Below are 112,807 nucleotides of genomic sequence, written 5' to 3'. Positions count from 1 at the left end.
GCGCGCGGAACCGGCCGCGCGCGACACTGCGTGCATCAATCACACACCGCCGCCCCGCGCCTTGCCGGCGCGAACGCCACCGCGCTCGCGATCGCGAGCACGGCCACGCCAGCCGCGCCGTACACCATCACCCAGCCGAACCCGTGCAGGAGCGCCGCGTGCAGCGCCGCCCCGGTCGGGTCGGCCCTTGCGAGCGCCGGCGCGATCGCCTGCAGCCCATCGGTGCGGCCCGACGCGATCTGCTGCGCCAGCATGCGCAGCGTCCCCACATCGACCGCCCCCGCGACGCCCGCCTTCAGGCTCGCGACGATCCCCGCAACCAGCACGAAGCCCATCGTCGCGATGTTCAGCGCGAGCGAGATCATCCGCGCGCTCATGTCGATGCCGGACGCCATCCCGGCGCGCGAGCTTGGCACCGCGCCCGTCGTCGTGTTCGTGACCGGCGTGTTGGTGAGCCCGAGCCCGATGCCGGCGATCACGCAGCCTGGCAGCATCGTGAGCCAGCTGGCATGCTCGACGCCGCTGCCGATCCGCATGAGCGCGAAGCCGGCCGAGATCGTAAACAGGCCACCCGGAATCACGACACCAGGCCCGTAGCGCAGCGCGAGCCGCTCGCCGAACGGCGGCGCGACCAGCGTCGGCAGCGTGTATGCGAGCAGCGCGAGGCCGGCCGTCACGCTGTCGTAGCCGAGCGCGACCTGGAACCAGATCGGCAGGTAGATCATGAACGGCCAGAAGCTGAAGTTCATCCCCATCGAGCCGAAGATCGCGCCGGTGAACGCGCGAATCCGGAACACGGAGAAGTCGAACATCGGCCGCGCGCTCGTGCGCTCCGCGATGAAGAAGCCGGCCAGCGCGAGCACGGTCGCACCGAGCACGCCGAGCCCGGCCGCACTCGTGAGCCCCAGCTCCGCGCTCTGCGTGATGTAGAACGCGAGACCGAGCACGGCAAGCGACAGCGTGACGATGCCCGCGACGTCGAGCGTGCCCGCGTGCGGATCGCGCGACTCCCGCACCGCGCCGCCGATCAGCACGAGCGCGACGGCCGCGAGCGGCGCATGCACGAGAAACACCCACGGCCAGTTCGCCAGCGCGACGATCGCGCCGCCGACGAGCGGCCCGAAGCCGAGACCGATCCCGAACACGATCCCCCAGATCCCGAACGCGCGGCCGCGCTCGCGCCCTTCGCGGAACTGGTGCGACAGCACCGCGATCTGGCAGATCAGCATCGCGCCGCCGCTCGCGCCCTGCAGCAGCCGGCCCGCGACCAGCACCGGCACGGTCGGCGCGAGCCCGCACAGCAACGACGTCGCACCGAACAGCACGGTGCCGATCACGTACACGCGCTTACGGCCGAACCGGTCCGCAAGCGTGCCGGCCGCCATCAACACCGTCGTACACGCGATCGTGTACGCGTTCATGATCCACTGCATGCCGTTGAAGTCGCCGTGCAGCACGTGTTCGAGCGTCGGCAGGATCACCGGCACGCTCGAGATCTCGAGGCCGAACATCAGCGACGTGAGACAGACGGCCGCGAGCGCGACCGCATTCCTGCGGGAGTCGGATAGCGTCATGCGTATTGCGCGTCGGCCCGGCAACGGGCCGCGCGCCTCCAGTGAGAAGGGTTCGCCGCGCGCGGCCGGCGACGCACGCTGAACGGGAATCGGTACTATAGTGAGAATTTCGCTCCCCATTGACGCGCCTATTTCCACGAACCAGGGAATCACAGGACGCAATCAATCCAACCCGCCATGACCGACAGACTCGACGGCGTAACGACCTTCGTCCAGGTCGTGGAATCCGGCAGCTTCGCGCTCGCCGCGGAACGGCTCGACATGACGCGCTCGGCGGTCGGCAAGGCGATCGCGCGGCTCGAGAAGCGGCTCGGCGCGCGGCTGCTGCAGCGCACGACCCGCAGCCAGAGCCTGACCGACGACGGCCAGGCGTACTACGACCGCTGCGTGCGCGCGCTCGCGGAGCTGGAAGCGGCCGAAGCCGATCTCGATTGCGGCCGCAACGAAGCGCGCGGCAAGCTGCGGCTGAGCGTGCCGCTCGCATTCGGGCATCACTGCGTGACGCCGATCGTGCTCGATCTCGCGCGCACCTATCCGCACCTGCGGATCGACGTGTCGATCACCGACCGTTTCGTCGATCTGGTCGAGGAAGGGATCGACCTCGCGGTACGAATCGGCCCGCTCGCGGACAGCACAAGCCTCGCGGTGCGGCGGCTCGGCACGCAATACGGAAGCCTCGGCGCGGCGCCGTCGTATCTCGCGCGCTACGGAATGCCGCAATCGCTCGACGACCTCAGGAACCACCGGACGATCGCGTATTCACGCTCGGGCGTCGCGCAGCCGTGGGACCTGCGCGCGCCGGACGGCTCGACGGTGCGCATCGACATGCCGCATCAGCTCAGTTTCGACGACGTGCAGGCAATCGCGGCGGCAGGCGCCTCGGGGTTCGGAATCGCATGGCTGCCGAGCTGGCTGCTCGATCATTACGTGAAGCGCGGCGAAATGGTCGTCGTGCTCGACCGCTGCTTCGTCTGCGAAGGCGACATCCACGCGATCTGGCCGAAAACGCGCTACCTGCCGCGCAAGACGCGCTGTGTGATCGACGCGCTCGTGCAGGCGGTGCCGCCGATGATCGAGCGCTGAGCGCAGAAGCGCAGAAAGGAAATGGGTTGAAACCGACGCGCCGCACAGGCGCGTCGGTGCATCGCGTCACCTCACGCCGCGCCAAGATCGGCGAGCGGATGCGCGAACAGTTTCCACGGCGACGTCAGGAAATGCCGCACGCGTTCGGCGCGCAGTTCGACGAGCGACGCCGGCGCCCAGCGCGGCTTGCGATCCTTGTCGACGAGGTGCGCGCGCACGCCTTCGCAGAAGTCGCCCTCCTCGATCGCGCGCGCCACGATGCCGAGCTCCATCCGGAACGATTCGGCGAGCGTCATCTGACGGCCGCGCAGCAGCGCTTCGCGCGTCACGCACAGCATCGTCGGCGAATGGCCGGTGAGTGCGTCGAGCGTCGCCTGCAGCCATTGGCGATGCTCGCGCGCCAGCTCGTCGCGTTCAAGCTCCTGCTTCAGCGTCGCGACGATCCGCTCGACGGTCGAGCGCTTGTCGAAGTGACGAACGATCCACGCCATCTGGCTGTCGAGCGCCGAATGCGGCACGACGTTGCACGGCGGCTCGAACACCTTGCGCAGCGCCGGCAGCACGTCGCCGTCCCATTTGACGCTTTCGATGCGCGTCTCGAACGTATCGAGCCACGACGACGGCACGCACAGATCGGCGAGCTTCGCGGTCAGCGCATCGGCACCCGACAGCATCGCGCCCGTCAACCCCACGTACAGCTCGAGTTCGACCGGCATGCGCGACAGGAAATGCGTCGCGCCGACGTCCGGCACGAGGCCGATGCGCGTCTCCGGCATCGCGATCTTGCTGCGCTCGGTCGCGACGCGCAGCGCCGCCCCTTGCGCAAGCCCCATTCCGCCGCCCATCGTCACGCCGTCCATCAGCGCGACGACCGGCTTCGGGAACGCATGGATCGCGTAGTCGAGCCGGTATTCGTCGACGAAGAACGGCAGCCACGTCTCGCGCTGCGCGACCATCCGGTGCAGCGCGCGCACGTCGCCGCCCGCGCAGAAGCCCTTCTCGCCCGCGCCGCGCAGCACGACCGCGACGATCTGGTCATCGGTGCGGCAGCGTTCGAGGTGCGCGGCCAGCTCGCCGATCATCGAATAGGACAACGCATTGAGCGCGGCCGGCCGGTTCAGCGTAATGAGCGCCACGCGGTTCACCACGCGGAACAGCACCTCCGGCGCGGGTTGCGCGAAGCTGTCATGAGTCTTGACCGGCGTGCTCATCGTTGCGGCTCTCCATCGGGTTGCCATTGCGGCGCGCGCTTGCCGAGAAACGCGGCCACGCCTTCGCGCGGATCGTTCGTGTCGAACAGGTCGACGAAGCGTTCGCGCTCGACCGCGAGCGCCGCGCTGCGCGGCACGCCGCGGCGCGCGAGGCCGATCAGTTCCTTGCTGTATGCAATCGCGTGCGGGCTCTGCCGTGCGACGTTGCGCGCGAGCGCCAGCGCCGCATCGCGTGCCGCGCCGCTTTCGACCACGTCCTCGACGAGGCCGATCCTGAGCGCCGTTGCCGCGTCGACGCGCGTGCCGGCCAGGATGATCTTCTTCGCCCAGCCCTCGCCGACGAGCCAGGGCAGTGTCTGCGTGCCGAGCCCGCACGGCAGCAGGCCGACCGACGGTTCGGGCAGCGCCATCTGCGCGTGCGTCTCCGCGATCCGCAGGTCGCACGCGAGTGCGCATTCGAGGCCGCCGCCCATCGCATAGCCGTTGATCGCCGCGATCGTCACGACACGCGCGTCATGCAGCGCCTCGAACGCCGCGCCAAAGCGCGCGGCCATCGCGCGCGCGACCGCGCGGTCGCCGTCGGCGAACGTGTTCAGGTCGGCGCCCGCGCTGAAGAACTTCGGGCCGTCGCCGGTGATCACCAGCGCGCGCACGCGCGGGTTCGCGTTCAGTTCGGCGACGGTTTCCTGCAGTTGCCGCAGCCCGTCGGCGGTAAATGCGTTCGCGGGCGGACGCTTGAGCGTCGCGCACGCGATCGCGCCGTCGTCGACGTAGTCCAGTTCGATCATGAGGCGTCCTTCTTCGTGGCCGGTTGGTACAGGCGGATCACCGCCGAGAAATCGAGGTGCCCGTCGCCGCGGCTGCTCATCGTCTGGTACAGCTGCTGCGCGAGCGCGCCGAGATAGACGGGCTGGCGCGCCTGCTTCGCGGCGTCGTTCGCGAGGCCGAGATCCTTCAGCATCAGGTCGGTGCCGAAGCCGCCGCTGTAGCCGCGCGACGACGGCGCGGTGTCGATCACGCCCGGATACGGGTTGTAGGTGTCCGAGCTCCAGCAACGGCCCGTCGACGTATTGACGATCCCGGCCAGCACCTTCGGGTCGATGCCGAGCGCGACGCCGAGCGACATCGCCTCCGACACGGCCGCCATCGAGATGCCGAGCACGAGGTTGTTGCATACCTTCGCGACCTGCCCCATCCCCGTCGCGCCGCAATGGACGATGTTCTTGCCCATGCCGGCGAGCACGGGCTTCACGCGCTCGAAATCGGCGTCGCTGCCGCCGACCATGAAGGTCAAGGTGCCTGCCGCCGCGCCGCCGGTGCCGCCCGACACGGGTGCATCGACGAACGCGCCGCCGCGCTCGCGCACGAGCGCGCCGAACGCCTGCGCGCTCGCCGGATCGATCGTGCTCGAATCGATCACGGTCGCGCCGGCGCCGAGGCCGGCCAGCACGCCGTTCTCGCCGGCGAGCACCGAGCGCACGTGCGGCGCGGCCGGCAGCATCGTGATGACGAAGGTCGCGCCCGATGCGGCTTCGCGCGGCGACCCGGCCACCTGCGCGCCGGCGTCCTGCAGCGCGCGCAATGCGTCGGCGCTCAGGTCGAACGCGTGCACTTCATGGCCAGCCTTCAGGAGGTTCAGCGCCATCGGCCCACCCATGTGGCCCAATCCGATAAATCCGATCTTCATGTTCGTGTCCTCCCCGGCTCAATGCAGCCGGATCGTCGTGTTTACCGGGCCGGCCGTCGTGTCGTCGTCGAACCAGCGCGCGGTGACCGTCTTCGTCTGCGTATAGAACTGCACGACCTGCTTGCCGTACGGGCCGAGATCGCCGAGCTTCGAGCCGCGCGAGCCCGTGAAGCTGAAGAACGGCACGGGCACCGGAATCGGGATGTTGATGCCGACCTGGCCGACGTCGATCTCGCTCTGGAACTTGCGCGCGGCCGCGCCGCTCTGCGTGAAGATGCCCACGCCGTTACCCATCGGGTTCGCATTGACGAGCGCGATCGCTTCGTCGAGCGTGTCGACTTCCATCACGACCAGCACCGGCCCGAAGATTTCATGCGTGTAGATCGTCATGTCGGTCTTCACGCCGGAGAAGATCGTCGGCCCGATGAAGTTGCCTTCCTCGAAGCCGGCGACCTTCACGTCGCGGCCGTCGAGTTCGAGCTTCGCGCCTTCCTTGATGCCCGTGTCGATCAGCGACAGGATGCGCGCCTTCGCGCCGCGCGACACCACCGGCCCGACGTCGGTGCCCGCTTCCGAGCCCGCGTTGACCTTCAGTTGCTTCGCCTTCGCGACGATGTCCGGCAGCCACTCGCGCGCGCTGCCGACCAGCACCGCGACGGAGGTCGCCATGCAGCGCTGGCCAGCCGCGCCGAAGCCGGCGCCGACCAGCGCGTTGATCGCCTGCTCGCGGTTCGCGTCGGGCAGCAGGATCGCGTGGTTCTTCGCGCCCATCATCGACTGCACGCGCTTGCCGTGCTGGCTGCCGAGGTTGTACACGTGCGTGCCGACGGCGGTCGAGCCGACGAACGAGATCGCCTTCACGAGCGGATGCGTGCAGATCGCGTCGACCACTTCCTTGCCGCCGTGCACGACGTTCAGCACGCCCTTCGGCACGCCGGCCTCGATCGCCAGTTCGACGAGCGCCATCGTCGACATCGGATCCTGCTCCGACGGCTTCAGCACGAACGTGTTGCCGCATACGATCGCCATCGGGAACATCCACAGCGGAATCATCGCGGGGAAGTTGAACGGCGTGATGCCCGCGCACACGCCGAGCGGCTGGCGCAGCGTGTAGGTGTCGACACCGCCCGCGACGTTCTCCGCGAATTCGCCGAGCTGCAGCGTGCCGACCGAGCACGCGTGCTCGACCACTTCGAGGCCGCGGAAGATGTCGCCTTCGGCGTCGGGCAGCGTCTTGCCCTGCTCGGCCGTCAGCGTTTTCGCGATGCGCTGCAGGTTCGCGCGCACCAGATCCTGGAACTTCAGCATGATGCGCATGCGCGCGGAAATCGGCGTGTTCTTCCAGGTCGCATACGCGGCGTGCGCGGCCTGCACCGCCGCGTCGACTTCCGCGACGGTCGCGAACGGCACGCGCGCGAGGACCTGCTGCGTCGCCGGGTTGACGATGTCGCGCCACTCGCTCGTGGTGGACTCGACGAAGGCGCCGTCGATCAGCAGCTTGACCGTCGGCACGTCTTGCCCCGTGCGGGGCGTCGGATTCGCGTTCATCGATGCACTCTCCTTGCAGTGGGCCGTGTCGCGTCATGCAACGCGCGGCCGGTTCAATCGGTGCCGCGGGCGACGGCCGCGACATGCGGCACGCGGCCCACGGCAGGTCATTTCAGTTCGGCGGCGAAATCTTCTTCCCAGTATTCGCCGGGCATCCGCGTGGTTGCATCGTCGCCGCGCTCGATCTCGCGGCGGCGCAGCTCGACGCGGCGGATCTTCCCCGAGATGGTCTTCGGCAGCTCCGCGAACTGCAGGCGCCGGATGCGCTTGTACGGCGCGAGCTTCTCGCGCGAGAAGCGGAAGATCTCCAGCGCGAGCGCGGGACTTTCCTCGTATCCCTGGCGCAGCGTGATGAAGGTCTTCGGCACCGACAGCCGCACCGGGTCCGGGCTCGGCACGACGGCCGCTTCCGCGATCGCCGGATGCTCGATCAGCACGCTTTCGAGTTCGAACGGGCTCAGCCGGTAGTCGGACGACTTGAACACGTCGTCCGCCCGGCCGATGTACACGTAGTAGCCGTCGTCGCCGCGCATCGCAATGTCCGACGTGCGGTAATGGCCGTCACGCATCGCGTAGGCCGTCGCGTCCGGATTGTTCGCATAGCCGTTCATCAGGCCGACCGGGCGCGTCACGCCCGCGCCGATCGGCAGCGCGACCTCGCCTTCGCTGACGGGCGCGCCGTCCGGGTCGAGCAGCGCGATCCGGTAGCCGGGCAGCGGGCGCCCCATCGAACCGGCGACGACGGGCTGGCCCGGTGTGTTGCCGATCAGGCAGGTCGTCTCGGTCTGGCCGTAGCCGTCGCGAATCGTGATGCCCCATGCCTTCTTCACGCGCTCGATGATCTCGGGATTCAGCGGCTCGCCGGCGCCGACGATCTCGCGCAGCTTCACGTCGAACGACGCGAGCGGCTGCTGCACGAGCATGCGCCACACCGTCGGCGGCGCGCACAGCGTGGTCACCTGGTATTTGACGAGCGCGTCGAGCACGACCTTCGGCTCGAAGCGCGCATAGTTGAACGCGAACACGCACGCCTGCGCATTCCATGGCGCGAAGAAGCAGCTCCACGCGTGCTTCGCCCAGCCCGGCGAGCTGATGTTCCAGTGAATGTCGCCCGGCTGCAGGCCAACCCAGTACATCGTCGACAGGTGCCCGACCGGATAGGTGCGGTGCGTATGCTCGACGAGCTTCGGCTTCGAGGTCGTGCCCGACGTGAAGTACAGCAGCATCGGATCGTTCGCGTGCGTGATGGCGTCGGGCTCGAACGCGGCACTCGCCGCGTAGCCGTCGTTCATCGCGAGCCAGCCCGCGCGCGGCGCGCCGGCGACGATCTTCTGCTTGAGGCCGAGATCGGCCTGTTCGAATTTCGCGGTTTCGTTCTCGTCGACGATCGCGTATTTCGCGCCGCCGATCTGCACGCGATCGCGCACGTCGTCGGCCGACAGCTGCGTGGTCGCGGGCAACACGATCGCGCCGAGCTTCATCGCGGCGAGCATCGCGTCCCACAACTCGACACGGTTCGGCAGCATCAGCAGGATCCGGTCGCCGCGCACGACGCCGATGCCGCGCAGCCAGTTCGCGACCCGCGACGAGCGCTCGGACATCTGCGCGAACGAATACGGGTCGCCCGTGCCGGTTGCCGCGTCGACGATCCACAGCGCGGGCTTGTCGTTGCCGCGCGCCATCGGGTCGAAGTAGTCGAGCGCCCAGTTGAACGCATCGAGCACCGGCCATTCGAAATCGCGGTACGCGGTTTCGTAGTCGGTGCGATGGCGCAGCAGAAAGTCGCGTGCGTCCAGGAATGCCTGTACCGTCATCGTGTCGTCTCCTGTCTCCTGTCGACGAGAGTCGGCGCATCAACGCTTGCTCTCATCCCATGCCTCGTGCGGTCGGTCCAGTGCATGTGCTGCAGCGCATGCCCGGTTCCGTGTCGCGCGGCGCACGGTCACGTCGTTGCGTGCCGCGTTTGCCGCGCTGCCTTCGTGCCCTGCCTGTTTGCCTGCCTGTCTGGTTCTTCGCGTGGTTGTCGGTGGAGCGCGCGTCGCGATTCAGGACTCAAAGCTCTCGCGCGATCACCATACGCTGCACTTCGCTGGTGCCCTCGTAGATCTGCGTGATGCGCGCGTCGCGATAGTGACGCTCGACTTCGTAATCGACGAGGTAGCCGTAACCGCCGTGGATCTGGATCGCGTCCGAACACACGCGCTCGGCCATCTCGGACGCGAACAGCTTCGCCTGCGATGCTTCGGACAGGCACGGCAGCCCCGCCGTGCGCAGCTTTGCCGCGTGATGCACGAGCAGGCGCGCCGCGTTGATCTGCGTGGCCATGTCGGCCAGCTTCTGCTGGATCGCCTGATGCTCGGCGATCGGCTTGCCGAACTGCACGCGCTCGCGCGCATAGCGGCGCGCCTTGTCGAACGCGGCGCGCGCGATGCCGAGCGCCTGCGCGGCAATGCCGATGCGCCCGCCTTCCAGGTTCGACAGGGCGATCTTCAGCCCTTCGCCGCGATTGCCGAGCAGGTTTTCTTCCGGAATCGCGCAGTTCTCGAACGTGATCGGGCATGTGTCGGATGCGCGGATGCCCATCTTCTTTTCCGGCTTGCCGACGATGAAGCCCGGCGTGTCGGTCGGCACCAGGAATGCGGAAATGCCGCGCTTGCCGGCTTCCGGGTCGGTCTTGGCAAAAACGATCGCGACCCCGGCGCGCTGGCCGTTGGTCACGAACTGCTTCGCGCCGTTCAGCACCCACTTGCCGTCGCGCAGTTCGGCCCGCGTACGCAGGTTGTTCGCCTCGGAGCCGGCCTGCGGCTCGGTCAGGCAGAACGCACCGATGATGCGGCCCGCCGCCATCTCGGCCAGCCAGCGATCCTTCTGCGCGGGCGTACCGAAACCGAGGATCGGCCCGCAGCCGACCGAGTTGTGCACGCTCATCAGCGTCGCGCACGCGGCATCGCCGGCGGCGATTTCCTCAATCGCCAGCGCGTAGGCGACGTAATCCGTATACGCGCCGCCCAGCTCCTGCGGCACGATCATCCCGAGCAGGCCGAGTTCGCCGAGCTGCGCGACGACGGCGTCGGGCAGGTGCGCGTCGTGGTCCCACTGCGCGGCGTTCGGTGCCAGCGCCTCGGTGGCAAAAGCACGCGCGGCGTCGCGGATCATCCGCTGGTCTTCGGTGTAAAGCTCGTCCATGGCGCTGCTGTCTCCTGCGGCCGCGTGCCGCGACCGACCTTTCGTTTCGATGCAACAAGTGTAGGCAAGCGCGCGCGACTGTTCGATGCTCGCGCCGCTCATTTACACTGAGCGTTTTTGCCATACCGGCGGCTTCGATGAAGCAGGAAGACAAGGGAACCGTCGCGATCAGCCTCGTCGCCTACAGCGTCGCGCTCGCCACCCGGCGCGGCGTCGCGGCCGAGCCGCTGCTCGCGCAAGCCGGCATCGCGCCCGCGCTGCTCGCGCAGCCGCGTGCGCGGGTGTCCGCGCAGCAATACGGGGCGCTGTGGAACGCCATCGCGCGCGCGCTCGACGACGAGTTTTTCGGGCAGGATCGCCACCCGATGCGCAGCGGCAGCTTCATCGCGATGAGCCAGGCGGCGCTGTCCGCGAAGGACGGGCTGCACGCGATGGCGCGCGCGGTGAATTTCATGCACTGCGTGCTCGACGACCTGCACGCGGAGCTCGACGCCAACCCGCAGCGCGTGCGGCTGCGCTTTGTGCACCGCAACAGCACCGCGACGCCCGCGATGTTCACGTACGCGACCTATTTCATCATCGTGTACGGGCTCACCTGCTGGTTGATCGGGCGACGCATCCCGCTGCTCCACGCGAGCTTCCGTTGCGACACGCCGCCGGCCGACCACGAATACCCGTCGATGCTGTGCGACGACATGCGGTTCAACCAGCCCGATTCGTATGTCGATTTCGATCCCGAATTCGCAACGCTGCCGGTGGTGCAGAACGCCAGGACGCTGAAAACGTTCCTGCGCAACGCGCCGGCCAGCTTCATCGTCAAGTACCGCAACCCGAACGCGCTCGCGCAACGCGTGCGCACGGTGCTGCGCGGCATGCCGCCCGCCGCGTGGCCCGGCGCCGACGGGATGGCCGCGCGGCTGCACGTGGCCGAGGCGACGCTGCGCCGCAAGCTGCACCAGGAAGGCCACGCGTACCAGTCGATCAAGGACACGCTGCGGCGCGACCTCGCGTTCGAGGCGCTGGCCGATCCGTCGCGGACCATCGCCGACGTCGCGGCAGCCACCGGTTTCGCGGAACCGAGCGCGTTCTACCGCGCGTTTCGCAAATGGAGCGGGCGCAGCCCGGCCGAATACCGGCAAGAAGCGCTCGCGCGCGGCGGCGGCGCCGGCTGAATCAGCGGCGCGCCGCCCCACCTTCGCGCTTTCCGCCGAAACCGCCTAATCTTCAATCATCGGGCCAACGCCCTTTACGCGAGCCGGACGGCGTGCGGCTGCGCGCCACCCGGACGCCCCGATGCGCATTCACCGTCATGGGCCGCCGCCGGCACCTGTATCGCCCGGCGGCCGTCCCCGTCACCCGCTGTCCGCGCGGGTCGCGCGCGCCGCGCTGTTCGCGGCGCTGCTCGTCGTGTGCGCGGCGGTTGCCGCCCCGCCCCCCGCCGCCGCACCCGCGGCCGCGCCGCCGGTGTTCGTGATTCCGGTCAACGGCGCGATCGGGCCGGCCAGCGCCGACTTCATCGTCCGCTCGCTCGAGCGCGCGGCGCGCGAGCACGCGCCGCTCGCGATCCTGCAACTCGATACGCCCGGCGGGCTCGACACGTCGATGCGGCAGATCATCAAGGCGATCCTCGGCTCGCCGGTGCCGGTCGCCGCGTTCGTCGCGCCGGGTGGCGCACGGGCCGCGAGCGCCGGTACCTATATCGTCTACGCGAGCCACATCGCAGCGATGGCGCCCGGCACCAATCTCGGCGCGGCGTCGCCGGTGCAGTTCGGGATCGGCGGTGGCGCGCCGGGGACGCCAGGCGCGCCCCGAGCGCCGCCAGCCGGGGCATCGGGTGCCGCCGGTGCATCCGCGACGCCGGCCGAGCCGCCGAACGATACGCAGTCGACCGAGATCCGCAAGGCGACCCAGGACGCCGCCGCGTACATCCGCGGCCTCGCGCAGTTGCGCGGACGCAATGCCGCATGGGCCGAGCGCGCGGTGCGCGAGGCATTGAGCCTGTCCGCGACCGAGGCGCGCGCGCAGCATGTCGTCGACCTGATCGCGCAGGACCCGGCCGACCTCGCGCGCCAAGTCGACGGTCGCACCGTGACGACGACGGCCGGCACGCTGCACGTCGCGACCGCGCATGCGCCGCTCGTCGTGCTCGCGCCCGACTGGCGCAGCCGCTTCCTGTCGATCATTGCCGATCCGAACGTCGCGCTGATCCTGCTGACGATCGGCATCTACGGTCTCTTCTTCGAATTCGCGAATCCCGGGTTCGTGCTGCCGGGCGTCGCCGGCACCATCTGCCTGCTGATCGGGCTGTTCGCGATGCAATTGCTGCCGATCAGCTATGCGGGCCTCGGGCTCGTGCTGCTCGGGCTCGGCTGCCTCGTCGCCGAGGCGTTCCTGCCGACCTTCGGTGTGCTCGGTTTCGGCGGAATCGTGTCGTTTACGATCGGCGCATTGATGCTGATCGATACCGACGTGCCCGGCTACGGTATTCCGTGGCCCGTGATCGGGAGCCTCGCGCTCGGCGGCGGGCTGCTCGTCGCGGGCGTGTCGAGCGTCGCGCTGCGCGCGCGGCGGCGGCCGGTCGTGACGGGCGCCGAGGCAATGGTCGGCAGCATCGGCGAAGTGCTCGACGACGGTTTGCAGGCCGACCAGCCGCACGGCGCGGCCGGCCCCGCACCATCGGCCGCGGGCTGGGCGCGCGTGCATGGCGAGCGCTGGCGCGTCGCGAGCAGCGTGCCGCTCGCCGCGGGCTGCCGCGTGCGCGTCACCGGCCGCCAGGGGCTGACGCTCACGGTCGCACCGCTCTACGACGTGCCGGCACACGAACAACAACACGAGGGAGCACCGTCATGATGGGCTACACGTTTGGCTTCAGCAGCGTCCTGATCGTCTTCGTCGTGGTGCTCGTCGCATCGTCGATCCGCATCTTTCGCGAGTACGAGCGCGGCGTGGTGTTCATGCTCGGCCGCTTCTGGAAAGTAAAGGGGCCGGGGCTCGTGCTGATCATCCCGATCGTCCAGCAGGTCGTGCGAATCGACCTGCGCACCGTCGTGTTCGACGTGCCGCCGCAGGACGTGATCACGCGCGACAACGTGTCGGTGAAGGTGAATGCGGTCGTGTATTTCCGCGTCGTCGATCCGGAGAAGGCCGTGATCCAGGTCGCGCGCTTCTTCGACGCGACGAGCCAGCTCTCGCAGACGACACTGCGCTCGGTGCTGGGCAAGCACGAGCTCGATGCGCTGCTGGCCGAGCGCGAGCAGCTGAATGCCGACATCCAGAAGACGCTCGACGCGCAAACGGATGCGTGGGGGATCAAGGTGTCGACGGTCGAGATCAAGCACGTCGACCTGAACGAGACGATGGTGCGCGCGATCGCGCGGCAGGCCGAGGCCGAGCGCGAACGGCGCGCGAAGGTGATTCATGCGGAGGGCGAGCTGCAGGCGTCGGAGAAACTGCTGCAGGCCGCGCAGCGGCTCGCGCAGGAGCCGCAGGCGATGCAGCTGCGCTATCTGCAGACGCTGACGACGATCGCGGCCGACAAGAACTCGACGATCGTGTTTCCGCTGCCGATCGATCTGCTGGGGGCGCTGCTGGACCGGTTGGGCCCGCCGCGCGAGCATTGAGTCGCGCGGGCGCCGGCCCGCACGACGCCGCAGCCTCAGCCTCAGCCTCAGCCTCAGCCTCAGCCTCAGCCTCAGCCTCAGCCGCAGCCGATGCCGACGGCCGCCAGGCCGCGGCGGCCCGGCGCCCGGCCCGCGTCAGGCCAGCAGCTTGCGGTCGGTCTTGCCGTACTTGATCGACTTCTCGTCCGGAATCATCAGGCCCGTGTGCTCGTCGCGGCCCTGCAGCAGGAAGCGGGCGTCCGGGTTGCCGATCTGTTCGGCCGCGAGCTTGCTGTCCGCGCCGATCTCGCCCTTCTTCATCCGGTTGACGATCACGCCGGCCGCGGTGTCCTTGAAGTCGCGCAGCATCCATGCGTCGCCGTCGCTGTCGCCGAACACCAGCAGCGGGCCGTAGCCTTTCTTCGATGCGAGGACGTTGCGGATGCCCACCGTCTTGCCGGGCCCCCAGTTGAAATGCCAGCCGGCCGGATAGGTGCTCGTGTATTTGCCGTCCTGCATGTCGAGCCGCAGGCCGATCACGTTCTCGGGCGCCACGCCGTAGCCATAGTTCGGATTGCCGGCGAATACGCGCACGACATCGTCGAGCGACGCGGTGCTCACGTACACGTCGATGCCATTCGCACGCAGCGTATGCATCACCGCGCGGATTTCCTCGTGAATGCGGATGCCATGGAAATGCGTGTCGGCCACCACGCCGGCCTTGCCAGGCAGCGCCTTCGGGCTTTCGTAACGGACCTTGCGCAGCGCGTCGCCGATACCGTAGTTGTTCGACGCTTCCGCCATCGCCTGCAGCTCGGCGGTCGTCATGTTCTTGTAGAAGTAGATGATCCACTTGTAGCCGACTTCGAGCGGATGCGTGTCGCAAATCGCGTCGTACATGAAGTACAGCTTCGCGCGAAAATCCTTGAACTGGTCGGTTTCGCGAATCTCGTCGAGGCTCTTGTCGCCGCCGAGGCCCTTGTAGTTCGCATGGAGCCAGCGGTAGTCGGATTCGACGTCGGCGGCGAGATCCTCCATCGTCACCGGCTTGCCGTCGACGGTCGTGTAGTCCTTCATGAACGCGCCCTTCGGCACGTCCTTCCACATCACATCGACGAACTCGTCCGGTGTCAGTTTGTATTGCAGATGGTTGATCTGGTACATCAGCAACGCCTCTTCGCAGTCGTTCATGATGCACGTGTTGTCCCAGTCGAATACCGCATACGGGCGGCGCTTTCCGTCGTAGCGCGCGCTCGCGACGCCATGCTGGTCGAGCACCGCCTGCAGGCGCGCGGCGTTGAACGGCGACCAGCGGCCCGGGTCGAGCGCGTCCGGCGCGGTTGCGCTCTTCGCGCCGGCCATGCCGGCCTTGAGCATCAGCGGCGTCGCAGCGGCCGCCGCGGCAAGGGTGTTCATGAACTTGCGGCGTTGCATGGTCTCTCTCCGTGGAATTGTCGAATCGGCTTGGGTCATAGCCCCGCGAAGCCGGAAAGGCTTCGAATCGGGGGCGAATGATGTGACGAAATTATTTCGGCAATTTGACAGCGTCTCGCCACGACACGACGGGGAGTTGATCCGGTGCGACATGCCGGGCCTGCGTCGGCACCGCGCGGGGCGCACGCCGGCCGGCTCCCCCGCACGGGACACGCGCGCGGCGACAGCCATCCGGCCCCGACCGCCGGAAACCTAGAGCTTCCCCTCCATTTCGGCCTTCATTAGGAGAAGCCCTCACCTCCGCGCCACGTCGAACCGGCTATGATCTTTACATCGATCAATGACACATTAAATGCTGGCTGAATAATTCGCCCTGGATCACCGGCGAATGGATTCCGGATCAGCGCCCCAGCCTTGAACAGGCCCCGCGTCGCCGAAGCGCGAACGCGGGCCGACACATGGAGACGCCTCATGCCCGACCATCCGCTGCCGGAAGTCCATCTCGACGAGCTGCCGCAATTCCGCGCGGTCCAGCAGCTTGCCTATCGCTGCGTCGAGACCGTCGGCGCGATGCTCTATCCCGGCATCACCGAGAAGGAAGCCGCGCGCCTGCTGACCGAATGGCTGCGCGACAACGGCGTGCACGACTGGCTGCACAAGCCGTTCGCGTGGTTCGGCGACCGCACCGCGTTCGAAGGTTTCTCCGGCCTGAAGCACATGGGCGGCTTCAACCTCGCGTTCTTCCCGAGCAACCGCCAGCTCGAGACCGACATGCCCGTGATCCTCGACGTCGCGCCGGTGCTCGACGGCATCGTGGCCGACGTCGGCTACGCGCACTGCCTCGGCCACAACCCCATCCTTGAACAGTTGCAGGACGACCTGATGGACCATCGCGACATGATCGTGCGGCTCGTGAAGGAGCGCCGCCCGATGGCCGAGGTCGCGCAGGCAGTGGACGCGCTGTGCCGCCGCCAGGGCGTCGAGCCGCGCCACAAGGCGTATCCGTTCAAGGTGCTCGCGCATCGCGTCGCGAAGATCCACAAGCTGTCGACACCGCGCTTCGTCGCGCGCTTCGGGCTGAACGCGACGCGCAACCTGCTGCTCGACCAGGGCCGCGCGGCGAAGCAGCAAGGCTGGTCGCCGCTGTGGTCGATCGACCGCCGCTCCGAACACGCGCCGGTGCCGGGCCTGTGGGCCGTGGAGCCGCATCTCGGCTTCGCCGGCGTCGGCGCGAAATTCGAGGAACTGCTGGTGATCACCGACGACGACGCGTACTGGCTCGACGACGACCTGCCGCACGTGCGCCGTCGGCAGCGCCGCCAGGCCGAACGCATGCAGGCCGTCGCCTGACACGCACGCGTCTCGCCCACTTCCCGAATCCCTGAACGACGGACTCACGATGCAGCCTCTTTCCGATGAAGCGCCGCTGGCCCTGTTCGAATCGGTTCACAGCGAGACGGCCGTCGCCTCCGGCGACCTGACGCTCGCGGTCAGGACTTGGGGCGACCCGGCCCGCTCGCCGGTCGTGCTCGTGCACGGCTACCCCGACGACAGCAGCGTCTGGCAGCAGGTCGCGCCGCTGCTCGCGCGCAAGCACTACGTGATCGCCTACGACGTGCGCGGCGCGGGCCTGTCCGGCGCGCCCAAGCGCACGGCCGACTACCACCTCGCGAAGCTGACCGACGACTTCATCGCGGTGATCGACGCGCTCTGCCCCGGCCGCGCGGTGCACCTGATCGCGCACGACTGGGGCTCGATCCAGGGCTGGGAGTTCGTCACGGATCCGCGGCTCGCCGGCCGCATCGCGTCGTACACGTCGTGCTCGGGGCCGTGCCTCGACCACGTCGGCTTCTGGCTGCGCGAACGCGTGCTGCATCCGACGCCCGCGTCGTTAGCCAGGCTCGGCGGGCAGCTCGTGCGCTCGTGGTACGTGTATCTGTTCCATCTGCCGTTCATCCCCGAGCTCGGCTGGCAGCTGTGGCTCGGCCGCGCATGGCCGGGCCTGCTGCGCCGGGTCGAAAAGACCCCCGCCACACCGCGCGCGACGCAGGCCGACGACGGCGCGCGCGGCGTACGCCTCTATCGCGCGAACTTCATCCGCTGCCTGTTCGCGCCGCGCGAGCGCTACGCGCACGCGCCGGTGCAGACGATCGTGCCGCTCGGCGACAAGTACGTGAGCCCGGCGCTGTCCGAGAACCTGTCGCGCTGGGTGCCGCAGTACTACCGCCGCGAAGTCGCGGCCGGCCACTGGCTGCCGCTCGCCGATCCCGCGCGCTTCGCGGACCTCGCCGAACAGTTGATCGACGCGGTCGAATCGGGCGACGAGCCGCCCGCGCTCGCGAACGCACGCCGCCGCGCGACCAGCGGCCGCTTCAGCGGCAAGGTCGCGGTCGTCACCGGCGCGGGCAGCGGCATCGGCCGCTGCGCGGCACTCGCATTTGCCCGTGAAGGCGCGACCGTCGTCGCGTGCGACATCGATCTCGCGAGCGCCGAGCGCACCGCCCTGCTGCTCGGACTCACCGGCGCGCAGGCGCATGCAAAACGCGTGGACGTCGGCTCCGCCGACGAGATGGAAGCGCTCGCAGCATGGGTCGGCAGCGAACTCGGCGGCGCCGACGTCGTGATCAACAACGCGGGCATCGGCATGGCCGGCGGCATTCTCGACACCAGCGAGCGGCACTGGGAGCGCATCCTGCACGTGAACCTGTGGGGCGTGATCCACGGCTCGCGGCTGTTCGCGCAGCAGATGGCCGCGCGCGGCACGGGCGGCCACATCGTCAACACCGCGTCGGCCGCCGCGTTCGGGCCGTCGCGCGACCTGCCCGCGTACGCGACGACGAAGGCCGCCGTGCTGATGCTCAGCGAATGCATGCGCGCGGAACTCGCGGAAAAAGGCATCGGCGTGACGGCCGTCTGCCCCGGCTTCGCGGAAACCGGAATCATGGCGTCGACGCAATACGCGGGCGCCAGCGCACAGGACGAGGCGCGGCTGCGCAAACGCGCGACGAAGCTGTACCAGATGCGCGGCCTGAAGCCGGAAACCGTCGCGCAGGCGATGGTCGACGGCGTGCTGCGCAACCGGCCGGTCGTGGCCGTCGGCACCGAGGCGCACGCGCTGCGCTTCGTCGGCCGCTTCATGCCGTGGCTCGGGCGGGTGCTTGCCCGCGTCAGCATGGCATCGCATTGACGGCGCGGCGCGCCGCACGGAAACGGAGACACAGATGACCTCTACCGCCGACTATCACAAGATCAAGGCCCGGCACGTGAAGTTCGACTTCAGCGACACGCCGATCACCTGGGTGCCAAACGACCCGGGCAGCACGCACATCATCAACACGCTGAACCTGCTGTTCCCGGAGGGCGAACTGTGGTTCTGCCGCGTGTACAACAAGGCACTGCCGAACATCACCGATGCGCGCCTGCGCGACGAAGCCGAAGGCTTCCTGCGCCAGGAAGCCGTGCATTCGCGCTCGCACGGCGGCGTGCTCAAGCATTACTACGACCGGCACGGGATCGACACGAAGCCGTTCACGCAGAAGCTGAACTGGCTGTTTACGCGCGTGCTGGGCGAAGCGCCGTTCGGGCTGAAGATCGGCCATACGCGTTTCTGGCTGCGTCAGCAGCTCGCGGTGATCGCATCGCTCGAACATTTCTTCGGCTATCTCGGCAACTGGGTGCTCAATGCGCACGGGCTCGACGAAGGCCGTGCCGACCCGACGATGGTCGACCTGCTGCGCTGGCACGGCGCGGAGGAAGTCGAACACCGGACCGTCGCGTTCGACATCTACAACCACATGGGCGGCAACTATCCGGAGCGCTGCGTGCACATGGCGTTCGTGATCGTGCTGTTGCTCTACTTCATCACGAGCGGCGCGAAATTCATGTACCGGCGAGATCCCGCCGCCGGCCGCTACCCGGGTTTCGTGCTGTCGTGGTGGAAGGGTTCTCGACGCGGGCACCTGCCGTCGTTCTGGAAAGTGATCGGCGCGGCGTTGCGCTATTTCAAGCCGGGCTATACGCCGCACCACGAAGGCTCGACCGAGCAGGCGCTTGCGTATCTGGCGCGCTCGCCGGCCGCGCAAGCGGCCGCGCATGGCGGCAACTGGGGCACGACGAAGGGCGCGTGACCGCGTCCGCAAGCGGGTCCGCGACAGTTTTGGCGGGGCGCCGGCCGAAATGCGTACAATCGCGGCTTCATTTCCCGGAGGTGCCGCGATGGCCATGAAGAAAACCGATCTAGAAAAGAACAAGGCGCTCAAGCTGACGCACGCGATGAAGCAGTCCAGCTCCGCCCGCTTCGGCAAGGCTGCCGAGGACGCAGCGAAGCTCGACCGCCGCGCGCAGCGCAAGCTCGACCAGGAACAGGGTCTCGTGCCGTTCGCGTGCAAGCTCAACGCCGAACTCGTCGAACAGCTGAAGGCACGCGCCGCCACCCATCCGAACGGGATGACCGGCCTGCTGTCCGAACTGCTCGTCAACGGCCTCGCCCAGCGCGACGCGTGATCGTCGCAAATCTCGAAAATAGTCGTTGACAACGCCGTACGACATCGACAAACTCGTTCGCATGCCTACGTTCAAGCTCATCGCCATCGCGAATCATTGCCCGGTGAACATTCGAAAGAATGGATCACGGGAGGCGCTTGTGCGTTAGCATCCGAGCAGTACCGCATGTCACACAAGGCCTCACCGGAAACGGATGAGGCCTTTTTGTTCTGGTGCGCGTCATCCGTCCGGCTCAACGAATGGAGCAGACGATGGACCAGGCAAGCCCGTTGTTCGACCGTCCCGATTCGCGCCGCGTCGGTGCGATCGCGTTACCGACCGTCGTGATCCGCTTCGCGGTCGCGCCGCGCACGACACTGACCTGGCGCGCGCCAAGCGATGCGGAAATTCGCGCGCACGGCGCACCGCTGTGGATCACGCGGCCGCCGAGCGTCGACGACTACTGGGTACAACCCGGCGACGTGCTGCGCATCGCGCGCGGCGATCGCATCTGGCTCGGCACCGATGACGACCGGCCGGCCGAAGCGTCGATCACGACGGCGTACGTGAGGCGCGGCGAACGGCTGAGACGCACGCTCGCGCGAATGCAACGTTTGCTCGCCGGACGATGGCGAAGACGGGATTGACGATGCGCGCTCACGCGCGCGGCGGGGATGCCGGAACGCGCGGAATCACCGTATGCGGAAACGGACGCACCCGCGACGCAACGCGTCGCGGGTGCGCATCGAATGACGCGGCACGCACGTGCGTGCCGCGTGCGATCGCGCGCCGTGCGCAACCCTCACATGCATCACGTGCATCAGGTGCTGGCGGCGAGACGCGGGCCCGTGCTGCGAGGCGTGGAATCGAGGTCGGGGCGTTGCGCCGCCTGCGAGGTCACCCACGGGTCGATGCCTTGCTTTTGCACCTCCTCGAGAAATGACACCCGCGTACGCCAGTAATCCGCCTGTAATTTCGCATCGATGACGCGCTGTTCGGCTGCGAACAGTTCCATGCGCGCCGTCACGAGCATCGATGCAGCGGTTTTTTCCGGCGTGGGGGCGTGCCGCATCGCCCAACGGCTGATCCAGTTCAACATGCTGACCTCCGTGATGACGGGCGAACCCGCATCGGGCAATCGCAACCGGTCGCGCCTGCCCGAATGCGCAACGACCGTCACCGCGCTTCACCGCCCGGCCTGCACGGACTGCGACTCCCCCGCGTCGGCAACATCTGGCCGGCGTGTGCGCGCGGTGTATCTATCCTAGAAACACTTGCCGGTTAACGCGATGACGTCTTGCAATCTTTTACACAGAAACCACAGTCGGGCGCGCACCGCGAAATGACAGTTGCGGACGCGACGGCTTCGGCGCAGGATAGCCCGATATCTGCAACCGCCAGGACTGGCGAATGGCTGCTGCATGCCGCCGCGCACCCGCGCCGGTCATGCGCGCGCTCGCGCACGTATTGCGTCCGTCCTGCGTTCGCCCCTCGTGCGGGCGTGCCATTGCAGTCGCATGCCGTCGCGTTGCGGCAGCCCCCCGCATGTCGATCATGCCGTTGCGCCCGCATCGGCCGACACGGCCCGCCCGTCGTCGAATCGTTTCCATCGTTTCTACCTGCCCGCCTCGTCCGAACCGGTAAAATGCGCGCCTTCCTCGCGCGGCCGGCCTGTCCAGCCGTTCGCGCGAACGCTGCCGATCGTGCCCCGCAACTATATCGTCCGAGCTATCCGCGCTATTACAATCCGCCGATAGCGTCGCAATAGTGGCTGGTTACAGTACGCCGGCCTCGCGCTGCCTTACAACAATTCGGCACGAACAACAAGCAACACGACAACCCGACCGGAGAAACGCCTTCATGGAATCCATCAAGCGGTATTTCGGCTTCGACGAAGCCGGCACCGACTTCCGCACCGAAATACTCGCGGGCGTCACCACGTTCCTGACGATGGCCTACATCATCTTCGTCAACCCCGCGATCCTCGGCGATGCCGGCATGCCCAAGGAATCCGTGTTCGTCGCGACCTGCCTCGTCGCGGCGCTGGCGTCGATGATCATGGGGCTGTACGCGAACTACCCGATCGCCTGCGCGCCCGGCATGGGCCTGAACGCGTATTTCGCGTACACGGTCGTCAAGGGGATGGGCTTCACGTGGCAGGCCGCGCTCGGCGCGGTGTTCATCTCCGGCTGCCTGTTCCTGCTCGTCACGCTGTTCCGCGTGCGCGAGGCGATCGTCAACGGCATTCCGAAATCGCTGCGCATCTCGATCACCGCCGGCATCGGCCTGTTCCTCGGCATCATCTCGCTGAAGACCTCGGGTGTGATCGTCGGCAACCCCGCCACGCTCGTCACGCTCGGCGACCTGCACAAGCACGATACGATCCTCGCGATCATCGGCTTCTTCACGATCGTCACGCTCGACCACCTGCGCGTGCGCGGCGCGATCCTGATCGGCATCATCGGCGTCACGATCCTGTCGTTCTTCTTCGGCGACAACCAGTTCCACGGCGTGTTCTCCGCGCCGCCGTCGATCGACGCGACGCTGTTCAAGCTCGACATCGGCGCCGCGCTGTCGACCGGCATCATCAACGTGATCCTCGTGTTCTTCCTCGTCGAACTGTTCGACGCGACCGGCACGCTGATGGGCGTCGCGAACCGCGCGGGCCTGCTCGTCGAGGGCAAGATGAACCGCCTGAACAAGGCGTTGCTTGCCGACAGCACGGCGATCGTCGCGGGCTCGCTGCTCGGCACGTCGTCGACCACCGCGTACATCGAAAGCGCGTCGGGCGTGCAGGCCGGCGGCCGCACGGGCGTGACGGCGATCACCGTCGCCGTGCTGTTCCTCGCATGCCTGTTCATCGCGCCGCTCGCTGGCGTCGTGCCGGCCTACGCCACGGCACCGGCACTGCTGTACGTGTCGTGCCTGATGCTGCGCGAGATGGTCGAGGTGCCGTGGGACGATGCGACCGAAGCCGTGCCGGCCGCGCTGACCGCGCTGCTGATGCCGTTCACTTACTCGATCGCGAACGGCGTCGCGTTCGGCTTCATCGCATACGGCGGCCTGAAGCTGCTGACGGGCCAGGCCCGCACGGTCAAGCCGATCGTGTGGATCATCGCGGCCGTGTTCCTGTTCCGCTTCTTCTATCTCGGCAGCGAGTGACGCACGCGCGCCCCTGTGCGCTGCAAGATGAAACGAAAACGCCACCTTCGGGTGGCGTTTTCGTTTTGTTCTCGTTTTGGCTACGCGGGGTGGTGCAAGCGAGCGCCGGTCAAACCTCCGCCTGCCGGAGCACCCAGCGCGCGAAGGTCTGCAACGGCCCCTCGCCCAGTTCCAGCGCCTCGGGCAACACGAGACAGAAGCGCTTCACCACGCCCCGCCCGTCGGGCCAGGGCGCCGCGAGCAACCCTTGCGCGATCTCGGCGTCGACATAGAGGCGCGGCACCAGCGCGACGCCGAGCCCGGCGAGCGCCGCCGCGATCAGCATCGAGTAAAGATCGTAGCGTGCGCCGGCGGCCGGATTGTTCACCGGCAGCCCCGTCTCCTGCACGTACGCCGACCACGCATCAGGCGTCTGGCGCTTGTGCAGGCGCGGCAGCGTGCCCAGCAATACGTCTGGCTGCCCGGCCGCGAGCAGCGACGGATGGCAGACCGGCACCAGCACCTCCTCGCACAACCGGTACGTATGCATGCCGGCCCAGGCCGGATGCTCGAAGTGAATCGCCGCATCGAAACCGCTGCCGGCCAGCACGAACGGCTCCGCGCGATCGGCGAAATGCACCGTGATGTTCGGATGCTGCGTCTGGAGTCCCTTGAGCCGCGGAATCAGCCAGCGCGTCGCGAATGTCGGCGTCACGGCGATATCGACGCTGCCGCCGTCGCCGGGCTGCCCCATCATGTACTGGCTGTCGCGCTCGAGCCGGTCCAGCACTTCGCGAACCTGCGCCGCGTAGCGCACGCCGTTCGGCGCCAACCGCACGCGGTTGCCGACCCGCTCGAACAGCGCGACACCCAGGAACGTCTCCAGCCGGCCGATCTGCCGGCTGATCGCGCCTTCCGTCAACGCCAGTTCGTCGGCGGCGCGCGCGAAGCTTCCATGCCGCGCCGCGGCCTCGAATGCCATCAATGCCGAATTGCTCGGAATCCTGCGTCGCGTCACGATTGCTCCCGGTCCGACCGTCGTCGGTCATGGCTTGATCAAATGTCATTGAACGGTGACGAATCATCGTTTTTCTGCCGTCCATCGGCTCATTATCATGACAAAAACTCAACCCGTCGAGCAGCCATCGGCCCCGAAGGCCGCTCGCCCCCGTGGAGAAACCATGATCTATGCCGTTGAATGCAGCATCGCCGAGCCCGCCGTCGAAGCCGAGTGGAACGACTTCTACAGCCGCGACAAACTGCCGGCGCTCATCTCCGTATCCGGCTTCCGCACGTCGCAACGCTTTCGCGCACTCGGCGGCGACGGCCCCGTCTACCTCGCGCTGCATACGATCGACGGCCCGGACGTGCTGACGTCGGCCGAGTATCGCGACAAGGGCGGCGGCAATTTCGCGCGCTGGCAGCCGCACATCGTCGAGTGGCGCCGCAACGTCTACGACTGCGCGGCCCCCGCGCCGGCCGTCTCCGGCCATCAATGGCTGGCCGTTTGCGACGACCCCGCCCCGTTCGCGCGAGCAGCGATCGCAGCCACGGCCATGCATGCGGTCGCGCTGGATCGGCGGCCGGCCGCGCGCTGGCTGGCCGTCCTCACGCACGATCGGGCTCGGCTCGGGTCCGATGCCGCGATCCGGCTCTATGCACCGATGGGTGACCCACTCGTCAGCACACCGACGTCGGCAACCGCACGCTGACCGGAGCCCGACCATGCCCAGCGTCACGATCTTGATTCCCGAGGCGAGCATGCCGGCCAGCACGGCGCTCGACGCGTTGTCGTCGGCCTGCGAGAGGCTCTGCACCGACGTGCTGAGCGCCGCACCCGGCACGGTCCACGTCGCGTACGTCCCGGTCCGGCACGGCTGCGGACATCCGGTCAGCGCGGAGATCCGCTTTCGCACCTCGTCATTTCGCATCCCTGAACTGATGGACCGGTTCATGACCGAACTGGATCGCGAGATTCTTCGCCACACCGGATTCGTCGCACGCATCCGCTGCTTCGGCTACGACACCACTCACCTTCACGCCCGACATTGACCCGTGAGCACGCCTGTTCAACTCCCTTCCTTCCCGCGTCGCCAGATCGGCGATTTCACAGTGATCGCGATCAGCGACGGCACGCTGACGGCCGGCCTCGACCTGCTGTCGAACATCGACGTCGACGACGCGACCGGCATCATGCACCGGGCCGGCATACACGCGCCGTCCGACGTCAACATCAACTGCTACGTGATACGCGGGAACGGGCGCACCGTGCTCGTCGACACCGGCGCCGGCGGCATCCGGAACTGGGGCGGCCTGCTGCGTCCGTCGCTGTCGCAAGCCGGCATCGATGCACGCGACATCGACACGGTCCTGCTGACGCATGCGCATCCGGATCACATCGGCGGCCTCCTGGACACGGACGCACATCCGGCCTTTCCGCAAGCGGAGGTGCTCATTCACGAACGGGAACGTGCGTTCTGGCTGGACGACGCCATGTACGAGCGGGCAAACGAGCGCGCACGCGTCAATGTCCGGATCGCGCGGCGCACGTTCGACGTGTATCGCGCGCATCTACGCACCATCGAGGCAGGCGACGTGCTGCCCGGTATCGTCGCGGTCCCGCTGCCGGGGCACACGCCCGGCCACACCGGCTATCGCGTCGAATCGCGCGGCGAGCGCCTGCTGATCTGGGGCGATCTCGTGCATTTCGCGCCGATTCAGGTTGCGCGCCCCGACGTGTCGATCGCGTTCGATCACGATCCGTCTCAGGCATCATCGACGCGCGCGGCCACGCTCGCCGAAGTCGCTTCGGATAACTTGCTGATTGCGGGCATGCACCTCGCCGACACGGGCTTCGCACGCATCGCGCGCACGAACGGCCCAACCGGCGGCGCGTATGTGCTTGGCGGGGCGGATTGAGCGAAACGGAACGCGGGCACGCCAGTGCGCCGCACGATGCTCGAATCGCGCCGCGCACCGCTCCGGGCGAGCGCGCTACGGGACGAGCATGCGCCGATATGACACGGGCGCCGGTATCCGGCGCCCGCTCCGTCGCTGCCCGGTCGTCCGGCTCAGCGCCAGTTCGCTTCGTAGAAGCGCACGTAGCCGCTGCGCAGCGTCACGCATTGCGCGCGCGTCTCGGACAGCAACCGCCGTGCGGCCGCCTCGATACGCTCGCGGTGCTGATCGTACGCACCGACCATGTCCTCGAAGCGCGGCGATGCCGCACCGAAATGATCCTCCAGCGCCTCGGCGGTGATCTGACATTGAACGCGCTCGCCATTGACCAGCGCCGTGAAACCAAGCATCAGGTCGCGCCCCGAATATTCGGGCTTCTCATTCGTGAAATGAATCTGCATGGGAGCCGCCTTGTCCGGTAGAAAGCAAATGACCGCGTCCATCGTCCGCTACCGGCCGGACGAAAATTTACGCGGGCTCGCCGGCAGAGGCAGGATCCACGGGGTATGGCGCGGACACCGCATGCCGGTTGCATTCCACTTTAGACGGTTTCGCGCAGGAGGCAAATTTTGCGATGTGCGGCGTTCCGACGCGTATTTTCATCAGACCAGCGCGACATCCGGCACCGTTTGCCGGGTGGCGTCAGTGGGGATCGGTGGGCCAGATGTTCAGTGCGATCGCGGCGGTCGTGGCGCCTACCGCGATCGCGGCCGCCCCGTATTGCACCGCGTCGCTCAGGTCGAACAACAGACCGTGGATCGCGACGGCGATGCCGCCCAGCATGATGAAGGTGGCGATGGCCGCCAGCACGACTCTCAGTTCCGTCCGAACCATGATGCGTCTCCCGAACGGATGCATGTCACGTCGCATGCATGTTGCGATGCGGAACACGGCGCGTGCGCGTTCCACTTTCATCATTGCATGCGGGCGCTTAAAAGCAAGGGGTTTTTGTACGCAGTCGCACAACGCGTGCGGCGCTTGTATGATGAGGCGATATCGATAGCGGCGGCCCGGGTGGCGGATGGTGCGGCGCACAGCGTCAAGGCGGGGCGACCGCGAAGCATGGAGCCCCAGTAAGCGCTGAAGCGCCAACTGGGGCCGACAGGAGACAAGACATGCCTCAATCTTTCGTGCTGCCCGCCACCGCGGGCCGCAACGACCTGCTCGCGCAGGCGCATGCCCGTTCGACCGCGATCGGCCTGCGCGCCAACGAGCAACCCGATTTCTCGCCGCTGTCGCGGCTCGCGCTGCGCGAACTGCTCGACACGAACCACGCATTGTTCGCACACGCGCGCCCGGTGATGGAGAACCTCCACGCGCAGATCGCCGACACGCAAAGCCTCGTGCTGCTCACCGACGCCGACGGCGTGATCCTGCACAGCATCGGCGACGCGGACTTCATCGAAAAGGCGAACCGCGTCGCGCTGTGCACCGGCGTGTCGTGGGCCGAAGGCGCACGCGGCACCAATGCGATCGGCACCGCGCTCGCATCGGGCCAGGCGGTCGCCGTGCACGGGTCGGAGCACTTCCTGCGCGCGAACCATATCCTCACCTGCTCGTGTGCGCCGATCATCGACTCGTTCGGCCGCACGCTCGGCACGCTCGACGTGAGCGGCGATCCGCGCGGCTTCAGCTCCCATACGCTCGCGCTCGTGCGGATGTCCGCGCAGCTGATCGAGAACCATCTGTTCGCGAACCAGTGCGCGGAAGCACTGCGGCTACGCTTCCACGCCCACGAGGACTGCGTCGACTCGCTGTTCGCCGGCCTCGTCGCATTCGGCCCCGACGGCGGGCTGATCGCCGCGAACCGCAGCGCGCAATTCCAGCTCGGCGCGACCTTCGATGCGTTGCAGCATCAAGGCTGCGATGCGCTGTTCGGCATGCGCTTCGGCCAGCTCGCGCAGCAGGCAGCCCGCGCACCCGGCGCACCGTTCAGCCTCACGCTGTCGACCGGCGTGCGCGTGCTCGCACGCTGCGAATTCGCGGAAGCGCACAAGACGGCCGTCGCCGTCACGCCGCCCGCGCCCGCCGTGCGCATGCGGGCTCCGGACCCCGACGCGATCACGTTCGCGACGCTCGACACCGGCGATGCGCGGATGGCCGCCGTGCTCGAACGCGTCGCGAAAATTCGTGGACGCGATCTGCCGTTGCTGATCCTCGGCCAGACCGGCACCGGCAAGGAATGGCTCGCGCGTGCGCTGCACCAGGCATCGCCGCGCGCGGACGGCCCGTTCGTCGCGGTCAACTGCGCGGCACTGCCGGATTCGCTGATCGAGGCCGAACTGTTCGGTTACGAGGACGGCGCCTTCACCGGTGCGCGCAAGCGCGGCAGCCCCGGCAAGATCGCGCAGGCCGACGGCGGCACGCTGTTTCTCGACGAAATCGGCGACATGCCGCTCGCGCAGCAGGTCAGGCTCATGCGCGTGCTGCAGGAGCGCGCGGTGATGCCGCTCGGCGGCGCACGCGCGGTGCCGGTCGACGTGCGCGTGGTCTGCGCGACCCACCGCGACCTGCGTGCGATGATCGCCGAAGGCACGTTCCGCGAAGACCTGTTCTACCGGATCAACGGGCTCGCGGTCACACTGCCGCCGCTCGCCGCGCGCACCGACCTGCCGGCACTGGTCGAGCGGATCCTCGCGCGGCTCGGTCGCAGCGAGCCGATGCCGAGCCGCCTCGCGACCGACGTGCTCGACGCGTTCATGCGGCACCGCTGGCCCGGCAACCTGCGGCAAATGACCAACGTGCTGCGCACGGCCGGCATGCTCGCCGAAGACGAAGCCGAAATCACGCTCGCGCACCTGCCCGACGATTTCTGGCTCGACTGCGACGACACACCGGCGGCACAGGCCGCACCGGCCGACACGCGCGAAGCGACGACACTGCAGAGCCACCAGGCCGCGGTGATCGACGCGGTGCTCGCGCGGCACGGCGGCAACGTATCGGCAGCCGCGCGGGAGCTTGGGCTCGCGCGCAATACCGTGTACCGCTACCTGCGCCGACACTGACGTCCCGCGCCGGCTGCCCGACGGGCGCCGGCCGCGCCGCCTTCGGGTATGCTTGGCGCTTGCCTTGCCTTGTCTTGCCGCCGCGCCGGCACCCGCTTCGCCCCATGACCGATCCCGACCACCCGCCTCTCGTACGCATCGAGCCGCTCGACGCGACGTTCGACGCCCCCGATTCGCTGACGCTGCTCGAGGCCGCCGCGTTCGCGCACGTCAGGCTGCCGCGCTCGTGCCGCAACGGCACGTGCCGAAGCTGCCTGTGCAGGATCGTCAGCGGCAGCGTACGCTATACGATCGAATGGCCGGGTCTGAGCCGCGAGGAAAAGGCCGACGGCTATACGCTGCCGTGCGTGGCCGTAGCGACCTCGGATGTCGTGCTCGACGTGCCCGACGCGGTGATGATCGACTGAACGCGGCGAGCGCGCGTGCGCCGTCCCGCGGCAAGGATGCCCGCCTGGAGAACGTGATGACCCAGTCCACCGATCGCATCGAGAAACAAGCCTTGCTCGCCGCGCCGCTGGCGCGCGTCTGGGAAGCCGTCAGCAATGCCGGGGAATTCGGCATCTGGTTCGGCGTGACGTTCGACGGGCCGTTCGTCGCCGACCGGCCGCTGTTCGGCCGCATCACGCCGACGCGCGTCGACGACGACGTCGCCCGGGCACAGGAGCCGTATGCCGGCACCGTGTTCGAGATCGTCGTCGATCGCGTCGAGCCGATGCACCGATTCTCCTTTCACTGGCACCCGTTCGCGATCGATCCGAACTTCGATTACGCGTCCGAGCCGATGACGCTCGTCACGTTCTCACTCGCCGAAGCGAACGGCGGCACGCTGCTGACGATCAGCGAAACGGGCTTCGACCAGTTGATCGAAGCGCGCCGCGCAAAGGCTCGCGAGATGAACGATCAAGGCTGGGCCGCGCAGATGACGCTGATCACGAAATATCTCGCGAAGCACGCGTAAGCGTGCCGCGCGTCATGCCCGGTATCCGCGTGCCCGCATGCCCTCGTGGCGGGTGCGTGGCATAATCCGCTCCATCGCCGTTCATACCCCGCCCCGCGCATCGCATGCTGAGCCGTCGTTTCCGGAAGATCGTCAGTCTGATCGGGATGCTCGCCATCCTGATGACAACGCTCGCGCCGACGATCTCGCAGGCGCTGACAACGCAAGACCGCGTCGACTCGCTCCTTGCCGGTTACTGCACGGCCGGGCCGGCGGGCGGCAACCATGCCGGCGATGCGTCGTCGAAAAGCCTGCAGGCCCATCTGCAGGCTTGCGGCTATTGCAGCCTGCTCGCCCATACACCCGCCCTGCCCGCGCCCGAACTGACGTTCGCGGCCAACTTCCACCCGCTCCAGCATCGCGAAGCAACCCGCTTCGAAAGCCTGCGCCGCACGCTGCCGCTCACGGCCGCGCAACCACGCGCCCCGCCGTTCGCGTCCTGATTCGTCGTCACCGCGCGTGATGCCCTCGCGCATCACGCCGTGAGCACGCGCGCCGCGCGTGCATGCCGTGTCACGTTTCGAAGGACGATCTCATGTTCGACCGTATTGCTCGAGGCATCGTGCCGTGCGTGCGCTCGCCCGCGCGACCATTCGTCGAATGCATCGTTCTCCTTGTCATTTCCAACCGGATCATCCCGTCATGAAAACCACTGCTTTCGTCCGCGGCGCACTCGTCGCACTCGGCTTCGTCGTCGCACAGGCCGCTCACGCGCACGCACACCCGAAAAACCTGCAACCCGCCGCCGACGCCACGCTGTCGAGCGCGCCGCACGCGGTCACGATCGACTTCAGCGAAACGCTCGAACCCGCATTCAGTTCGATCGCCGTCACCGACAGCCATGGACAGTCGGTCGTCGACGGGAAAGCCGCCATCGACGCCGGCAACCGGAAGCGGATGCATGTGGAGCTGGCGAACCTGACGCCGGGCACGTACACGGTCGCTTGGGTTGCAGTGGCGACCGACGGGCATCGCACGCAGGGCCACTACACGTTCACGCTGAAGTAACGCACACGATGCCCGCGTGGCGATCTTCCCTACCCGATCAGGAACACACTCGATGAAACGCTCGATTCCGACCAGCCTGCTGTTCGCATTGCTGGCGCTGCAGGCGCCCGCCACGTTCGCCGCATCGGCCGTTCAGGCCGATGCATGCTGGATCCGTACGATGCCGGCGACGGTGCCGTCGTCCGGTTATTTCACGCTGAAGAACGACGGCGACAAGCCCGTCACGCTCACGGGCATCGATACGCCCGCGTTCGGGATGGCGATGATGCACGAAACGCAGACGGCCGGCAGCACCGCGAAAATGGTTCACGTCGAAGCGGTCGACGTGCCCGCGCACGGCACGGTGACGTTCAGGCCGAAGGGCTATCACGTGATGCTGGAGGAACCGCGCCAGCCCGTCGCGCCCGGCACGAAGGTACCGCTGCGGCTGCATTTCGCCGACGGCGCGACGGTGTCCGTGACCTGCGACGCGAAGGCGCCCTCCTACACCGGCCAGTAACGCCGCAACCGCATCGACCGAAGGAGACGCACATGAGCAAGGAACGCGTGCCGCTGGCCAGCCTGATCGTCCGCTACCGGACGCCGCTGAACGTCGCCGTGTTGATCGCCTGCGGGTTATGGGCGGCGTGGATCGCGTGGATGACGCGGCCTTCGGCGATCGATTCGCCGTCGTCGATCGCCGCATACTGCGTGCGCGACACACGCTGACGCGCCGCGCCGGTTCCGGCGGCGGTCCGCGTCATTTTGGCGTGGCATCATCGCTTCATCCCGACCGCCGGAACCCCCTCCCGGAGCAACGCATGTCCATTCAGACCTGGATGCTGTTTGCCGCCGCCTATCTCGCGACGACGCTGTCGCCGGGCCCCAACGTGCTGCTCGTCATCCGCAACACGGTGCGCTACGGCTCGCGCGGCACCGCCGCGACGATCGCGGGCAACCTCGTCGCACAAGGCGCGGTGGTCATGCTCGTCGCGCTCGGCGTCGGCGCGGTGCTGGCCGCGATGCCGCCGCTATTCATCGCGATGAAGGTCGTCGGCGCCGCGTACCTGATGTTGCTGGGCGTCCGGCAACTGCGCGGCGACCGCAACGCACGCTCGCCCGACGGCCGGGCCGAGATCGTCGAGCCCGACCGCAGGAAGCTGTTCCGCGAAGCGCTGTTCGTGTCAGGCAGCAATCCGAAGACGATGATCTTCCTGTCGGCGTTCATGCCGCAGTTCATCGCACACGGTCGCCCGCTCGCGATGCAGTTCGTCGTGATGTATGTGACGATCGCATGCACCGTCGTCGTCGTGCACAGCGTCTATTCGTTCGGCGTGCGCCGGCTCCATCGTGGTATCGGCGTCAGCCCGTGGGTACGCGCGGCCAAGCGCGCCAGCGGGCTGCTGTTCGTTGGCCTCGGGATCAAGCTGCTGACCGCACGGCAGGCGTAAGCGTCCGCACGGCGACGGCCGGCGCCGCGGCGTGATCGGAACCGTCAGCCCTTGACGGCCAGCGTGGCCGCAATCTCGCCGAACGACGGCCGTGCGTCGATCTCCTCGTTCAGGCAGGCGGCGGCCAGCGCGTCGAGTACGTGCGAACCTTCCCACGCACGCGGCTCGCATCGCGCCAGCAACTCACAGAGCAAATGGCCGAACGCCCTGACTTCCAGCCGTTCGAGCCGCGCCGCGCGCACGCGGTCGTTCACGTCGTAGACCGACGCCGCGCCGAAATCGCCGAGCAGCGCGCCGCCCTTGCCGTCGTGCAGGATGTTGTGCGCGTACAGGTCGCCGTGCATGATGCCGCGCGCGTGCAGATGCGCAGCCACCGACGCGATGCCGAGCGCGATCCGCGATGCCTCGGCCGGCGCGAATCGCTCATCGGCCGCATAGACGTCGCGCGTGCAGGACGCAAAGCTCGGCGGCTCGGCGAGGTTCGTCAGCGCCGGATCGACCAGTTCCATCACGAGGCCGTGCGTGCCGTCCGGATGGCCGTGCACCTTGCCGATCACCGGAATCATGTTCGGGTGACGCCCGGCGTGCAGGCACGCGGCCATTTCGCAATCGGGCAGCCCGTCGCTCGTCACGGCCCCCTTGAACAGCTTGACCGCGACCGCGCGCGGCGCTTGGCCGTCCACCCGCCACTGCGCGCGATAAATGACACCCGATGCGCCTTCGCCGAGCTTCCGATCGAGGGCGAGCGACGTCCAGTCGATGTCCGCGACGCCCGGCTTGGCCGAAGCCGCCGATTCCAGCGCGGTGCCGAACGGATTGCCCGCGGACGCGAGCCACGCGAGACGCGGCAGACGCAGCAACCAGTCGGGCAGTTCGTCCAGCCGGTTCGCCGACAGCCGCACCAGTTCGAGCGCACGGCACGCGGCCATTTCGGGCGGCAACGTGCGCAGCCGGTTGCCCGCGAGCATCAGCTTCTGCAAGCGCGAACAATCGCCGATCTCGGCGGGTAGCGCGTCGATTTCGTTGTCGGTCAGGATCAGCCAGCGCAGCGCGCGCGGCAGCGAACGGCGCGGCACCGTGCGGATCCGGTTCGCCTTGAAACCGATCATGTCGAGCTGGGCGCATGTGCCGAGCACCTCGGGAAATTCGGTGAAGCGATTGCCGGACGCGAACAGGATGCGCAGGCGATGCAGCCGCGACAGGTCGTCCGGCAGCGCCGACAGCGCATTGCCGGACAGGTCGAGCACTTCGAGCGTGTCGGCCAGATCGAAGATTTCGCGCGGAAATTCGGTCAGCCCGCACGCGAGCTTGAGTTGCCGGGCGCCCGACAGCTGGCCGGCCTGCAGTTGTTCGAGGGTGGTGGTCACGGGGAGAAAGCGGATGGCAGTAGCGATGGTCGTCGGACCGATCGTCCGAATTCTACCGGGATCGCTTTCACGCATCCGCTCGCCGTGTCACACCCTCTTCACAAACGCGCGATGTAACGCTACAATTCGGCCCCTTGCAGTGCCGACGTGGTGAAATTGGTAGACACGCTATCTTGAGGGGGTAGTGGCGAAAGCTGTGCGAGTTCGAGTCTCGCCGTCGGCACCAAATACGGTTTTTCCGTGTTTCGTGCATTTGCAAAACCCGCGACAGCGCATGGCTTCGCGGGTTTTTTTGTTGCTTCGGCGATGCGGGACGAAGCGCTCGGTCAGATGGACGGCAAACGTCGATGTCTCGAATCCCGCGTCGATGCCTGCGTTTCCGGCGCGACGACTTCGCGTCACAGCATCGGCAACACGGCCCGGATATGCTCGGCGAACGCCGCCGTCAGATGCGACGGCCGTTTCCGGTCGAACCTCAGCGTAATGCCCACCGCCGGCAACGGCGGCAACCGCGGATCGCCGTTGACGATCGCCAGGTCGGCCGGCACGGCCGTCTGCGTCATCACCGCGAACGCCTGCCCCGAGCGCACCAGCGCGATCAGCCCCGCGAGACTGCTGCTCGCATACGCGACGCGGTAATCGCGACCGGCGCGATGCAGCGCGTCGCAGGCCGCGATGTGATCGAGCGTATCGGGATCGGACAGCGCGAGCGGCAGCGGATCGAAATGCGCGGGCTCCAGCCCCGGATAGCCGATCCAGACCAGTTGCTCGCGACGAATGATGTCGTCGTTCGCCCCATCGTCCGGCAATGAAATCATCGCGAGATCGACCGCGCGTTTCTCGAGCTGTTCGAGCAGCCGCGGCGTCGGCCCGCATACGATTTCGACGATCGCCTGCGGATGCTGGCTCGAAAACTGCCGCAGCAGCGGCGGCAGAAACACCTCCGCGTAATCGTCCGGGCACCCGAACCGGATCGTCCCCGTCAACCCCGTGCCGCACAGGTCGGCCATTGCCTCGTCGTGCTGCCGCAGGATGCGCTGCGCATGCACGAGCAGCCGCTCGCCGGGATGCGTCAGCACCACGCCGCGGCCAGTGCGCTGGAACAGCGGCTGGTCGACGATATCCTCGAGCCGCTTCATCTGCTGGCTGAGCGCGGACTGCGTCCGGCCGACGCGCGCGGCCGCGCGGCTGAGCGCGCGCACCTCGGCGATCACGACGAACGAACGCAGCAGGTCGATTTCGAGCGAGCGTCCCAAGGTATTAGCCCCCTTTCTACCTTGCATAAGAACTATTCGTTTCCATCAAACCAGACGCGCGCCTAGACTGCAAGCGATCCCTGCCCCCTTGCCCGGAGAAGCCCGATGTCCCTGAACGACGACGCAACCTTCTGGCGCAACGCCAGGCAGCACCTGGTCCGCTACGGCGGCACGTTCGAGCCGATGATCATCGAGCGCGCGAAGGGCAGCTTCGTCTATGACGCCGACGGCCGCGCGATCCTCGATTTCACGTCGGGGCAGATGAGCGCGGTGCTCGGCCACTGCCATCCGGAGATCGTCTCCGTCATCGGCGAATACGCGGGCAAGCTCGATCACCTGTTCAGCGGAATGCTGTCGCGGCCCGTCGTCGACCTCGCGACGCGCCTCGCCGACATCACGCCGCCCGGGCTCGACCGCGCGCTGCTGCTCAGCACCGGCGCGGAATCGAACGAAGCGGCGATCCGGATGGCGAAGCTCGTCACCGGCAAGTACGAGATCGTCGGCTTCGCGCAGTCGTGGCACGGGATGACGGGCGCGGCCGCATCGGCCACGTACAGCGCGGGCCGCAAGGGTGTCGGCCCGGCCGCCGTCGGCTCATTCGCGATTCCGGCGCCATTCACGTACCGGCCGCGCTTCGAGCGCAACGGCGCGTACGACTATCTTGCCGAACTCGACTACGCGTTCGACCTGATCGACCGCCAGTCGAGCGGCAACCTCGCGGCATTCATCGCGGAGCCGATCCTCAGTTCGGGCGGGATCATCGAACTGCCGGACGGCTATATGGCGGCGCTCAAGCGCAAGTGCGAGGCGCGCGGGATGCTGCTGATCCTCGACGAGGCGCAGACGGGCGTCGGACGCACCGGCACGATGTTCGCGTGCCAGCGCGACGGCGTGACGCCCGACATCCTGACGCTGTCGAAAACGCTCGGCGCCGGGCTGCCGCTCGCGGCCATCGTGACGTCCGCGGCGATCGAGGAACGCGCGCACGAACTCGGCTACCTGTTCTATACGACGCACGTGTCGGATCCGCTGCCCGCGGCCGTCGGCCTGCGCGTGCTCGACGTGGTGCAGCGCGACGGGCTCGTCGCACGCGCGAACGTGATGGGCGACCGGCTCAGGCGCGGCCTGCTCGACCTGATGGAGCGGTTCGACTGCATCGGCGACGTGCGCGGGCGCGGGCTGCTGCTCGGCGTCGAGATCGTCAAGGATCGCCGCACGAAAGAGCCGGCGGACGGCCTCGGCGCGAAGATCACGCGCGAGTGCATGAACCTCGGGCTCAGCATGAACATCGTGCAGTTGCCCGGCATGGGCGGCGTGTTCCGGATCGCGCCGCCGCTGACCGTCAGCGAGGACGAGATCGATCTCGGCTTGTCGCTGCTCGGTCAGGCGATCGAACGCGCGCTGTAACGCCGCCGCGCGGTAACGCCCTTCTCCGCATCGTACGATTCGTCGCGCCGGTTCGAGCGACCGGCGCGACGGATTCCCGATCGATCAGCGCGTTTCGGCCGCCCACGCTTCGGCATCGGCACCGGCCGGAATGCGCATCGGGCTCGACGGGTCCGTCGCCGCGCGCCACACGGCGTCGGCAACATCCTGCGCATGGGTGATCGGCCCCGACGCATCGAGCATCCTCGCGACGGCCTTTCCGGCGAACTCCGCATACGCCTCGTGTTCGAAGCCATGCATGTGCGCACGCGCGTTGTCGCCGAAACGCGTGTCGGGTGCACGGCCCGGCAGCACGAGATGCGCGCGCACGCCGAACGGTTCGAGTTCGACCGCCATCGATTCGGTGAACGCATTGACCGCCGCCTTGCTGGCCCGGTACGCGCCGACCAGCGGCAACACCTTCAGCGTGACGCTCGACGTGACGTTCACGATCACGCCGGCCCCACGCCGGCGAAACTGCGGCAGCACGGCCTGCGTCACCGCGATCGTGCCGATCGTGTTGGTTTCGAACAGCGCACGCACCGTGTCGAGCGGCGTGAGCTCGGCCGGCGCGGCCGCGCCGAAGCCTGCGTTATTGACGAGCACGTCGATCGGGCCGGCCGCGTCGATGGCGGTGCGGATGCTGTCCGTGTTCGTCACGTCGAGCGCCAGCACGCGCAGGCGTTCCGATGGCGGCAGCACGTCCTCGCGCGGTGTGCGCATCGTCGCGACGACCTGCCAGTCGCGGGCCAGGAAATGGCGGGCAATCTCGAGGCCGAAGCCGGAGGAACAGCCGGTGATCAGTACGGTCTTCATGCGAACTCCTGGGATGTGTTGGGCATGTGTCCGTACGATAGATGGCCGGATCCGTATTCGCTACAATCGAAAATCCGATTTTCTTTTGCGAGAGTCCGGCGATGATCGACCCGTTGACCGAAGTCGTGACGCTGCTGCAACCAGGCGCGCGGTACTCCAAGTCGGTTCACGGCGCGAGCCCGTGGTCGATCAACCGCACGGTCGCCGGCGAGCCGTTCTATTGCGCGATCCTCGACGGCGGGTGCCGGATCGCCATCGACGGGCACGCGCCGATCGAGCTGCTACCCGGCGATTTCGTGCTGATTCCGGCGGCCTACGGCGTCGCGATGTCCAGCCTCGAACCGCCGCCGCCGGGCGTCGAAACCGGGCCGCCGGTCGCACTCGACAACGGCGAATACCGGATCGGCGATCCGGGCAACCCGGTCGACACGCGGATGATGGCCGGCAACTGCAGCTTCGGTTCGCCGGACGCAGCGCTGCTGGTGTCGCTGCTGCCGCAATTCGTGCACGTGCGCGGCGAACCGCGGCTGACCACGCTCGTGCAACTGGTGCGCGACGAATCGCGCGCGCAGCGGCCCGCTCGCGAGATCGTGCTGGCGCGCCTGCTGGAAGTGCTGCTGATCGAGGCATTGCGGTTCACGACCGAAACGAACGCGTCGCCCGGCCTCGTGCGCGGGCTCGCCGACAATCGACTGGCAGCCGCGATCCGTGGCATGCACGCGCGCCCCGCCTATCCGTGGACGGTCGTCGAACTCGCGAAGGAAGCGGCGCTGTCGCGCTCGACGTTCTTCGAACGCTTCAGCCGCGCGGTCGGCGTCGCGCCGATGGAATACCTGCTCACGTGGCGCATGGCGCTCGCAAAGGATCTGCTCCGCCGCAACGAAGGCCGCATCGCCGAAATCGCGGGGCGTGTCGGCTACAGTTCCGCGAGCACCTTCAGCGTCGCGTTCACGCGGCATGTCGGGCGGCCGCCGGCGCAATATGCGCGTGACGAGCAGGCGGTGGCGAGCGAAGCATGAACCGCGCATGCACGCCACGCCGCGTGTCGCGACACGCGCCGGGGTCCCGCCCCGCTTCTCGCCCGATTGCCGGACGAACGGCCCGCGTTTGCCACCGGCATCACGCGATCTGCGTACACTGCCCGACACGCAACAACGACGCGCGAGGCATTCGATGACGACAGCGGCAAAGGACATCGGCACGACCGACCACTGGCTCGTCGCGCGCCGCGATCAGGAGACCGGCATCGAAAGCCTGCACGCGCATTTCAACGGCCATGCATACGATGCACACGATCACGACGACATGCTGGTCGGCTTCACCGAACAGGGCGTGCAGCAATTCCAGTGCCGCCGGTCGCTGCATACGAGCGTGCCCGGCCGCGCGATCCTGATCGAGCCAGGCGCGATGCACGACGGCCATGCGCCCGAAGCAGGCGGCTTCACCTACGGCATGCTGTACCTGCCGCAAGCATGGGTCGAGCGCGCGGCGCGCCGGCTGAATCTTCCCGGCATGGGTGGCGTCGAGGCCGCTTTCGGCCATACGCTGGTCGACGATCCCGCGCTCGTCGACACGATCCGGCAAGCGTTTCTGGCGATCCACGGCAACGAAGGCAGGCTCGCGCGCGACCAGACGCTCGACCGCCTGCTGACGCGGCTCGGCGGCGAACTGCGCGGCCCGCTCGCGCTGGAAAGCGGTGTCGTGCCGCCCGCGATCGCGCGCGTGCGCGATCTGCTGCATGCGCGGATGGACGGCAACATCGGGCTCGACGAACTCGCCAGCGTCGCCGGGATCGACCGGTTCCGGCTGACCCGGCTGTTTCAGCGCGCGTTCGGCACGTCGCCGCACGCGTATCTGGTGCGCTTGCGGCTGCGCGCCGCGCGCCGGCTGCTGGCGATCGGCCGCACGCCCGCTCAGGTCGCGGCCGATGTCGGCTTCGCCGACCAGAGCCACCTGGGCCGCTGGTTCCGCCGCGCGTACCGGATCACGCCGGCCGCGTACCGGCAAATGTGCACAAACGTTCCAGACTGATCGCACGCGGCATCCGATCATGAGTGCCCCAATGAGGAGCAAGCATGTTCGATACGAAAGTGGCACTGATCGTGCGCGACGATCTCGCGGCGTGGCAGAAACTCAATGTCGTCGCTTTTCTCGCGACGGGCATCGCGGCCGGCGCGCCCGATGCGCTTGGCGAACCGTACGAGGATGCGGCGGGCAACCGCTACGGCCGCATGTTCGGCCAGCCGATGCTGGTATTCGCGGCCGACCTGAACGGCCTGCAGGCCGCGCACCGGCATGCGCTGTCGCGCGACGTGAGGATCGTGCCGTACGTGCGCGCGATGTTTTCAACCGGGCACGATGCGGCCAACCGCGCAGTGTTTCGCGCCGAGGATGCGGAGAATCTGGATTTGGTCGGCCTCGCGTTGCACGGGCCGAAGAAGGCCGTGGACAAGGCGGTGAAGGGGCTCGCGTTGCACGCGTAAGCGGGTCGTGCAACGCCGTCGTTTTCGTTCGATTCGCGTCTGGGCCCATGTCGCCGAATCTGCGACGAATGACGCAAATCCGGCGACATTTTTCTTGCAAGATGATGGGCTGCGCCGCCGGCCCGTTGCAGGCCGGCGGCTTTCTCCATCAACCGCCGAGATACGCCTGCTTGATCCGGTCATTCGCGAGCAGGTTCGCGCCCGTGTCCGCCAGCACCACGCGTCCCGTTTCGAGCACGTAGCCGCGATCGGCCACGCCCAGCGCCTTGTTCGCGTTCTGCTCGACCAGGAACACCGTGACGCCCTCGTCGCGGATCGTCCGGATGATGTCGAAGATCTGCGCGATCACGAGCGGCGCGAGGCCGAGCGTCGGCTCGTCGAGCAGCAGCAAGCGCGGCTTGCTCATCAGCGCACGGCCGATCGCCAGCATCTGCTGCTCGCCGCCCGACATCGTGCCGGCCCGCTGCGCCGCGCGCTCCTTCAGGCGCGGAAACAGCTTGAAGACGTGCTCGATGCCGTCGTCGATTTCATGACGGCTCGCGAAGAACCCGCCCATCTTCAGGTTCTCGAGCACCGTCAGGCTCGGGAACACGCGCCGCCCTTCCGGCGAGATCGCCATCCCCTGCCGCATGATCTGGTGCGTCGACATCGCGGTGATGTCGTTGCCCTCGAACAGCACGCGGCCCGACGATGCGCGTGGCGTGCCGCACACGGTCATCATCAGCGTCGTCTTGCCGGCGCCGTTGCTGCCGATCAGCGTGACGATCTCGCCCTTGTTCACCTCGATCGACACGCCCGCGAGCGCCTCGACCGCGCCGTAGTGCGTATGGACCTGTTCCAGCTTCAGCATCACTCTTCCCCCAGATACGCCTTGATCACGCGCGGGTCGTTGCGGACCGCTTCCGGCGTGCCGATCACGATCGGCCGGCCGTGCTCCATCACGAGGATGCGGTCCGACACGCCCATCACGAGGCTCATGTCGTGTTCGATCAGCAGCACCGATACGCCGAACTCGTGGCGCAGCTTGTCGATCAGATGCTGCAACTCGATCTTCTCCTGCGGGTTGAGACCGGCCGCCGGCTCGTCCAGCATCAACAGACGCGGCTCGGTGATCATGCAGCGCGCGATCTCGAGACGCCGCTGGTGCCCGTACGACAGCGTCCCCGCCTGCCGGTTGGCGACCGACGTCAGCCCCATCCGGTCGAGCCAGACGGCCGCGCGTTCGAGCGCTGCCTTCTCGGCGCGGCGATACGCGGGCGTCGCGAACAGGCCGTGCAGCATCCCCGACTTCACCTTGCGATGCTGCGCGACGAGCAGGTTCTCGACGACCGTCAGCGACTTGAACAGGCGGATGTTCTGGAACGTGCGCACCAGGCCCTTCAACGCGATCTTGTGGCTCGGCAGCCCGGCGATCGCGTGGCCGTCGAGCACGACGTCGCCGCCGGTCGGCTTGTAGAAGCCGCCGACGCAGTTGAACACCGTGGTCTTGCCCGCACCGTTCGGCCCGATGATCGCGAACACCTCGTTGCGGCGCACGTCGAAATCGATGCCGTCCACCGCGAGCAACCCGCCGAAGCGCATCTGCAGCCCGGCGACCTTCAACAGTTCTGCATTCGCGCTCATTGCGGCAGCTCCACGTGGGGACGGCTCGCGGGCAGCAGGCCCTGCGGACGCCACATCATCATCAACACCATCACCAGACCGAAGATCAGCATCCGGTACTCGGCGAAGCCGCGCGCGACTTCCGGCAGCACGGTCAGCAGGATCGCCGCGAGAATCACGCCGAGCTGCGAACCCATCCCGCCGAGCACGACGATCGCGAGGATCAGCGCCGATTCGATGAAGGTGAACGATTCAGGATTCACGAGGCCCTGACGCGCGGCGAAGAACGCGCCGCCGATGCCCGCGAACGCCGCGCCGAGCGTGAACGCCGACAGCTTGATGCGCGTCGGGTTCAGCCCCAGCGAACGGCATGCGATCTCGTCGTCGCGCAGCGCTTCCCACGCACGCCCCATCGGCATGCGGATCAGGCGGCTCGTCACGAACAGCGTGAAGCCAACCAGTACCAGCGCGATCAGGTACAGGAAGATCACCATGTGCTCGCCGCTGTATTCCAGCCCGATCAGTTCATGGAAGGTCTTCGCGCCTTCGACGCTCGCCGAGCGCGCCATCTCGAAGCCGAACACCGTCGGCTTCGGAATGCTCGAGATGCCGTCCGGGCCACCCGTGAGGCTCGTCAGGTTGTTCGCAAGCAGGCGGATGATTTCGCCGAAGCCGAGCGTGACGATCGCGAGATAGTCGCCGCGCAGACGCAACACCGGGAAGCCGAGCAGGAAGCCGAACGTCGCCGAGGCGATCGCCGCAATCGGCAGGCACTCCCAGAACGACAGCCCGAAATACTGGTTCAGCATCGCGTAGGTATAGCCGCCGACCGCGTAGAACCCGACATAGCCGAGATCGAGCAGCCCCGCGAAACCGACCACGATGTTCAGCCCGAGGCCGAGGATCACGTAGATCAGCGCGAGCGTCGCGACGTCCACGGCGCCGCGCGAACCAAAGAACGGCCACACGAGCCCGACCGCGAGCAGCACCCAGATGATCGCGCGCTGCTGCTGCGCGCCCATCGCGGGCATCGCCGGCAGCTTCACCGCGGATTTCGCGCGCACGAGCCACGGCTTGAACAACTGGAACAGGAACACGGCCGCGACCGCGATCCACACCGGGCGCCAGTGCGGCGTGAGCACCACCTGATAGCCGTCGAGCTTCAACTGCAGGCCGAGCACCGGAATCGTGAGGATCGCCGTCAGCAGCGCGGCGGCCGCGGCATTCTTCAGCGCCTGGCCGATCGAGGCGTCGGCGGCCGGGCGGCGAACGGAAATGACTTGACTCATCTGCGTCTCCCTCAAACCTTTTCGATGTCCGACTTGCCGAGCAGGCCGGTCGGGCGGAAGAGCAGGATCAGCACGAGCAGGCCGAACGCGACGACGTCCTTGTACTCGGCCGGCATGTAGCCTGCGGCGAAGGTCTCGGCAAGGCCCAGCAGCACGCCGCCGAGCATCGCGCCCGGGATGCTGCCGATCCCGCCCAGCACCGCGGCGGTGAACGCCTTGATGCCGGCGACGAAGCCGATGTACGGATTCAGCTTGCCGATGGTCAGCCCGATCAGCACGCCGCCGACGGCCGCCAGCATCGCGCCGAGCACGAACGTGAACGAGATCACGCGGTTCGTGTCGATGCCGAGCAGGTTCGCCATCTTCATGTCTTCAGCGCATGCGCGGCAGGCACGGCCCATCCGCGAATGCGAGATGAACAGCGTCAGCGCGATCATCAGCACGATCGTCACGCAGACGATCAAGAGACGCGCATACGGAATCGTCACGTCGTAGTCGCCGCCGAGATGGATGTCGAACGCGCCGGAGATCAGGATCGGCACGGACACGTCGCGCGCGCCCTGGCCGATCTGCACGTAGTTCTGCAGGAAGATTGACATGCCGATCGCGGAGATCAGCGGCACGAGGCGCGGGCCGCCGCGCAGCGGCCGATACGCGACGCGCTCGACCGCGAAGCCGTACAGGCCGGTGACGATCACCGACACGATCAGTGCGGCGCCGAGCACGAGCGGCAGCGGATAGCCGGCGGAGATGCCGATGGCAGTCAGGGTCACGAGGCCCACGTACGCGCCGATCATGTAGATCTCGCCGTGGGCGAAGTTGATCATGCCGATGATGCCGTAGACCATCGAGTAGCCGATGGCGATCAGCGCATAGATCGCACCCAGCGTCAGGCCGTTGACCAGCTGCTGGGCGAATTGAGGAAAAAAGTCAGTCATGTGCGGGAAGCTCCCGTTGGCGCTGGGTCGCGTGCCGTCGCCGGATCACGGCGTTCGGCCGCGCGCAACGCACGGTGTCGTCTCGGGCCGCCCGTTGGCCGCGCAACGGCCAAATGCGCACGCACCCTGCCCGGGTGACGGGCAGAGCGGGTGCGCGGGGCGGATACTCCGTTGTTACTTGGCGGCGGTCTTCGTCGCGTCCTTGTGCCACGTGTAGACGACGAACTTGAACGCCTTCAGGTCGCCCTGTGCGTCATACGCGACCTTGCCGATCGGCGTGTCGAACGTCGTCTTGTGCATGTACGCGGCGACCTTCGTCGGGTCCGTCGTCTTCGCGCCTGCGATCGCGTCGGCGATGATCTTCACCGCTGCGTACGACGGCATCTGGAACGGGCCGTTCGGGTCGCGCTTCTTGTCCGCGAAGGCCTTCACCAGCGCCGCGTTGGCCGGGTCGGCCGAGAAGTCGGCCGGCAGCGTGACCAGCATGCCTTCCGAAGCCGGGCCGGCGATCGCCGTCACGTCCTTGTTGCCCACGCCCTCAGGCCCCATGAACGTGGCCTTCACGCCCTGCTCGCGCGCCTGGCGCATCAGCAGGCCCATTTCCGGGTGGTAGCCGCCGAAGTAGACGAAATCGACGCCTTGCGACTTCAGCTTCGTGATGATCGCCGAGTAGTCCGAATCGCCGGCGTTGATGCCTTCGAACAGGACGACCGGAATCTTCGCGGCTTCGAGGTCCTTCTTCACCGACGACGCGATGCCCTGGCCGTACGACTGCTTGTCGTGCAGGACCGCGACCTTCTTCGGCTTCACGTTGTTGATGATGTAGTGCGCGGCGGCCGGGCCTTGCTGGTCGTCACGACCGATCGTGCGGAAGATGAAGTGACGCTTCTTGCCTTCCGTCAGCTGCGGCGCGGTGGCCGACGGCGTGACCATCACGATGCCTTCGTTTTCGTAGATGTCGGATGCGGGGATCGTCGAACCCGAGCACACGTGGCCGATCACGTACTTGATCTTCTGGCTGACGATCTTGTTGGCGACGGCGACGGCCTGCTTCGGTTCGCATGCGTCGTCCATCTGCACCACTTCGAACTTGTTGCCGCCCGCACCGCCGGCCGCGTTGATCTGTTCGATCGCGGTCAGCGCGCCGGCCTTCACCATGTCGCCGTACTGGGCGACCGAGCCGCTCATCGGACCAGCGATGGCGATCTTCACGGTTTCCGCTTGCGCGGCGGCGGCGCCGGCGGCGAACAGCACGGCGGCGGCGGAAATGGACGTAAGACGGGACAGCGTCATCTGGGAGCTCCTCGATGTTGTTTAGTCATACGGGCAAAGGCGGCATGACTTGCGCAATCGAACAGCACCCGGGGCGAGGACATGGGACACGCCCGAGACACATGAAGACGGACCTGCGGATGGATGTTGCGTAGCGGGGCCCGGCTCTTGCAGTCCCCAACGGGGACGTCTGGTTCGGAAAGACATCGTGATGCGTCTTGCATTGCGCAAGCGTTTCGCCTGCCCCGCTTGCCAAATCGCTAGTTCGGAGGGATGGTCCGACAGCCGTTGGCAAGGCAGTCGAAATTATATGGGGGTTTTTAAATCGTCTGTCAAAAATGCCGCCTCTATGAGGGAAAACACGGAGAAACTTGGCTCGCGCGAGGTGGCGACTCGGGAGCAACCAAGATGAGCCGAGAACGTTTGCGGTGGGTGCAATTGGGTTGCTATTTCGGGTGAGTTGGTGGGCAGATTCCTTGCCGGGTGTGGGTTTCGGCGATTTGGTGTCACGCGTCGCGTGCTTCTTTGGATGCTTGGGGGCCGATCACCGAAGATCAATCAACTGATGATTGTGTCGACGCGCACCGAGTCGGGGCGATGCATCTGCGCGGCCAATCTTTCTCGTTGCCAACATAAACCAACAAAGAGAAAGCTGTTTGTGATTTTTATGAAATAATTCGCGCTCGCTTCTGCAATCCAGCCAGCCTTCCTGCGAGTCGCCCCTCCGCGATTCGCAGTCGCTTCAGGGCCGCTTCGACGCTCACACGTCACCGAGCCGCCAGCCAGTGATCTGCCGTTTTTTCTCGATACATGTCACCTGGTTCGGATCCCGATGAATCATCCTCTCCGTTTTTCTTCCGCCGCCGCGCTTGCTTGTGCGCTTTCCGTTTCCATTGCCGACGCTTCGGGCCGCGATTCGCTGGTCGATCGCCCGGGCAGTGCCAACGTGTTTCGTTCGGAACGTCGGGCCGGGGCTGCGCATGATGCGCGTGCGGCGCTCACGACGCGCCGCGCGAAGTACGCGGCGCCGGTTGAACGCAGTCCGTTCGATACGCCTGATACGCGGCCGTTGCGGGTTTCGGGCGATACGCTCGAGCCGCAGCCTTCGGTCGAACGCGAGCCCGGCGATTCTGTATGGCCCTCGAATCGCGTCGCGCTCGGCGCGGGCGGCAGCGATAGCTTCGGTCGCGCGTTGCCACGACACGAACAGCGTGCGCTGAACTGGGATGAATATCTGAGGGCCAACGGGTCGCACGCGCCTGGCGGCAGGAATTCGTATGCGCCCACGCGACCTTTCGATGCCGCGCGCGGTCCGCACGGCGCGCCGAATCCGCACGATCCGTCAGTGCCGCAGCCGGAGACGCGGACGTTCTATGACAACGGCGCGGGTTCGCATTGCACGGCGACCGGCGGTGCGGGAACGTCGCGGTCGTCTTGCAATATTGCTTGGTGAGGCACGGGGCGATCGGCAGCGGCCTCACACAGCAAGTTGCGCAATCTCAGTCTGGTCACGCACGCAAAGCGCACGATGCGCATCGCCAAACGGCGACATCGCGCTAAAGCCGCCTCACCTCGGCGAAACCACAATCGCCGCCCGCCGATTCTGCATTCTCCCGGCTGGCGTCCGGTTATCCCCCACCGGATCGCTCTTCCCCTTCCCCACGATCGCAATCCGCTTCCTGTCCAGCCCGACGTCCACAAGCTCGATCGCCACCACCTCTGCCCGCCGCCGGGACAACTCGAGATCGTAGGCAGCCTCCCCCTCCTCGTCGGAGTACCCGTACACCCGCACCCCGTTGATCCCCGCCGACCTCAACGTCCTGCCAATCCGCTCGACGATCCGCCTGACATCCGGCTTGAGGTTATACCGATCGAAATCGAACAGAATCGGCCCCGTCGACCCGAACTCGAACCCCTGCTCGGTCTCCTGGAACCCGACCGACTTCAGCGCCGTGACCTGCGTCTGCGTGAGCCCCCGATGAAGCGGCGGCGTCTTGCATCCGCCAAGCAGCAGGCACAGAAGCACCGCGCTCGCGACGCACATTCGCCCAATGCTCACAGGCAACGAGTCATCCATGATCGCCCCCTTCGTACGCGCCCGCTTCGCGCGCGCTTATTATCCCGCCGCCGCGGCCTCGCCCACGGCGCGAAACGACAGACATCAAACCCGTCCCGCTACGCCCTCCGCCAGCTGCCACGACCCCGGCCGCGCACGCTTGGCGCGGTACATCGCGGCATCCGACGCGCGCAGCAAGCCGCTCGCGTCGGACGCATGATCGGGATACAGCGCAATACCGGCACTCATCATGGTGGCCACCATGCGCCCGTCGGACAGCTCGATCGACGGCACCATGCCGGACAAAATCTCGTCGGCGATCTGGCACACGCTGTCCGTATCGCGCACCGCCGTCAGCATCACCGCGAATTCATCGCCGCCCAGCCGCGCGACGAGATCGGTCTCGCGCACCTGCGCGCGCAACCGCGCCGCGATGCCGATCAGCACCGCGTCGCCCGCATCGTGGCCGAGACCGTCATTGATTTCCTTGAAGCGGTCGCAGTCGAGATACAGGACGGCAACCCGCTGCCCCGTCACCACGGCGTCGCAGAGGGCAACCGACAGACGCGACTCGAACTGCACGCGGTTGGGCAGCCCCGTGAGCGCATCGTGCGTCGCCTTGTGTTCGAGCGACGCGTTTTCGTCGCGCAGCGTGTTCTGCCAGTCTTCGAATTCGTCGAGCAATGCATTGAAGTCGTCGCCGAGCTGATTCAGTTCGGCGATCGCCACTGGCTCGACGCGACGCGCGAACGCACGCTCGCGGCGCGCGGCGTGCGCGACGTCGGCCAGCGCGCGCAGCGGCGCAACGATGTTGCGCAACAGACGCTTGGAGCTGACATACGCGCCGATCACGCTGACTGCCAGACAACCGAGAATGCCGCCGATGCCACCGATCAGGAACCCGAAGAACTGGTGCCCCCGGCCACGCACGATGACCTGGCCGATGACGACGCCGTCGTGCATCACCGCGGCGCTCACTGGCCCGGGAAGCGCCAGCGCGGCGACGCCGCGCTCGAGACGGGCGATCCGGCCTGCGGCGGGCAGTTTCCACGTCGCGAACAACTGGCCTTTGCCATCGGTGACGACCACCTGCGCGACGTCCTCGTCGTTGGCGATCGTCGCGATCGCCTCGTTCGCCGCGACACGGTCGCCGAACACGAGCGCTGCCTCGACCGTGTAACCGAGCGAGCGCGCCAGCAGGTTCAGGTTGTTGCCGGCGTACGCGCGCAACGCGATCACGGCGACGACGATCAGCGACACGGCGGCCATCGCGACCGCGACGAACGCAAGGCGCAAATGCGCGCGGCGCAACACGCTTTGCAGCGTCGAGCGCGATACACGTGAAGGCGAAATGGCGGGCCCCGAACGTGTCATGGCGTCAGCGTCCGCCGCGCGAGATTGAGCACGTTCGGATGCACGCGCACGCCACTGCGCGCGACGGCGTCGAGATTGATGTCGAACGTGACGCGTTCGCCTTCGACCGCGAGACAGAACATGCTGCCCGCGGTGCAGGACGGATCGTGTTCGGCGATGGTCAGCACCGGCCGGCCGACCAGCGCGGTCCTCACCCGCTTTCGCTCATCGTCTCCGAGCACGCCGAGATACACGACGTCGCATGCGACGCCGAGCGCGGGGTCGTCGAAGCGGACCCGCTGCACGTCGAGCACGGTCGAGCCGGCCTGTATCGTGCCGGTCAGGTCGCCCGCGTAGTCTGACCTGCCCGTCACGCACAGATGCAGGCGAACCGGTGTCGTCGGCCAGCGCGTGAAACTGATGATGCCGAGCACGACCTGGCGCACGGCGGAGTCGTGTGACGAAAAGGCGGGACTGGTGGGATTGACGGGTGTCGTGGTGGCGACGAGCCGCACCGTGTCGATCGGCGCGTCGGCATCGCCAGGCGCCCCGGCGAGAACGGAGGGCGCGACGCTCAAAGCGCAAACGATTGCGATGCATGCGTGGCGTAACGTGGCGACTCGGCCCGACCGGCCGGATGCCTTCCGCGCGGCGATTACCGCCGCGCCCGCTGGCGTCGATGCGGCCGCATGATTCTCGGCCGCCGCGCACATACTCGCATCCATGATGGAAACATCTGCTGCAGTCGTTCCCGGCGCTGCCCCTTCCTGCCATGCGCGTGCCGGCACCGTATCACACGCACGATTGCTTCCATCTTAGGTAAATATTCGTATCCCAAACCAGTGGGATACACCCGCGATTCATGTCGGAAAGTATGCGGAATCGGTGCTGTTCGTGGCGATGCGACGCCGAAGGATTGGCCAGCGAACAGGACGAACGTGCGAGTCAAACTTCATACGTTCCGCAGGGATGCGCCAGACCGGTTTCCCCACGCAACGATGCGACGCCGGTGGAAGTTGCCGCGCGATTCCGTCGCCGGACGCAACGAATCCGTCACGCGATGCTCGACACAACGACGTTTCATTCGTCCCCGGAACGCATACCCGTTCCCGTCCTTCACGGACATGGCGGGCTCAGACGAGCGGTCGGCAAATTCGATCGAAGCAACCCGTCGCCAGATGCCCCATCGCGCCGGACGAGGGAGCGCGATTCGCGCATCACCGCGTTCGCGAGTATCCTTGCTGATCATTCGATTGCAGTTCCGCGCACCCGGCCGAAGCGCGCGTCGCCGACGCCGAGTGTCGATCATCAACCGTCTATCTCGTCTTCCCTCATGGACTTCGACGTAATCGTTCTGGGCGCGGGCATCGTCGGCGTCTCCGCCGCGCTGCACCTGCAGGATCGCGGCCGCAAGGTTGCCCTCGTCGACCGCGGCGCGCCCGGCGAAGGCACGAGCTTCGGCAACGCGGGGCTGATCGAGCGCTCGTCGATCGAACCGTATCCGTTCCCGCGCAGCCCGTTCACGCTGATGCGCTATGCGCTCAACCGCTCCACCGATCTCTATTGGCACAGCGCGTCGCTGCCCGCGTTCGCGCCGTGGCTCGCGCGTTTCTGGTGGGAATCGGCGCCGCTGCGTCACGCGGCAGCCTCGCGCGACATGCTGCCGCTGATCGAGCGCTGCATCGTCGAGCACGACGCACTGATCGCGCGCGCCGGCGCCGGGGAACTGGTGCGCGCCAGCGGCTGGATGGAAGCGTTCCGCACGCCCGCCGCGTTCGAGCGCGCGGTCGCCGATGCGGGACTCACCGCGCGCCGCCACGGGCTCGGCATCACACCGCTCGATGCCGCGGCACTGCGCGCACGGGAGCCGAGCCTCGCCGCGGGCTTCTGCGGCGCGCTGCACTGGCTCGATCCGAAAAGCGTCGTCGATCCGTCCGCGCTCGTCAAAACCTACGCGCAACTCTTCGTGCAAGGCGGCGGCACGCTGCTCACCGGCGATGCCGCGAGCCTGGAGGCACTGTCGCCCGGCTGGCAGGTCACGACGGACGACGGCAAGATCGCCGCGCCGGCCGTCGTCGTCGCGCTCGGCCCGTGGTCCGACACGGTGTTCGGCAAGTTCGGCTACAAGATTCCGCTGCGCGAGAAGCGCGGCTACCACATGCACTACGCGCCGTCCGAACGCGGCGCGCCGTCGGCGCCGATCGTCGATCGCGAATACGGCTACGTGATCGCACCGATGCGGCGCGGACTGCGGCTGACCACCGGCGTCGAGATCGCGCGGCGCGGCCTGCCGCCGACGGGCGTGCAGCTCGATCGCGCGGAACGCGTCGCGCGCCCGGTGTTCGGCTTCGGCGAGCGGCTCGACCCGCACCCGTGGCTCGGCTTCCGGCCGTGCACGCCCGACATGCGGCCGGTGATCGGCCCCGCCCCGGCGCATCGCGGGATGTGGTTCTCGTTCGGGCACAACCATCACGGGTTGACGCTCGGCCCCGTCTCCGGCCGCCTGCTGGCCGAGATGATGACCGGCGAGACGCCGTTCACCGATCCGACGCCCTACCGCGCCGACCGCTTCTGATGCCGATCGCCCGCGCTCAGTCGAGGGCGCGGCCGAAGATCCGGATCACTTCGTCGAGATGCTCGGCCATCGCGCGGCGCGCGGCCTCCGGGTCGCGCGCGCGGATTGCATCGAGGATCGCGCGGTGTTCGAGCTCCGAGCGATGCGGCATGTCGTTCGGCATGTACAGCGACTGCAGCCGCTGGAACATCAGGTCGTACTTGTGCGCGAGCAGTTGCTTGATCATCAGCGCATACGCGGGGTTGTCGCTGGCTTCCGCGATACGGATATGGAACAGCCGATCGCCCGGATGCGTGAGCGACCCGCTACGGTTGTCTTCCTGGTTGCGCAGGAACGCCTCGTGAATCCCCTCGATCTGCGCGTCCGAGCCGTGTTTCGCGGCGAGCGACGCGGCTTCCGGCTCGATCAACCGGCGCGCCTGCAACAACGCGAACGGCGGGATTTCGGTATCGAGGTCGACAGCGATACCGAGCTCCGGATCGACCTCGACGATCGAGAACGGCGCGACCGTCGTGTCGATCCGCGGTTGCGGTGCGGTGGCCGCCTCGGGTTGGCGCACCTTCACGCCGTCGCCGACACGCACGCTGACGAGACCGTTCACCTCGAGCGCGATCAACGCCTCGCGCACCGATGTGCGCGACACGCCGAACTGCTCGGCCAGTTCGCGCTCGGGCGGGAGGTAACTGCCCGGCGGGAAGTCGCCCGACTCGATCATCGCGCTGAGCTTGTCGGCGATCTGCTGGTAGAGGCGGCGGTTCTGAATCGGCTGGATGGACATACGTTGATACAGGTAAGCGGTTGCGTTGCGGACGGTCTGACGAATGCCGCACCAGACTGATCGCGCCTATTCTATATGCCGGGCTTCATATCGTCCGGCACCGCATAGCACCGCGCGGCCGTACCGCCCCACAACGCGTCGCGCTCGGCCGCCGACAACCGCGCTTGTGCCCAGCGCTCGACCAGCGACGCCACTTCGTCGTACGACGCCGCGAGCAGACACACGGGCCAGTCCGAACCGAACATCAGCCGCTGCGGGCCAAACGCGTCGAGCGCCGCATCCAGGCATAGTTCGATGTGGCGGATGTCCTGCCCGCGCAGGCCGCGCCGCCAGTCCGTCTCGGTCACGAGCCCCGACAGCTTGCACACGACGTGCGGCATCGCACCCAGTTCGCGCAACGCCGCGCGCCAACGTGCGAGCGCGGTGTCGTCGCGGTCGAACTCGGCAAGCGCGGGCTTGCCGGCGTGATCCAGCACGAGCCAGTGCGCATCGTTGCGCGCACAGAACGCGCGCACGTCGCGCAACTGACGTTCGAACACGAGCACGTCGTACACGTAACCGTTCGCCTGCAGCCATGCGACGCCGCGATTGAACGCGGGATCCGCGACGAACGCGCCGACGTCGGCCTCGTCCTGCAGCAGGTGACGAAAGCCGCGAAGCTTCGGGCTGCGCCATTCCGCGATACGCTCGGCGAGCGCCGGCGCGCCGAGGTCCTCCCAGCCGACTACCGCCGCGATGCGCGCTTCGTCGCGGGCCAGATCGAGCAGGAATGCCGTCTCGTCGCGTCCGACGCGCGCCTGCACCGCGATCGACGCACCGAACGCCTGCGCACGCATCTGCGGCCACAGCGCGTCGGGCATGTAATCGCGGGCGAGCACGCCCATTCCGGCGCCGATCCATGGAAATTCGGCCGCGCGGTAACGCCAGAAGTGCTGATGAGAATCGATGCGCACTGCGCCCATGGTGTCCTCGCCGTTCGCCGTCGTCCGCCGTGTCAGGTCACGTCACGTTCAGTCGTACAGCACCGCCGTGATTTTCGGGTCGTCGATGTTGGTCTTGTCGTACCAGTAGAAACCGGTATCGATGACCTTCGGCAGCTTCTCGCCCTTGATCGCCTTCACGGCCGCCTCGACGGTCTTGTAGCCGATCCCGACCGGATTCTGCGTGATCGCGCCGGCCATGATCCCGCTGCGGATCGCATCCTTCTGCTGCTTGCCGGAATCGTATCCGATGATCACGACCTTGCGCTTCATCTCGCGCACGCCGTTCACCACGCCGATCGCCGAGCCTTCGTTGGTGCCGAAAACGCCCTTGAGCTTCGGGTACGCCTGCAGGATCGACTTCGTCACTTCGGTCGACTTCAGCTGGTCGCCCTCGCCGTACTGCACGGTCACGATCCGCACCTTCGGGTGCGCCGATTTCATCCGTTCGAGAAAACCGTCGCGGCGATCGATGCCGGTGCGGCTCGTCTGGTCGTGCGCGACCACGGCCACCTCGCCCTCGTCGCCGATCAGCGCGGCGAGCTTGTCTGCGGCGAGCGCGGCGGCGGCCTTGTTGTTGGTCGCGGCGGTCGTCACCGGGATGTCGCTGTCGACGCCCGAGTCGAACGCGATGACCGGGATCTTCTCGGCCTGCGCCTTCTTCAGGAGCGGTAACGCGGCCTTGCTGTCGAGCGCCGCGAAGCCGAGCGCCGCCGGCTTCTTCGCGATCGCGGCGGACAGCATGTCGATCTGCTTGTCGACCATCGCCTCGGTTTCGGGGCCTTCGAACGTCACCTTCACCTTGTAGTCCTTCGCTGCCTGCATCGCGCCCGCCTTCACGGCCTGCCAGAACTGATGCTGGAAGCCCTTCGAAATCAGCGGGATGTAGGTTTCCTGCGCCTGCGCGCCGGCCGTCACGCCAACGGCGAACGCCAGTCCGACGATCGCGTTCAACACCTTGCTCCTGATCACTTCGCGTCTCCTTGGTTGGTATCGACTGAAATGCCGGACGGGCCGGCGGTGAAGCACATGTGTGTTCGTGCGTGCGTCAGCGGCGCCGCCGGCGCAGGATGTCCACGTAGACGGCGAGGATGATGATCACGCCCGTGACGACCGTCTGCCATTCCTGCGCGACCGACATGATGCGCAGGCCGTTGGTCAGCACGCTCATGATGAACGCGCCGATGATGGTGCCGACGATGCTGCCCGCGCCGCCCGACAGCGACGTGCCGCCGATCACGACGGCCGCGATCGCATCGAGCTCGTAGCCCTGTCCGAGCGCGGGCTGCGCGGAATTCAGCCGCGACGCGATCAGGAGCCCGGCGATCCCGCACACCGCGCCGCTGAACGTATAGACGGCGATCTTCCACGCGTCGACGTTCACGCCGGACAGCCGCAGCGCTTCCTCGTTGCTGCCGAGCGCGAACGTGTAGCGGCCGAAGATGGTCCGGTTCAGCACGATCGACGCGCCGGCCGCGACGAGGAACAGGATCAGCACCGCGTTCGGAATCGGCAGCGCGGGAATCAGACTGCCGATCAGCGAATCCTGCGCAATCGACGTGAAGCCCGGCGTGTCGTTGAAGTAAATCGGCCGCGTGCCCGAGATCACGAGCGACAGCCCCTTGAGCAGCATCATCATCCCGAGCGTCGCGATGAACGGCGGCACCTTCATCTTCGCGATCACGAAACCCGACACACTGCCCGACAACGCGCCGAAGCACAGCGCGGCCAGGATCCCGAGCGGCAGCGGCATGCCCCAGTTCGTCAGCACGACGCCGGCCATCACCGCGCAGAACGTCATCAGGGTGCCGACCGACAGGTCGATGCCCGACGAGATGATCACGTAGGTACACGCGACCGCCAGCACGCCGTTCACGGCGGTGGCCTGCAGGATCGTCACGAGGTTGTCGACTTCGAGGAAGTTCGACGACGCGAAGCTGAAGAACACGATCAGCAGCACGAGGCTCGCGAACGCGAGCAGCTTCTGCCGCGCGGCCGGGTTGAAGAAGCGCGACTTCAGGCTCGATGCGGCGGCCGGCGTGTCGCCGGAAGCCAGGGGCGGGACGGGATGCGTATCGTTGGACATGGTCGGTAGGCGTATGAATCGGCGTCCGAATCAGGACAAAACGGTCGACTCGCGCTGCGTTGCGAGCTGCATGATCTTTTCCTGCGTGGCGTCGGCCGCGCGCAATTCGCCGGTCACGCGCCCTTCGCACATCACGAGAATCCGGTGGCTCATGCGCAGCACCTCGGGCAACTCCGACGAGATCATCACGATCGCCTTGCCGTCGGCGGCGAGCGCGTCGAGCAGCTTGTAGATCTCGCTTTTCGCGCCGACGTCGATGCCGCGCGTCGGCTCGTCGAAGAACAGGATGTCGCAGTCGCGCAGCAGCCACTTCGCGATCACGATCTTCTGCTGGTTGCCGCCCGACAGGAGGCGCGCCGGCTGCGCGACCGACGGCGTGCGGATCGCGAGCTGCCGCACGTACGACTGCGCGGTGTCCCGCATCCCGCGCGCATCGAGGAACACGCCGCGGCGCACGAAGCGCTGCATGCTCGACAGCGCGATGTTGTTCTGCACGTCCATCCCGAGCGCGAGCCCGAAGTGCTTGCGGTCCTCCGACAGATAACCGATCCCGTGCGCGACCGCGTCGGCCGGCGTGCGGATCGTCACGGTCTTGCCGTGCACGCGAATCTCGCCCGCGTCGACCGGGTCCGCGCCGAACACCGCGCGCGCGACCTCGGTGCGGCCCGCACCCATCAGCCCCGCGAAGCCGAGAATCTCGCCGCGCCGCACCGTGAAGCCGACGTCGCGGATCGCGCGGCCGCGCGACAGCCCGCGCACGTCGAGCGCGACCTCGTTGGCCGAGGTATCGGGCGGCGTGCGGAACGTCGTATCGAGCTGGCGACCGACCATCATCGCGATGATCGCGTCCATCGACGTGTCCGCCATCGGCACGGTCGCGACGTACTTGCCGTCGCGCATCACCGTCACGCGATCGGCGATCTGGCGCAGCTCGTCCATCTTGTGCGAGATGTAGACGATGCCGACGCCGTGCGCGCGCAGGTCGCCGATGATGCGGAACAGCTCGGCGATCTCCGCGTTGTTCAGCGCGGCGGTCGGCTCGTCCATGATCAGCACGCGCGAGTCGAACGACAGCGCCTTCGCGATCTCGACCATCTGCTGCTTCGCAACCGTCAGCCGGCCGACCGGCGTGCGCGGATCGAGATCGAGCCGCATCCGTTGAAAGATCGCGGCCGCGTCGCGGTTGAGCGTGTCCTCGTCGACGAACACGCCGAAGCGGCCGCGCGGCTCGCGCCCGATGAAGATGTTCTGCGCGACGCTCAGGTGGTTCATCAGGTTCAGCTCCTGATGAATGATGCCGATGCCGAGCGCCTGCGCGGCGCGCGGATCGTCGATCTCCACCGCGCGGCCGTCCATCCGGATCTCGCCTTCGTCCTTCTGATAAACACCCGCGAGAATCTTCATCAACGTCGACTTGCCGGCGCCGTTCTCGCCCATCAGCGCGTGGACTTCGCCGGCATGCAGGTCGAACCGGCAATCGTCGAGCGCCTGCACGCCCGGGAAGCGCTTGCCGATGCCTGTCAGCGCAATCAGCGCGGCGGGTTCGGCGGTCGGGTTCAGATCGGGTTGCATGGCTCGATGGTTTCAGCCGATCGCGCGATCGAGATGCGTATAGCCGCCGTCGACGAACAGCCACTGGCCCGTCGTGTGCGACGCGCGCGCCGACAGCAGGAACACGGCCGTGTCGGCGATCTCGTCGGCGGTCGTGAAGCGCTTGCCGAGCGGCACCTTGCCGGCGATTTCCGCGAGCTTCGCTTCGGGGTCGTCGAAACCGGCGATCCAGGTCTGGTAGAGCGGCGTCATCACCTCGGCCGGAATCACGGCGTTCACGCGCACGCCGTCGTCGCGCAATGCGACGGCCCATTCGCGCGTCAGCGCGAGTTGCGCGCCCTTCGATGCGCAATAGCCGCTCGTGTTGCCCTGCCCGGTGACGGCCGTCTTCGACGAGATGTTGACGATCGCGCCGCGCGTCGCCTTCAGGTGCGGCACGCAGTAATGCGCCATCACGTAGTAGTGGATCAGGTTGCGTTGGAGCGATGCGACGAACGCGTCGCGCCCGGCGTCGAGCCCGACGCTGTCGTTGATGCCCGCGTTGTTGACCAGGCCGTCAATGCGGCCGAAGCGCGCGATGGTTTGCGCGACCGCGTCGCGGCATTGCGCGTCGTCCTGCAGTTCGACCGACACGCACGCGGCGCGCGGCTGTTGCTGCGTGAGGGCGCGCCAGAAGCCGTCGTCCGGCGTGTGGCGCGCGAATACCACCGGAATCGCGCCTTCGCCGGCCAGCCGCATCGAGATCGCGGCGCCGATGCCCGATGCGCCGCCGGTCACGATCACGATCTTGTCTTGCAGATTCAAATCCACTTCGCGTCTCCGTCGTTCATGTTGTCGCCGCGCGGGCCGCGCGCGGTGCATCGCGCGTCGTCGTGCTGCGTGCCGCGTGCTTCAGCCGCGGAATCGATACCGCTCCAGCGATTCGGGCTTCATCTCGATCGAGAAGCCGGGCGCCGTCGGCGGCATGTAGGCCGCGCCGCGCACGACGCACGGCTCGACGAAATGCTCGTGCAGGTGGTCGACGTATTCGGTCACGCGCCCTTCCTTCGTGCCGGCAATGCACACGTAGTCGATCATCGACAGATGCTGCACGTATTCGCACAGCCCGACGCCGCCCGCGTGCGGACACACCGCCAGCCCGTATTTCGCGGCCAGCAGCATCACCGCGAGAATCTCGTTGACGCCGCCGAGCCGGCACGCGTCGATCTGCACGATGTCGATCGCGCCGCGCGCGATGAACTGCTTGAACAGCACGCGGTTCTGGCACATCTCGCCGGTCGCGACCTGCACGGGCGCGATCGCCTCGCGGATCTTGCGATGCCCTTCGACGTCGTCGGGGCTCGTCGGCTCCTCGATGAACCACGGTTTCGCGAACGCCAGCTCGCGCACCCAGTCGATCGCTTCGTCCACCTCCCACACCTGGTTCGCGTCGATCATCAGCTTGCGGTCCGGGCCGATCACCTCGCGCGCGATCGTCACGCGACGGATGTCGTGCTCCAGGTTCGCGCCCACCTTCAGCTTCACGTAGTCGAAACCGGCGTCCACCGCCTCGCGGCACAACCGACGCAGCTTGTCGTCGCTGTAGCCGAGCCAGCCCGCCGACGTCGTGTAGCACGGGTAGCCTTCGCGCTCGAGCGTCGCGATCCGCGCCGCCTTGCCCGGCGCCTGCCGTCGCAGCAGGTCGAGCGCCTCGTCCTGCGTCAGGCAGTCGGTCAGGTAGCGGAAATCGATCGCGCGCACGATCTCCTCGGGGCTCATGTCCGCGACGAGCCGCCACAGCGGCTTGCCCACCGACTTCGCCCACAAATCCCACACCGCGTTGACGACGGCGCCCGTCGCCAGATGGATCGCGCCCTTGTCGGGGCCGATCCAGCGCAACTGGCTGTCCGACGTCACGTGCCGCCAGAAGCGGCCCATGTCCTCGCGGATCCAGTCGAGGTCGAGGCCGACGACGAGGTGACGCATCGCGTCGATCGCCGCGCAGCAGATTTCGTTGCCGCGCCCGATGGTGAACGTGAGCCCGTGGCCTTCGAGCCCGTCGTGGTCGGTTTCCAGCACGACGTACGCGGCCGAATAATCGGGGTCCGGATTCATCGCATCGGAGCCGTCGAGCTGCTGCGAGGTCGGGAAGCGCACGTCGAGGACGCGCATCGATCGAATGATAGGCATGACGAACGGTCCGTAAAAGGAAATCAGGCCTGCACGGTGCGCTGGCGCTGCTCGCCGAGCCCGTCGATGCCGAGCGTGATCACCTGCCCGGCGCGCAGATAGACCGGCGGCTTCTGCCCGAGGCCGACGCCCGGCGGCGTGCCGGTCGAGATCACGTCGCCCGGCTGCAGGCTCATGAAGCGGCTCAGATAGCTGATCAGGTGCGGCACCCGGAACACCATCGTCGCGGTCGTGCCGTTCTGGTAGCGGTGGCCGTCCACCTCGAGCCACAACCGCAGCGCGTGCGGATCGGGGACTTCGTCGGCCGTCACGAGCCACGGGCCGAGCGGGCCGAACGTGTCGTTGCCCTTGCCCTTGTCCCACGTGCCGCCGCGCTCGAGCTGGTATTCGCGCTCCGACACGTCGTTCACCACGCAGTAGCCGGCGACATGCGACAGCGCGTCGGCTTCGTCGATGTAGCGGCCACCCTGGCCGATCACCACGCCGAGCTCGACTTCCCAGTCGGTCTTCTCCGAGCCGCGCGGAATCTCGACGTCGTCGTTCGGCCCCGAGATCGCGCTCGTCCATTTGCCGAACACGACGGGCTCGTTCGGGACTTCCATCCCGGATTCGGCCGCGTGGTCGGAATAGTTGAGCCCGATGCAGATGAACTTGCCGACGCGGCCGACGCACGCGCCGAGCCGCGGCGTGCCTTCGACGAGCGGCAGCGACGACGGGTCGATGTCACGCAGCCGCGCGAGCGACGCGGGTGCGAGCGCATCGCCTGCGATGTCGTCGATCACGCCCGACAGGTCGCGAATCCTTCCCTGCGCATCGAGCAGGCCCGGTTTTTCGTGGTGCTTGTCGCCAAATCTCAGCAGTTTCATGTTGTGTGAGGAAACGGAAGGTGAAGAGGAGGACGCGGTCAGTTCGACCAGCCGCCATCGATCAGGTGAATCGCGCCGGTCGTAAACGACGCTTCGTCGGACGCGAGGTACAGCGCGAGCGCGGCCACTTCTTGCGCGGTGCCGATGCGGCCGATCGGCTGGCGCGCGACGAACGCCTGGCGCACCTCGTCGGTCGACACCTGGCGCGTGCGCGCCTGGTCCGCGATCCGCTGCTCCAGCGACGGCGACTCGATCGTGCCCGGGCAGATCGCGTTGCAGCGGATGCCCCGCTCGACGAAATCGGCAGCGACGGCCTTGGTCAGGCCGATCACGGCCGCCTTGGTGGTGCCGTACACGAAGCGGTTCGGCACGCCCTTCACGCTCGACGCGGCCGATGCCATGTTGATGATCGACGCGCCGCCCGCTTCCAGCATCGCCGGCAGCAGCGCGCGGATCAGCCGGTACATCGACGTGACGTTGAGGTTCAGCGAGAACGCCCACGCGGCATCGTCGCAATCGAGGATCGAGCCGTGGTGCACGAACCCCGCGCAGTTAAAGAGCACGTCGAACGCGCGCGCCTGCGCGGCGAGTGCCGAAACGTCGCCCGCATCGGTCACGTCGAGCCGCCGCGTGGCCAGCCTGCCGCCGGCGCGTTCGGCGTCGGCCGCGAGTTGCGCGAGCGCAGCCTCGTTGATGTCGGTCGCCAGCACGTCGGCCCCCTCGCTTGCGAACCGCAGCGCGGTCGCGCGGCCGATACCCTGCCCGGCCGCCGTCACCAGCGCGCGCTTGCCCTGCAATCTCATGAGCACCACTCCTGTAGAAGCCGGTCGAGCCGACTAATTGGCACAAAGGACCAAAGGTCCAACCAATCATAGGACAGATTCCGGATTTGTCACGATCGCGGGATTCAGTATTTTCCCGAACGGCAGAATCGGGGCGGCGGCGGTGCCCCGGACTTCGGCGACCGTCTCGTTCTGATTCCGGCGCCCAACCACCTGTCCCGCAAAGCCAATACCGGCGGGGGTTTGCGCCGGCCACGGGCGCCTGGGTCGCGCCGCCGTCGCGGCGAAACTGACAAAAAAGTCATGTTCCCGTCAGGGTGTCAACGGGGGGCGCGCGCGATCATGATGTTGCCGGACCGCGCTTCCCGGATCACCGCACCCCGCCCGTCGCCGATCCCTGACGGGCACCTCCGTCCCCCGCGGTGTCCACGTGACTGAGCGAGCAGACACGGCGGCGCGGGCCGATTTTCCGCCCCGGGCGTTCGCGTCCGGGGCGCTTTTGTCGTTGGTCTTACACGCTTTTGTCGTTGGTTTTTCAAGAAAATGCGCGTCGATTGTTTCTGAATCGGCAAAAGGTAATTTGAGCCAGACAGGATGTTTTTTCCGGTCACAGACGCTTACATTTAGCGCACCACTCATGGAAACCGCTACGGAATCGCCGTCGGGTAGTGACATCCACTGCCACGGCCGAAACCGCACGAGCTTTAGGAAACGGCAAATGAAGGCCTCCAAATCCCTGCCTGTGCTCGATCCCGCCGACGTCCACGTCGAAATTCTGGAACGCTCCGATACGCTGCTCGTCGTTCGCTGGGTCGAGCCCGGCCGCTGTCATTACGGCGAACAGCGCTGGCGCCGCCGCTTCGCGCAGCGCACCGGCACCTGTGCGCTGTCGCGCCAGGTCATCCAGCGCGGCGACGAAGTCTTCCGCCCGGCCGAGCGCCCGGCACCGGCGAACGCGGCCGCGATGATCTCCGCCGCCGAAGTGCTGGCCCTGGCCGGCAGCCGGTAACGCGCAAGCCGGCCTAGAACCACCGATCTAGTTCCCCCGCTTGTCTGCCCCGCCCGCGCGGACTATCGTTACAGCATTCAATGTAACGATTACGCGTCGTGGCGCACCGGCCACGCCGATGGAGGCAGACATGCACGCATGGAGCGCGCGCCACGTCCCGGCGCAAGGCGGCAAAGTTGCGGTCGTGACCGGCGCCAACAGCGGGCTCGGCTGGCACATCGCGGAAACGCTGGCCGCCAAGGGCGCAACCGTCGTAATGGGCTGCCGTGACGCCGCGCGCGCCGCGCAGGCCGCCGATGCGATCCGTCGGTTCCATCCCGCCGCACGGGTCGAAGTCGATCCGCTCGACCTCGCCGATCTCGCGTCGATCCAGCGCTTCGCCGCCGACGTCTCCGACCGCCACGGCCGCGTCGACATCCTCTGCAACAACGCAGGCGTGATGTTCCTGCCGCTGCGGCACACGCAAGACGGCTTCGAGATGCAGTTCGGCACCAACCACCTCGGCCATTTCGCGTTGACCGGCCATCTGCTGCCCGCGCTACGCGCCGCGCGGCGCGCGCGAGTCGTGACGATGTCGAGCGGCTTGAACCGCGGCGGCCGGATCCGCGTCGACGACCTTCGGGCCGAACACCGTTACAACCGTTATCTCGCCTACTGCGACAGCAAGCTCGCCAACCTCGTGTTCGCGATCGAACTGCAGCGCCGCTTCCAGCGCGCGGCGTTCGCGGGCATCAGCGTCGCCGCGCATCCCGGCTACGCGGCAACCAATCTGCAGTTCGCGGGCCCCGCGATGGACCGTTCGCCCACGCGCGCCGCGCTGATGCGCGCGGCGAACCGTTATCTCGCGCAACCGGCCGACCAGGGTGCGCTTCCCGCGATTCACGCGGCGACGTCGCCCGACCTCACCGGCGGCTCGTACATCGGACCGTCCGGCTGGTTCGAGTCGCGCGGCCTGCCGGCACCGGCAAGCGTGCCGCGCGCGCCACGCGATGTAGCGACCGCCGCGCTGCTGTGGGAGGCCTCCGAAGCCGCGACGGGCGTGCGTTTCCTGAGCTCGGGCGTGGCCGAGGGTCGCCTGCCTGCCACGCCGCTCGACACGTCGGCCGAGACACGTTGAATCGCGCTCCTCGCCTCAACATTCATCATACTTATTACACTTACAGAAACGAAAGCTTAGTGAAAGCCTGATTGGACAGCCCACTGTTACCAGTCCGGAAACAATCTATCGTCAAAATCAGCGTTTACCCTCAACCACCCGGTGACTAAGATTTAGTCAATCGCTGCAGACATGGTGTCGCAAGCGAACCCAATAAAACACCGGAGGTCATCATGAAATCGCTCGTTTCCGCAGTCGTTGCCGCTGTCGCCCTGTCCGCTTCGTTCGGCGCTTTCGCACAAAGCACCGTGACCCGCGCACAAGTCCGCAACGAACTGGTCCAGCTCGAACAAGCCGGCTACAAGCCGGGCGTGTCGAGCCCGTATTACCCGAACGACATCCAGTCGGCGGAAGCGCGTGTTCATGGTGCCGACGCCAGCGGCTACGGCGCGCAACCGGCTCCGGTCGTCCACTCGGGTGCCCCGGTTGCCGCAGCGTCGTCGAACGCTCGCGACTCGATCTTCTTCGGCCAGTAAGCCGACGCGCCCTGACGGGCGCACCGCGCGCGGCGCGACGAAGCTGTACCCGGACGAGCCCCTGATGCGGGCTCGTCTTTTTTTGTGAAGCGCATACCTCCGCCGCCCGGCAGCGGGTGGCTTCGCCCGGGCGCGCTGCGTCCGGGCGCTTTTTCCGCGGCGAGGTATGCGTGGCGATGCCGTATGCGCCGGTCAACGCCCCGCGGCTGCCGCAGGCGCCGCACGCGACAGCACGCGCCAGCGCGACAGCAGTTCGTCGCGATCGACGTAGCAGCCCTGCAGATGCCGGCGGCCCGTCGACGGATCGAACTCCGTGCGCGCATGCAGCACGCGCCGGTTGTCGAATGCCCACATGTCGCCCGCCCGCAGCCGGCGCTGCACCCGGAAACGTGGCTCTCGCGCGAGCCCGAGAAAGCGCCGGTACGCGCGGTAGATGGCCGCGACCGATCCGGCCGGCGCATCGAGCGGCCCGCGCAGGAAATTCGCGACGCGCACTTCCGTCACGTTGCCGCGTGCATCGAGGCCGATCACCGGCGCCGAACAGCGGTAGTCGCTGTTCGCACTCTTGTTCCAGAACTCGAACGGCGTCGAGGCAAGGTGTTCGAAATCGGCCGGATAGTCGCGCCGCAGCGCTTCCGCGAGCGCAAAGCCGTCGAGGAAAATGCTGTCTCCGCCCGTCGCGTCGTTCGCGAGGCAATGCAGGAACTGCACGCCCGGCTGCAATTCACGCGTCGGCAGGTCGGTGTGCGGCGGCAGGTTGAGCGACGTGTAGGCATTGCTGTCCGGTCGCGGCTTCGACTCGACATCGAACAGCACGCCGAAATTGCTTTCGCGGATCAGGCCGACACGACGCGCGATCTGGTCGACCCGGCCGCGTTCGGCGGGCACGCCCTCGATGAGCGTCAACCCCGTGCGCTGCAACGCGGCGAGCCACGCGCGCAACGCGCCATCGTCCTCCATCACGTCACGCCACGCGAACACCCCGATCGCCGTCGCATCGTCGCCGGCCCATACGTGCCGCCCGTGCGCGGCCTGGCGTTCCGCGCGCGACGCATCGTCGTATGCATGCGCGCGCAACCATCCCGGCGACCAGGTACTACGATGCCCGTCGTTCCACTCGACGTGCAGCGCGCCGTCGGTTTCGACATGCACGGCGAGCGCCGACAGATCCTCGCGCGCGTCGGCGATCTCGAACACCTGTTCGCGCGTGAGCGCATGCACGCACGCGGAACACGCGCAGTTGTCGCGCAGCCAGTCGAAGTGAAACGGCGATCGTCGCGTGTCGCTCCACTCGACGTTCACCGCTCCATCGCCAATCGTCGCCGCCGCAATGGCCGCGTCGGCGGAATAGGTCCGCCAGTCCTCGATACGGTGTTGCGCTGCCTGCATCGTTGTCTCCCGGAAACGCCCGCTACGCGTGTGGTGCGAGCAGAAACCCACCGATCATCCGGTGCATCCGCGCCGCCTGCGGGCTCGTTCCGAGCGCGCGCCAGCAGCCGTGCACCAGCCCCTCTCCCCTCCAGTAACGCGCGGCGCCGCCGGCCGCAAGGATTCGTTCGACATAGACGCGTGCATCGTCGCGCAGCGGATCGTGTTCAGCGCCGATCGCGAGCACGGGCGGCAGCCCGTCGAAGCGCGACGCCGCGAGCGGTACCGATGCACGCAGCAGCGGATCGTCGTTCAATGCGGCTTCATCCGCATCGCCCCAGTACAGCGCGCGATAACGATGGACGTCGTCGAGCGTCAGCATCGGCGCGCGCGCTTCCGTTTCGCGCGCCGGCGATTGCGGTTCGATGCCGAGCATCGGATATACGAGTGCGATCCCGTCGATGCCGCCTTCGCCAGCGTCGCGCAGCGCGGTCGCGACGGCCGCCGCGAGATTGCCGCCCGCGCTGTCGCCCGCGAGTGTCAGCGGTCGTGCGCACGAGTCGAACGGCCAGTTGACTGCGTCGCGCGCGGCACGCGTGACGGCCAGGCAATCCTCGAGCGCGGCCGGCGCACGATGCTCGGGCGCGAGCCGGTAGTCGACCGCGATCACGGCAAGCCCCGTGTCGGCCGCCAGTTGCGCCGTGATCAGCGCGTGACTGTCGAGCGAGCCGACGACGAAGCCGCCGCCATGAAAGAACAGCACGGTGCCGCGCGGCTTGCCCCGCGCTGGCGCGTAGCGCCGTAGTGCGATCGCGCGCCCGTCCGGCGCATGCCACACGGCGTCCTGCCGCACGACGCCGGCCGGCAGTACGGCGGGCGTCCACGCGGCCGCGAAGCGATCGTAGACGCGGCGTTGCTCGACGGGCGAGCGCGCCGCCGCGTCGGCCGGATACCACGCGTCGACGGCCGCAACGAATGCCGCGATTTCCGGTTCGAGCATCGTGTGCGCTCCGCAGTCGACGGTCGAAAGTTGAACGCCGATGCTAGCGACGCGGCGGCAGCCCGATCACGCGGCCCGCATACGCGGGCGCCGCGCAATCGCGCTGCAACGCATGCAGTTCGGCCACGCGCGCGGCGACGTCGTCGTCGAACGGCGCCGATTTCGCGCCGTCGCGCGTGTCGACGTGCAGCAGCATCTGCTCGCTCGCCGACACCGCGCCGTCATGACCGTCCGCGAACAGCTCGAGATACAGGTGCAGCCGCTTCGCGTCGTGCGCGAACACCCGCGCGTCGACGCGCACGCGCGTGCCTTCCTTGATCTCCTGCAGATAGTTCACGTGCGCCTCGAGCGTGTAGACCGAGCGGCACCGCTCGCGACGCACGGCGTCGTCGAGGCCGATGCGGTCGAGCAGCGCATCGGTCGCGAAACTGAAGATCAGCAGATAGAACGCGTCGCGCAGGTGGCCGTTGTAGTCGACCCACTCGGGCCGCACGACGTCGTGGTAAATCGTCAGCGGGGTATCGCCGGTCATGTTCGTTCAGTCCTCGAATCGCATCCCGTGCCGCGCCTTCACCGCGGCGATCGCCTTCAGCACCTCGGTGATGCACTCGTCGCGATAGCGTTCGAGTTCCTTGATGCTGCGCGTGCCCTGCTGCTCGCTCGTGCCTTCGACGACGCTGTCGATCAGTTCGTCGGTCAGCTTCGGCGCGACCAGCTTGGTCCATGGCAGTTCGAGCGCGGGGCCGAACTGCTGCATGAAGTGTCGCATGCCTGCGTCGCCGCCAGCCAGCGTGTAGGTCAGGAACGTGCCCATGAACGACCAGCGGATGCCCGCGCCGAAACGGATCGCATCGTCGATCTCGCCAGTCGTCGCGACGCCTTCGTTGACCAGATGGAGCGCCTCGCGCCACAGCGCTTCGAGCAGCCGGTCCGCGATGAAGCCCGGCACCTCCTTGCGCACGTGCAGCGGCCGCATGCCGAGCTTGCGATAGATCGCCATCGCCGCCTCGACCGCTTCCGGCGACGTGCGCGCGCCGCCGAGCACCTCGACGAGCGGCAGCAGGTAGACCGGATTGAACGGATGGCCGACCACGCAGCGCTCCGGATGCGTCGCGCGCGCGTAGAAGTCGGTCGGCAGCAGCCCCGATGTCGATGACGCGATGATCGCGTCGGGCTTCGCCGCGCGGCTGATCTGTTCGTGCAGTTCGAGCTTCAGCGCCTCCCGCTCGGGCGCGCTTTCCTGGATGAAGTCCGCGTCGGCGACGCAGGCCTCGATCGTCGACTCGAAACGCAGCCGCGCGGGATCGGCGCCCGGCGCGAGGCCGACGCGTTCGAGCGCAGGCCAGGCATTCGCGACGTTCGCGCGCAACCGCGCCTCGGCGCCCGGCGCCGGGTCCCACACGACCACGTCGAGACCGTGCGCGAGCGCACGGCAAATCCATCCGCTGCCGATCACACCGGTGCCGATCGCGGCGAACGTCTTGATGTCGGTCTTCACTGCCATGTCAACGCATCCTTCAAATCGAGGGAAATCGGACGGCGACCGCGCTCGTGCGCGCCGCCGCATTGAATCGGAATCAGCCGTGAACGCTCACGCGAATTCGGTCACCGCGCGGCGTTCGAGCAGACGCTCGCCGCGCGCCGGCAGGCCGAGCTTGCGACGCCCTTCGGCCGGCGTCAGCACGCGGCCGCCGAGGCGTTCGACGATTTCCCGTGCACGCTCGACGAGCGTGCCGTTGGTCGCATGCACGCCACGATCGAGCCAGATGTTGTCTTCGAGGCCGACGCGCACATGACCGCCGAGCAGCATCGCCTGCGCGACCATCGGCATCTGCATGCGGCCGATCCCGAAGCCGGCCCAGTGCGCGCCCGGCGGCAGGTTGTCGACCATCGCCTTCATCGTGCCGGTGTCGGCCGGCGCGCCCCACGGAATGCCGAGGCACAGCTGGAACAGTGGCGGATCGTCGAGCAGCCCTTCCTTCAGCAATTGCTTCGCGAACCACAGATGGCCCGTATCGAAGATTTCCAGCTCCGGCTTCACGCCGAGTTCCTGGATGCGCTTCGCGCCGGCGCGCAGTTGCGCGGGCGTCGATACGTAGATGTAGTCGCCGTCGCCGAAATTCAGCGTGCCGCAATCGAGCGTGCAGATTTCCGGCAGCAGTTCCTCGACGTGCGCGAGGCGCGTGAGGCCGCCGACAAGATCGGTGCCCTTGCCGAAGCGCATCGGGTCCTCGCCCGGGCCGATCTCCAGATCGCCGCCCATGCCGGCCGTCAGGTTGATGATCACGTCGACGTCCGCCGAGCGGATCCGGTCGACCACTTCGCGGTACAGGTTCGGGTCGCGGCTGCCGCGGCCCGTCTGCGGATCGCGCACGTGGCAGTGCGCAACCGTCGCGCCGGCCTTCGCCGCTTCGATCGCGGCGGCCGCGATTTCCTTCGGCGTGACCGGAATCGCCGGATGCTTGCCGACCGTATCGCCCGCGCCGGTCACCGCGCAGGTGATGATGACTTCGTGGTTCATGCTGAATGCCCTCGCTTGATTCGTTTCGTGTCGCTCGACTTCTGTCGTACTGCAGATTATTTGTCGCTGCGCGCCGCTCGCTTGCGGCGCGCACGGGCCGTTACAGGCCGAGATACGCCTTCACCGCGGGCAGGCCGTCCTTGCCGTCGAACGTCTTGACGCCGGCGAGCCAGGCATCGAGCACCTGCGGATTCTTCTTCAGGTACGCCTTCGCGGCGTCCGCCGGTTTCGTCTTGTTCATCACCGACTGCATCAGCTGGTTCTCGAGCTGCGTCGTGAAGCGCAGGTTCTCGACGAGCTTGCCTGCGTTGGGGCAGCGCGAGATGAAGTCGGGCGCCGTCAGCGTGTACACGCGCGCTTCGCCATAGTTCGGGCCGAAACTCGCATCGCCGCCGGACAGGTAGTTCATGCTGATCTGGATGTTCATCGGATGCGGTTCCCAGCCCAGGAACACGACCCACTTCTTCTCGCGGATCGCGCGCTCGACCGTGACGAGCATCCCGGCTTCGCTCGATTCGACCAGCTTGAAGCCACCGAGACCGTATTGATTCGTGTCGATCATCTTCTGGATCGTCGCGTTCGCGCTGCTGCCCGGTTCGATCCCGTAGATCTTGCCGTCGAGTTCCGCGCGGTGCTTCGCGATGTCCTCGAAACTCTTCAGGCCGGCCTGGTATGCGTAGCTCGGCACCGCGAGCGTCGCCTTCGCACCCGACAGGTTCGGCGGCTCGACCACGTTGATCGACTTGCTGTCGAGGAACGGCTGGAGCTGCTTTTGCTGCACCGGCCACCAGTAGCCGAGCGAGATGTCGAGCTGCTTGCTCTTCAGGCCGGCGAACGAGATCGGCACCGATGCGATTGTCGTCGTCGGCTTGTAGCCGAGCCCTTCGAACACGGTCGAGGCGAGCGCCGTGGTGGACGTGATGTCGGTCCAGCCGATATCCGCGAAGCGTACGTTGCGGCAGGTCGCGGCATCCGTTTCGGCGTGCGCCGCGGTCGCGAATGCGCCGGTCGCCAGCACGGCCGCGACGAACGCGGCGATCTTTGTCGACTTCATGGTTTCTCTCCCGATTGGACCGATGTCCGACGGGTTCGCGGAGTGCGTCCCGGCCTGCATCGTGGGAGTAAAAGTAACGAGCCATATTGGTCGAAAGACGACCGGCGGCGACCTTTTCTTGACTATTTGCGACTATGGGTGAAAACCACTACGCTCGGGCAATGGCTTGTATGGCGGGGGTTTCAGGCGAATTACGGTGAAGATGGGTTTGTCCGGATGCGGCGTAACGGATGCCGACGGAGCGTGCTTCGGCGGCGATACCGGAGCGGGCGTGGTGCCGCTTCCGGCCGGGCGGGTGCGGGCCGGCGCCCGACGCGTTATCGCGGTACCTCGACGTAAGTTTCCCTGCAGATCTCGCGCAGCGCCTGGACGAGCAGATCCCGCGTCGGCGCATGCGATTCGGCGGCGCGGGTAAACAGCGCGATGGGCGGCAGCGTCCAGACCAGCGAGTAAGGCACGATCGCCACGCCGGCGATGCGCACCATTTCTTCCGCGATATCGGTCGGCACGATCGATACGGCGTCGTCGCTCGATGCGATCATTTCGCCGATCAGCTTCGACGAGTAGCTTTCGACGATCGGCACGGGCGGCGCGATGCCGGCCGACAGGAACAGGTCGGTCACCTGCTCCCGCATCGGCGTATGCGGCGCGCCGAGAATCCAGTCCAGCTCGTGCAGCTTCTCCCAGTCGAGCTTCATGCGGGCCAGTTTCGCGGCGAGGCGCCGGCTCGCGATCATCCGGGGCTGCTGCTGGTACAGGACTTCGAAGGAAACCTGTCCCAGATCGACCGCCGACGACGCCCGCCCGATGACGAGATCGACGCTGTGGTCCTTGAGCTGCAGCAGCAGCTGGTCGCTGGTGCCTTCGTGGATCGTCACGGTCAGGCGCCGCTCCATCCGGGATTGCAGCCGCTTGAGCGCCGCCGACAGCATCTGGCCCGAGATGAACGGAATCACGCCGATATGCAGGTGGGCGGCGTGGCCGGCGGCGACCGCCTCCATCTCGCGGGCGAGATGGTCGAGGTCCTTCAACATCGCCCTGGCGCGCTCGAGCACGACCGAACCGAGCGCGGTCGGCCGCATCCCGCGCGACGAGCGCTCGAACAGCGGCGTGCCGAACATGCTTTCCAGCTCGGACAGCGCGTTCGTCACGGCGGGCTGGCTGCTGGCCATGTGCTCCGCGACGCGCGTCAGCGACCCGTGCTGCTGGATCTGCAGCAGCAGCATCAGGTGCCGCATCTTCAGGCGCGCACCGAGCCGCCTCACCACGTCGTTCGCGTCGAATGTCATTGCCGGACCACCGCATCATCATGAAAAAGTGATGGACCGATATTAAAACAGAATCATCTCCTTATGGCCGATCCCTAGAATCACCTCATGGATCGCGTCGGGACTGGCCTGGCGCGCACGCCCGGACCCAAAAACATGAAACAGACAGAGACTCAGCAGCAGGCCGCGTACGACTATCACGAGTTTCCGACCCCGGGGAAGATCTCCGTCGTCGCCAGCAAGCCGCTCGTGACGCAGCGCGATCTCGCGCTCGCCTACACGCCCGGCGTCGCCAGCGTGTGCGAGTCGATCGCCGCCGAGCCGCTGAACGCGCATCGCTTCACGAGCCGCGGGAATCTGGTGGGCGTCATCACCAACGGCACCGCCGTGCTGGGTCTGGGCAACATCGGCGCGCTCGCGTCGAAGCCGGTCATGGAAGGCAAGGCCGTGCTGTTCAAGAAGTTCGCGGGGATCGACGTGTTCGACATCGAGATCAACGAGACCGATCCGGACAAGCTCGTCGACATCATCGCCGGCCTCGAGCCCACCTTTGGCGGGATCAACCTCGAGGACATCAAGGCGCCGGAGTGCTTCACCGTCGAGCGCAAGCTGCGCGAGCGCATGAAGATTCCCGTCTTCCACGACGACCAGCACGGCACCGCCATTACCGTGGCCGCCGCGTTCATCAACGGGCTGAAGGTGGTCGGGAAGTCGATTTCCGAGGTGAAGGTCGTGACGTCGGGCGCCGGTGCCGCGGCGCTGGCCTGCCTGGACCTGCTCGTCGACCTCGGGCTGCCGGTCGCGAACATCTGGGCGACGGATATCGAAGGCGTCGTCTATCGCGGCCGCACCACGCTGATGGATCCCGCCAAGGAACGCTTCGCGCAGGAAACCGACGCGCGCACGCTGTCCGAAGTGATCGGCGGCGCCGACGTGTTCCTCGGGCTGTCGGTCGGCGGCATTCTGAAGCCGGAGATGCTGAAGGCGATGGCCGCGAGGCCGCTGATTCTCGCGCTCGCCAATCCGACGCCGGAAATCTTCCCTGAACTCGCGCATGCGACGCGCGACGACGTCGTGATCGCGACGGGCCGTTCGGATTTCCCGAACCAGGTCAACAACGTTCTCTGCTTCCCGTACATTTTCCGCGGCGCACTGGATGTGGGCGCAACGACGATCACCCGCGAAATGGAAATTGCCGCGGTTCACGCGATTGCCGGCCTCGCGCAGGAAGAGCAGAACGACATCGTCGCGGCAGCCTATGGCGGCGATGAAGTGTCCTTCGGTCCGCAATACCTGATTCCGAAGCCGTTCGATCCGCGCCTGATCGTGCGTATTGCGCCGGCCGTGGCCAGGGCCGCGATCGAAGGCGGCGTGGCGACGCGCCCGCTCGCGGATCTCGACGCGTATGTCGAGCAGTTGCAGCAGTTCGTCTACCACTCGGGCGCGTTCATGAAGCCACTGTTCGCGACCGCGCGTCAGCTCGTGCGTGACGGCGGCAAGGCACGCATCGTGTTCACCGAGGGCGAAGACGAGCGCGTGCTGCGCGCGGTGCAGGTGATCGTCGACGAGAAGCTCGCGCGTCCGATCCTGGTCGGGCGTCCGGAGGTGCTGCTCGCGCGTATCGAGCGATTCGGCCTGCGCCTGCGTCTCGGTCAGGATGTCGAAGTGACCAATCCGGAATATGACGAACGTTTCCCGCAATACTGGACGACGTATTGGGAATTGCGCTGCCGCGACGGCATCTCGAAGGAAATGGCGCGCGTCGAGATGCGGCGCCGCCTGACGCTGATCGGCGCGATGATGGTGCGGCTCGGCGATGCGGACGGGATGATCTGCGGGACGGTCGGCGAGTATCACAATCACCTGCGGTTCGTGGACGAAGTCATCGGCAAGAAGCCCGGTGCGTCGACCTACGCCGCGATGAACATCCTGCTGCTCAATCAGCGGACGGTCGCGCTGGTCGATACGCATGTCAACGACAACCCGGATGCGGAGCAGATCGCGGAATTCACGATCGCGGCCGCGCGGCAGATGGAGTGGCTGAATCTCTCGCCGAAGGCTGCGTTGCTGTCGCGGTCGAACTTCGGGTCGGGGAGCGCGGCCTCGGGCGTGAAGATGCGCCGAGCGCTCGAAATCATTCGCGCGCATGCGCCGGATATCGAGGCGGATGGCGAAATGCACGGCGACTGTGCGCTCGACGAGGCGCTGCGGTCGCGGCTGCTGCCGATGTCGCCGCTGAAGGGTGCGGCGAACCTGCTCGTGTGTCCGAACGTGGATGCGGGGAATATCGCCTATAACCTGCTCAAGACCGAGGCCGGCAGTAACGTTGCGGTCGGGCCGTTCCTGCTGGGGGTCAATGGGCCGGTGAACATTCTCACGTCCAGCGCGACCGTGAGACGGATCGTGAACATGACGGCGTTGACGGTGATCGAGGCGAATCGCAACGCGGCCGTGTAATTGCAGTTGATGCGGGTCGGCTACGGCCGACCCCGTCGGTCATCGGGCCGTGGTCCGCTGAAAAACGATATCCGCGATTCAGGTATCAGGATCGTCGGCAAGCGGCGCCAGCTTCGGCAGCCGCCCTTATTCGCGATACATGGCGATCAAGGTAACGACTGCGTACATCGACGAACCGCCATCTGGCTGGACCGCTGCAGAAACGAATCGGCCATGACAGGTTCGGTGCCCGCGTTTCACAAGATCTCCATCAGACGCAAGAGATTTACGGATGGAGGGTTTCACCGCGGTTCAGCATGTCGACGAATTCCGCAATTTTACGCGCCCGTGTTTCCGGCTTTTTCGCATTCTGTATCCGGAACAGGATGGCGTAGCGGTTGCGGCTATTCAGTGTTTCAAAGAACGCCTTGGCTTCCAAATTTGCGTTCAACGCCACCTGCAGGTCGTCCGGCACGGTCGAGTTGCTGGCCGACGTATAAGCAGCCTTCCATCGGCCGTCGTGCCGCGCCCTCTCGATCTCACGCATGCCCGGCGCGCGCATTCTGCCCGAGGCGATCAGCGCTTCGGCCCGGTCTTTGTTGAGTTTGGACCAGATGCTTTTTGCGGAGCGTGGAGTGAAGCGTTGTAGCCAGTACGTCTCGCTCTCGGCCTGCTTTTGGCCATCGATCCAGCCATAGCAGAGCGCGCTTTCCAACGCTTGACCATAGGTGACGGTTCGCTGCGTGGCGCCCTTTTTCGCCAGACGCAGCCATACTCCGCTCGACGTGCCGCCATTTTGCGCCAACCAGCTTTCCCATTCGGTCTGACTGGCAAATGTCAGCGCGCATTCGGTCATGTCACTGTCCTGAATGATTGAGTACGGGCGTGGGAAACCGTCCGCAGTCCAACAGTGCTTATACGGATAGCAGCGTCCGTGGTGCGATCCAATGCGGGCGTGCAGTCGCCACTATCCGTCGGCTCGTTTGGGTCGGAAGCCGCCGCCGAGTCTGGCGGCTTCCAACCTCGGTCGATCGTTCGGATGGCCTCGATCATGTCGAGCGCACCATGCGCCCCACCCTTGGATCGAAAGCGCGCCCTACAGAATCCGTTCCAACGCGCTGGCAAACCTACGGACCGCGGCATCGACGTCATGCAGCTTGTCGAGACCGAACAAGCCAATGCGGAACGTCTTGAAATCCGCCGGCTCATCGCATTGCAGCGGCACACCGGCCGCGATCTGCATGCCGACATCGACGAATTTCTTGCCGGACCGGATGTCGTCATCGTCGGTGTAGCTGACCACGACGCCAGGCGCCTCAAACCCTGGCGCCGCCACGCTCCTGAAACCCTTCTCGGCCAGCAACGCGCGAATCCGCGTGCCGAGTTCGAGCTGTTCCGCCCGCACCTTGTCGAAGCCGTATGCGTCCGTTTCCTTGATCACATCGCGCAGCGTCGCAAGGCTGTCCGTGGGCATCGTCGCGTGGTACGCGAAGCCACCGTTCTCGTAGGCTTCCATGATCTGCAGCCACTTGCGCAGATCGCAGGCAAAACTGGTGCTGGTCGTCGCATCGATGCGCTCGCGAGCGAGCGGGCTGAGCATGACCAGTGCGCAACCCGGCGACGCACTCCAGCCCTTTTGCGGCGCGCTGATCAGCACGTCGACACCGCTCTTCTCCATATCGACCCAGATCGTGCCGGACGCGATGCAATCCAGCACGAACATGCCGCCGACCGCATGCACGGCGTCGGCCACCGCGCGCAGATACGCATCGGGCAACATCATCCCGGAGGCGGTTTCGACGTGCGGAGCGAACACCAGGTCCGGCTTGTGTTCCTGAATCGCGGCGACGACTTCTTCGATCGGGGCCGGCGCAAACGCCGCCTGCCTGCCTGATTCGACAGGACGCGCCTTCAACACGATCGATTCGGACGGAATGCTGCCCATGTCGAAAATCTGCGACCAGCGGAAGCTGAACCAGCCGTTGCGGATGACCAGACACTTCTTGTTCGTCGCGAACTGCCGGGCCACGGCTTCCATGCCGAACGTCCCGCTGCCCGGGACGATGACGGCCGCTTTCGCGTTGTAGACCTTCTTCAGCGCGGCGGAAATATCGCGCATGACGCCCTGAAAGCGCTGCGACATGTGATTGATCGACCGGTCGGTGTACACCACCGAATATTCGAGAAGCCCGTCGCGGTCGACATCGGGAAGTAATCCTGGCACGTTCGCCTCCGGTAAAGGATGAAGCATGGGATGAGGGGGCGCGGTATTCGTGAGTGGCTACCGCTGCGCCCATGCAAATCTGCATGATTGCCTTGACGACGAACGATTCTAACGAATGCAGTCTGACGTTGGGGATTTGCGTGTTTTGTGCGGTGCACGCACGAAGCCAACATGTGGCGCATGTCTCAGCGCATCCGACCACGTCGCTTGCAAGACCGGCTCTCGTCGGTTTTCCGGCATTTCCCGCGCTCAAGGCCTGCAGGCAATCGCCTCGATCTCGATCTTGGTACCCACCATGTTCGTCGCCTGCAAGGTCGATCGTGACGGCTTGTTCCCCGGGAAGAACTCCCCATAGACACGATTGAATTCCGCGAAGTCGCGCGCGTCCTCGAGCCAGACGGTGGTTTTCACCACGTCGCCGAGTGTGCATCCCGCCAGCGAGAGTACGTGGGCGACGTTCTTCAATGTCTGACGCGTCTGCGCTTCGATTCCGCCCGCGACGAGGCTCCCGTCTTCGTTTCTCGCCACCTGACCGGATACGAACACCAGATCGCCGGCCTTGGTCGCCAACGACCGGGGCAGGTTTCGTGTGACCGGATTGCGCTCAGCAAAGTATTCGATCGCCATTTGAGCCTCCCACGATCCATCCGGCGCCGGTGTTGGCTTACGAAAACGAGCGTAACGCGGAAATGGCGCGCTGCCAATTCGGTATTCTCGGTCTGGAAGCCGCTACGCGCCGCAGCATCCGGTCAACGCAATGCGCATCGCCTGCGCGGCGTGCCCGATCCTCGGCGTCGAGTTGATCCGCGCGTGACGGCGCGGGGATACCGCGCCGCCCCGAATACCGGCAATCCGCCGTGCCCGGTGCCGAATCTCCATCGGCGAAGTCGATCAGTACCGATCCGACACACCGTCGATCCCACGCTCGTGCAGCGCACGAACCAGCCTGGCACGTACCGTCGCGACGTCCGAAAACGCCGGCCGTCGATGCGAGGCGACTTCGGCGGCGGTATAAGGCTTGAAGCCACGCGGCAGCGCATCGCGGTTCATCGTCGTGAGCACCCAGTTGAGCACGTCGGCGAGTTCCTCGTCGGACAGCGCCGAGTTCGACGCGCCGGGCACGCGCATCACGTACTCGCGCCCCGCCGGCAGATGCGTGAAATAACCGAGCGAATTCGCGAGAGGCGGCACCTTGCCCGGAATGCCGCCGCCTGTCGCCGTGTGGCAGCCCATGCAATTGAGCACCCAGTGTTGTCGCGCGAGTGTGGCGTCGGCCACGCCGTCGGCATGTGCGGGTACGGCAATCGCCAATGCCGCGGCAGCGACCGCCAGCATCGAAGACAGACGGCGTGCCATGAACGCTCCGATCCGCGACGCCGCCACACACGGGCCGCGACCACGAATGCGCAGGGTATTCAAAGCCCCAGCCCCTTCGTCACGACCGCACGTTGCGCATGAACGGCCGTGCCGTCCATCTCCTTCGCGCGTGCCGCGCGAATGTCGGCCGCCGTGAACGGCTTCGCGTCGCCGTGCTCGTCGTTGAGATCGAATACGACATAGTTGAGCACGTTCGCAATATCGTCATCGCTCGCACTCGCGAACGACGGCATCTTGAAGTTGTAGCGCTTGTCGTGCACCGTGATTTCGCCGAACATCCCGTGCAACAGCGTCGCGACAAGCTGCGCACGGCCCGCATCGGCCGTTGCATACCTGCCCGGGTACTCGGTCAGCGGCGGCGCGAGGCCGTCCTGCCCCTTGCCGCCCGCCTGGTGACACACCGCGCACTGCGCATCGAACAGGCTCTTGCCCGCCGGGTAGTGGACAGCCTGCTGCGCACCGGCGAGACCCGGCCACGCAAAACCCGCAACAGCCGCCACGCACGCGACCACCATCGTTCCAGCTTGCTTCATTTTCATTGCTTCGCCGCCCCCAGCAGGACCGAAACCGAACAGTGGTAATTCGAATTGCCGTTCGCCATGCACCAGTTGATGTCGTTGTTCAGCGACAGCTTGTACAGCGGCTTCTCGCGCTCATTGCGGTTGCAGAAGCACTTGCCGCACGACGTCTTTCCGCAGCAATCGTTGTACGACACGATGTAGTCCGAACCGTCGTGCGGGTTGCGGCACGTGCCGATCCACGTGATCGGCGACGGCGTCGTGCCCGGCGGGCAACTGCTCGACGTACCGCCGCAGCAGCTGCACAGCCAGCCGTCGATGGCGCAGTATTTCCAGTAATCGCAGCTCATCGGATCGTCGCTCGCGCCCGGCGCGGCAGCCCCCGAAGCCGCCGATGCGCCCGATGCTGCATCCGCTGCATATGCGGTGCGATCGACGGGCAAGAGCGGCAGCATCGCCGATCCGACCAGCACCTTGCCGAGCTTCGCCATCGCGCTGCGCCGCGAACTATGCTGCGCGACGCCGCGCGCCGACCGCTCGAACCATGAATCAAACAGGCCCATGTGGTTGTTCTCCGTTGACGTTGAAAGGGAGCCGGCCGGTCACGCGTGCTGCGCGTGCCCTTCGTGACCGCCATGGTCGAGATTGCCGTGCACGAACTGCTGCAGCGACGCAACGCCACGCTCCTTCGCTTCGAACAGGCTCTCGAGATGCTCGCGGGTGTTGACGAGACCCTTTGCGCGCACGGTACCGGTGTCGTCGAGCAGCACCGCGTAGGGCAGCTTGCCGATCTGATACGCGAGGCCCAGCTCCTGCGACAGCACGTACGGGAAACGCGCGAGGTCGTGCTTCTGTGCGAAGCGCGTGTGGTCGTCGAGATCGCCGTCGCTCGCGAGCATGATGTTCACCGGCGTCGATTCGCTCGCTTGCAGCGACGGCAACAGCGGCAGCAGCTTCTTGCAGACCGGGCACGTCGGCGACAGGAAGAACAGCAGCGTCGCCTTGCCCGATGCATCGATACCGCCGACCTTCACCTGCGAGCCGCGAATGTCGGTCAGCTCGAACGTCGGCGCGATCGCGCCGACCGCCGGCCCCTTGTCGATCATCAACGCGCCGGCCGGCATGATCCGTTCGTACAGGATGCCGATCTGACGCACGAGCGCGAGACAGATCGCGCCGAGCGCGAGAACGGCGACCCACAGCAAGGCGGTGGAAACGGTGAGAGCGGTTTGCATCATGAATTCCTCAGGTGGGAAAGGCGCGGTACGTTGGCGAGCAGCACGTCGACGGTGAGCAGCGCGCAGACGATCAGAAGCACGGAAGAGAACAGCGTCAGGTAGTCGAACCACACGATCGCGCGGCTGCCCGGTTCGACGAACGCGATCGCGGCCAGCACGACGAGCAGCAGCACGCGCGCGACATGCAGCCAGCCGATGCCGCGCGGCGCATCCGCGCGCGCGGCTGCAAGACCGGAGCAGCCGCAGTCGATGTCGGTATGGCCGCGCAGGATGTTGATCGTCATGCCGGCCGCGAAGACGAGCAGCAATGCGATCAAGCCGAGCGCGCCGGTCGTGCGCGTATCGGGAAACAGCAGCGCCGCGGCGCAGACGGCTTCCGCGAGCGGAATCGCGAACGCGGCGGGCGCGTTGAGTACCTCAGGCAGCAGGCGATAGCCGGCGAGCGCCTGCCGGAACGCCGCGGGCCGGCGGAGCTTGGCGAAGGCGCCGAGCAGCACGACGACGGCAGCGCCAGCCTGCGCGCTGGTGGCAAGTACGGGATCGAGCGTCATCGCGGCCTCACGGGTTCACGAGCAGCGTCGACGTACTGCCGATCTGCTTCTCGACGTGCTGCGGCTTGCCCGTTTGCGCGTCCATCACGGCAAGATCGGACGTGCCCGTCAGCCCGTAGAACAGCGGCTTGTCGTCCTCGCTGACCTGGATCGACACGAGCGGATCGACCTTCAGCTGCGCGAGGTCCCAGCGCGCGACACGCTGTTTCGACTTCAGGTCGTACACCCAGACCTGCGTGCCGGGATCCTTGTGCGTGCCGTCCCCGCCCTTGTGCATCAGCACGTAGTAGCGGTTCTGCTTCACCTGCACGGCCGTCTGCTGCATGCCGCCCGGGCGCCAGCCTTCGGCTCGCTCGGCGTCGGTCAGCAACGACCACGACTTGCCGAACGCCGGCTTGTCGCCGCTGAAGTCGGCGCTGCGCACGTTGCCGTGGTACGTCGTGAACAGATAGCCGCCGTGGTAGCGCGACGCGTTGATGAAGGCCGGATCATCGTCGACGTCGATGAACGCATCGGACATCGTGCGCTTCACCTCCTTGCCGTTCGCGTCGAGCGTGACGGTGAGCGCCTTGCCGCTCTCGCACAGCGCGGTGAACCGGTCGTTCCCTGACGGATAGGCAAGCACGCATGCCGCAGTATCGATCTCCGACAGCACCGCCCTCGACACCGCGTCGATCACCGTCACCGACGCGGCCGGCGTGATGTTCGCGACGTACAACCGCTTGCCGTCGGCGCTGAACGCGGTGTTGTACGGTGACGGCACGTGCTGCCCGTGCTTCGCCGGAATCACGATCTCGCCCGTGTGATCGAGTGTCGTGTTGTCGGTCATCTCGACGACGTCGGTGCGCTTGCCGTGCGAGCCGCGCGAGAAATAGGTCGTCGCGATGAAGCTCGTCTTGTGGTCGGGCGAGATCGCGAGGCCAGGCGCGAAGCCGCCATCGATCTGGCCGAGCAGCTTCTTTGCGTCGGCGTCGTACACGAAGATGCGTCCGTCGGTCATCGTCGGCATTGCGATATCGACAACGTACACCTCGTGCGGATGCCACGGCGGCATCTTCTGCACGACCAGTTCCTCGGGCTTTTCTGTCGCGTATGCGCTGCCGACCCACGCCGCCGCGAACGCCAGCGTCGCCGCGAAAGCCGCGGTGCGTCGCCTTGTTCTCATGTCGCCTCCAGTTGGGATTCACTTTATGTGGGGCGACTGTAGTTCGACAATAAATCAGTTCAGCACCCGGACCGGCAACGCGTGCGTGCCGATTCGGGATATTGGAAAACCGCCTGAAAGGCACCCGCGGTCGATACCTTCCGCCCCCTCCAAAACCCCCACGGAAATAGCGCTCATCCGTATTGCACCGACCGTGCGGTCGGTTTAATCTTGCGCGGTCCGAACGACCGCCGGAGGCGCCATGCTCGTGTTTCATCAGATGTTCGACGACGCGGACCGGCATGCCGAGGCGCTGCGCGGCTGGGATCAGCGCTATGACCAGATCGGCTCCGGCTCGTATCGCAGCGCGATCAAGCACGCGGAGTTCGACGGCGTGCAACTGTTCCAGGAAGCGGCGAACGTGCGCATCATCCAGCGCGGGCGCCTGCCGCCCGGCCATACGGTGTTCGGCATGCCGCTCACCGGCTCGGGAACCTTCGCATTCGGCGATGCGCGCATCGAGCGCGGCACGATCGTACTGGCGCGCGGCGGCGCGCCTTTCGAACTCCATTCGCCCGACGACATGTCGCTGATCGGCGTGGTCGTCGATTCCGAGCTGATGCAGCAAATCGAGGATGCCGCAGATGTCCGGCTCGACGAGCGCGCGTTGCGGCGCGGCGTCGCCGATGTGCCGGTCGCCGCACGCGAACGCGCGAGCGTGCAGCTCGCGACGCTGCTCGAACGCGTGCTGTCGGCGCCCGATACGTTCGATACGGCGCGCGCGCAGTCCGGGCTGCGCAGCGATGTCGCGAACGTGCTCGTCGATCTGCTCACGTATCGGATGCCCGAGCCGTCGAATCGTCTGACGCATGCGTGCCATGCCGACATCGTGCGGCGCGTGCACGACTACGTGATCGAGCACCCGGAGGCGCCCGTCGACATCCTGAGCCTGTGCACGCAACTGCGCGTGAGCCGGCGCACGATGCAGAACAGCTTCCAGTCGGTCGCGCAAACCGGCCCGCTGAACTACACGCGCTCGCTACGCCTCGCGCAGGTGCGACGTCTGCTGCTCGACACGCGGCAGTCCGACCTGCCGATCAGCGAAGCGGCCGCGCGCTGGGGCTTCATCCACCTCGGGCATTTTGCGAACGCGTACAAGGCCCAGTTCGGCGAACTGCCTTCGACGACAGCGCGCCGCGCGGTGCGCGGCGCAAAAACGCGCTGAACACCTGCAAAACCCGCGATAATCGTGCGTTGAACGTTCGGCTTGCGCGAGCCGGGCGCGGCATGCGCGTGCCTGCCCGCTCGCCGTGCCACGTTGCGTCGCGCCCGTACGTGACGACCACCCGATTCCACCCCACGCCCCGATGCCCGAGGATTTCCACTTTCTGTTGCTGCCCGGCTTCTCAGCGCTCGGCTTCATGTCTGCGGTCGAACCGCTGCGCGTCGCGAACCGCTTTCGCACCGAGCTGTACCGCTGGCATGTGATCAGCGCGGACGGCGCGCCCGTCGCCGCGAGCAACGGCATCCCGGTCGCCGCCGAAGCCGCGTACGCGGACGTCGCGCAGGTCGAGACGGTGTTCGTCGTCGCCGGCTTCGATCCGCTCGTGTGCTACGACCGCGCACTCGGCGACTGGCTGCGCCGCCAGAACCGGCACGGCGCGACGCTCGGCGGCATCGACACCGGCAGCTTCGTGCTCGCGGAAGCCGGGCTGTTCGACGCATCGCAAACGCTCACGCTGCACTGGGAAGCGCTTGCCGCGTTCCGCGAACGCTACCCCGGCCTGAACGCGACGCAGGAACTGTTCGAGATCGACGACCGGCGCATCACTTGCGCGGGCGGCACCGCGTCGATCGACATGATGCTCGACCTGATCGGGAGACGGCACGGCGCCGATCTCGCGGCGGCGATCTCCGAGCAGTTCGTCGTCAGCCGCATCCGGCAACGCTCGGACAGCCAGCGGCTCGAGATCGCCGCGCGCTACGGCGTGCACAACCGCAAGCTGATCCAGGTGATCGACATGATGCAGCGGCATATGGAGAGCCCGCTCGGCTCGGACGCGCTCGCACAGGACGTGTCGATCACGCGGCGTCAGCTCGAACGGCTGTTCAGCGCGACGCTGAACGACACGCCGACGCGCTTCTACCTCAACCTGCGCCTGGATCGCGCCCGCGAGCTGCTGCAGCAGACCGACATGAGCATCACGTCGGTCTGCGTCGCATGCGGCTTCGAATCGCCGTCTCATTTCTCGCGCGCGTATCGCTCGCGTTTCGGCGTGAGCCCGCGCAGCGACCGCCGCGCGACGCGCTGAGCAGCGCCGCTTTTACGTACAATCCGGCGCGCTATTGCGCGCTTCGACAGCGTTTCACGTCATTCGATGAACAATGCCGCCGATTGATCGACGGACCGAAGCGGCCTTCGAAAATAAATTGCAATGTCGCCGAAAATATTCTGTAACATACCTCGCAATTAATTAGATAGGCAGCCCTAAGGAGATGAGAGCCCGGGCCTGACACACGTCGCGCCACGCAGGCTGCCGAACCGCTATCAATGCCGATCCGAGGGGTATGACATGACGATGCTCGCTTCGCCGTCGCCGCACCTGCCTTCCGTTCGCTTCCCCGCCGCCTTTCCGCTTCAATTCGTTTCGACCTGACGCTTAGTCATCCTCAGTCAGTCGAATCTCCCTGCACCGCTTTCTCGCACCGGTTCCATCGAGCCGGCGCGTGGGCCGTGTCGTGCCTGCTCGCCACAAGCGCGCGGGCGTGTTCAACCGTTGAGATGAGGATCACGTATGCAGACATCACGCAAAGCATTGCCGCTCGCCCTGGGTCTCGCGCTCGGCTTCGGCATCGTCGGCGGCAGCGCGGCCGATACCAAGGTCGCGAACCCGCAGGCGTCGAGCCTGCGCGAAAGCCTGACGCGCGGCGTGGCACCGGCCGCGACCAAGGCCGACACGGCCGCCGGTCAGTTCCGCGCGGACGGCGTCGCCGTCACGCTGTACAACCCCGCGTATCGCGCAAAGAAGGCGGCCGCCACGCCCGCCGCCGCCGCGCGCGATTTCGTCGCATCGCAGGCAACGCAGCTCGGGCTCGACCCAGCCGCGCTCGCGAGCCTCGCGGTGACGTCGGAGCGCGACGACGCCGATTTCACCGTCGTGCGCTTCCAGCAGCAGGCGGCCGGGCTGCCCGTATACGGCAGCGACATCGCGGTGACGGTCGCGAAGGACGGCCGCATCCTGTACGTCGCGAGCAACACGATCAACGGCGTGGTCGCTACCGCGCGCAAGGCGCAGGCCGTCGACCAGCAGCAGGCGCTCGACCGCGCGCGCGCGTATCTCGGCGTCGGCGGCTTCACGAACCTCGACGCGCAGCTCGTCGCGTTCGTCGACAAGGCCGGCACGCATACCGCATGGAAGGTGCGCGGCCGCCCGCAGGACGGCCCGAAGGGCGACTGGGAACTGCTGATCGACGCGGGCAGCGGCGAAGTGCTGCGCGCCGAGGACAAGGCGTTCTATGCGACCGACGGCACCGGCTTCGTGTTCCGGCCGGATCCGCTTTCGTCGACGAAGAGCAGCTACGGCAGCACGGGCTACAAGGACAACAACGATGCGGACTCCACGCAGCTCACGGCCTCGCGCGTACGCGTGACGCTGAAGGATCTCGCGCAGTCGAATTCACGCTACGTGCTGTCGGGCCCGTATGCGTCGTGCGTCGATTTCGATGCGCCGCGCGACAACGCCTGCCCGGCACAGGCCACGCCCGCATTCGAGTTCACGCGCGGCAACCTGTACTTCGAGGCGGTGAACACGTACTACCACATCGACACGTTCCTTCGTTACGTGAATCAGACGCTCGGCATCAAGGCGATGCCGTACCAGTACGCGAGCGGCGTGCAGTACGACCCGCACGGCGAATCGGGCGACGACAACTCGTCGTACTCGTCGAGCAGCGGCCGGCTCACCTTCGGCCAGGGCGGCGTCGACGATGCGGAAGATGCGGACGTCGTGATCCACGAGCTCGGCCACGGCATCCACGACTGGGTGACCAACGGCGGCCTGTCACAGCAGGAAGGCCTGTCGGAAGGCACCGGCGACTATCTCGCCGCCGCGTACAGCCGCGACTTCAACCAGTGGAGCCCGTCCGACGCGCAGTATCACTGGGTCTACAACTGGGACGGCCACAACGAATACTGGGGCGGCCGCGTGACGAACTGGAACGTCGGGCGGACCTACGCGCAGGCACGCGGCGCCGAGATCCACACGGCCGGCCAGTACTGGGCGTCGTGCAACCTCGTCGCGCGCGACGCGATCGGCGCGCAGGCGATGGACAAGGCGTTCCTGAAGGGCCTGTCGATGACCAACAGCTCGACGAACCAGAAGGCCGCCGCGCAAGCGGTGCTGACAGCCGCCGCCGCGCTCGGCTACAGCAGCGCGCAGCTCACGGCGATCGGCAATGCGTACAACAAGAGTTGCACGTACGGCGTGACCGTGCCGCAGAAGTCGTAATTCCGTAGCAGGCGGGGGGCGTCGCACGACCTGCGGCGCGCCCTCTTCCTCGACATCGCCATCCTCACGAGATCGAACATGCCTACTCTGACATTGAGCCGCCTGAGCGCCGCGCTGGGCGGCATGCTGCTGACCGCCGCCGCACACGCCACGCCGGTGTGGATCACACTCGGCGACACCGCTTTCCGCCAGCTTCAACGCATCGATGCGAACGCGACCGCGCAATACAGCACCACGGTCGACGCCGGCAAGACGGCCGACGGCGCCGCGCGCCGCGAAACCGTGCACGTCGTCGAGATCGACGACGCGCGGCTCGGCGAACTCGCCCACGCGGTACACCATGCGCGCGGCCACGGGCCCGGCTACATCGTGCACGACTCGTTCGACGACGCACGCCTGGCGTTGCAGCCGGTATCCGCGGCGCTCGCGAAACAGGTGGCCGCGACCGCTTACACGGTGTCGAACGCGCCGCAGATCAAGACCTGGGTGCAGCAACTGCAGGCCAGTAACATCGTCGGCACGATCGCATCGATGTCCGGCTTCACGAACCGCTACTACACGACGTCGCACGGCGCCGCCGCATCGGACTGGCTCGCGCTGCAGTGGAAGCAACTGGCCGGCTCGCGCACCGACATCGCCGTCGAGCAGTTCGCGCATACGGGCTTCCCGCAGAAATCCGTGATCCTGACGATTCGCGGCAGCGATCCCGCCGCGGGCACGGTCGTGCTGGGCGGCCACCTCGATTCGACGGTCGGCCGCACGACGGAAAACACGCGCTCGCCCGGCGCCGACGACGATGCGTCCGGCATTGCCAGCCTGACCGAAGCGCTGCGCGTGCTGCTCGCGAACGACTACCGGCCGAAGCGAACGATCAAGTTCGTCGGCTACGCGGCCGAGGAAGCCGGGCTGCTCGGATCGAAGGCGATCGCCAAGCAGTTCCGCACGCAGAATGCGAATGTGGTTGGCGTGCTGCAGCTGGACATGACGAACTACAAGGGCGATCCGAAAGACATCTACCTGATCACCGACTACACGAGCGCCGCGCAGAACACCTACCTGACGAACCTGGCGAAGGCCTACCTGCCGGAACTCGCGATCGGCACGTCGCAATGCGGATATGCCTGTTCGGACCACGCGTCCTGGAATGCGCAGGGTTATCCGGCGTCGTTCCCGTTCGAGGCCGACCAGAACGACAGTCCGTACATCCATACCGTGAACGACACGCTGGAGAATTCGGACCGGCAGGCGAACCACGCGCTGAAGTTCGGCAAGCTGGCGCTCGCGTATGCAGTCGATCTCGGCGGTGACGGCAGCGCAACCGTCAAGCGCTGACGCGACCTCGCCGCCTCGAGCCGCACCGGGCGCGCGCGTCGTGCGCGCCCATTCGAGTGCGTTTCCCGTTCCGGATAGAATCGTCGTTCGATCACTTCCGCAACACGGTGCACATCCATGACCGACCTCCCCCGCTCCGCCGACGATCTCTCGCCCGAGCGCGTCACGACCGCGTTCGACCTGCCCGGCCACACGACCGTCCGTTCGCTCGGCGTCGCGCAGGGCATCATCGTGCGTTCGCGCTCGATCGTCGGCTCGTTCGGTGCGGCGCTGCAGACCATTTTCGGCGGCAACATCACGCTCTATACGTCGCTGTGCGAGAAGGCGCGCGAGCAGGCATTCGACAAGATGCTCGCCGACGCGCGCAAGCTCGGCGCGAATGCGATCGTCGCGATGCGCTACGACTCGACCGAGATCGGGTCAGGCGTGACGGAAGTCATCTGCTACGGCACGGCCGTGCGCGTGACGCAGGATGCCTGACGCGCGTCATGCGTCGCGTTCGAGCGACTTCATGTTGGTCAGCTGAGGAAACAGCTTCATCCATGTCAGCGCGACGGCGATCGTCGCCGCGCCGCCGACGACGATCGCGGCCGGGGCACCCCACCACGCCGCCGTCACACCCGATTCGAATTCGCCGAGCTGGTTCGACGTACCGATGAACAGGGAGTTGACCGCGCTCACGCGGCCGAGCATGTCGTCGGGCGTACGCAGTTGCACGAGCGACAGGCGCACGACGACGCTCACGACGTCCGACGCACCCAACGCCGCCAGCGCGACGAGCGACACCGCGAAATGCCTCGACAGCCCGAACACGATGGTTGCGATGCCGAACGCGATCACGCCGCCGAACATCGCGCGGCCGGGCCGCCCCTTCAACGGAAAACGCGTGAGCCACAGCGTGCCTGCGAGTGCGCCGACCGCGGGCGCCGCGCGCAACGCCCCCAGCCCCCACGGCCCGACCTGCAGAATGTCGCGCGCATAGATCGGCAGCAGCGCGGTCGCGCCGCCGAACAGCACCGCGAACAGATCGAGCGACAACGCACCGAGGATCGCCGGTTCGCGTCGGATGAACGCGATACCGGAAAACACCGAGCGCAGCGTAACCGGCTCGCGCGCGGGGGGCGCGCTGCGCAGCGGAATCGTGCCGCTCAGCACCGCCGCGATCGCGAACGCGACGACGCTCGTGCCGAACGCGGCGGGCGCGCCGACGCCATACAGCAGCCCGCCGAACGCCGGCCCGAGAATCTGCGCGGCCTGGTTCGCGGACGTCGATAGCGCGGTCGCGCGCGGCAGGTCGCCGCGCGGAACGACGGCCGGCAGCAGCGACGACACCGACGGCGATTCGAACGCGCGCGCGGTGCCGACGATCGCCGCAAGCGCGTACACGCCCGGTGCGGTGAGCCCCCCTTTCGCAGTGCCGAGCAGGAATACGCCGGCGGCCAGCGCCTCGACGCTCTGGCAGATCGTCGCGATGCGCCGGCGATCGTAGCGGTCGGCCACCTGCCCGACGACGAGCGTCAGCGCGAACATCGGCACGAACTGCGCGAGCCCGACGAGACCGAGCGCGAACGCGCTGTGCGTGAGCGCATAGACGCACCAGCCGATCGCGACCGACAGGATCTGGAACGCGAGCGACGACATCACGCGCGTGCCCCAAAAGCGCTGGAACGGTGCGTGGCGGAACAGGTTGGCGGGTAACGGTGCGGTCATCGGAGGGATGTGTGGAAGCGGGCGATCGGCGAGACACGGGGCGCATCAAACCGCGATGATATCGCCAACCGCCGAAACCTCGTCTCGCGCGCGTCCGCCACGCGCGGCACCACACCGTGCAAAAAAAAAGGCGCGAACCGCGGTTCGCGCCAAAGAGAGACCTCGCTGAAGACGTCGAATGAACTACCCCACCCCGCTCAGAACGAATGCCGCATCCCGATCCGCACATCGGCCTGCGTCTGCGTCGTCGACGGCGTGAAGCTGTACCCGATCACGGCATCGACACCCTGCGACGCACGCAGGTAATCGCCGGAGATGTACACGTCGGTGCGCTTCGACAGCAGGTAGTGCAGGCCGGCCGTGCCCTGGTTCCAGTGGTGGCCTTCGAAGCGCGTGTGCTGGTAGCCCGCGATGAAGCTCAGCGCCGGCGTGAACTGGTACAGGCCGCCGCCTTCGTACACCTGCATGTGCGACGACTGGCCGAAGCCCTTGATCGTCGTGTACGAGAAGTTCGCGTCGAGCGACAGCTTGCCGATCGTGTAGCTCGTGCCGATGCCGAACGTGCCCTGGCTGTCGACGTCCATCGCGGTGTTCGCGAACAGGTCGGTGCGGGCGCCGGTCGCCGGATCGACGGTCACGGTCTGCTGGCCGAGGAACGTATGCGTGCCGATCATCGCGTACGGGTCGAACGCGTAGATGCCGTTCGGGTTGTTCAGGCGCGTGTAAGCGGCGCCGATCGAGAAGTCGCCCTTCGTGTAGCTTGCGCCCGCGCTCCATGCGCTGTTGCGATGGAAGTTGCCGGCGACGTTGCCGAACGAGTACATCGCGCCGAACTTGAAGCCGCTCAGGTCGTTCGACAGGAACTTGACCGAGTTCGGCAGGCGGTCGCCATTGAAACGGTCGAAGTCGCCCTGGTGGATCGCGTAGCCGCTGCCCCATGCCGAGATGTTGTAGATCGACACGAGCTCGTTGGTGATGTCCAGCTGGTTGCCGAACGACAGCGTGCCCCAGTCGTTCTGGAGACCGACATAAGCCTGCCGCCCGAACTCCGCCCCGCCGAAGCCGAGCTGGCCGTTGCCGAGGTGGAACCCGCTCTCGAGCGCGAACACGGCCTTCAGGCCGCCGCCGAGATCTTCCGTGCCCTTCAGGCCGAAGCGGTTCCCGTAGGAAACGCCGTCATCGAACTTGACCACGTGCGAACCGCCCGTGTTGTTCACGTACGTAATGCCCGCATCGAGAATCCCGTATAGCGTCACGCTGCTCTGCGCGTGGCCGATGGCGGGAATACAGGCCGCGCATGCCAGCGCGGCGGCTACGGCAACTTTCTTTTGCTTCATTGTCGACCACCCTCCCTGAACCCTTCGATGGAAAGAACCGTGGCCTGGCGCGCGCAGCAATACGCCGGCTGATTCGAATTCGTTACGTCCGCTGGCTTCGGCATTTCGTTTTCCGCAATAACGCAGCCATTGGCGAAAAATACAAACCCATATTTCAGGCCACCAGTCTGAAGGCGACACCAAATGGTCTTGATGCGACTGGTCGGGAAAACACCGAGACGGGCGGCACGGCAAAAACCGGCCGCCCGGAGGCAGGTCAGCGGGCGTCGAGCGCCGCGCGCACGGCCGGCAGGGCCGGCGTGCCGGATGCGGTCGTCACGCCGTCCAGCCAGCCCTCGACGAGCGCCGGGTCGGCCTTCAGCACATGCTGCGCCGCGAGCGCGGGCGACGTTTTGTGGTCGAGCATGTCCGCGATCATGCGGTTCTCGACGTCCACGGAGAACGTCATCTGCCGGAACAGCCGCGCCAGGTTCGCGCACTGGCCGGCAAAGCCCGGGCGCGTCACCGTGTTGACGGTCGCGCCGCCATAGTTCGGGCCGAAATACGCGTCGCCGCCCGACAGGTAGGTCAAGTGGAACTTCGTGTTCATCAGGTGCGGCTCCCACGCGAGAAAGACGATCCAGCGCTTGTCCCGCACCGCGCGCTCGACCTGCGTGAGCATCCCCGTCTCGCTCGATTCGACGAGCGACCAGTTCGCGGACCCGAGCGCATGGTCGGACAGCATCCGCTTGATGTTCTGGTTCGCGGGCGCGCCGGGCTCGATCCCGTAGATCTTGTCGCCGAAGCGGTCCGCGTAGCGCGCGAGATCGGCGAACGTGTGCACGCCAGCCGCCGCGACGTAGTCGGGCACGGCCAGCGTGAACTTCGCGCCGCTCAGGTTCGCGTGCAACACGTCGATCGACTTCTCGTCGACGAACGGCTTCACGAGCGGCGCCTGCGCGGGCATCCAGTTGCCGAGGAACACGTCGACCTGCCCTTTCTTCAAGCCCTGGTATGTGATCGGCACCGACAGGTTCGCGACGTCCTGCCGGTAGCCGAGCGCCTTCAGCACGACGCCGGCCATCGCGTTCGTCGCGTCGATGTCGGTCCAGCCGGGCGCCGCCATCTTCACGTCGCGACACGTCTGCGGATCGGCGGCGTGTGCGGACTGCATCGCCACCACGCACGCGGCCGCGGCCAGCGCCGTGCCGAGCCTCCGGATTGCTGCATTGCATTGCCGTTTCATGATTCGCTTCCTCCGTCGTTCGTCAATGACCGCGATGCGGTACGTTCAGCGCCCGACGCGCGGAAAGCGCGCCATCGCTTCGAGCGTGTCGAGTTCGATGTGATTGCGCATGTAGCGCTGGCTCGCGTCGGTGAACGGCTGCCAGTCCCATGCCTGGATGCGGCCCTGCGTCGTCGCTGCGTAATGGAACCGGCGCCGCCGCTGGCTCGCGCGCACCTGGGCGTCGAGTTCCGGCAGGTTCCAGCGCCGCGCCGCCTCCGCACGGAATGCGGCGAGCACGTCGGCAGCTTCGGGCAGACCGGCCAGATTCGTACGCTCGCGCGGATCGTCGGCGAGGTTGTAGAGCTGGTCGGGGTCGGCCGGGCAATGCACGTACTTCCAGTCGCCGCGGCGGATCATCACGACCGGCGCGACCGCCCCTTCCGCGAGGTATTCGCCCAGCGCGACGTCGTGCGCGCTCGCGCCCCGCAGATGCGGCACGAGGCTCGCGCCGTCGATCGCGTCGGGCCAGCCGCCGGCCGGCGCCGCGCCAGCCAGGTCGACGAGCGTCGGCAGCAGGTCGACGTGCGACACGGGTCCGCGCACGCGCGCGGCGTCGAAGCGGCCCGGCGCATGCACGATCAACGGCACGCGGCAGCCGCCCTCGAAGAACGTCATCTTGTACCAGAGTCCGCGCTCGCCGAGCATGTCACCGTGGTCGGACGTGACGATCACGATCGTGTCGTCTGCGAACCCGCATTGGTCGAGCGCGGCCAGCACGCTGCCGAACTGCGCGTCGACGTAGGACGTCGCGCCATAGTACGCGCGGCGCGCGGCGCGGATCTGCGCGTCGGTCGGCGGCGTGCGGTCGTTTTCGCAGACGAAGCGCAGCCGCTGCGAATGCGGATCGCTCTCGGCCGCATCGAGCCGCACGGCCGGCATGTCGATCTCGTCATCGCTGTACAGATCCCAGTATTCGCGCGTGATCGCGTACGGATCGTGCGGATGCGTCAGCGAGACGACCATGCAGAACGGCCGCTCGTCGTGCAGGGCAGCACGCTCGCGCGCCACGTCATAGAGCTTCTGCTTCGCCGCGAACGTGACTTCGTCGTCGAAGTCGAGCTGGTTCGTGCGCACGCACGGGCCGGCCTCGAGCACCGAGCTCATGTTGTGATACCAGCTCGGCCGCTCGGTCGGGCGGTCCCAGTCGGGCACCCAGCCGAAGTCGGCGGGATAGATGTCGGTCGTCAGCCGCTCCTCGAAGCCGTGCAGCTGGTCGGGGCCGCAGAAATGCATCTTGCCGGACAGCATCGTGCGGTAGCCGCCCGCGCGCAGGTAGTGCGCGAAGGTCAGCGTTTGCGCCGGCAGTTCGGCGGCGTTATCGTAGGCACCAATACCCGACGGCAGCTTGCCAGTCAGCAGCGAGAAACGCGATGGCGCGCACAGCGGGCTCGCGCAATACGCGGCATCGAACACCACGCCTTGCGAGGCGAGCCGGTCGAGCGTCGGCGTGCGTGCGACGCGATTGCCGTAGGCCGGCAACGCAAACGGCGTCAGCTGGTCGGCCATCAGGATCAGGATGTTGGGAGTCGGGTTCGTCATCGGCGGTCGTGGGGAAATCGGTGTTCGAACGGAACGGTGCGACGCCTGGGCAGCGGCGCAGCCAGCATGACGGACGCAGCGTGAAGAAAGTGCCGCGCGCACCGGCCGCGACTGGCTAGAATCGCGGAAGGATCGGCACGGTGCCGTGCCGTCCGAAGCACTATCCCCCGCCCGAATTCGCGCGGGAAGGCGTCCGGCCCTTATGAGGCCATTAGAGAGACTTATGTCGAAATCCGAACCGTTACCGTCGATGCAGGCGCTGCGCGCGTTCGAATCGGCCGCCCGTCTCCAGAGCTTCACGGCCGCCGCGCGCGAGCTCGGCTCGACGCAGCCGGCCGTGAGCCAGCAGGTGTTCCAGCTCGAGGCGGAACTCGGCGTGCCGCTGTTCGAGCGCAGCCCGCGCGGCGTCACGCTGACGAGCGACGGCCAGTGCCTGTACGAAGCCGTGCGGGTGAGCCTCGACACGCTGCGCGGCGCCACCGCGACGCTGCGCGCGCGCCGCGAGCATGGCGCACTCACGATCGTCACGGATTTCGGTTTCGCGACCTACTGGCTGATGCCGCGCCTCGCGGGCCTGAAACGCGTGATGCCGGACGTCGACGTGCGGGTCGTCACGTCACAGGACTTCGACGCGCAGCGCGACCACGCCGACATCGCGATCCTGTTCGGCGATGGCCACTGGCCGTCGTGCACGGCCGCGCGGCTCTTTCCGGAATCCGTCACCCCGGTCTGCTCGCCCGCGTTCCGCGCCGCGCACCCGCACGTCGCCCGGCCCGACCACCTGCATGCGCTGCCGCTGCTGCACGTGCAGCCGACGCGCCCCGAACGCTGGCTGTCGTGGGCCGGCTGGTTCGACGCGCACGGCCAGGACGCGCCGGCCGCCGCGCGCGGCGTGACCTTCAACAGCTATGCGCTCGTGATCCATGCTGCGCTGCTCGGCGAGGGTGTCGCGCTCGGCTGGTCGCCGCTCGTCGACGAGCTCGTCGCGTCCGGGCAGCTCGTGAAGCTCGTCGACGCGCCCGTCGTCACGTCGCGCGGCTACTTCCTCGTGCGTCCACCGCAGCGCCCCGAGCCGGACGCGACCCACGTGTTCCGGCGCTGGCTGCTGGATGCGTGCGCACCTGCCTGAACGATCGTCCAGCCGGCCGGAGGATATGCGCCCGACGCGGGCCGTACCGGCTGCGCCCCGCCGCCCGACGCCCGCCGGCGAGCCCGCACATGAAGCGCCGCCCCCGCCCGGCCGCGCTGGCGCGCCGATACCAGCCACACGGCGGGTTGGTTCTATCCGCGCCGAAAACGGCCTGATTTACTTGAGTCTCCCGCTACCCGCGTAGTCTGGCGCCCCGGTGCGCCGCCGCGCGGGTTCGCGCCCCATGACTCCGAGGAATTCCATGACCGCCGACTCACGCCCCGATCAATTCGTCCTGACGCTGTCGTGCCCGAGCGCGGCCGGCCAGGTCGCCGCCGTCGTCGGCTTTCTCGAGCGCCATCGCTGCTACGTCGATGCGCTGAACGTGTTCGACGACGATCTCAGCAACCACTTCTTCGTGCGCTGCGTGTTTCATCCGACGGATGAGACGCTACAGATCGACGCGTTGCGCCAGGAGTTCGGGCCGATCGCGACCGGGCTCGCCGGCGGCGGTGAAGGCGACACGCAATGGGCGATCCACGACGTCAACGCGCGCCCGAAAGTGCTGATCATGGTGTCGAAGCTCGAGCACTGCCTCGCGGACCTGCTGTTCCGCTGGCGGATGGGCGAGCTGAAGATGGACATCGTCGGCATCGTGTCGAACCATCCGGATTTCGAGCCGCTCGCCGCGCAGCAAGGGCTGCCGTTCCGCCACTTCCCGATCACGGCCGACACCAAGGCGCAGCAGGAAGCGCAGTGGCTCGACTTCTTCGAATCGAGCGGTGCCGAACTCGTGATCCTCGCGCGCTACATGCAGGTGCTGTCGCAGGAAACCAGCGCGAAGCTCGCGAACCGCGCAATCAACATCCATCACTCGTTCCTGCCCGGCTTCAAGGGCGCGAAGCCGTATCACCAGGCGCATGCACGCGGCGTGAAGCTGATCGGCGCGACCGCGCACTTCGTGACCGACGATCTCGACGAAGGTCCGATCATCGAGCAGGTGGTCGAACGCGTCGATCACGCATTGCGTCCCGAGCAACTGCTCGCGGTCGGCCGCGACGTCGAATGCATCACGCTTGCACGCGCGGTGAAGGCGTTCATCGAGCGCCGCGTGTTCCTGAACGGCGACCGGACGGTGGTGTTTCCGTAAGCACATACATTCGGCGCGCAGCCAACAAAAAACCCGACCGGCAGCAACAACCGGTCGGGTTTTTTATCGCCTGACGTTCGACGCTTCGCGCGACGGCTCCGGGTGCGGTGTCCGGATTCGTCACGCGCCGCGCGTGCCGTGGTCAGGTGCTCACTTCACCCACGCGAAGTGGTACGACAGCCAGATCGTGAGGCCCGCGCCGACCAGCGCCGCATACGGCATCAGGTTCAGCCACATCGCGCGCTTCGGCACCTCGAGTTCCATGTCGCGCTGCATCTGCGCCGGGAACCGGCCGCGATCCTGCCAGTAGTGGCGATAGAGAAACACCGGCACGATCAGCAGCATCGCGATCAGCCCGTTGCGCAGCGTGCCTTCGCCCTGCAGGTTCGCACCCGCGCCGACATAGACGAGGTTCGCGTAGCCGCAGATCGAACCGGCGACGAGCAGCCAGGTCGGGCAGCGGAACGGCCGATCCCAGTCGCCGCGATCCATCCGGTGGATCCAGCCGGACTGAAGGTTCAGGAATACGAACAGCATGTAGCAGACGTTCGAGATCGACAGCACCGTCATGTAGTCCGACATCATCAGCAACACGAGGTTGAAGCCGAGATCGGTCCACATCGCCCGCGTGGGCGAGCCGTGCTCGTTCACGTGCGACAGATACTTCGGCAGCCAGCCGTCGACCGATGCCTGGTACAGCGTGCGCGACGAGCCCATCATCGACGTCATCACGATCAGCAGGATCGACAGCATCAGCATCACGACGACCGCATTCGCGACCCATGCGCCGCCGCCGACGATCTTCGCCATCGCGGCCGCGACGCCGGTGCCGTCGCCGATCGACGGATCGAGCATCGCCTGCGTGCCGAGCGCGCCCTGGAACGCCATCGGCACGAGCGTCATCACGACGAGACACAGCGCGCCCGACCAGAAGATCGCTTTCGCGGTGTCGCGACGCGGATCACGGAATTCACGCGTATAGCAGACGGCCGTCTCGAAGCCGTACGACGCCCAGCCGGCCATGAACATCGCGCCGAGCGCCATCGTGACGCCCTGCCCGTTCCACGATCCGAAGGTCGCGGTCGTGAGGTTGCCTTGCGCATCATGACCGAGCGGCAGCAGCGGAAGCAGGTTCGACATCGGCACGTCGCCGGTGACGAACGGCACGATGCCGACGATCAAGAGCGGCGTGAGCGACGCGATGCCGAGGATGCGCTGCGTGCGTGCCGCCTTCGACGCGCCGCTGTGCTGCAGTTTGAACGTGATGAGAAGCAGAATCGTCGCGATGATGAATGTCGCGTTGATCCGAAGGGAAAGACCGGGCTTGATGAACCCGAGGTCCGCAACCTTGAGCTGCCAGTGCAGCACCGCCGCATCGGCGGGAAAGAGACTCGTGAGTGCATAGCTCGCCGCGAGGCCGCAGCCGAGCGCGAGCATCGGCGACCACGCGAGCCAGTTGCACCACACGGAAACCGGGGCAATCAGCTTGCTGTATCGAACCCAGCCGATCGCGCCATACACCGACGCGCCGCCCGATTTATGGGGAAATAGCCCCGATATTTCCGCATAAGTCGCGCTTTGAATCAGCCCCATCGTGATCGCGGCGATCCAGATCGCCCACGCGGGCTGGCCGATCGTCGCGCATACGCCGCCGATCGTGAACAGCACGCCTGCCGGCACGCCGCTCGTTACCCAGAATGCGTCTTTCCAAGTCAGGCCACGGTGCAGCGTGTGGCCCGTCGAATCATGTGAGATGGTTGCCTCAACTCCACTGGTGCGATTAGCACGCAGTCCTGCCTGATTCATCCAATTCCTCCTCTCGATCAGAGTGAGCACTTCAGCGCTTACTCCGGTCTGATGCAAAGCAGATGATTCCGCACGAGGGCGCTAGTGTAACAACTTACGCGCATCTTTGCAGAATCGGAAAAAGAAAACCGGGATACGGCCGCATGAATCCTCGATTATTTCGGATTCCTTCAGGCCATTCCCGGCGTGTTGTTTTATGATTTCGCGCGACGAACCGCCGCGATCTTACTGTGCGCCTTCAGTCCACGAATTCACGCGGTCCGCATGCGCCGCAATCCATGCATCGGCGGCCGCTTCCGGCTTCGAACCGTTCTGGATCGCGAGCATCACGCTGTCGATCTCGCCCGGCTTCCACTGGAACTTCTTCAGGAACGCGACAACCGGCTTGGCCTTCGTTTCGAGCTGCGGGTTCACGACGCTGTCGACGTGCTCCGCGCCGCCGAACACCTTCTTCGGATCCTCGAGGAAGCGCAGCTTCCACTTCGCGAACATCCAGTGCGGCGCCCAGCCGGTCACGATCACCGGCTTGTTCGCGCCGACGGAGCGCGACAGCTCGGCCGTCATCGCGCTACCCGAGCTCGGCATCAGCGTGTAGTTCAGGCCGTAGCTCTTGATCGCTTCGTCGGTCTTGCGCATCACGCCCGCGCCCGCGTCGATGCCGACGATCCGGCCGCCGAAGCTGCTTTTCTCGGCATTCAGGTCGTCAATGCTCTTCGCCTTCACGTAGTCGGGGACGATCAGGCCGATCTTCGCGTCGGGGAAGTTCGTGCCGAGATCGACAACCTTCGCCTTGTATTCGCTCCAGTAGGAACCGTGCGTGACGGGCAGCCACGCGGACAGCGTCGCGTCGAGGTCGCCGCGTGCCACGCCCTGCCACATGATCCCGGCAGCGACCGGTACGAGCTGGACCTGGTAGCCGAGCTTCTTCTCGATCACGCGGGCCGCGACGTTCGACGTCGCGACGCTGTCGTCCCAGCCCTCGACGTAGCCGATCTTCAGCGTGGGTTTCGTATCGGCGAGCGCCGACGCGCTCAGTGCCACCATCGCCGACAGTGCGCCGGTCCACAACAGTTTTCCGAACAACTTCATGGTCGATCTCCTTGAAATGCGCACCGTGCGCGTTGTCTCTCTAGGTTCTTCAACCACAATTCCGCGGTATCGTTGTTTTGCGACGGATGCTTGTCCGGGCGCGACGCGACGCCCCCGGACATGCGATGGCTTGTTTTGACTACTTGTCGATCACAAGATCCGACAGCGGCTTGCTGCAGCACAGCAGCACCATCCCCTGATCGATCTCGCGCTGGCGGATGCCGCCGTTGTGCTTCATCTCGACCTGCCCCGACACGAGCTTCACCTTGCAGGTGCCGCACATGCCCTGCGTGCACGACGCCGGCAGCCGCACGCCCGACTGGCGCGCCGCGTCGAGCACGTGCTGCTCGGAGCCGCACGAAATCTCGCGGTTGCTCTTCGCGAAGCTGACCGTGTACTGCTTCGTCGCGGCATCGGCGCCGTCGGCGGCCGGCACGAGTTCGGCGAGCACGTCGTCGCTCGCGGTCTGCGCGAGCGTTTCGAACGAGAAGCTTTCCTCGTGATACTGCTTGCGATCGAAGCCGGCTTCGTCGAGCAGGTCGCGCACGGCCTTCATGTATGGCGCGGGGCCGCACGTGAAGATCTCGCGCTCCATGAAGTCCGGTGCGATCAGTTTCAGCAGCGGCAGCGTCAGGAAGCCCGTGACGCCCGGCCAGTTGGTGCGTGCACCGACACGCTCGACGACGAACGACGTGCGGAAATTCGTATGGTTCGACGCGATCAGATCGAGTTCGCGCGCGAAGATGATGTCGTCCGGCGTGCGTGCGCTGTGCACGAACAGGATGTCGCGATCCTCTGCAAGATCATGGTGCGCGCGGCTCATCGACATCAGCGGCGTGACGCCCGAACCGGCCGACAGGAACAGATACTTGCGCGCCGGATGCCGCGCGCACGTGAATTCGCCGGCCGGGCCGAGCACACGCACCGACGCGCCCGGCTGCAGGTTGTCGTGCAGCCAGTTCGACACCTTGCCGCCCGGCACGCGCTTGACCGTGATCGAGATCGTGTGCGGCCGCGCCGGCGACGACGAGATCGTGTAGCACCGGTTGATCGTCTCGCCTTCGATGTCGAGCTCGAGCGTGATGAACTGCCCGGGCTCGAACGAGAACGCACGGCCCTGCGGCGAACGGAAGAAGAAGCTCTTCACGTCGTGGGTTTCCTGCCGCACGTGGCAGCACACCAGCGTTTCCTCGACGTCGCTCGTCCAGCGCTCGGGGAGCGCGTTCCAGAACGCCGGGTGTGTAACCCGGCTGTCCGCCGGCTCGAAATTGGCCGCATCTCGCATCATGTGTAACTCCGCTTGCTGTTCCGCTGACTACTACGCGCCGGTCTTTTCGGCGAGCCGGCCGATGTACCAGGCCGAGAATTTTTCGACGAGACCTTCCGTGTACGGCGAATACGGGCCCGGCTCGTACGCGCTGCTGTTCGCGCCGCGCTGCGAGAACTCGACGAGCGCGCGATCCTGGTCGTTGGTCGCGTTCCACACGGCCGTCAGGTTCTTCACGTCGTAGTCGATGCCTTCCTTCGCATCCTTGTGCACGAGCCACTTGGTACGTACGAGCGTCTTGCCGGCCGACAGCGGAATCACCGAGAACGTCACGATGTGATCGCTCATGAAGTGGTGCCACGAGTTCGGCTGCGTCCAGAACGACAGGCCACCGAGGTCGGCCTGTTCGAACTTGCCGAGCAGCTTCTTCGACGCGACCTTCGCGTCGAGCGTTTGCGATTCGCCGCTACGGTCGAGCGGCAGGCGCTGCGTGCGGAAGCCCGTCACGTCGAGCAGCTTTTCGATTTCGGCGGACGGCAGGCCCATCTCGGCCCACTCCTTGCCACGGCGCACGCAGGTTTCCGCGAATGCGTCCATGCCTTCGGCGTTCGCGTCGGAGCGCTGGTAGCCGAAGCCGTATTCGTACAGCGAGATCGTCAGCTCGGGATGGTTCGCGACGCAGTGATAGCACTCGCGGTTGTTCTCCATCGTGAGCTTCCAGTTGCCTTCCTCGATGATGTCGATCTGTGCGGCGATCTTCGTGCTCGGGAGATCGTGCGGCAGCAGATACGGCTCCATCTGGGCGCGCAACTGCGCGAAATCGACCGGCGGCTCCTCGGCGAGGCAGATGAAGATCAGCCCCGCGAGGTTCTGCACGTGCACCGACTTCAGGCTGTGCTTGCAGCGATCGAACTGCTCGCCCATGTGCTCGGCGAACATCAGCTGGCCCGTCAGGTTGTAGGTCCAGCTGTGGTACGGGCACACGATGTTGCCGACCGAGCCTTTATCCTCGTTGCACAGGCGCGCGCCGCGGTGGCGGCACACGTTGTGGAACGCGCGGATTTCCATGTCGTCGTCGCGCACGATCAGGATCGAGTCGCCGCCCAGTTCCACGGTCAGGTAGTCGCCCGGCTCGGGAATGTCCGGTTCGACCGCGACCTGGATCCAGTGCTGGTGGAAAATCGCCTCCATGTCGAGGGCGAAAATTTCCTCGCTCGTATAAAACGGCGCCTCGAGGCTGTAACCTTCCTTGCGTCGCTCGATCAGTGCGCGAATGTCTGCCGATACTTTCATCGTTTGCTCCGGATTCCTTGCGTCCCAGTGTGGTTGCCGACAGGCATCAAAATCAGTAGTCGATGAGCTGATGCTCGCGCAAATACGCGAGGATCACTTGTGCTTTTTCGACTGAACTCCCTTCATTTACGACGTTGCCGCCGCGGCTTTCGGTCGTCGTCGCCGACAGCATCCGGGCATGCCCGGAGCGCTTCTCGGCGGCGACCAGCTTTACGGGTTTACGCTCGATCGGGCCAACCTTCCACGCGCTGGCATCTGCATCCGCGCCGGTCGACGTCAGCGCCGGGCGGATCGCCCCGGCCCGCAGCCGCGCATACGCGTAGCGCGGCGCCACGTTGGCGAGCGGATGGACCGCGACGACGGCAGGCAGCGCCGCGTCGACGCGCCGCCGCAACCCTTTCGGCAAGAATTGCCGGACCGCCGCGCGGCCGCCGTCGACCGTCACGTCGACGGCCGAGCCGACGAGCGGATAGCCGAGCGTCGCGGCGACGCGATACGGCAGCATCCCGGTGTCGTACGCGCCCTCGGCGCGGGTGCCGGTCAGCACGAGGTCGTAGCCTTCGACGCGCGCGGCGAGCGCATGCGCGGCATCGTCGCCGTCGTGGCAGGCCAGCACCTCGACCTGCCGCGCACCGAGCGCGAGGTATTCAGCAAGCGCTTCATTCGCGGGGTCTCCCGCATGGAGCACGTCGAGCTGCGCGCGATGCCGCTCCGCGAGCTGACGGCCGACCTCGAGCGCGGCCGCGTCGTTGCGGCTGTAGCGCGCGGTGCCGCTGACCGGGTGCCGGCCCACGGAGACGAGCACCGCGATGCGTTGCAACTGGCGGGGGGCGTTCATGCTGCGACTCCTTCGGATTCACGGGCGCCGACCGCGGTCGGCGATTGTCCGCGCGACGCGCGCGCGGCCTGCACCTGTTCGATCAGCGCGGCGATCGTCGCCTGCGCGTCGCCCACCACCGTCAGGTTCGCGCGCTTGGCGATCGGCGCGCTGCCGTCGAGGTTGACCGCGATCACGTGGCGGCAGTCCTTGATCCCCTGCAAGTGCTGCACCGCGCCCGAGATGCCGAACGCGATGTACACGCTGGCCTCGACCGTCTTGCCGGTCGCGCCCACCTGCTTGTCGCGCGTGAAGTGACCGTTGTCGACCGCGACGCGGCTCGCGCCGATCGCCGCGCCGAATGCGCCGGCGAGCCGCTCGAACGCGCCGATGTCGGACACGCCGTTGCCGGCCGATACGATGAAGTCAGCTTCCTCCAGCGCGACCTGCGCCGCGTCGATTTCCTCGAGGCCGAGATCGCGGTACGGTTGCGCCGCGTCGCCGGCCGGGCGGATGAAGTCGGCGGCCAGGCGCTCGCCGGCACCGACGAACGGCAGTTTTGCTTCGACCGCGTTCTGCGCAAGCAGGATCACGTCGGGCAAGCCTCGCGTCGCGAACGCACGGCCAGCCTGCGCATACGCGCCGACGTGCTTCGCGTCGATCTCGACCACGTGGGTCGCGATGCTCGCGCCGGCGGCCGCCGCGTAACGCCGGCCCAGGTCGCCGTCGCCGGTCGCGTTGTCGGGCACGAACACGTGCTTCGGCGCGAGCGCCGCGGCGCAGGCCTGCAATGCTTGCAATTCGCTTTCGGGTGCAAAGGCGCGACGGTCGAAGTCGGCCAGCTCGATCAGCTTGTCGACGCCGAGCTCCGCTGCGTCATCCTTCAGTTCGCCGAACGCCAGCAGCGCGACTTCCGTCTGCGCGTCCGCGAGCACCGCGGCGGCGGCGACCGCCTGCCGCGCATGGTCGTCGAGCGCGCCGCGCTCGGTGTGCGCCACCACCAGCATCACGTGCTTCGGGTCCTGCACCGCGCGGCGCGGCTTCGCGGCCGCGGCGCCATGACCGTGCGCGGACCACTGCGTGGCGCTCGCGTCGGCGCTGCCTTCCTCGCCCAGCGTGATGCGCTTCAGGCCCGCGGCCGTGATGATGAACGGCCGGCGCGGATCGATTCGTTTGATCGTGTTCATCGATTCACTCCAGCGAGGCGGCAACGAGTTCGGCCACGTCGAGCACGTCGGGGCGCGGGCCCACGACGCCTTCGAGCATCGCCGTGCAGTTCGGGCATCCGACCGCGACCACGTCCGCGCCAATGGCGCGCGCGTCGGCGATGCGGATGTCGGGAATGCGCTGCTTGCCCGGGATGTCGGTCAGCGGCGCGCCGCCGCCACCGCCGCAGCAGCGGCCGCGCATGCCGTTGCGCTCCATCTCGACGACCTGGATGCCGATCGTCTTCAGCAGCTTGCGCGGCGATTCCGTCTCGCCGTTGTAGCGGCCGAGGTAGCACGGGTCGTGATACGTGGTGCGCTTCTCGCGCAGCGCTTCGACGGCCTTCGGCGCGATCTTGCCGCTGTCGGCCAGCTCCGCGAGGTAAGTCGTGTGATGCTTGACCGTCACGCGCAGCCCGAGCGCGCGGTATTCGTTGCGCAGGCTGTGCATCACGTGCGGGTCGGCCGTCACGATCTGCTTGTACGACAGCGAGCCGAGCGTGCCGATCAGGCGCTTCGCCATCTGCTGGAACGTCGCTTCGTCGCCGAGGCGACGTGCGACGTCGCCGGTGTCGGTCTCGGTCCCGCCGAGCACCGCGTAGTCGACGCCCGCCTTGTTCAGCACCTTCACGAATGCGCGCAGCGTACGCTGGTAACGCATGTCGAAGGCACCTTCACCGGCGACGAACAGCACATCGACCGGCTTGCCGGGTTGCGCAACGGGTGCATTCAAGTCGACCGACCAGTCGTAACGTGCAGCCGTGTCGTAGCCGCCCATCGTGCCGGTCTCGCGCAGGTTCGCGAGCACTTCCTGGCCCTTGCCCGGCACCGTGCCGTGCACCAGGGTGCGGTTGCGGCGCATGTCGACGATCGCGTCGACGTGCTCGATCAGCATCGGGCACTCCTGCACGCAGGCACGGCAGGTCGTGCACGACCAGAGCGTCTGCTCCTCGATCAGGCCGGACACGATCGGGCCGTTCGGCTCGCCGCGATGCTGGCCGACCGCGAGGCCCGGCGTCGGGCTGCCGGCGTACGCGGCATCGGTGCCGCCCGCCATGCCCACGACCAGATCCTGGATCAGTTTCTTCGGGTTCAGCGGCTGGCCCGATGCGAACGCGGGGCACGCGGCCTCGCACTTGCCGCACTGCACGCACGCGTCGAAGCTCAGCAGCTGGTTCCAGCGGAATTCGACCGGCTTCGCGACGCCATACTCCTCGTGCTCGATGTCCGGCAGCTTCAGCGCGGTCGGCGGCGTGGCCGTGCCGTTGCCCGTGAAGGATTCGCGGGTGGCCGCGAAACGTTCCTGGCGCGGGTGGAATGCGAGGTGCAGCAGGCCGGCGATCGCGTGCTTCATCGGGCCGCCCTTCGCGGCGCCGACGGTCATCGTGAATGCGCCGGCGCCGATCAGCAGCGCGCAGAGCACCGCGAACGCACCCGACATCGCGCCGGCCGGCACGACCATGAACAGCACGAGGCCGAGCGCGAACGAGCCGAGCAGCCAGGGCAGCGCGTTCCACGGGCCGCGCGACAGGCGGGCGGGCACGTCCTTGGCCGCGCGGCGGCGCCAGACGAACACCACGCCGACGAGCATCGCGAGCGCCGCGAGGAAGATCAGCTTGTCGAGCCACGGCGAGTAGATCGCCAGGCCGTAGTTGACGAACACCAGCGCGAGCGCGGCGATCGCGCCGCCGGCGGTCGCGACGTGGGTCTTCGCGATGTACGGATCGCGGGCAACCACGTGGTGCAGGTCGACGAAATAGCGCTTCGGGATCGCGAACAGGTTCGCGACGCCGAACGAGCCGGGCGCCGTCGCGCGCCCGAGACGCCAGTAGGACGAGCGCTTCGCGACCGCGAACGCGAGCCCCGCCACCGACAGCCACAGCAGTGCGGTAATGAGGAAAGCCGGATTCATCTTTAGAAATCCTTGACGAGACGCAGCGAGTCGTAGATCGCACCGTGGACGTTGTGCATCGAGATGCAGTCGCCGACACGGAACAGCAGGAAGCGGCCGTTGCCCAGTTCTTCCGACAGGCACGGCTGCGGCTCGGCCGCGAACAGCGTGTGCGGATCGATCTGGCCGTGGTTCACCGACTCCGGCTTGAGCTTCCAGTACAGCTCGTCATTCGGCGACGAACCGTTCTCGATCACCACCTGGTCGACCGCGCGCTCTTCCAGTTCCTCGGTGTATTCGTTGCGCAGCACGGCGATCATCTTGCCGTTTTCCTCGTACACGCGATCGAGCATGGTGTTCGGCGTCGGGATCACGCCGAGCGCATACAGGCGGCGATAGAAGATCGGGAACGTCGTGCCGCCGCAATCGTCGGCCACCTTCACGTCGGGGGTCACGACCTCGACCTTCGAGCCGCGGCTTGCCATGAAGTCCGCCACGCCGGCGCCCGCATGGGTGCTCACGCCGTCGAACAGCAGCACGTTCTGCTTCGGCTCGACCTTGCCGGTCAGGATGTCCCACGAGCTGACGGCCAACCCTTCGGCCACGCCCCAGGCCGGCACCTGCCACGTGAAGCTCGAGCCGCCGGTCGCGAGCACGACGATGTCCGGCTTCTCGGCCATGATCATCTTCTCGTCGGCGGCGACGCCCAGGCGGCGATCAACGCCCAGGCGCTTGGTTTCCATGTCGAACCAGCGAATGATCCCGGACATCTGTTCGCGCTGCGGCGCCTTCGCGGCGATCATCACCTGGCCGCCCACTTCGGTGTTCTTCTCGAACAGCACCACGTCGTGGCCGCGCAGCTTCGCGACGCGTGCGGCCTCGAGCCCCGCGGGGCCCGCGCCGACCACCACCACCTTGCGCTTCGGGCCGCGCGACTTCTCGATGATGTGCGGCATCGTCGCTTCGCGCGACGTCGCGGCGTTCTGGATGCAGAGCACGTCGAGGCCGTTGTACTGGCGGTCGATGCAGTAGTTCGCGCCGACGCACTGCTTGATTTCGTCTTCCCGGCCGTCGCGGATCTTGATCACCATGTGCGGATCGGCGATCTGCGCGCGCGTCATGCCGACCAGGTCGATCATGCCGGTGGCGAGCAGGCGCTCGGCCTGGCCCGCGTCACGGATGCTCTGCGCGTGCATCACGGGAATCTTCACCACCGACTTGATGCCGGCCGCGAGGTGCACGAACGGCTCCGGCGGCAGCGCCATCGGCGGCATGCAGTTGGCGATCGTGTTGTGCGTGTCGCCGCCCGACCCGACCACGCTCAGGTAGTCGATCAGGCCGGTCTCCGACATCGCCTGCGCGATTTCCTTCAGTGCCTCGTGATCGAGACCGTCCTCGTGGAATTCGTCGCCGCACATCCGCAGGCCGACGCAGAAGTCCTTGCCGACCGCTTCGCGCACGGCCGTCAGCACTTCGATGCCGAAGCGCAGACGGTTTTCGAGGCTGCCGCCCCATTCGTCGGTGCGATGGTTCGAACGCTTGCTCCAGAACTGGTCGATCAGGTGCTGGTGCGCGGCGGAGATCTCGATGCCGTCCATGCCGGCTGCCTTCACGCGCTTCGCGGCCGCCGCGAAGTCGCCGATGATGCGGCGGATTTCCTCGATCTCGATGATCTTCGCGTTGCCGCGGTGCACCGGCTCGCGCACGCCCGACGGCGACATCAGATGCGGCCAGTGCTCGCCATGGAACGACGAGCGGCGGCCCATGTGCGTCGCCTGGATCATGATCTTCGCGCCGTGCTTGTGCATCGTGTCGGCCAGGCGCGTGAGCGGGTCGATGATCTTGTCGTTCGACAGGTTCACCGACTTCCACCAGCCCTGCGGGCTGTCGATCGACACGGGGCTCGAGCCGCCGCAGATCGCGAGGCCGACGCCACCCTTCGCCTTCTCTTCGTAATAGCGGATGTAGCGGTCGCCCGGCAGGCCGCCCGGCTCGGCATACACCTCCGCGTGCGCGGTGCTGACGATCCGGTTGCGCAGCGTCAGCTGGTTCAGCTGCATGGGTTTGAACAGGTGGGGATAACGCATCGCAGGCGACCTCTGGCGTTCGAATGTCTCGTGTTGCGGGTGTTGTTGTGTTGCTGTGTCGTGATGTCAGCGCATCAGTGCGCGATCGGCGACACTTCGAAGACGCAGTGGTCGTGGTGTTCGGCCGCACACTGCACTTCCTTCGATTGCGCGCGCGGCGCGCCCTTGCCTTCCGGCGTCGTGTCGTTGACCCAGTCCATCGCGCCGGCGAACCAGCCCGCGAACATGTAGCAGAGCTTGCCTTCCTTGCCCGGCTGCTGGAGCACGAACGACGAGTGGCGCAGCTCGATCTTCGCGCGCGCGCTGGCCGGATCGGCCTCGATGATCGAGAACAGGCCCCACCCGCGTTGCGACAGGCGCTTCAGGTAGTGCTCGAACACGGCCATGCCGGTCAGCCCGTGCAGCTTCGCTTCCTTGTCGCACCAGTGGTATGCGGACTTGTAGCCGGCCTTGTAGAGGATCTCGGCATACGCCTCGACGCCGAGCGCTTCTTCGACGGCGACATGGTTGTTCGTGAAGAAGTGGCGCGGCACGTACAGCATCGGCAGCGCGTCGGTGGTCCAGACGCCGGTATCGGGATCGACGTTGATCGGCAGTTGCGGTTGCATCGTGGTGACTCCGTGAGGAAAAAAGGCCGCGCGGTTCTGGCGCAGGCACGACATCGTCCGCGTGCCCGCGCTGCAAGCGCCGGCACGTCCCGATTGTTCTTGTGTTGAATCGCGGGCGGCGGTTCGGGTCGGCGGGCGCTTACGCGCCCCACACGTCCTTGAACACGCGCACCCAGTTCTCGCCCATGATCTTGCGGATGCGCGACTCCTTCCAGCCGTGGCGTTCCATCGCCGCGGTCAGGTTCGGGAATTCGCCGATCGTGCGGATGCCGTCCGGGTTGATCACCTTGCCGAAGTTCGTCAGCTGGCGATAGCGGCCCTTGTCGTGCGTCAGCATGTCGAAGAATTCCTTCGCGAAATCCTGCGTGAAGTCCGTGCCGATGCCGACCGCGTCTTCGCCGATCAGGTTCACGACGTAGTCGATCGCCTCGATGTAGTCGTCGATGTTCGCCTCGATCCCGCGCTTCAGGAACGGCGCGAACATCGTCACGCCGACGAAGCCGCCGGCGTCGGCGATTTCCTTCAGCTGTGCGTCGCTCTTGTTGCGCGGATGTTCCTTCAGGCCCGACGGCAGGCAGTGCGAGTAGCACACCGGCTTCTTCGAGAACGCGATCGCCTCCGACGACGTGTTGCCGCCCACATGCGACAGGTCGACCATGATGCCGACGCGGTTCATCTCGGTGATCACTTCGCGGCCGAAGTCGGACAGGCCGCCGTCACGCTCGTAGCAGCCCGTGCCGACCAGGTTCTGCGTGTTGTAGCAAAGCTGCACGACGCGCACGCCCATGTCGGCGAACGCCTCGATGTAGCCGAGGTTGTCCTCGAATGCGTGCGCGTTCTGGAAGCCGAGGATGATGCCGGTCTTGCCTTCCTTCTTCGCACGGAAGATGTCGTCGGTCGTGCGCACCAGCGTCAGCAGTTCGCCGTTGTCGCGGATCTTCTTCTTCATCACGCCGATGTTGTCGACGGTCTTGGTGAAGTTCTCCCACACCGACACCGTGCAGTTCGCGGCCGTGATGCCACCCTTGCGCATGTCCTCGAACACCGGCTTCTCGAACTTCGAGATGTTCAGTCCGTCGATGATGATGCTGTCCTGGTGCAGCGTGCTCATATCTGCCTCTCGCTCAAGTCTCTACTTTTGTGGGGGTCGTCGATCAGTAAATCGGGAAGCGCTCGCAGAGCGCGAAAATCTCGCGGCGCACGCGCTGTTCGGTCGCGTGGTCGCCTTCCGGGTTCGCGCGCAGCGCGTCGAACACTTCGAGAATCAGGCGGCCGACCTCGCGGAACTCCGCGACGCCGAAGCCGCGCGTCGTGCCGGCCGGCGTGCCGAGGCGGATGCCCGACGTGACGGTCGGCTTCTCGGTGTCGAACGGAATGCCGTTCTTGTTGCAGGTGATGCCCGCCCGTTCCAGCGCCTGCTCGACCGGCGCGCCCTTCAGGCCCTTCGGACGCAGGTCGACCAGCAGCAGGTGGTTGTCGGTGCCGCCGGTGACGAGGTCCACGCCGCCCGCCTTCAGCACTTCGCCAAGCGCCTGCGCGTTCGCGAGCACGTTGTCGATGTAGGTCTTGAAGTCCGCGTGCAGCACTTCGCCGAACGCGACGGCCTTGCCGGCGATCACGTGCATCAGCGGGCCGCCTTGCAGGCCGGGGAACACGGCCGAGTTGATCTTCTTCGCGATCTCTTCGTCGTTGGTCAGCACGAAGCCACCGCGCGGGCCGCGCAGCGTCTTGTGCGTGGTCGACGTGACGACGTGCGCATGCTCGACCGGGTTCGCATGGCGGCCGGCGGCGATCACGCCCGCGATGTGCGCCATGTCGACCATCAGCTTCGCGCCGACGCTGTCGGCGATCGCACGGAAGCGCGCGAAGTCCAGCGCGCGCGGGTACGCCGAGAAGCCGGCGATGATCAGGTTCGGCTTGTGCTCGTGCGCGAGCGCTTCAACCTGGTCGTAGTCGATACGCATCGTGTCGCGGTTCACGCCGTATTGCACGGCATTGAACCACTTGCCCGACAGCGCCGGCTTGGCGCCGTGCGTCAGGTGGCCGCCGGCGTCCAGCGACATGCCGAGCACGGTGTCGCCCGGCTTCGCCAGCGCGAGCATCACCGACCCGTTCGCCTGCGCGCCCGAGTGCGGCTGCACGTTCGCGTAGCCGGCGTTGAAGATCTGCTTCACGCGCTCGATCGCCAGCGCCTCCACCTCGTCCGCGAATTCGCAGCCGCCGTAGTAACGCTTGCCCGGATAGCCTTCCGCATACTTGTTGGTCAGCACCGAACCCTGCGCCTCCAGCACCGCGCGCGACACGATGTTTTCCGACGCGATCAGCTCGACTTGCGACTGCTGGCGCTCGAGCTCCTTCAGGATGGCGCTGCGCACCGGAGCGTCGCGCTCGGCGAGGGGCTGCGAGAAGAAAGGCTGGGTGTTCGACATAGTGCGTCCGTGACGAAGAATAAAGGGCGTGCAACCGAAGCTCGAGGCCCGCCATGCCTGGGTTTCCAGCGCATCCAGTGCAAGGCTGCCGACGGCTCTATTCTTGTCGTTCGGATTTTCGGCGGATTGATGAATTTAGACGCGTTCTTTGCCTTTTCCGCCATGCGCGTCCGTTTTGTACAAGTGACCGGTCGTGCTTTTTCCGATGACGAAGCAAACCGGCGTGTGCGGTTTGTCCACGGACAGGCACTTCGCCGGTGCCTGAGTTGCGCGTCGAGGGTGCAGCGCAGCCCGTTTACGGTGCAGTGCAGCATCCGCCTTCCACCCTTACGACGTATGCAGCTAGGGTTTAGCCGTATGGCACGCTTGTTGCGCTCGCTCACACAATACCGTAGCCCGATCCGTGCCTCTCGGGCCAAAAGCTATTAGAGATTCAAGGAACGCCCCCCATGTCGCCCGACCGCACAGCGTCGCTGTCCCACTTCGCGTTCATGCCTTTACCGAACTTCACGATGATCGCGTTCACCAATGCGATCGAGGTGCTTCGGATGGCGAACTACCTGAGCGGCCAGCCGCTCTATCGCTGGTCGATCATCAGCCCGGAAGGCGGCCCGGTCACGGCGAGCAACGGCCTCACGGTCGACACGGGCCCGGCCGAATGCGTGGGGCAGCCGGATATCGTATTCGTGTGCGGCGGTGTCGACGTGCAACGCGCGACCACGCCCGCCCATCTGTCGACGCTGCGCCGCTTCGCGCGCATGGGACTGCCGCTCGGCAGCCTGTGCACGGGCACCTATGCGCTCGCGAAGTCGGGGCTGCTCGCGGGCTATGCATGCGCGATCCACTGGGAAAACATGTCGGCGCTGAAGGAAGAGTTTCCGGACACGCGCTTCCTGAAGGAACTGTTCGTGGTCGACCGCGACCGCATCACGTGCACGGGCGGCGTCGCGCCGCTCGACATGATGCTGAACCTGATCGCCGCGCGCGTGGGCACCGCGCGCGTCACGCAGATCGCCGAGCAGTTCATCGTCGAACACGTGCGCGACACGAGCGCGCAACAGCGGATGCCGCTCGTCGCGCGGCTCGGCTCGGCGAACAAGTCACTGTTCGAAGTGATCTCGCTGATGGAAAACAACATCGAGGAGCCGCTGTCGCGCGAGGAACTCGCACGACTCGCGAACATGTCGCAGCGCCAGCTGCAGCGGCTGTTCCGCGAGCATCTCGGGATGACGCCCACGCACTATTACCTGACGCTGCGGCTGCGCCGCGCGCGCGAGTTGCTGCTGCAGACCGACATGTCGATCATGCACATCACGATGGCGTGCGGCTTCCAGTCGGCCTGCCACTTCAGCAAGAGCTATCGCGATGCGTTCGGCGTCGCGCCGACGCGCGAGCGCCGCAAGCAGGTCGCGCCGCTCGCGCAGGGCGCGGCGGCTGCCGCACCGGCGTTTCCGGCGCATGTGATTCACGCGTGATGCGGGCGCGGCGCGATAAAGAAGGCGGCCTCGAGGGCCGCCTTTTTGCTGGTGATTACGATCCCCACACCTGCATTTCGTCGAGCGAGTAACCCCACTGCGTCGCCCGCTTCGTGCCGAGCATCCGCACGTAGCGGCCCTGCGCGTTCAGGTTCGGCAGCGTGACGTGACCGTACGACACGCCGTTGTTCGTCGAGTAGACCGTCGTCCAGTTCGCGTTGTCGGTCGACGTCTGGATCTGGTAGACGAGCGCGCCCGCGTCCCAGTAGAGATCGACGCTGCTGATCTTCTTCACCGCGCCGAGATCGACGGAGATCCATTGCGGATCGACGCCCGCGCCTTCCGGCGAATCCCAGCGCGTGCTCGTCGTGTTTCCGTCGAACGCCTTGTCCGCCGTCAGCGATGCGTTGTAGCTCGCCGACGCAGCAGCCGGACGACCTTGCGACAGCAGCATCGGCTGCGCGGCGGCCGGGCCACCGTAGTAGCTCGAGCCGAGCTTCGCCTTGGTCGTGTCCGCATTCACGCCGAACTGCGAGAGGCTCCAGCGCTGGCCGGTGGTCACGTCGCCCACATAGAGCTGGTAGCCGCCCGCCGTCGTCGACGAGAAGAACACGTAGTTCGTGCCGCTCACCGGCGCCGGATCGGAGTTGTTGCTCATGCAGTCGCTGATCGGCAGCACGTTCGGCGTCGACGCCGGATCCGCGGTCTTCGCATAGATCTGGTCGGCACCGCCCGTGTCCTTCCAGCGCGCGTAGAACACCATGCCGTCGCCGCGTACGATCGGATAGTAGGTCTGCAGACCGGCCGGATGATCGAACACCGCCGTCGTGCCGGTCGTGATCGTGCGTTTCATCAGCCCCATGTTCGAGCCGGTGCCCGTCGCGTAGTAGACGGCGCTCGCGTCCGGCGCGAGGAACGGCATCGAGTATTCGGCGCCCACCGGTGCGTTGGTCAGGCTCACGACCGACGTGAACACCGGGCCCGTGCTCGTGTACGACAGCGTGCCCTGCTTCACGTCGCCGTTCTGCTTGAACACGAGCGTCTTGCCGTCGGCGCTGAACTTCGGATCCTCGTTGCGCGTCGCGCCCGTGCTGTTCGTCAGGTTGACCGGCGGCGTGCTGGCGCCGAGCTGCAGCATGAACACGTTCCAGGCGCCATTGCTGATACCCATGAATGCAAGCCACTTGCCGTCGGGGCTGAACACGCCGTTCATCGGATCGGTGATGCCCCAGCTGCTCTTGCTCAACTGCGTGAGCGTGCGGGCCGAAAAGTCGTACAGGAACAGCTGGCTCGTGCCGTCGCCGTACTTGACGTAGCTGTGATAGACGAGCTTGCCGGTCAGTGCGGCGGGAAACGACGCATTGGATTGAGTCGGGGGATTGTTGATGCAGGCCGCTTTAGCGGCGCCGCCGAGCAGGTTGAGCGCGAGGCCGGCGACGAGGCCCGCGACGAGGAACTTCGATTTCACGCTGATTGCTTCCGGGTAAGGTAAGGACGTTGCGCACCCGGTCCCGCACATGGTGCGCGGTCGTCACGGATCCGCCGTCAGGGGGCGTGAAGACCGTATCGATCACGCATCGGGAATAAGGCTTGCGAAGAATGCCGGTTCGCTGGTCTGAAGAAAAGGATCAGAGTCGGCCGAAAACGTGCGTATCAGCGGGTTGCGGATGAACGATTGGGGGCGGGATTGAACGCGGCGGACGCCGTGCTACTCTTTTTTCAGCGACGGCCGTGATCGGCCGGAGGCCAGGCATGAAGCGATATGCGGTGCTCGCACAGACGATTGCCGATTCGATCCGGCGCGGCGACCTGCCGGCAGGCGCACGCATTCCGACCGTGCGCTCGGCATGCAGCGCCTATCGTGTCAGTCCTTCCACCGTGTTTCGCGCGTACTACGCGCTCGAAAGCGAGGGCCTGATCGTCGCGCGCGCGCGTTGCGGTTATTTCGTTGCGAACCTCGATGACAAGCGTGTGCGCGCGGGTCGCGACATACCGCGCAAACCGGCTGCATCGCAGACCGGCGGCGACGATACGCTGTTCCAGCTGATCGACTCGCTCAAACGCGACGACATCGTGCCACTGGGTTCCGCGTTCGCCAGCTATTCACTGTTTCCGATGAGCAGCCTGTGGCGATATGCGGCGACGGCCGCCCGCAACATGGACCGCGAGAAACTGCTGGCCGGCCTGCCGCCCGGCAACGAGGCGCTGCGCCGCCAGATTGCGTTGCGGTACCTGAACGCGGGCGCGTCGTTGCCGATGGAAGAAATCGTCATCACGACCGGCGCGGCGGAAGCGCTGACGCTGAGCCTGCAGGCGCTCACGCGCCCTGGCGACCTGGTCGCGATCGAGCGCCCTGCCTTCCCCGCGGTGCTGCAAGCCGTGCAGCGGCTGCACCTGAAGGCCATCGAGATTGCGGTTGACCCGCGCACCGGCCTCGACCTCGACGCGCTCGCCGACGTGCTCGACACGCATCCGGTGCGCGCGTGCTGGTTCATGACCTCGTTCCACAACCCGACAGGCGCGACGCTGCCCGACGAGCGCAAGCGCCGGCTGATCGAACTGCTCGCATCGCACCAGGTGCCGCTGATCGAGGACGACGTGTTCGGAGAACTACATTTCGGCCCGACGCCCACGCGCCCCGCGAAACTGTATGACGACAGCGGGCTCGTGCTGCATTGCGGTTCGTTCTCGAAGTGCCTCGCCCCCGGTTTCCGGGTCGGCTGGGTCGCGGCCGGACGTTACGTGAAGCAGATCAGGCAGGTGAAGAACGCGAGCGCGCCGGCGGCCGACGTGCCCGCGCAGATGGCCGTGTCCAGCTATCTGCGCAACGGCGCGTACGACCGCTTCCTGCGCAGGCTCCGGCTCAACCTCGCGGCCCACCAGGCGCAGATGCTCGCGGCCGTTCGCGCGTACTTCCCGGCCGACACCGAGGTGTATGCCCCGCGCGGCGGATATTTCCTGTGGATCGAATTGCCGCCGCACGTGGATGCGATGCAGTTGTTCGGCGACGCGATGGAGAATGGGGTCAGCCTCGCGCCCGGGCCGATCTTTTCGATGACGGGCGCCTTTCACCGCTACGTCCGGCTGAACTATGGCCGACCGTGGACCCCTGCCGTCGAGGACGCGATGCGCACCATCGGAAGGCTCGCGGGGCGGCAACAGCAGACGAGGTAGCAACGATCATGCAAGTCCTGCCCAACCGGAAAGTCCGCACGCGCGACACGCTGCGCGGCGCACTGAACCTGCGTGCCGAGCCGCGCGCCACCGTCAGCCAGCGCTGCCGGCAGTGCGGCTTCATGGCGTTCCGCGCCAGCGAGCAGTGCCCCGTCTGCGGACAGGGAGGCTGGCCGTTCGCGCCGCTGCGCCGATCGAACGACGATGCGCCCGCCGCGCAGGCCGCGCCCCCGCACGAGGCGCAGCCCGTCCCGACGTGGTCGTCGCGCGTCGCGGCCGCGGTTCGCGGCGCGGCGGTCCAGCGGCCGCGCGCGTCTAGCGCGCCGCTGCTGAGCATCCTGACCCTCGTGATGCTGGTCGGCGGCTA

Annotated in this window: 105 protein-coding genes and 1 tRNA gene (1 of these 106 only partly in view); 41 read left to right on the top strand and 65 right to left on the bottom strand. The window is 66.8% G+C overall.

Going from position 1 to position 112,807, the window contains the following annotated elements; translation table 11 throughout:
* Nucleotides 1-35: 35 nt before the first annotated feature.
* Nucleotides 36-1,574, bottom strand: a complete 1,539-nt coding sequence (locus ACT2FV_RS01255) for an MFS transporter (RefSeq protein WP_444503013.1) — start codon at nucleotides 1,572-1,574, stop codon at nucleotides 36-38.
* Between the two features lie 177 nt (nucleotides 1,575-1,751).
* Between ACT2FV_RS01255 and ACT2FV_RS01250 the strand changes: the two genes are divergently transcribed.
* Nucleotides 1,752-2,657, top strand: coding sequence for a LysR family transcriptional regulator (locus tag ACT2FV_RS01250; protein ID WP_444503012.1), 906 nt, complete (start codon nucleotides 1,752-1,754; stop codon nucleotides 2,655-2,657).
* A gap of 71 nt (nucleotides 2,658-2,728) precedes the next feature.
* Here ACT2FV_RS01250 and ACT2FV_RS01245 read toward each other — a convergent pair whose 3' ends face one another.
* The 6 genes from ACT2FV_RS01245 to ACT2FV_RS01220 all read right to left on the bottom strand — a co-directional run bounded on the left by ACT2FV_RS01245 (nucleotide 2,729) and on the right by ACT2FV_RS01220 (nucleotide 10,289).
* Nucleotides 2,729-3,868 (bottom strand): enoyl-CoA hydratase/isomerase family protein, encoded by a 1,140-nt coding sequence (locus ACT2FV_RS01245; RefSeq protein ID WP_124622013.1) that lies wholly within the window; start codon nucleotides 3,866-3,868, stop codon nucleotides 2,729-2,731.
* Nucleotides 3,865-4,656, bottom strand: a complete 792-nt coding sequence (locus tag ACT2FV_RS01240) for an enoyl-CoA hydratase (protein WP_301844194.1) — start codon at nucleotides 4,654-4,656, stop codon at nucleotides 3,865-3,867. The genes ACT2FV_RS01245 and ACT2FV_RS01240 overlap by 4 nt, the downstream gene beginning before the upstream one ends.
* Nucleotides 4,653-5,555 carry a 3-hydroxyisobutyrate dehydrogenase gene (mmsB, locus tag ACT2FV_RS01235; RefSeq protein ID WP_444503011.1) on the bottom strand — a complete coding sequence of 301 codons (903 nt, stop codon included), beginning with the start codon at nucleotides 5,553-5,555 and terminating at the stop codon, nucleotides 4,653-4,655. The genes ACT2FV_RS01240 and mmsB overlap by 4 nt, the downstream gene beginning before the upstream one ends.
* 18 nt (nucleotides 5,556-5,573) lie before the next feature.
* Nucleotides 5,574-7,103: a CoA-acylating methylmalonate-semialdehyde dehydrogenase gene (locus ACT2FV_RS01230; RefSeq protein ID WP_444503010.1), complete on the bottom strand. Its 1,530-nt coding sequence runs from the start codon at nucleotides 7,101-7,103 to the stop codon at nucleotides 5,574-5,576.
* A gap of 107 nt (nucleotides 7,104-7,210) precedes the next feature.
* Nucleotides 7,211-8,917: an AMP-binding protein gene (locus ACT2FV_RS01225; RefSeq protein ID WP_059600176.1), complete on the bottom strand. Its 1,707-nt coding sequence runs from the start codon at nucleotides 8,915-8,917 to the stop codon at nucleotides 7,211-7,213.
* 238 nt (nucleotides 8,918-9,155) lie between these two features.
* Entirely contained in the window at nucleotides 9,156-10,289 is a 1,134-nt protein-coding gene (locus ACT2FV_RS01220; RefSeq protein ID WP_444503009.1) for an acyl-CoA dehydrogenase family protein, read from the bottom strand.
* Nucleotides 10,290-10,426: 137 nt separating this feature from the next.
* Here ACT2FV_RS01220 and ACT2FV_RS01215 point away from each other — a divergent pair, with 137 nt between their 5' ends.
* From ACT2FV_RS01215 to ACT2FV_RS01205, 3 genes are all read left to right on the top strand, one after another.
* On the top strand, nucleotides 10,427-11,461 hold the full coding sequence (locus ACT2FV_RS01215; RefSeq protein WP_444503008.1) for an AraC family transcriptional regulator: 1,035 nt from the start codon (nucleotides 10,427-10,429) through the stop codon (nucleotides 11,459-11,461).
* A gap of 121 nt (nucleotides 11,462-11,582) precedes the next feature.
* The gene (locus tag ACT2FV_RS01210) at nucleotides 11,583-13,139 is read left to right on the top strand and encodes an NfeD family protein (protein ID WP_444503007.1); all 1,557 of its coding nucleotides are present in this window, start codon (nucleotides 11,583-11,585) and stop codon (nucleotides 13,137-13,139) included.
* Nucleotides 13,136-13,909, top strand: a complete 774-nt coding sequence (locus ACT2FV_RS01205; RefSeq protein WP_124622025.1) for a slipin family protein — start codon at nucleotides 13,136-13,138, stop codon at nucleotides 13,907-13,909. Before ACT2FV_RS01210 ends, ACT2FV_RS01205 begins: the two co-directional genes overlap by 4 nt.
* A 135-nt stretch (nucleotides 13,910-14,044) precedes the next feature.
* Here ACT2FV_RS01205 and ACT2FV_RS01200 read toward each other — a convergent pair whose 3' ends face one another.
* Nucleotides 14,045-15,322 carry a haloacid dehalogenase-like hydrolase gene (locus ACT2FV_RS01200; RefSeq protein ID WP_174906505.1) on the bottom strand — a complete coding sequence of 426 codons (1,278 nt, stop codon included), beginning with the start codon at nucleotides 15,320-15,322 and terminating at the stop codon, nucleotides 14,045-14,047.
* Between the two features lie 471 nt (nucleotides 15,323-15,793).
* On the opposite strand from ACT2FV_RS01200, the gene ACT2FV_RS01195 reads away from it, so the two are divergent.
* From ACT2FV_RS01195 to ACT2FV_RS01175, 5 genes are all read left to right on the top strand, one after another.
* A complete protein-coding gene (locus ACT2FV_RS01195; protein ID WP_124622029.1) occupies nucleotides 15,794-16,672 on the top strand; it encodes a M24 family metallopeptidase in 879 nt (292 codons plus the stop codon).
* A gap of 49 nt (nucleotides 16,673-16,721) precedes the next feature.
* On the top strand, nucleotides 16,722-18,509 hold the full coding sequence (locus tag ACT2FV_RS01190; protein WP_444503006.1) for an SDR family oxidoreductase: 1,788 nt from the start codon (nucleotides 16,722-16,724) through the stop codon (nucleotides 18,507-18,509).
* Nucleotides 18,510-18,543: 34 nt separating this feature from the next.
* Nucleotides 18,544-19,449 carry a metal-dependent hydrolase gene (locus ACT2FV_RS01185; RefSeq protein ID WP_059600183.1) on the top strand — a complete coding sequence of 302 codons (906 nt, stop codon included), beginning with the start codon at nucleotides 18,544-18,546 and terminating at the stop codon, nucleotides 19,447-19,449.
* An 88-nt stretch (nucleotides 19,450-19,537) separates the two neighbouring features.
* Nucleotides 19,538-19,825, top strand: coding sequence for a hypothetical protein (locus ACT2FV_RS01180; protein WP_059600184.1), 288 nt, complete (start codon nucleotides 19,538-19,540; stop codon nucleotides 19,823-19,825).
* A 251-nt stretch (nucleotides 19,826-20,076) separates the two neighbouring features.
* Nucleotides 20,077-20,451: a DUF2917 domain-containing protein gene (locus ACT2FV_RS01175; RefSeq protein ID WP_059600333.1), complete on the top strand. Its 375-nt coding sequence runs from the start codon at nucleotides 20,077-20,079 to the stop codon at nucleotides 20,449-20,451.
* A 173-nt stretch (nucleotides 20,452-20,624) separates the two neighbouring features.
* Here the strand turns inward: ACT2FV_RS01175 and ACT2FV_RS01170 are convergent, their stop codons facing one another.
* Entirely contained in the window at nucleotides 20,625-20,903 is a 279-nt protein-coding gene (locus ACT2FV_RS01170; protein WP_006480752.1) for a hypothetical protein, read from the bottom strand.
* Between the two features lie 761 nt (nucleotides 20,904-21,664).
* On the opposite strand from ACT2FV_RS01170, the gene ACT2FV_RS01165 reads away from it, so the two are divergent.
* Nucleotides 21,665-22,966 (top strand): NCS2 family permease, encoded by a 1,302-nt coding sequence (locus tag ACT2FV_RS01165; protein ID WP_059600185.1) that lies wholly within the window; start codon nucleotides 21,665-21,667, stop codon nucleotides 22,964-22,966.
* Nucleotides 22,967-23,075: 109 nt separating this feature from the next.
* On the opposite strand, the gene ACT2FV_RS01160 is transcribed toward ACT2FV_RS01165, so the two are convergent.
* A complete protein-coding gene (locus ACT2FV_RS01160) occupies nucleotides 23,076-23,927 on the bottom strand; it encodes a LysR substrate-binding domain-containing protein (protein WP_444503886.1) in 852 nt (283 codons plus the stop codon).
* A gap of 199 nt (nucleotides 23,928-24,126) precedes the next feature.
* Here ACT2FV_RS01160 and ACT2FV_RS01155 point away from each other — a divergent pair, with 199 nt between their 5' ends.
* Genes ACT2FV_RS01155 through ACT2FV_RS01145 form a run of 3 tightly spaced genes read left to right on the top strand, consistent with a single transcriptional unit; the run spans nucleotide 24,127 to nucleotide 25,864 of the window.
* Complete coding sequence (locus tag ACT2FV_RS01155; RefSeq protein WP_444503005.1) at nucleotides 24,127-24,657, top strand: sugar ABC transporter; 531 nt, start codon at nucleotides 24,127-24,129, stop codon at nucleotides 24,655-24,657.
* Between the two features lie 13 nt (nucleotides 24,658-24,670).
* Entirely contained in the window at nucleotides 24,671-24,997 is a 327-nt protein-coding gene (locus tag ACT2FV_RS01150; protein WP_444503004.1) for a hypothetical protein, read from the top strand.
* A 3-nt stretch (nucleotides 24,998-25,000) separates the two neighbouring features.
* Nucleotides 25,001-25,864, top strand: coding sequence for an MBL fold metallo-hydrolase (locus ACT2FV_RS01145; protein WP_444503003.1), 864 nt, complete (start codon nucleotides 25,001-25,003; stop codon nucleotides 25,862-25,864).
* A 152-nt stretch (nucleotides 25,865-26,016) separates the two neighbouring features.
* Here ACT2FV_RS01145 and ACT2FV_RS01140 read toward each other — a convergent pair whose 3' ends face one another.
* Both ACT2FV_RS01140 and ACT2FV_RS01135 read right to left on the bottom strand, forming a co-directional pair.
* Entirely contained in the window at nucleotides 26,017-26,304 is a 288-nt protein-coding gene (locus ACT2FV_RS01140) for a DUF1488 family protein (RefSeq protein ID WP_014898618.1), read from the bottom strand.
* A gap of 241 nt (nucleotides 26,305-26,545) precedes the next feature.
* Nucleotides 26,546-26,821 carry a DUF2964 family protein gene (locus tag ACT2FV_RS01135; protein WP_239007203.1) on the bottom strand — a complete coding sequence of 92 codons (276 nt, stop codon included), beginning with the start codon at nucleotides 26,819-26,821 and terminating at the stop codon, nucleotides 26,546-26,548.
* Between the two features lie 197 nt (nucleotides 26,822-27,018).
* Between ACT2FV_RS01135 and ACT2FV_RS01130 the strand changes: the two genes are divergently transcribed.
* The 8 genes from ACT2FV_RS01130 (at nucleotide 27,019) to ACT2FV_RS01095 (ending at nucleotide 32,343) form a co-directional block, all read left to right on the top strand.
* Complete coding sequence (locus ACT2FV_RS01130) at nucleotides 27,019-28,908, top strand: sigma-54-dependent Fis family transcriptional regulator (protein ID WP_124622039.1); 1,890 nt, start codon at nucleotides 27,019-27,021, stop codon at nucleotides 28,906-28,908.
* A 104-nt stretch (nucleotides 28,909-29,012) separates the two neighbouring features.
* Nucleotides 29,013-29,315, top strand: coding sequence for a 2Fe-2S iron-sulfur cluster-binding protein (locus ACT2FV_RS01125; RefSeq protein ID WP_444503002.1), 303 nt, complete (start codon nucleotides 29,013-29,015; stop codon nucleotides 29,313-29,315).
* A gap of 56 nt (nucleotides 29,316-29,371) precedes the next feature.
* Complete coding sequence (locus ACT2FV_RS01120) at nucleotides 29,372-29,866, top strand: SRPBCC family protein (RefSeq protein ID WP_444503001.1); 495 nt, start codon at nucleotides 29,372-29,374, stop codon at nucleotides 29,864-29,866.
* Nucleotides 29,867-29,970: 104 nt separating this feature from the next.
* Nucleotides 29,971-30,348 carry a DUF2946 domain-containing protein gene (locus tag ACT2FV_RS01115; RefSeq protein ID WP_151047530.1) on the top strand — a complete coding sequence of 126 codons (378 nt, stop codon included), beginning with the start codon at nucleotides 29,971-29,973 and terminating at the stop codon, nucleotides 30,346-30,348.
* Nucleotides 30,349-30,547: 199 nt separating this feature from the next.
* Entirely contained in the window at nucleotides 30,548-30,913 is a 366-nt protein-coding gene (gene copC, locus ACT2FV_RS01110) for a copper homeostasis periplasmic binding protein CopC (protein ID WP_151047533.1), read from the top strand.
* Nucleotides 30,914-30,965: 52 nt separating this feature from the next.
* The gene (locus ACT2FV_RS01105) at nucleotides 30,966-31,412 is read left to right on the top strand and encodes a copper chaperone PCu(A)C (RefSeq protein ID WP_444503000.1); all 447 of its coding nucleotides are present in this window, start codon (nucleotides 30,966-30,968) and stop codon (nucleotides 31,410-31,412) included.
* 32 nt (nucleotides 31,413-31,444) lie between these two features.
* The gene (locus ACT2FV_RS01100) at nucleotides 31,445-31,621 is read left to right on the top strand and encodes a hypothetical protein (RefSeq protein WP_170296371.1); all 177 of its coding nucleotides are present in this window, start codon (nucleotides 31,445-31,447) and stop codon (nucleotides 31,619-31,621) included.
* Nucleotides 31,622-31,713: 92 nt separating this feature from the next.
* A complete protein-coding gene (locus ACT2FV_RS01095) occupies nucleotides 31,714-32,343 on the top strand; it encodes a LysE family translocator (protein ID WP_444502999.1) in 630 nt (209 codons plus the stop codon).
* A gap of 44 nt (nucleotides 32,344-32,387) precedes the next feature.
* On the opposite strand, the gene ACT2FV_RS01090 is transcribed toward ACT2FV_RS01095, so the two are convergent.
* Entirely contained in the window at nucleotides 32,388-33,710 is a 1,323-nt protein-coding gene (locus ACT2FV_RS01090) for a leucine-rich repeat-containing protein kinase family protein (protein ID WP_444502998.1), read from the bottom strand.
* A gap of 141 nt (nucleotides 33,711-33,851) precedes the next feature.
* On the opposite strand from ACT2FV_RS01090, the gene ACT2FV_RS01085 reads away from it, so the two are divergent.
* Nucleotides 33,852-33,936: transfer RNA gene (locus tag ACT2FV_RS01085), tRNA-Leu, on the top strand.
* A 172-nt stretch (nucleotides 33,937-34,108) separates the two neighbouring features.
* Here the strand turns inward: ACT2FV_RS01085 and ACT2FV_RS01080 are convergent.
* Nucleotides 34,109-34,993 (bottom strand): LysR family transcriptional regulator, encoded by an 885-nt coding sequence (locus tag ACT2FV_RS01080; RefSeq protein ID WP_185633725.1) that lies wholly within the window; start codon nucleotides 34,991-34,993, stop codon nucleotides 34,109-34,111.
* A gap of 78 nt (nucleotides 34,994-35,071) precedes the next feature.
* On the opposite strand from ACT2FV_RS01080, the gene ACT2FV_RS01075 reads away from it, so the two are divergent.
* Nucleotides 35,072-36,373 (top strand): aspartate aminotransferase family protein, encoded by a 1,302-nt coding sequence (locus ACT2FV_RS01075; RefSeq protein WP_124622052.1) that lies wholly within the window; start codon nucleotides 35,072-35,074, stop codon nucleotides 36,371-36,373.
* Between the two features lie 84 nt (nucleotides 36,374-36,457).
* On the opposite strand, the gene ACT2FV_RS01070 is transcribed toward ACT2FV_RS01075, so the two are convergent.
* Nucleotides 36,458-37,207 (bottom strand): SDR family oxidoreductase, encoded by a 750-nt coding sequence (locus tag ACT2FV_RS01070; protein ID WP_444502997.1) that lies wholly within the window; start codon nucleotides 37,205-37,207, stop codon nucleotides 36,458-36,460.
* A gap of 41 nt (nucleotides 37,208-37,248) precedes the next feature.
* Here ACT2FV_RS01070 and ACT2FV_RS01065 point away from each other — a divergent pair, with 41 nt between their 5' ends.
* The 3 genes from ACT2FV_RS01065 to ACT2FV_RS01055 all read left to right on the top strand — a co-directional run bounded on the left by ACT2FV_RS01065 (nucleotide 37,249) and on the right by ACT2FV_RS01055 (nucleotide 39,690).
* On the top strand, nucleotides 37,249-38,226 hold the full coding sequence (locus ACT2FV_RS01065; protein ID WP_174906523.1) for an AraC family transcriptional regulator: 978 nt from the start codon (nucleotides 37,249-37,251) through the stop codon (nucleotides 38,224-38,226).
* A gap of 154 nt (nucleotides 38,227-38,380) precedes the next feature.
* Nucleotides 38,381-39,238: an AraC family ligand binding domain-containing protein gene (locus ACT2FV_RS01060; RefSeq protein ID WP_444502996.1), complete on the top strand. Its 858-nt coding sequence runs from the start codon at nucleotides 38,381-38,383 to the stop codon at nucleotides 39,236-39,238.
* A 44-nt stretch (nucleotides 39,239-39,282) separates the two neighbouring features.
* Nucleotides 39,283-39,690 (top strand): DUF2000 family protein, encoded by a 408-nt coding sequence (locus ACT2FV_RS01055; RefSeq protein ID WP_444502995.1) that lies wholly within the window; start codon nucleotides 39,283-39,285, stop codon nucleotides 39,688-39,690.
* Nucleotides 39,691-39,838: 148 nt separating this feature from the next.
* Here the strand turns inward: ACT2FV_RS01055 and ACT2FV_RS01050 are convergent, their stop codons facing one another.
* The 9 genes from ACT2FV_RS01050 to ACT2FV_RS01010 form a co-directional block, all read right to left on the bottom strand.
* The gene (locus ACT2FV_RS01050; RefSeq protein ID WP_006484776.1) at nucleotides 39,839-40,540 is read right to left on the bottom strand and encodes an ABC transporter ATP-binding protein; all 702 of its coding nucleotides are present in this window, start codon (nucleotides 40,538-40,540) and stop codon (nucleotides 39,839-39,841) included.
* Complete coding sequence (gene livG / locus ACT2FV_RS01045) at nucleotides 40,540-41,313, bottom strand: high-affinity branched-chain amino acid ABC transporter ATP-binding protein LivG (protein WP_444502994.1); 774 nt, start codon at nucleotides 41,311-41,313, stop codon at nucleotides 40,540-40,542. The genes ACT2FV_RS01050 and livG overlap by 1 nt, the downstream gene beginning before the upstream one ends.
* A complete protein-coding gene (locus tag ACT2FV_RS01040; protein ID WP_059447699.1) occupies nucleotides 41,310-42,581 on the bottom strand; it encodes a high-affinity branched-chain amino acid ABC transporter permease LivM in 1,272 nt (423 codons plus the stop codon). The genes livG and ACT2FV_RS01040 overlap by 4 nt, the downstream gene beginning before the upstream one ends.
* Nucleotides 42,582-42,592: 11 nt before the next feature.
* A complete protein-coding gene (gene livH / locus ACT2FV_RS01035; protein ID WP_124622061.1) occupies nucleotides 42,593-43,519 on the bottom strand; it encodes a high-affinity branched-chain amino acid ABC transporter permease LivH in 927 nt (308 codons plus the stop codon).
* Nucleotides 43,520-43,693: 174 nt separating this feature from the next.
* On the bottom strand, nucleotides 43,694-44,812 hold the full coding sequence (locus ACT2FV_RS01030) for a branched-chain amino acid ABC transporter substrate-binding protein (protein WP_059534285.1): 1,119 nt from the start codon (nucleotides 44,810-44,812) through the stop codon (nucleotides 43,694-43,696).
* A gap of 739 nt (nucleotides 44,813-45,551) precedes the next feature.
* On the bottom strand, nucleotides 45,552-45,995 hold the full coding sequence (locus tag ACT2FV_RS01025) for a hypothetical protein (protein WP_444502993.1): 444 nt from the start codon (nucleotides 45,993-45,995) through the stop codon (nucleotides 45,552-45,554).
* Between the two features lie 363 nt (nucleotides 45,996-46,358).
* Nucleotides 46,359-46,868: an OmpA family protein gene (locus ACT2FV_RS01020; protein ID WP_151047552.1), complete on the bottom strand. Its 510-nt coding sequence runs from the start codon at nucleotides 46,866-46,868 to the stop codon at nucleotides 46,359-46,361.
* 84 nt (nucleotides 46,869-46,952) lie between these two features.
* Nucleotides 46,953-48,221 carry a diguanylate cyclase domain-containing protein gene (locus ACT2FV_RS01015; RefSeq protein WP_151047554.1) on the bottom strand — a complete coding sequence of 423 codons (1,269 nt, stop codon included), beginning with the start codon at nucleotides 48,219-48,221 and terminating at the stop codon, nucleotides 46,953-46,955.
* The gene (locus tag ACT2FV_RS01010) at nucleotides 48,218-48,925 is read right to left on the bottom strand and encodes a YfiR family protein (protein WP_151047557.1); all 708 of its coding nucleotides are present in this window, start codon (nucleotides 48,923-48,925) and stop codon (nucleotides 48,218-48,220) included. The genes ACT2FV_RS01015 and ACT2FV_RS01010 overlap by 4 nt, the downstream gene beginning before the upstream one ends.
* A 608-nt stretch (nucleotides 48,926-49,533) precedes the next feature.
* Between ACT2FV_RS01010 and ACT2FV_RS01005 the strand changes: the two genes are divergently transcribed.
* Nucleotides 49,534-50,775: an NAD(P)/FAD-dependent oxidoreductase gene (locus ACT2FV_RS01005; protein WP_124622072.1), complete on the top strand. Its 1,242-nt coding sequence runs from the start codon at nucleotides 49,534-49,536 to the stop codon at nucleotides 50,773-50,775.
* Nucleotides 50,776-50,791: 16 nt separating this feature from the next.
* Here the strand turns inward: ACT2FV_RS01005 and ACT2FV_RS01000 are convergent, their stop codons facing one another.
* The 9 genes from ACT2FV_RS01000 to ACT2FV_RS00960 all read right to left on the bottom strand — a co-directional run bounded on the left by ACT2FV_RS01000 (nucleotide 50,792) and on the right by ACT2FV_RS00960 (nucleotide 60,008).
* The gene (locus ACT2FV_RS01000) at nucleotides 50,792-51,553 is read right to left on the bottom strand and encodes a FadR/GntR family transcriptional regulator (protein ID WP_124622074.1); all 762 of its coding nucleotides are present in this window, start codon (nucleotides 51,551-51,553) and stop codon (nucleotides 50,792-50,794) included.
* A gap of 71 nt (nucleotides 51,554-51,624) precedes the next feature.
* The gene (locus tag ACT2FV_RS00995) at nucleotides 51,625-52,515 is read right to left on the bottom strand and encodes an amidohydrolase family protein (protein WP_174906528.1); all 891 of its coding nucleotides are present in this window, start codon (nucleotides 52,513-52,515) and stop codon (nucleotides 51,625-51,627) included.
* A gap of 48 nt (nucleotides 52,516-52,563) precedes the next feature.
* Complete coding sequence (locus tag ACT2FV_RS00990; protein WP_059600212.1) at nucleotides 52,564-53,505, bottom strand: ABC transporter substrate-binding protein; 942 nt, start codon at nucleotides 53,503-53,505, stop codon at nucleotides 52,564-52,566.
* 76 nt (nucleotides 53,506-53,581) lie between these two features.
* The gene (locus ACT2FV_RS00985) at nucleotides 53,582-54,619 is read right to left on the bottom strand and encodes an ABC transporter permease (protein WP_059685655.1); all 1,038 of its coding nucleotides are present in this window, start codon (nucleotides 54,617-54,619) and stop codon (nucleotides 53,582-53,584) included.
* A 30-nt stretch (nucleotides 54,620-54,649) separates the two neighbouring features.
* The gene (locus tag ACT2FV_RS00980) at nucleotides 54,650-56,191 is read right to left on the bottom strand and encodes a sugar ABC transporter ATP-binding protein (protein ID WP_444502992.1); all 1,542 of its coding nucleotides are present in this window, start codon (nucleotides 56,189-56,191) and stop codon (nucleotides 54,650-54,652) included.
* Between the two features lie 12 nt (nucleotides 56,192-56,203).
* Nucleotides 56,204-56,980 carry an SDR family oxidoreductase gene (locus ACT2FV_RS00975; RefSeq protein WP_226114707.1) on the bottom strand — a complete coding sequence of 259 codons (777 nt, stop codon included), beginning with the start codon at nucleotides 56,978-56,980 and terminating at the stop codon, nucleotides 56,204-56,206.
* An 81-nt stretch (nucleotides 56,981-57,061) separates the two neighbouring features.
* Nucleotides 57,062-58,339, bottom strand: a complete 1,278-nt coding sequence (locus ACT2FV_RS00970; protein WP_124622079.1) for an L-fuconate dehydratase — start codon at nucleotides 58,337-58,339, stop codon at nucleotides 57,062-57,064.
* Between the two features lie 23 nt (nucleotides 58,340-58,362).
* The gene (locus ACT2FV_RS00965) at nucleotides 58,363-59,205 is read right to left on the bottom strand and encodes an ureidoglycolate lyase (protein ID WP_444502991.1); all 843 of its coding nucleotides are present in this window, start codon (nucleotides 59,203-59,205) and stop codon (nucleotides 58,363-58,365) included.
* A 38-nt stretch (nucleotides 59,206-59,243) separates the two neighbouring features.
* Nucleotides 59,244-60,008 carry an SDR family oxidoreductase gene (locus ACT2FV_RS00960; protein ID WP_124622083.1) on the bottom strand — a complete coding sequence of 255 codons (765 nt, stop codon included), beginning with the start codon at nucleotides 60,006-60,008 and terminating at the stop codon, nucleotides 59,244-59,246.
* Between the two features lie 697 nt (nucleotides 60,009-60,705).
* Between ACT2FV_RS00960 and ACT2FV_RS00955 the strand changes: the two genes are divergently transcribed.
* The 3 genes from ACT2FV_RS00955 (at nucleotide 60,706) to ACT2FV_RS00945 (ending at nucleotide 62,628) form a co-directional block, all read left to right on the top strand.
* Nucleotides 60,706-60,996: a DUF3331 domain-containing protein gene (locus ACT2FV_RS00955; protein WP_044847789.1), complete on the top strand. Its 291-nt coding sequence runs from the start codon at nucleotides 60,706-60,708 to the stop codon at nucleotides 60,994-60,996.
* A gap of 130 nt (nucleotides 60,997-61,126) precedes the next feature.
* The gene (locus tag ACT2FV_RS00950; RefSeq protein WP_444502990.1) at nucleotides 61,127-62,113 is read left to right on the top strand and encodes an oxidoreductase; all 987 of its coding nucleotides are present in this window, start codon (nucleotides 61,127-61,129) and stop codon (nucleotides 62,111-62,113) included.
* Between the two features lie 212 nt (nucleotides 62,114-62,325).
* Entirely contained in the window at nucleotides 62,326-62,628 is a 303-nt protein-coding gene (locus ACT2FV_RS00945; RefSeq protein ID WP_059600219.1) for a DUF4148 domain-containing protein, read from the top strand.
* 192 nt (nucleotides 62,629-62,820) lie between these two features.
* Here ACT2FV_RS00945 and ACT2FV_RS00940 read toward each other — a convergent pair whose 3' ends face one another.
* From ACT2FV_RS00940 to ACT2FV_RS00910, 7 genes are all read right to left on the bottom strand, one after another.
* Nucleotides 62,821-64,017 (bottom strand): TauD/TfdA family dioxygenase, encoded by a 1,197-nt coding sequence (locus ACT2FV_RS00940; protein ID WP_444502989.1) that lies wholly within the window; start codon nucleotides 64,015-64,017, stop codon nucleotides 62,821-62,823.
* A gap of 22 nt (nucleotides 64,018-64,039) precedes the next feature.
* Nucleotides 64,040-64,996, bottom strand: coding sequence for an alpha/beta hydrolase (locus ACT2FV_RS00935; RefSeq protein WP_151047573.1), 957 nt, complete (start codon nucleotides 64,994-64,996; stop codon nucleotides 64,040-64,042).
* A 43-nt stretch (nucleotides 64,997-65,039) separates the two neighbouring features.
* On the bottom strand, nucleotides 65,040-65,528 hold the full coding sequence (locus ACT2FV_RS00930) for a thioesterase family protein (protein WP_124622090.1): 489 nt from the start codon (nucleotides 65,526-65,528) through the stop codon (nucleotides 65,040-65,042).
* Nucleotides 65,529-65,534: 6 nt separating this feature from the next.
* Nucleotides 65,535-66,500 carry an L-carnitine dehydrogenase gene (locus ACT2FV_RS00925; RefSeq protein WP_059685629.1) on the bottom strand — a complete coding sequence of 322 codons (966 nt, stop codon included), beginning with the start codon at nucleotides 66,498-66,500 and terminating at the stop codon, nucleotides 65,535-65,537.
* An 87-nt stretch (nucleotides 66,501-66,587) separates the two neighbouring features.
* Nucleotides 66,588-67,517 carry a 3-keto-5-aminohexanoate cleavage protein gene (locus ACT2FV_RS00920; protein ID WP_124622092.1) on the bottom strand — a complete coding sequence of 310 codons (930 nt, stop codon included), beginning with the start codon at nucleotides 67,515-67,517 and terminating at the stop codon, nucleotides 66,588-66,590.
* A gap of 100 nt (nucleotides 67,518-67,617) precedes the next feature.
* Complete coding sequence (locus tag ACT2FV_RS00915; RefSeq protein WP_059600224.1) at nucleotides 67,618-68,571, bottom strand: choline ABC transporter substrate-binding protein; 954 nt, start codon at nucleotides 68,569-68,571, stop codon at nucleotides 67,618-67,620.
* Between the two features lie 317 nt (nucleotides 68,572-68,888).
* A complete protein-coding gene (locus ACT2FV_RS00910) occupies nucleotides 68,889-69,860 on the bottom strand; it encodes a LysR substrate-binding domain-containing protein (protein ID WP_151047577.1) in 972 nt (323 codons plus the stop codon).
* 135 nt (nucleotides 69,861-69,995) lie between these two features.
* Here ACT2FV_RS00910 and ACT2FV_RS00905 point away from each other — a divergent pair, with 135 nt between their 5' ends.
* A complete protein-coding gene (locus tag ACT2FV_RS00905; protein WP_059600336.1) occupies nucleotides 69,996-72,296 on the top strand; it encodes an NADP-dependent malic enzyme in 2,301 nt (766 codons plus the stop codon).
* A 265-nt stretch (nucleotides 72,297-72,561) separates the two neighbouring features.
* Here the strand turns inward: ACT2FV_RS00905 and ACT2FV_RS00900 are convergent, their stop codons facing one another.
* The 9 genes from ACT2FV_RS00900 to ACT2FV_RS00860 form a co-directional block, all read right to left on the bottom strand.
* Complete coding sequence (locus ACT2FV_RS00900; protein WP_151047579.1) at nucleotides 72,562-73,131, bottom strand: YdeI/OmpD-associated family protein; 570 nt, start codon at nucleotides 73,129-73,131, stop codon at nucleotides 72,562-72,564.
* A 240-nt stretch (nucleotides 73,132-73,371) separates the two neighbouring features.
* Nucleotides 73,372-74,499 (bottom strand): aminotransferase class V-fold PLP-dependent enzyme, encoded by a 1,128-nt coding sequence (locus ACT2FV_RS00895; RefSeq protein WP_059600227.1) that lies wholly within the window; start codon nucleotides 74,497-74,499, stop codon nucleotides 73,372-73,374.
* Nucleotides 74,500-74,748: 249 nt separating this feature from the next.
* Complete coding sequence (locus ACT2FV_RS00890; protein ID WP_059600228.1) at nucleotides 74,749-75,126, bottom strand: RidA family protein; 378 nt, start codon at nucleotides 75,124-75,126, stop codon at nucleotides 74,749-74,751.
* 264 nt (nucleotides 75,127-75,390) lie between these two features.
* A complete protein-coding gene (locus ACT2FV_RS00885) occupies nucleotides 75,391-75,855 on the bottom strand; it encodes a c-type cytochrome (protein WP_444502988.1) in 465 nt (154 codons plus the stop codon).
* 59 nt (nucleotides 75,856-75,914) lie between these two features.
* Nucleotides 75,915-76,415: a c-type cytochrome gene (locus ACT2FV_RS00880; RefSeq protein WP_151047583.1), complete on the bottom strand. Its 501-nt coding sequence runs from the start codon at nucleotides 76,413-76,415 to the stop codon at nucleotides 75,915-75,917.
* Nucleotides 76,412-76,957: a methylamine dehydrogenase light chain gene (locus ACT2FV_RS00875; protein WP_059534225.1), complete on the bottom strand. Its 546-nt coding sequence runs from the start codon at nucleotides 76,955-76,957 to the stop codon at nucleotides 76,412-76,414. Before ACT2FV_RS00875 ends, ACT2FV_RS00880 begins: the two co-directional genes overlap by 4 nt.
* Nucleotides 76,958-76,996: 39 nt before the next feature.
* Entirely contained in the window at nucleotides 76,997-77,632 is a 636-nt protein-coding gene (gene mauD, locus ACT2FV_RS00870; protein ID WP_444502987.1) for a methylamine dehydrogenase accessory protein MauD, read from the bottom strand.
* Nucleotides 77,629-78,183, bottom strand: a complete 555-nt coding sequence (locus ACT2FV_RS00865) for a MauE/DoxX family redox-associated membrane protein (RefSeq protein ID WP_444502986.1) — start codon at nucleotides 78,181-78,183, stop codon at nucleotides 77,629-77,631. Before ACT2FV_RS00865 ends, mauD begins: the two co-directional genes overlap by 4 nt.
* A gap of 7 nt (nucleotides 78,184-78,190) precedes the next feature.
* Nucleotides 78,191-79,348, bottom strand: a complete 1,158-nt coding sequence (locus ACT2FV_RS00860) for an amine dehydrogenase large subunit (RefSeq protein ID WP_444502985.1) — start codon at nucleotides 79,346-79,348, stop codon at nucleotides 78,191-78,193.
* A 241-nt stretch (nucleotides 79,349-79,589) separates the two neighbouring features.
* Between ACT2FV_RS00860 and ACT2FV_RS00855 the strand changes: the two genes are divergently transcribed.
* From ACT2FV_RS00855 to ACT2FV_RS00835, 5 genes are all read left to right on the top strand, one after another.
* The gene (locus ACT2FV_RS00855; RefSeq protein ID WP_444502984.1) at nucleotides 79,590-80,552 is read left to right on the top strand and encodes a helix-turn-helix domain-containing protein; all 963 of its coding nucleotides are present in this window, start codon (nucleotides 79,590-79,592) and stop codon (nucleotides 80,550-80,552) included.
* 142 nt (nucleotides 80,553-80,694) lie between these two features.
* Nucleotides 80,695-81,639, top strand: a complete 945-nt coding sequence (locus ACT2FV_RS00850; protein WP_444502983.1) for a GlxA family transcriptional regulator — start codon at nucleotides 80,695-80,697, stop codon at nucleotides 81,637-81,639.
* Between the two features lie 483 nt (nucleotides 81,640-82,122).
* On the top strand, nucleotides 82,123-83,835 hold the full coding sequence (locus ACT2FV_RS00845; protein WP_444502982.1) for a M36 family metallopeptidase: 1,713 nt from the start codon (nucleotides 82,123-82,125) through the stop codon (nucleotides 83,833-83,835).
* Nucleotides 83,836-83,913: 78 nt separating this feature from the next.
* A complete protein-coding gene (locus tag ACT2FV_RS00840) occupies nucleotides 83,914-85,167 on the top strand; it encodes a M20/M25/M40 family metallo-hydrolase (protein ID WP_444502981.1) in 1,254 nt (417 codons plus the stop codon).
* Between the two features lie 117 nt (nucleotides 85,168-85,284).
* Entirely contained in the window at nucleotides 85,285-85,647 is a 363-nt protein-coding gene (locus ACT2FV_RS00835) for a YbjQ family protein (RefSeq protein WP_059600237.1), read from the top strand.
* Between the two features lie 6 nt (nucleotides 85,648-85,653).
* Here the strand turns inward: ACT2FV_RS00835 and ACT2FV_RS00830 are convergent, their stop codons facing one another.
* From ACT2FV_RS00830 to betC, 4 genes are all read right to left on the bottom strand, one after another.
* Nucleotides 85,654-86,877 carry an MFS transporter gene (locus ACT2FV_RS00830; protein WP_444502980.1) on the bottom strand — a complete coding sequence of 408 codons (1,224 nt, stop codon included), beginning with the start codon at nucleotides 86,875-86,877 and terminating at the stop codon, nucleotides 85,654-85,656.
* 197 nt (nucleotides 86,878-87,074) lie between these two features.
* The gene (locus ACT2FV_RS00825; RefSeq protein WP_059534205.1) at nucleotides 87,075-88,214 is read right to left on the bottom strand and encodes a porin; all 1,140 of its coding nucleotides are present in this window, start codon (nucleotides 88,212-88,214) and stop codon (nucleotides 87,075-87,077) included.
* A 256-nt stretch (nucleotides 88,215-88,470) separates the two neighbouring features.
* Nucleotides 88,471-89,439, bottom strand: a complete 969-nt coding sequence (gene choX, locus ACT2FV_RS00820; RefSeq protein WP_124622124.1) for a choline ABC transporter substrate-binding protein — start codon at nucleotides 89,437-89,439, stop codon at nucleotides 88,471-88,473.
* Between the two features lie 45 nt (nucleotides 89,440-89,484).
* Entirely contained in the window at nucleotides 89,485-91,020 is a 1,536-nt protein-coding gene (betC, locus tag ACT2FV_RS00815; RefSeq protein WP_175816067.1) for a choline-sulfatase, read from the bottom strand.
* 202 nt (nucleotides 91,021-91,222) lie between these two features.
* Here betC and ACT2FV_RS00810 point away from each other — a divergent pair, with 202 nt between their 5' ends.
* Both ACT2FV_RS00810 and purU read left to right on the top strand, forming a co-directional pair.
* Entirely contained in the window at nucleotides 91,223-92,149 is a 927-nt protein-coding gene (locus ACT2FV_RS00810; protein ID WP_124622127.1) for a choline sulfate utilization transcriptional regulator, read from the top strand.
* 262 nt (nucleotides 92,150-92,411) lie between these two features.
* Nucleotides 92,412-93,299 (top strand): formyltetrahydrofolate deformylase, encoded by an 888-nt coding sequence (purU, locus tag ACT2FV_RS00805; protein ID WP_444502979.1) that lies wholly within the window; start codon nucleotides 92,412-92,414, stop codon nucleotides 93,297-93,299.
* A gap of 150 nt (nucleotides 93,300-93,449) precedes the next feature.
* Here purU and ACT2FV_RS00800 read toward each other — a convergent pair whose 3' ends face one another.
* The 11 genes from ACT2FV_RS00800 to ACT2FV_RS00750 form a co-directional block, all read right to left on the bottom strand.
* Complete coding sequence (locus ACT2FV_RS00800) at nucleotides 93,450-95,105, bottom strand: APC family permease (protein ID WP_151047603.1); 1,656 nt, start codon at nucleotides 95,103-95,105, stop codon at nucleotides 93,450-93,452.
* 225 nt (nucleotides 95,106-95,330) lie between these two features.
* Nucleotides 95,331-96,194 (bottom strand): glycine betaine ABC transporter substrate-binding protein, encoded by an 864-nt coding sequence (locus tag ACT2FV_RS00795; RefSeq protein WP_059600244.1) that lies wholly within the window; start codon nucleotides 96,192-96,194, stop codon nucleotides 95,331-95,333.
* 139 nt (nucleotides 96,195-96,333) lie between these two features.
* The gene (locus tag ACT2FV_RS00790; protein ID WP_226114725.1) at nucleotides 96,334-97,482 is read right to left on the bottom strand and encodes a hybrid-cluster NAD(P)-dependent oxidoreductase; all 1,149 of its coding nucleotides are present in this window, start codon (nucleotides 97,480-97,482) and stop codon (nucleotides 96,334-96,336) included.
* A 30-nt stretch (nucleotides 97,483-97,512) separates the two neighbouring features.
* The gene (locus ACT2FV_RS00785; protein ID WP_059600246.1) at nucleotides 97,513-98,754 is read right to left on the bottom strand and encodes an aromatic ring-hydroxylating oxygenase subunit alpha; all 1,242 of its coding nucleotides are present in this window, start codon (nucleotides 98,752-98,754) and stop codon (nucleotides 97,513-97,515) included.
* A 52-nt stretch (nucleotides 98,755-98,806) separates the two neighbouring features.
* Entirely contained in the window at nucleotides 98,807-99,592 is a 786-nt protein-coding gene (locus tag ACT2FV_RS00780; protein ID WP_059600247.1) for an electron transfer flavoprotein subunit beta/FixA family protein, read from the bottom strand.
* Nucleotides 99,589-100,758: an electron transfer flavoprotein subunit alpha/FixB family protein gene (locus ACT2FV_RS00775; protein ID WP_059600248.1), complete on the bottom strand. Its 1,170-nt coding sequence runs from the start codon at nucleotides 100,756-100,758 to the stop codon at nucleotides 99,589-99,591. The genes ACT2FV_RS00780 and ACT2FV_RS00775 overlap by 4 nt, the downstream gene beginning before the upstream one ends.
* A gap of 4 nt (nucleotides 100,759-100,762) precedes the next feature.
* The gene (locus ACT2FV_RS00770) at nucleotides 100,763-102,688 is read right to left on the bottom strand and encodes a (Fe-S)-binding protein (protein WP_124622137.1); all 1,926 of its coding nucleotides are present in this window, start codon (nucleotides 102,686-102,688) and stop codon (nucleotides 100,763-100,765) included.
* Nucleotides 102,689-102,690: 2 nt separating this feature from the next.
* Complete coding sequence (locus ACT2FV_RS00765) at nucleotides 102,691-104,754, bottom strand: NADH:flavin oxidoreductase (protein WP_059600250.1); 2,064 nt, start codon at nucleotides 104,752-104,754, stop codon at nucleotides 102,691-102,693.
* A gap of 74 nt (nucleotides 104,755-104,828) precedes the next feature.
* On the bottom strand, nucleotides 104,829-105,362 hold the full coding sequence (locus ACT2FV_RS00760) for a DUF5943 domain-containing protein (RefSeq protein ID WP_006488993.1): 534 nt from the start codon (nucleotides 105,360-105,362) through the stop codon (nucleotides 104,829-104,831).
* Between the two features lie 139 nt (nucleotides 105,363-105,501).
* Complete coding sequence (locus ACT2FV_RS00755; RefSeq protein ID WP_034186088.1) at nucleotides 105,502-106,473, bottom strand: dipeptidase; 972 nt, start codon at nucleotides 106,471-106,473, stop codon at nucleotides 105,502-105,504.
* A gap of 43 nt (nucleotides 106,474-106,516) precedes the next feature.
* Nucleotides 106,517-107,791, bottom strand: a complete 1,275-nt coding sequence (locus ACT2FV_RS00750) for a serine hydroxymethyltransferase (protein ID WP_059600252.1) — start codon at nucleotides 107,789-107,791, stop codon at nucleotides 106,517-106,519.
* A gap of 449 nt (nucleotides 107,792-108,240) precedes the next feature.
* Here ACT2FV_RS00750 and ACT2FV_RS00745 point away from each other — a divergent pair, with 449 nt between their 5' ends.
* Entirely contained in the window at nucleotides 108,241-109,266 is a 1,026-nt protein-coding gene (locus ACT2FV_RS00745) for a GlxA family transcriptional regulator (protein ID WP_059600253.1), read from the top strand.
* A gap of 55 nt (nucleotides 109,267-109,321) precedes the next feature.
* Here the strand turns inward: ACT2FV_RS00745 and ACT2FV_RS00740 are convergent, their stop codons facing one another.
* Nucleotides 109,322-110,734 carry a discoidin domain-containing protein gene (locus ACT2FV_RS00740; protein WP_444502978.1) on the bottom strand — a complete coding sequence of 471 codons (1,413 nt, stop codon included), beginning with the start codon at nucleotides 110,732-110,734 and terminating at the stop codon, nucleotides 109,322-109,324.
* Nucleotides 110,735-111,018: 284 nt separating this feature from the next.
* Between ACT2FV_RS00740 and ACT2FV_RS00735 the strand changes: the two genes are divergently transcribed.
* Complete coding sequence (locus ACT2FV_RS00735) at nucleotides 111,019-112,440, top strand: aminotransferase-like domain-containing protein (RefSeq protein WP_444502977.1); 1,422 nt, start codon at nucleotides 111,019-111,021, stop codon at nucleotides 112,438-112,440.
* Between the two features lie 8 nt (nucleotides 112,441-112,448).
* Nucleotides 112,449-112,807, top strand: the beginning of a protein-coding gene (locus ACT2FV_RS00730) for an ATP-dependent serine protease (RefSeq protein ID WP_444502976.1). The gene runs 481 nt beyond the window's last position; only the first 359 of its 840 coding nucleotides appear in the window; its start codon is at nucleotides 112,449-112,451; its stop codon lies beyond the right edge, outside the window.

Source organism: Burkholderia sp. PR2, from assembly GCF_052372875.1.
GTDB lineage: Bacteria > Pseudomonadota > Gammaproteobacteria > Burkholderiales > Burkholderiaceae > Burkholderia > Burkholderia diffusa.
This window is presented reverse-complemented; position numbering and strand designations above follow the sequence as displayed.

Coding starts and splice junctions, on each gene's coding strand:
- ACT2FV_RS00865 (WP_444502986.1), bottom strand. CDS start 78,183: ATGACGCTCGATCCCGTACTTGCCACCAGCGCGCAGGCTGGCGCTGCC.
- ACT2FV_RS01215 (WP_444503008.1), top strand. CDS start 10,427: ATGAAGCAGGAAGACAAGGGAACCGTCGCGATCAGCCTCGTCGCCTAC.
- ACT2FV_RS00940 (WP_444502989.1), bottom strand. CDS start 64,017: ATGCAGGCAGCGCAACACCGTATCGAGGACTGGCGGACCTATTCCGCC.
- ACT2FV_RS00790 (WP_226114725.1), bottom strand. CDS start 97,482: ATGATGCGAGATGCGGCCAATTTCGAGCCGGCGGACAGCCGGGTTACA.
- ACT2FV_RS00985 (WP_059685655.1), bottom strand. CDS start 54,619: ATGTCCAACGATACGCATCCCGTCCCGCCCCTGGCTTCCGGCGACACG.
- ACT2FV_RS01070 (WP_444502997.1), bottom strand. CDS start 37,207: ATGAAGACCGTACTGATCACCGGCTGTTCCTCCGGCTTCGGCCTCGAG.
- ACT2FV_RS01230 (WP_444503010.1), bottom strand. CDS start 7,103: ATGAACGCGAATCCGACGCCCCGCACGGGGCAAGACGTGCCGACGGTC.
- ACT2FV_RS00890 (WP_059600228.1), bottom strand. CDS start 75,126: ATGGCGATCGAATACTTTGCTGAGCGCAATCCGGTCACACGAAACCTG.
- ACT2FV_RS01150 (WP_444503004.1), top strand. CDS start 24,671: ATGCCCAGCGTCACGATCTTGATTCCCGAGGCGAGCATGCCGGCCAGC.
- ACT2FV_RS01060 (WP_444502996.1), top strand. CDS start 38,381: ATGACGACAGCGGCAAAGGACATCGGCACGACCGACCACTGGCTCGTC.
- ACT2FV_RS00925 (WP_059685629.1), bottom strand. CDS start 66,500: ATGGCAGTGAAGACCGACATCAAGACGTTCGCCGCGATCGGCACCGGT.
- ACT2FV_RS01000 (WP_124622074.1), bottom strand. CDS start 51,553: ATGTCCATCCAGCCGATTCAGAACCGCCGCCTCTACCAGCAGATCGCC.
- ACT2FV_RS00920 (WP_124622092.1), bottom strand. CDS start 67,517: ATGAACCACGAAGTCATCATCACCTGCGCGGTGACCGGCGCGGGCGAT.
- choX (WP_124622124.1), bottom strand. CDS start 89,439: ATGAAACGGCAATGCAATGCAGCAATCCGGAGGCTCGGCACGGCGCTG.
- ACT2FV_RS00855 (WP_444502984.1), top strand. CDS start 79,590: ATGCTCGTGTTTCATCAGATGTTCGACGACGCGGACCGGCATGCCGAG.
- ACT2FV_RS01160 (WP_444503886.1), bottom strand. CDS start 23,927: ATGGCATTCGAGGCCGCGGCGCGGCATGGAAGCTTCGCGCGCGCCGCC.
- ACT2FV_RS01190 (WP_444503006.1), top strand. CDS start 16,722: ATGCAGCCTCTTTCCGATGAAGCGCCGCTGGCCCTGTTCGAATCGGTT.
- ACT2FV_RS00840 (WP_444502981.1), top strand. CDS start 83,914: ATGCCTACTCTGACATTGAGCCGCCTGAGCGCCGCGCTGGGCGGCATG.
- purU (WP_444502979.1), top strand. CDS start 92,412: ATGACCGCCGACTCACGCCCCGATCAATTCGTCCTGACGCTGTCGTGC.
- ACT2FV_RS01015 (WP_151047554.1), bottom strand. CDS start 48,221: ATGACACGTTCGGGGCCCGCCATTTCGCCTTCACGTGTATCGCGCTCG.
- ACT2FV_RS01245 (WP_124622013.1), bottom strand. CDS start 3,868: ATGAGCACGCCGGTCAAGACTCATGACAGCTTCGCGCAACCCGCGCCG.
- ACT2FV_RS00835 (WP_059600237.1), top strand. CDS start 85,285: ATGACCGACCTCCCCCGCTCCGCCGACGATCTCTCGCCCGAGCGCGTC.
- ACT2FV_RS01130 (WP_124622039.1), top strand. CDS start 27,019: ATGCCTCAATCTTTCGTGCTGCCCGCCACCGCGGGCCGCAACGACCTG.
- ACT2FV_RS00935 (WP_151047573.1), bottom strand. CDS start 64,996: ATGCTCGAACCGGAAATCGCGGCATTCGTTGCGGCCGTCGACGCGTGG.
- ACT2FV_RS01100 (WP_170296371.1), top strand. CDS start 31,445: ATGAGCAAGGAACGCGTGCCGCTGGCCAGCCTGATCGTCCGCTACCGG.
- ACT2FV_RS01075 (WP_124622052.1), top strand. CDS start 35,072: ATGTCCCTGAACGACGACGCAACCTTCTGGCGCAACGCCAGGCAGCAC.
- ACT2FV_RS00770 (WP_124622137.1), bottom strand. CDS start 102,688: ATGAATCCGGCTTTCCTCATTACCGCACTGCTGTGGCTGTCGGTGGCG.
- ACT2FV_RS00795 (WP_059600244.1), bottom strand. CDS start 96,194: ATGAAGTTGTTCGGAAAACTGTTGTGGACCGGCGCACTGTCGGCGATG.
- ACT2FV_RS00750 (WP_059600252.1), bottom strand. CDS start 107,791: ATGTCGAACACCCAGCCTTTCTTCTCGCAGCCCCTCGCCGAGCGCGAC.
- ACT2FV_RS01055 (WP_444502995.1), top strand. CDS start 39,283: ATGTTCGATACGAAAGTGGCACTGATCGTGCGCGACGATCTCGCGGCG.
- ACT2FV_RS01195 (WP_124622029.1), top strand. CDS start 15,794: ATGCCCGACCATCCGCTGCCGGAAGTCCATCTCGACGAGCTGCCGCAA.
- ACT2FV_RS00850 (WP_444502983.1), top strand. CDS start 80,695: ATGCCCGAGGATTTCCACTTTCTGTTGCTGCCCGGCTTCTCAGCGCTC.
- ACT2FV_RS01155 (WP_444503005.1), top strand. CDS start 24,127: ATGATCTATGCCGTTGAATGCAGCATCGCCGAGCCCGCCGTCGAAGCC.
- ACT2FV_RS01210 (WP_444503007.1), top strand. CDS start 11,583: ATGCGCATTCACCGTCATGGGCCGCCGCCGGCACCTGTATCGCCCGGC.
- ACT2FV_RS01185 (WP_059600183.1), top strand. CDS start 18,544: ATGACCTCTACCGCCGACTATCACAAGATCAAGGCCCGGCACGTGAAG.
- ACT2FV_RS00915 (WP_059600224.1), bottom strand. CDS start 68,571: ATGAAGTCGACAAAGATCGCCGCGTTCGTCGCGGCCGTGCTGGCGACC.
- ACT2FV_RS00800 (WP_151047603.1), bottom strand. CDS start 95,105: ATGAATCAGGCAGGACTGCGTGCTAATCGCACCAGTGGAGTTGAGGCA.
- ACT2FV_RS01180 (WP_059600184.1), top strand. CDS start 19,538: ATGGCCATGAAGAAAACCGATCTAGAAAAGAACAAGGCGCTCAAGCTG.
- ACT2FV_RS00905 (WP_059600336.1), top strand. CDS start 69,996: ATGAAACAGACAGAGACTCAGCAGCAGGCCGCGTACGACTATCACGAG.
- ACT2FV_RS01105 (WP_444503000.1), top strand. CDS start 30,966: ATGAAACGCTCGATTCCGACCAGCCTGCTGTTCGCATTGCTGGCGCTG.
- ACT2FV_RS00875 (WP_059534225.1), bottom strand. CDS start 76,957: ATGGGCCTGTTTGATTCATGGTTCGAGCGGTCGGCGCGCGGCGTCGCG.
- ACT2FV_RS00900 (WP_151047579.1), bottom strand. CDS start 73,131: ATGACCGAATGCGCGCTGACATTTGCCAGTCAGACCGAATGGGAAAGC.
- ACT2FV_RS00930 (WP_124622090.1), bottom strand. CDS start 65,528: ATGACCGGCGATACCCCGCTGACGATTTACCACGACGTCGTGCGGCCC.
- ACT2FV_RS01255 (WP_444503013.1), bottom strand. CDS start 1,574: ATGACGCTATCCGACTCCCGCAGGAATGCGGTCGCGCTCGCGGCCGTC.
- ACT2FV_RS01250 (WP_444503012.1), top strand. CDS start 1,752: ATGACCGACAGACTCGACGGCGTAACGACCTTCGTCCAGGTCGTGGAA.
- betC (WP_175816067.1), bottom strand. CDS start 91,020: ATGACGAACCCGACTCCCAACATCCTGATCCTGATGGCCGACCAGCTG.
- ACT2FV_RS01165 (WP_059600185.1), top strand. CDS start 21,665: ATGGAATCCATCAAGCGGTATTTCGGCTTCGACGAAGCCGGCACCGAC.
- ACT2FV_RS00970 (WP_124622079.1), bottom strand. CDS start 58,339: ATGCCTATCATTCGATCGATGCGCGTCCTCGACGTGCGCTTCCCGACC.
- ACT2FV_RS01140 (WP_014898618.1), bottom strand. CDS start 26,304: ATGCAGATTCATTTCACGAATGAGAAGCCCGAATATTCGGGGCGCGAC.
- ACT2FV_RS01200 (WP_174906505.1), bottom strand. CDS start 15,322: ATGCAACGCCGCAAGTTCATGAACACCCTTGCCGCGGCGGCCGCTGCG.
- ACT2FV_RS01225 (WP_059600176.1), bottom strand. CDS start 8,917: ATGACGGTACAGGCATTCCTGGACGCACGCGACTTTCTGCTGCGCCAT.
- ACT2FV_RS00955 (WP_044847789.1), top strand. CDS start 60,706: ATGAAGGCCTCCAAATCCCTGCCTGTGCTCGATCCCGCCGACGTCCAC.
- ACT2FV_RS00860 (WP_444502985.1), bottom strand. CDS start 79,348: ATGAGAACAAGGCGACGCACCGCGGCTTTCGCGGCGACGCTGGCGTTC.
- ACT2FV_RS00830 (WP_444502980.1), bottom strand. CDS start 86,877: ATGACCGCACCGTTACCCGCCAACCTGTTCCGCCACGCACCGTTCCAG.
- ACT2FV_RS00785 (WP_059600246.1), bottom strand. CDS start 98,754: ATGAAAGTATCGGCAGACATTCGCGCACTGATCGAGCGACGCAAGGAA.
- ACT2FV_RS00755 (WP_034186088.1), bottom strand. CDS start 106,473: ATGAGCACGCTGCACCAGGACAGCATCATCATCGACGGACTGAACATC.
- ACT2FV_RS01050 (WP_006484776.1), bottom strand. CDS start 40,540: ATGCTGAAGCTGGAACAGGTCCATACGCACTACGGCGCGGTCGAGGCG.
- ACT2FV_RS00880 (WP_151047583.1), bottom strand. CDS start 76,415: ATGAAAATGAAGCAAGCTGGAACGATGGTGGTCGCGTGCGTGGCGGCT.
- ACT2FV_RS01220 (WP_444503009.1), bottom strand. CDS start 10,289: ATGGACGAGCTTTACACCGAAGACCAGCGGATGATCCGCGACGCCGCG.
- ACT2FV_RS01065 (WP_174906523.1), top strand. CDS start 37,249: ATGGCCGGATCCGTATTCGCTACAATCGAAAATCCGATTTTCTTTTGC.
- livG (WP_444502994.1), bottom strand. CDS start 41,313: ATGAGCGCGAATGCAGAACTGTTGAAGGTCGCCGGGCTGCAGATGCGC.
- ACT2FV_RS00885 (WP_444502988.1), bottom strand. CDS start 75,855: ATGGCACGCCGTCTGTCTTCGATGCTGGCGGTCGCTGCCGCGGCATTG.
- ACT2FV_RS01095 (WP_444502999.1), top strand. CDS start 31,714: ATGTCCATTCAGACCTGGATGCTGTTTGCCGCCGCCTATCTCGCGACG.
- livH (WP_124622061.1), bottom strand. CDS start 43,519: ATGACTGACTTTTTTCCTCAATTCGCCCAGCAGCTGGTCAACGGCCTG.
- ACT2FV_RS01005 (WP_124622072.1), top strand. CDS start 49,534: ATGGACTTCGACGTAATCGTTCTGGGCGCGGGCATCGTCGGCGTCTCC.
- ACT2FV_RS01030 (WP_059534285.1), bottom strand. CDS start 44,812: ATGACGCTGTCCCGTCTTACGTCCATTTCCGCCGCCGCCGTGCTGTTC.
- ACT2FV_RS01010 (WP_151047557.1), bottom strand. CDS start 48,925: ATGGATGCGAGTATGTGCGCGGCGGCCGAGAATCATGCGGCCGCATCG.
- ACT2FV_RS00910 (WP_151047577.1), bottom strand. CDS start 69,860: ATGACATTCGACGCGAACGACGTGGTGAGGCGGCTCGGTGCGCGCCTG.
- ACT2FV_RS00825 (WP_059534205.1), bottom strand. CDS start 88,214: ATGAAGCAAAAGAAAGTTGCCGTAGCCGCCGCGCTGGCATGCGCGGCC.
- ACT2FV_RS01170 (WP_006480752.1), bottom strand. CDS start 20,903: ATGTTGAACTGGATCAGCCGTTGGGCGATGCGGCACGCCCCCACGCCG.
- ACT2FV_RS00810 (WP_124622127.1), top strand. CDS start 91,223: ATGAGGCCATTAGAGAGACTTATGTCGAAATCCGAACCGTTACCGTCG.
- ACT2FV_RS01115 (WP_151047530.1), top strand. CDS start 29,971: ATGCTGAGCCGTCGTTTCCGGAAGATCGTCAGTCTGATCGGGATGCTC.
- ACT2FV_RS00735 (WP_444502977.1), top strand. CDS start 111,019: ATGAAGCGATATGCGGTGCTCGCACAGACGATTGCCGATTCGATCCGG.
- mauD (WP_444502987.1), bottom strand. CDS start 77,632: ATGATGCAAACCGCTCTCACCGTTTCCACCGCCTTGCTGTGGGTCGCC.
- ACT2FV_RS01125 (WP_444503002.1), top strand. CDS start 29,013: ATGACCGATCCCGACCACCCGCCTCTCGTACGCATCGAGCCGCTCGAC.
- ACT2FV_RS01240 (WP_301844194.1), bottom strand. CDS start 4,656: ATGATCGAACTGGACTACGTCGACGACGGCGCGATCGCGTGCGCGACG.
- ACT2FV_RS00950 (WP_444502990.1), top strand. CDS start 61,127: ATGCACGCATGGAGCGCGCGCCACGTCCCGGCGCAAGGCGGCAAAGTT.
- ACT2FV_RS00775 (WP_059600248.1), bottom strand. CDS start 100,758: ATGAACACGATCAAACGAATCGATCCGCGCCGGCCGTTCATCATCACG.
- ACT2FV_RS00845 (WP_444502982.1), top strand. CDS start 82,123: ATGCAGACATCACGCAAAGCATTGCCGCTCGCCCTGGGTCTCGCGCTC.
- mmsB (WP_444503011.1), bottom strand. CDS start 5,555: ATGAAGATCGGATTTATCGGATTGGGCCACATGGGTGGGCCGATGGCG.
- ACT2FV_RS00945 (WP_059600219.1), top strand. CDS start 62,326: ATGAAATCGCTCGTTTCCGCAGTCGTTGCCGCTGTCGCCCTGTCCGCT.
- ACT2FV_RS00965 (WP_444502991.1), bottom strand. CDS start 59,205: ATGAAACTGCTGAGATTTGGCGACAAGCACCACGAAAAACCGGGCCTG.
- ACT2FV_RS00765 (WP_059600250.1), bottom strand. CDS start 104,754: ATGCGTTATCCCCACCTGTTCAAACCCATGCAGCTGAACCAGCTGACG.
- ACT2FV_RS00980 (WP_444502992.1), bottom strand. CDS start 56,191: ATGCAACCCGATCTGAACCCGACCGCCGAACCCGCCGCGCTGATTGCG.
- ACT2FV_RS01080 (WP_185633725.1), bottom strand. CDS start 34,993: ATGCAAGGTAGAAAGGGGGCTAATACCTTGGGACGCTCGCTCGAAATC.
- ACT2FV_RS00745 (WP_059600253.1), top strand. CDS start 108,241: ATGTCGCCCGACCGCACAGCGTCGCTGTCCCACTTCGCGTTCATGCCT.
- ACT2FV_RS00780 (WP_059600247.1), bottom strand. CDS start 99,592: ATGAACGCCCCCCGCCAGTTGCAACGCATCGCGGTGCTCGTCTCCGTG.
- ACT2FV_RS01175 (WP_059600333.1), top strand. CDS start 20,077: ATGGACCAGGCAAGCCCGTTGTTCGACCGTCCCGATTCGCGCCGCGTC.
- ACT2FV_RS01040 (WP_059447699.1), bottom strand. CDS start 42,581: ATGAGTCAAGTCATTTCCGTTCGCCGCCCGGCCGCCGACGCCTCGATC.
- ACT2FV_RS01135 (WP_239007203.1), bottom strand. CDS start 26,821: ATGATGAAAGTGGAACGCGCACGCGCCGTGTTCCGCATCGCAACATGC.
- ACT2FV_RS00760 (WP_006488993.1), bottom strand. CDS start 105,362: ATGCAACCGCAACTGCCGATCAACGTCGATCCCGATACCGGCGTCTGG.
- ACT2FV_RS01120 (WP_444503001.1), top strand. CDS start 29,372: ATGACCCAGTCCACCGATCGCATCGAGAAACAAGCCTTGCTCGCCGCG.
- ACT2FV_RS00995 (WP_174906528.1), bottom strand. CDS start 52,515: ATGGGCGCAGTGCGCATCGATTCTCATCAGCACTTCTGGCGTTACCGC.
- copC (WP_151047533.1), top strand. CDS start 30,548: ATGAAAACCACTGCTTTCGTCCGCGGCGCACTCGTCGCACTCGGCTTC.
- ACT2FV_RS01020 (WP_151047552.1), bottom strand. CDS start 46,868: ATGGATGACTCGTTGCCTGTGAGCATTGGGCGAATGTGCGTCGCGAGC.
- ACT2FV_RS00960 (WP_124622083.1), bottom strand. CDS start 60,008: ATGAGATTGCAGGGCAAGCGCGCGCTGGTGACGGCGGCCGGGCAGGGT.
- ACT2FV_RS01205 (WP_124622025.1), top strand. CDS start 13,136: ATGATGGGCTACACGTTTGGCTTCAGCAGCGTCCTGATCGTCTTCGTC.